The 114,026-nt window shown below is 58.1% G+C and carries 107 protein-coding genes, 1 tRNA gene and 1 pseudogene (2 of these 109 running past the window's edge); 63 read left to right on the top strand and 46 right to left on the bottom strand.

What is annotated here, in order from left to right:
* The 3 genes in view from MRBLMR1_RS04810 to MRBLMR1_RS04800 are tightly spaced (each overlapping or abutting the next) and all read left to right on the top strand, a layout consistent with a single transcriptional unit that may run on beyond the window.
* Window positions 1–661: the 3' portion of an FAD-dependent oxidoreductase gene (locus MRBLMR1_RS04810; RefSeq protein ID WP_148147557.1), read on the top strand. 695 nt of this gene lie to the left of the window's left edge; only the last 661 of its 1,356 coding nucleotides appear in the window; the start codon falls outside the window, past its left edge; it ends in the stop codon at window positions 659–661.
* A complete protein-coding gene (locus tag MRBLMR1_RS04805; RefSeq protein WP_183685853.1) occupies window positions 658–1,455 on the top strand; it encodes a DUF1365 domain-containing protein in 798 nt (265 codons plus the stop codon). The genes MRBLMR1_RS04810 and MRBLMR1_RS04805 overlap by 4 nt, the downstream gene beginning before the upstream one ends.
* Window positions 1,455–2,666 (top strand): SAM-dependent methyltransferase, encoded by a 1,212-nt coding sequence (locus MRBLMR1_RS04800; RefSeq protein ID WP_148147555.1) that lies wholly within the window; start codon window positions 1,455–1,457, stop codon window positions 2,664–2,666. The genes MRBLMR1_RS04805 and MRBLMR1_RS04800 overlap by 1 nt, the downstream gene beginning before the upstream one ends.
* On the opposite strand, the gene MRBLMR1_RS04795 is transcribed toward MRBLMR1_RS04800, so the two are convergent.
* On the bottom strand, window positions 2,663–3,433 hold the full coding sequence (locus MRBLMR1_RS04795; RefSeq protein WP_148147554.1) for an SDR family NAD(P)-dependent oxidoreductase: 771 nt from the start codon (window positions 3,431–3,433) through the stop codon (window positions 2,663–2,665). The two genes, MRBLMR1_RS04800 and MRBLMR1_RS04795, sit on opposite strands and share 4 nt — an antisense overlap.
* Window positions 3,434–3,516: 83 nt before the next feature.
* A complete protein-coding gene (locus MRBLMR1_RS04790; protein ID WP_148147553.1) occupies window positions 3,517–4,242 on the bottom strand; it encodes a phosphatase PAP2 family protein in 726 nt (241 codons plus the stop codon).
* A gap of 241 nt (window positions 4,243–4,483) precedes the next feature.
* On the opposite strand from MRBLMR1_RS04790, the gene MRBLMR1_RS04785 reads away from it, so the two are divergent.
* Together MRBLMR1_RS04785 and MRBLMR1_RS04780 are read left to right on the top strand one after the other, a co-directional pair.
* Window positions 4,484–4,906: a secondary thiamine-phosphate synthase enzyme YjbQ gene (locus MRBLMR1_RS04785; protein ID WP_148147552.1), complete on the top strand. Its 423-nt coding sequence runs from the start codon at window positions 4,484–4,486 to the stop codon at window positions 4,904–4,906.
* 134 nt (window positions 4,907–5,040) lie between these two features.
* Complete coding sequence (locus MRBLMR1_RS04780) at window positions 5,041–5,394, top strand: hypothetical protein (protein ID WP_148147551.1); 354 nt, start codon at window positions 5,041–5,043, stop codon at window positions 5,392–5,394.
* A gap of 99 nt (window positions 5,395–5,493) precedes the next feature.
* On the opposite strand, the gene MRBLMR1_RS04775 is transcribed toward MRBLMR1_RS04780, so the two are convergent.
* Complete coding sequence (locus MRBLMR1_RS04775; protein WP_148147550.1) at window positions 5,494–6,237, bottom strand: SIMPL domain-containing protein; 744 nt, start codon at window positions 6,235–6,237, stop codon at window positions 5,494–5,496.
* A 216-nt stretch (window positions 6,238–6,453) separates the two neighbouring features.
* Here MRBLMR1_RS04775 and MRBLMR1_RS04770 point away from each other — a divergent pair.
* Window positions 6,454–6,529, top strand: a tRNA-Ile gene (locus MRBLMR1_RS04770).
* 397 nt (window positions 6,530–6,926) lie between these two features.
* Window positions 6,927–7,772, top strand: a complete 846-nt coding sequence (locus MRBLMR1_RS04765) for a DNA cytosine methyltransferase (RefSeq protein WP_500064040.1) — start codon at window positions 6,927–6,929, stop codon at window positions 7,770–7,772.
* A gap of 384 nt (window positions 7,773–8,156) precedes the next feature.
* On the opposite strand, the gene MRBLMR1_RS04760 is transcribed toward MRBLMR1_RS04765, so the two are convergent.
* A complete protein-coding gene (locus MRBLMR1_RS04760; RefSeq protein WP_148147548.1) occupies window positions 8,157–9,380 on the bottom strand; it encodes a hypothetical protein in 1,224 nt (407 codons plus the stop codon).
* A 33-nt stretch (window positions 9,381–9,413) separates the two neighbouring features.
* Window positions 9,414–9,860, bottom strand: coding sequence for a DNA adenine methylase (locus MRBLMR1_RS04755; protein ID WP_500063772.1), 447 nt, complete (start codon window positions 9,858–9,860; stop codon window positions 9,414–9,416).
* Between MRBLMR1_RS04755 and MRBLMR1_RS04750 the strand changes: the two are divergent.
* Both MRBLMR1_RS04750 and MRBLMR1_RS04745 read left to right on the top strand, forming a co-directional pair.
* Window positions 9,783–10,295 (top strand): annotated as a pseudogene (locus MRBLMR1_RS04750) (hypothetical protein); the annotation flags it as partial. The gene MRBLMR1_RS04755 and the pseudogene MRBLMR1_RS04750 sit on opposite strands and share 78 nt — an antisense overlap.
* 117 nt (window positions 10,296–10,412) lie before the next feature.
* Window positions 10,413–10,637 carry a hypothetical protein gene (locus tag MRBLMR1_RS04745; RefSeq protein WP_148147545.1) on the top strand — a complete coding sequence of 75 codons (225 nt, stop codon included), beginning with the start codon at window positions 10,413–10,415 and terminating at the stop codon, window positions 10,635–10,637.
* A gap of 8 nt (window positions 10,638–10,645) precedes the next feature.
* Here the strand turns inward: MRBLMR1_RS04745 and MRBLMR1_RS04740 are convergent, their stop codons facing one another.
* From MRBLMR1_RS04740 to MRBLMR1_RS04725, 4 genes are all read right to left on the bottom strand, one after another.
* The gene (locus MRBLMR1_RS04740) at window positions 10,646–11,920 is read right to left on the bottom strand and encodes a DUF930 domain-containing protein (protein ID WP_500063770.1); all 1,275 of its coding nucleotides are present in this window, start codon (window positions 11,918–11,920) and stop codon (window positions 10,646–10,648) included.
* A gap of 114 nt (window positions 11,921–12,034) precedes the next feature.
* On the bottom strand, window positions 12,035–14,095 hold the full coding sequence (rpoD, locus tag MRBLMR1_RS04735) for an RNA polymerase sigma factor RpoD (RefSeq protein ID WP_148147544.1): 2,061 nt from the start codon (window positions 14,093–14,095) through the stop codon (window positions 12,035–12,037).
* Window positions 14,096–14,576: 481 nt separating this feature from the next.
* A complete protein-coding gene (gene dnaG / locus MRBLMR1_RS04730; RefSeq protein WP_148147543.1) occupies window positions 14,577–16,595 on the bottom strand; it encodes a DNA primase in 2,019 nt (672 codons plus the stop codon).
* 132 nt (window positions 16,596–16,727) lie between these two features.
* The gene (locus MRBLMR1_RS04725) at window positions 16,728–17,180 is read right to left on the bottom strand and encodes a GatB/YqeY domain-containing protein (RefSeq protein WP_148147542.1); all 453 of its coding nucleotides are present in this window, start codon (window positions 17,178–17,180) and stop codon (window positions 16,728–16,730) included.
* A 302-nt stretch (window positions 17,181–17,482) separates the two neighbouring features.
* Between MRBLMR1_RS04725 and carA the strand changes: the two genes are divergently transcribed.
* Window positions 17,483–18,688, top strand: a complete 1,206-nt coding sequence (gene carA / locus MRBLMR1_RS04720; protein WP_148147541.1) for a glutamine-hydrolyzing carbamoyl-phosphate synthase small subunit — start codon at window positions 17,483–17,485, stop codon at window positions 18,686–18,688.
* 36 nt (window positions 18,689–18,724) lie between these two features.
* Here the strand turns inward: carA and MRBLMR1_RS04715 are convergent, their stop codons facing one another.
* Window positions 18,725–20,122: an MATE family efflux transporter gene (locus MRBLMR1_RS04715; protein ID WP_148147540.1), complete on the bottom strand. Its 1,398-nt coding sequence runs from the start codon at window positions 20,120–20,122 to the stop codon at window positions 18,725–18,727.
* A 127-nt stretch (window positions 20,123–20,249) separates the two neighbouring features.
* Window positions 20,250–21,497, bottom strand: a complete 1,248-nt coding sequence (locus MRBLMR1_RS04710) for a TCR/Tet family MFS transporter (protein ID WP_148147539.1) — start codon at window positions 21,495–21,497, stop codon at window positions 20,250–20,252.
* A gap of 164 nt (window positions 21,498–21,661) precedes the next feature.
* On the opposite strand from MRBLMR1_RS04710, the gene MRBLMR1_RS04705 reads away from it, so the two are divergent.
* Together MRBLMR1_RS04705 and MRBLMR1_RS04700 are read left to right on the top strand one after the other, a co-directional pair.
* Window positions 21,662–22,141, top strand: coding sequence for a DUF2938 domain-containing protein (locus MRBLMR1_RS04705; RefSeq protein WP_148147538.1), 480 nt, complete (start codon window positions 21,662–21,664; stop codon window positions 22,139–22,141).
* Window positions 22,142–22,329: 188 nt separating this feature from the next.
* Window positions 22,330–24,108 carry a diguanylate cyclase gene (locus MRBLMR1_RS04700; RefSeq protein ID WP_148147537.1) on the top strand — a complete coding sequence of 593 codons (1,779 nt, stop codon included), beginning with the start codon at window positions 22,330–22,332 and terminating at the stop codon, window positions 24,106–24,108.
* A gap of 421 nt (window positions 24,109–24,529) precedes the next feature.
* Here MRBLMR1_RS04700 and ypfJ read toward each other — a convergent pair whose 3' ends face one another.
* The 3 genes from ypfJ to MRBLMR1_RS04685 form a co-directional block, all read right to left on the bottom strand.
* On the bottom strand, window positions 24,530–25,435 hold the full coding sequence (gene ypfJ, locus MRBLMR1_RS04695) for a KPN_02809 family neutral zinc metallopeptidase (RefSeq protein ID WP_148147536.1): 906 nt from the start codon (window positions 25,433–25,435) through the stop codon (window positions 24,530–24,532).
* An 89-nt stretch (window positions 25,436–25,524) separates the two neighbouring features.
* Window positions 25,525–26,736 carry an MFS transporter gene (locus MRBLMR1_RS04690; RefSeq protein ID WP_500063764.1) on the bottom strand — a complete coding sequence of 404 codons (1,212 nt, stop codon included), beginning with the start codon at window positions 26,734–26,736 and terminating at the stop codon, window positions 25,525–25,527.
* Between the two features lie 155 nt (window positions 26,737–26,891).
* Complete coding sequence (locus tag MRBLMR1_RS04685; RefSeq protein ID WP_183685849.1) at window positions 26,892–27,848, bottom strand: phosphatase PAP2 family protein; 957 nt, start codon at window positions 27,846–27,848, stop codon at window positions 26,892–26,894.
* Between the two features lie 409 nt (window positions 27,849–28,257).
* Here MRBLMR1_RS04685 and carB point away from each other — a divergent pair, with 409 nt between their 5' ends.
* From carB to MRBLMR1_RS04670, 3 genes are all read left to right on the top strand, one after another.
* The gene (gene carB / locus MRBLMR1_RS04680) at window positions 28,258–31,740 is read left to right on the top strand and encodes a carbamoyl-phosphate synthase large subunit (protein WP_148147533.1); all 3,483 of its coding nucleotides are present in this window, start codon (window positions 28,258–28,260) and stop codon (window positions 31,738–31,740) included.
* A gap of 103 nt (window positions 31,741–31,843) precedes the next feature.
* Window positions 31,844–32,302, top strand: a complete 459-nt coding sequence (locus tag MRBLMR1_RS04675; RefSeq protein ID WP_148147532.1) for an SRPBCC domain-containing protein — start codon at window positions 31,844–31,846, stop codon at window positions 32,300–32,302.
* Between the two features lie 112 nt (window positions 32,303–32,414).
* The gene (locus tag MRBLMR1_RS04670) at window positions 32,415–33,620 is read left to right on the top strand and encodes a T6SS phospholipase effector Tle1-like catalytic domain-containing protein (protein WP_148147531.1); all 1,206 of its coding nucleotides are present in this window, start codon (window positions 32,415–32,417) and stop codon (window positions 33,618–33,620) included.
* A 395-nt stretch (window positions 33,621–34,015) separates the two neighbouring features.
* Here the strand turns inward: MRBLMR1_RS04670 and MRBLMR1_RS04665 are convergent, their stop codons facing one another.
* Window positions 34,016–35,464 (bottom strand): UdgX family uracil-DNA binding protein, encoded by a 1,449-nt coding sequence (locus MRBLMR1_RS04665; RefSeq protein WP_500064039.1) that lies wholly within the window; start codon window positions 35,462–35,464, stop codon window positions 34,016–34,018.
* Window positions 35,464–36,696 carry a putative DNA modification/repair radical SAM protein gene (locus MRBLMR1_RS04660; protein WP_148147530.1) on the bottom strand — a complete coding sequence of 411 codons (1,233 nt, stop codon included), beginning with the start codon at window positions 36,694–36,696 and terminating at the stop codon, window positions 35,464–35,466. The genes MRBLMR1_RS04665 and MRBLMR1_RS04660 overlap by 1 nt, the downstream gene beginning before the upstream one ends.
* 241 nt (window positions 36,697–36,937) lie before the next feature.
* On the opposite strand from MRBLMR1_RS04660, the gene greA reads away from it, so the two are divergent.
* From greA to MRBLMR1_RS04645, 3 genes are read left to right on the top strand one after another with little or no spacing between them, the layout of a single operon-like run.
* The gene (gene greA / locus MRBLMR1_RS04655) at window positions 36,938–37,414 is read left to right on the top strand and encodes a transcription elongation factor GreA (RefSeq protein WP_148147529.1); all 477 of its coding nucleotides are present in this window, start codon (window positions 36,938–36,940) and stop codon (window positions 37,412–37,414) included.
* A 53-nt stretch (window positions 37,415–37,467) separates the two neighbouring features.
* Window positions 37,468–38,565: a glycosyltransferase family 4 protein gene (locus tag MRBLMR1_RS04650; protein WP_500064038.1), complete on the top strand. Its 1,098-nt coding sequence runs from the start codon at window positions 37,468–37,470 to the stop codon at window positions 38,563–38,565.
* Complete coding sequence (locus tag MRBLMR1_RS04645; RefSeq protein ID WP_183685847.1) at window positions 38,558–39,412, top strand: 3-deoxy-manno-octulosonate cytidylyltransferase; 855 nt, start codon at window positions 38,558–38,560, stop codon at window positions 39,410–39,412. Before MRBLMR1_RS04650 ends, MRBLMR1_RS04645 begins: the two co-directional genes overlap by 8 nt.
* 96 nt (window positions 39,413–39,508) lie before the next feature.
* Here MRBLMR1_RS04645 and MRBLMR1_RS04640 read toward each other — a convergent pair whose 3' ends face one another.
* The 3 genes from MRBLMR1_RS04640 to MRBLMR1_RS04630 form a co-directional block, all read right to left on the bottom strand.
* Window positions 39,509–40,429: a glycosyltransferase family 92 protein gene (locus MRBLMR1_RS04640; protein WP_500064037.1), complete on the bottom strand. Its 921-nt coding sequence runs from the start codon at window positions 40,427–40,429 to the stop codon at window positions 39,509–39,511.
* A gap of 82 nt (window positions 40,430–40,511) precedes the next feature.
* On the bottom strand, window positions 40,512–41,435 hold the full coding sequence (locus MRBLMR1_RS04635) for a WaaZ-like lipopolysaccharide core biosynthesis protein (RefSeq protein ID WP_148147526.1): 924 nt from the start codon (window positions 41,433–41,435) through the stop codon (window positions 40,512–40,514).
* Between the two features lie 5 nt (window positions 41,436–41,440).
* Window positions 41,441–41,908: a winged helix-turn-helix transcriptional regulator gene (locus tag MRBLMR1_RS04630; protein ID WP_148147525.1), complete on the bottom strand. Its 468-nt coding sequence runs from the start codon at window positions 41,906–41,908 to the stop codon at window positions 41,441–41,443.
* 317 nt (window positions 41,909–42,225) lie between these two features.
* Between MRBLMR1_RS04630 and trxB the strand changes: the two genes are divergently transcribed.
* Window positions 42,226–43,200: a thioredoxin-disulfide reductase gene (trxB, locus tag MRBLMR1_RS04625; RefSeq protein ID WP_148147524.1), complete on the top strand. Its 975-nt coding sequence runs from the start codon at window positions 42,226–42,228 to the stop codon at window positions 43,198–43,200.
* A gap of 2 nt (window positions 43,201–43,202) precedes the next feature.
* Window positions 43,203–44,105, top strand: coding sequence for a LysR family transcriptional regulator VtlR (locus MRBLMR1_RS04620; protein WP_148147523.1), 903 nt, complete (start codon window positions 43,203–43,205; stop codon window positions 44,103–44,105).
* 207 nt (window positions 44,106–44,312) lie between these two features.
* Here the strand turns inward: MRBLMR1_RS04620 and MRBLMR1_RS04615 are convergent, their stop codons facing one another.
* Window positions 44,313–44,504, bottom strand: a complete 192-nt coding sequence (locus MRBLMR1_RS04615; RefSeq protein WP_500063759.1) for a hypothetical protein — start codon at window positions 44,502–44,504, stop codon at window positions 44,313–44,315.
* Window positions 44,505–44,661: 157 nt separating this feature from the next.
* Here MRBLMR1_RS04615 and MRBLMR1_RS04610 point away from each other — a divergent pair, with 157 nt between their 5' ends.
* Together MRBLMR1_RS04610 and MRBLMR1_RS04605 are read left to right on the top strand one after the other, a co-directional pair.
* A complete protein-coding gene (locus MRBLMR1_RS04610) occupies window positions 44,662–44,958 on the top strand; it encodes an ArsR family transcriptional regulator (protein WP_148147669.1) in 297 nt (98 codons plus the stop codon).
* A gap of 46 nt (window positions 44,959–45,004) precedes the next feature.
* Window positions 45,005–46,126 carry an alkene reductase gene (locus tag MRBLMR1_RS04605; RefSeq protein ID WP_148147522.1) on the top strand — a complete coding sequence of 374 codons (1,122 nt, stop codon included), beginning with the start codon at window positions 45,005–45,007 and terminating at the stop codon, window positions 46,124–46,126.
* Between the two features lie 84 nt (window positions 46,127–46,210).
* On the opposite strand, the gene MRBLMR1_RS04600 is transcribed toward MRBLMR1_RS04605, so the two are convergent.
* Window positions 46,211–46,477, bottom strand: coding sequence for a DUF2188 domain-containing protein (locus MRBLMR1_RS04600; protein ID WP_112505080.1), 267 nt, complete (start codon window positions 46,475–46,477; stop codon window positions 46,211–46,213).
* A gap of 219 nt (window positions 46,478–46,696) precedes the next feature.
* On the opposite strand from MRBLMR1_RS04600, the gene MRBLMR1_RS04595 reads away from it, so the two are divergent.
* From MRBLMR1_RS04595 to MRBLMR1_RS04575, 5 genes are all read left to right on the top strand, one after another.
* The gene (locus tag MRBLMR1_RS04595; protein WP_500063756.1) at window positions 46,697–47,839 is read left to right on the top strand and encodes a calcium:cation antiporter; all 1,143 of its coding nucleotides are present in this window, start codon (window positions 46,697–46,699) and stop codon (window positions 47,837–47,839) included.
* Between the two features lie 165 nt (window positions 47,840–48,004).
* Window positions 48,005–49,231 carry a PQQ-dependent sugar dehydrogenase gene (locus MRBLMR1_RS04590; RefSeq protein WP_500063754.1) on the top strand — a complete coding sequence of 409 codons (1,227 nt, stop codon included), beginning with the start codon at window positions 48,005–48,007 and terminating at the stop codon, window positions 49,229–49,231.
* 166 nt (window positions 49,232–49,397) lie between these two features.
* A complete protein-coding gene (locus tag MRBLMR1_RS04585) occupies window positions 49,398–49,958 on the top strand; it encodes an RNA polymerase sigma factor (protein WP_148147519.1) in 561 nt (186 codons plus the stop codon).
* 2 nt (window positions 49,959–49,960) lie between these two features.
* Entirely contained in the window at window positions 49,961–50,914 is a 954-nt protein-coding gene (locus MRBLMR1_RS04580; RefSeq protein WP_148147518.1) for a FecR family protein, read from the top strand.
* A gap of 111 nt (window positions 50,915–51,025) precedes the next feature.
* Window positions 51,026–53,491, top strand: coding sequence for a TonB-dependent receptor (locus MRBLMR1_RS04575; RefSeq protein ID WP_148147517.1), 2,466 nt, complete (start codon window positions 51,026–51,028; stop codon window positions 53,489–53,491).
* Window positions 53,492–53,563: 72 nt separating this feature from the next.
* Here MRBLMR1_RS04575 and MRBLMR1_RS04570 read toward each other — a convergent pair whose 3' ends face one another.
* Window positions 53,564–54,766: a pyridoxal phosphate-dependent aminotransferase gene (locus tag MRBLMR1_RS04570; protein WP_148147516.1), complete on the bottom strand. Its 1,203-nt coding sequence runs from the start codon at window positions 54,764–54,766 to the stop codon at window positions 53,564–53,566.
* 731 nt (window positions 54,767–55,497) lie between these two features.
* On the opposite strand from MRBLMR1_RS04570, the gene MRBLMR1_RS04565 reads away from it, so the two are divergent.
* Window positions 55,498–55,713 (top strand): cold-shock protein, encoded by a 216-nt coding sequence (locus MRBLMR1_RS04565; RefSeq protein ID WP_112456660.1) that lies wholly within the window; start codon window positions 55,498–55,500, stop codon window positions 55,711–55,713.
* A gap of 160 nt (window positions 55,714–55,873) precedes the next feature.
* Here MRBLMR1_RS04565 and MRBLMR1_RS04560 read toward each other — a convergent pair whose 3' ends face one another.
* Both MRBLMR1_RS04560 and MRBLMR1_RS04555 read right to left on the bottom strand, forming a co-directional pair.
* Window positions 55,874–56,530, bottom strand: coding sequence for an MBL fold metallo-hydrolase (locus MRBLMR1_RS04560; RefSeq protein WP_500063750.1), 657 nt, complete (start codon window positions 56,528–56,530; stop codon window positions 55,874–55,876).
* A 70-nt stretch (window positions 56,531–56,600) separates the two neighbouring features.
* Window positions 56,601–56,783, bottom strand: coding sequence for a hypothetical protein (locus tag MRBLMR1_RS04555; protein ID WP_148147514.1), 183 nt, complete (start codon window positions 56,781–56,783; stop codon window positions 56,601–56,603).
* A gap of 279 nt (window positions 56,784–57,062) precedes the next feature.
* Between MRBLMR1_RS04555 and MRBLMR1_RS04550 the strand changes: the two genes are divergently transcribed.
* Genes MRBLMR1_RS04550 through MRBLMR1_RS04535 form a run of 4 tightly spaced genes read left to right on the top strand, consistent with a single transcriptional unit; the run spans window position 57,063 to window position 60,116 of the window.
* Window positions 57,063–57,524 carry a MarR family transcriptional regulator gene (locus MRBLMR1_RS04550; RefSeq protein ID WP_183685845.1) on the top strand — a complete coding sequence of 154 codons (462 nt, stop codon included), beginning with the start codon at window positions 57,063–57,065 and terminating at the stop codon, window positions 57,522–57,524.
* A 9-nt stretch (window positions 57,525–57,533) separates the two neighbouring features.
* Window positions 57,534–58,229: a response regulator gene (locus MRBLMR1_RS04545; RefSeq protein ID WP_148147513.1), complete on the top strand. Its 696-nt coding sequence runs from the start codon at window positions 57,534–57,536 to the stop codon at window positions 58,227–58,229.
* Between the two features lie 31 nt (window positions 58,230–58,260).
* Window positions 58,261–59,640, top strand: a complete 1,380-nt coding sequence (locus MRBLMR1_RS04540; RefSeq protein WP_148147512.1) for an ATP-binding protein — start codon at window positions 58,261–58,263, stop codon at window positions 59,638–59,640.
* Window positions 59,637–60,116 (top strand): GNAT family N-acetyltransferase, encoded by a 480-nt coding sequence (locus MRBLMR1_RS04535; RefSeq protein WP_500063747.1) that lies wholly within the window; start codon window positions 59,637–59,639, stop codon window positions 60,114–60,116. Before MRBLMR1_RS04540 ends, MRBLMR1_RS04535 begins: the two co-directional genes overlap by 4 nt.
* Before the next feature lie 59 nt (window positions 60,117–60,175).
* On the opposite strand, the gene MRBLMR1_RS04530 is transcribed toward MRBLMR1_RS04535, so the two are convergent.
* The 4 genes from MRBLMR1_RS04530 to MRBLMR1_RS04515 form a co-directional block, all read right to left on the bottom strand.
* Entirely contained in the window at window positions 60,176–60,517 is a 342-nt protein-coding gene (locus MRBLMR1_RS04530; RefSeq protein ID WP_500063745.1) for a tRNA-binding protein, read from the bottom strand.
* Between the two features lie 18 nt (window positions 60,518–60,535).
* Window positions 60,536–61,351, bottom strand: a complete 816-nt coding sequence (gene proC, locus MRBLMR1_RS04525) for a pyrroline-5-carboxylate reductase (protein WP_148147510.1) — start codon at window positions 61,349–61,351, stop codon at window positions 60,536–60,538.
* Between the two features lie 2 nt (window positions 61,352–61,353).
* Complete coding sequence (locus tag MRBLMR1_RS04520; RefSeq protein WP_112456667.1) at window positions 61,354–61,854, bottom strand: type III secretion system chaperone family protein; 501 nt, start codon at window positions 61,852–61,854, stop codon at window positions 61,354–61,356.
* A gap of 445 nt (window positions 61,855–62,299) precedes the next feature.
* Window positions 62,300–62,560 carry an accessory factor UbiK family protein gene (locus tag MRBLMR1_RS04515; protein ID WP_148147509.1) on the bottom strand — a complete coding sequence of 87 codons (261 nt, stop codon included), beginning with the start codon at window positions 62,558–62,560 and terminating at the stop codon, window positions 62,300–62,302.
* Window positions 62,561–62,749: 189 nt separating this feature from the next.
* Between MRBLMR1_RS04515 and lgt the strand changes: the two genes are divergently transcribed.
* The 8 genes from lgt to MRBLMR1_RS04475 all read left to right on the top strand — a co-directional run bounded on the left by lgt (window position 62,750) and on the right by MRBLMR1_RS04475 (window position 69,738).
* Window positions 62,750–63,601, top strand: coding sequence for a prolipoprotein diacylglyceryl transferase (gene lgt / locus MRBLMR1_RS04510; protein WP_183685843.1), 852 nt, complete (start codon window positions 62,750–62,752; stop codon window positions 63,599–63,601).
* Between the two features lie 15 nt (window positions 63,602–63,616).
* Window positions 63,617–64,729, top strand: coding sequence for a class I SAM-dependent methyltransferase (locus MRBLMR1_RS04505; RefSeq protein WP_148147508.1), 1,113 nt, complete (start codon window positions 63,617–63,619; stop codon window positions 64,727–64,729).
* A 133-nt stretch (window positions 64,730–64,862) separates the two neighbouring features.
* The gene (gene pgeF, locus MRBLMR1_RS04500; RefSeq protein WP_148147507.1) at window positions 64,863–65,660 is read left to right on the top strand and encodes a peptidoglycan editing factor PgeF; all 798 of its coding nucleotides are present in this window, start codon (window positions 64,863–64,865) and stop codon (window positions 65,658–65,660) included.
* Window position 65,661: 1 nt separating this feature from the next.
* Entirely contained in the window at window positions 65,662–66,813 is a 1,152-nt protein-coding gene (locus MRBLMR1_RS04495; RefSeq protein WP_148147506.1) for a M24 family metallopeptidase, read from the top strand.
* Between the two features lie 80 nt (window positions 66,814–66,893).
* Window positions 66,894–67,679 (top strand): hypothetical protein, encoded by a 786-nt coding sequence (locus MRBLMR1_RS04490; protein WP_500063741.1) that lies wholly within the window; start codon window positions 66,894–66,896, stop codon window positions 67,677–67,679.
* A 128-nt stretch (window positions 67,680–67,807) separates the two neighbouring features.
* Window positions 67,808–68,740: a ribose-phosphate pyrophosphokinase gene (locus MRBLMR1_RS04485; protein ID WP_148147504.1), complete on the top strand. Its 933-nt coding sequence runs from the start codon at window positions 67,808–67,810 to the stop codon at window positions 68,738–68,740.
* A gap of 114 nt (window positions 68,741–68,854) precedes the next feature.
* On the top strand, window positions 68,855–69,373 hold the full coding sequence (locus tag MRBLMR1_RS04480; protein ID WP_148147503.1) for a Kazal-type serine protease inhibitor family protein: 519 nt from the start codon (window positions 68,855–68,857) through the stop codon (window positions 69,371–69,373).
* A 107-nt stretch (window positions 69,374–69,480) separates the two neighbouring features.
* Window positions 69,481–69,738, top strand: coding sequence for a hypothetical protein (locus MRBLMR1_RS04475; RefSeq protein ID WP_148147502.1), 258 nt, complete (start codon window positions 69,481–69,483; stop codon window positions 69,736–69,738).
* A gap of 31 nt (window positions 69,739–69,769) precedes the next feature.
* On the opposite strand, the gene MRBLMR1_RS04470 is transcribed toward MRBLMR1_RS04475, so the two are convergent.
* Window positions 69,770–72,556 carry a bifunctional diguanylate cyclase/phosphodiesterase gene (locus tag MRBLMR1_RS04470; protein WP_500063738.1) on the bottom strand — a complete coding sequence of 929 codons (2,787 nt, stop codon included), beginning with the start codon at window positions 72,554–72,556 and terminating at the stop codon, window positions 69,770–69,772.
* Window positions 72,557–72,912: 356 nt separating this feature from the next.
* On the opposite strand from MRBLMR1_RS04470, the gene MRBLMR1_RS04465 reads away from it, so the two are divergent.
* The 5 genes from MRBLMR1_RS04465 to MRBLMR1_RS04445 all read left to right on the top strand — a co-directional run bounded on the left by MRBLMR1_RS04465 (window position 72,913) and on the right by MRBLMR1_RS04445 (window position 78,812).
* A complete protein-coding gene (locus tag MRBLMR1_RS04465; protein WP_148147501.1) occupies window positions 72,913–73,521 on the top strand; it encodes a 50S ribosomal protein L25/general stress protein Ctc in 609 nt (202 codons plus the stop codon).
* Between the two features lie 193 nt (window positions 73,522–73,714).
* Window positions 73,715–76,090, top strand: a complete 2,376-nt coding sequence (locus MRBLMR1_RS04460; protein ID WP_148147500.1) for a putative bifunctional diguanylate cyclase/phosphodiesterase — start codon at window positions 73,715–73,717, stop codon at window positions 76,088–76,090.
* 158 nt (window positions 76,091–76,248) lie between these two features.
* A complete protein-coding gene (locus tag MRBLMR1_RS04455; RefSeq protein ID WP_148147499.1) occupies window positions 76,249–76,986 on the top strand; it encodes a substrate-binding periplasmic protein in 738 nt (245 codons plus the stop codon).
* Window positions 76,987–77,053: 67 nt separating this feature from the next.
* Entirely contained in the window at window positions 77,054–77,782 is a 729-nt protein-coding gene (gene pth, locus MRBLMR1_RS04450) for an aminoacyl-tRNA hydrolase (RefSeq protein ID WP_148147498.1), read from the top strand.
* Window positions 77,783–77,903: 121 nt separating this feature from the next.
* Window positions 77,904–78,812 carry an oxygenase MpaB family protein gene (locus MRBLMR1_RS04445; RefSeq protein WP_500064036.1) on the top strand — a complete coding sequence of 303 codons (909 nt, stop codon included), beginning with the start codon at window positions 77,904–77,906 and terminating at the stop codon, window positions 78,810–78,812.
* A 10-nt stretch (window positions 78,813–78,822) separates the two neighbouring features.
* On the opposite strand, the gene clpS is transcribed toward MRBLMR1_RS04445, so the two are convergent.
* Entirely contained in the window at window positions 78,823–79,131 is a 309-nt protein-coding gene (clpS, locus tag MRBLMR1_RS04440; RefSeq protein ID WP_148147496.1) for an ATP-dependent Clp protease adapter ClpS, read from the bottom strand.
* Between the two features lie 181 nt (window positions 79,132–79,312).
* Between clpS and ychF the strand changes: the two genes are divergently transcribed.
* The 3 genes from ychF (at window position 79,313) to MRBLMR1_RS04425 (ending at window position 81,424) form a co-directional block, all read left to right on the top strand.
* Window positions 79,313–80,416 carry a redox-regulated ATPase YchF gene (gene ychF / locus MRBLMR1_RS04435; protein ID WP_148147495.1) on the top strand — a complete coding sequence of 368 codons (1,104 nt, stop codon included), beginning with the start codon at window positions 79,313–79,315 and terminating at the stop codon, window positions 80,414–80,416.
* 70 nt (window positions 80,417–80,486) lie between these two features.
* The gene (locus tag MRBLMR1_RS04430; protein WP_148147494.1) at window positions 80,487–80,960 is read left to right on the top strand and encodes a MaoC family dehydratase; all 474 of its coding nucleotides are present in this window, start codon (window positions 80,487–80,489) and stop codon (window positions 80,958–80,960) included.
* On the top strand, window positions 80,957–81,424 hold the full coding sequence (locus MRBLMR1_RS04425) for a MaoC family dehydratase (protein ID WP_148147493.1): 468 nt from the start codon (window positions 80,957–80,959) through the stop codon (window positions 81,422–81,424). Before MRBLMR1_RS04430 ends, MRBLMR1_RS04425 begins: the two co-directional genes overlap by 4 nt.
* On the opposite strand, the gene MRBLMR1_RS04420 is transcribed toward MRBLMR1_RS04425, so the two are convergent.
* A complete protein-coding gene (locus MRBLMR1_RS04420; RefSeq protein WP_148147492.1) occupies window positions 81,421–82,032 on the bottom strand; it encodes a LysE family translocator in 612 nt (203 codons plus the stop codon). The genes MRBLMR1_RS04425 and MRBLMR1_RS04420 overlap by 4 nt on opposite strands.
* A gap of 206 nt (window positions 82,033–82,238) precedes the next feature.
* On the opposite strand from MRBLMR1_RS04420, the gene MRBLMR1_RS04415 reads away from it, so the two are divergent.
* A complete protein-coding gene (locus MRBLMR1_RS04415) occupies window positions 82,239–83,060 on the top strand; it encodes an arginase family protein (RefSeq protein ID WP_148147491.1) in 822 nt (273 codons plus the stop codon).
* The gene (locus MRBLMR1_RS04410; RefSeq protein WP_148147490.1) at window positions 83,057–83,470 is read left to right on the top strand and encodes an NUDIX hydrolase; all 414 of its coding nucleotides are present in this window, start codon (window positions 83,057–83,059) and stop codon (window positions 83,468–83,470) included. Before MRBLMR1_RS04415 ends, MRBLMR1_RS04410 begins: the two co-directional genes overlap by 4 nt.
* A gap of 37 nt (window positions 83,471–83,507) precedes the next feature.
* Here the strand turns inward: MRBLMR1_RS04410 and MRBLMR1_RS04405 are convergent, their stop codons facing one another.
* The 4 genes from MRBLMR1_RS04405 to petA all read right to left on the bottom strand — a co-directional run bounded on the left by MRBLMR1_RS04405 (window position 83,508) and on the right by petA (window position 87,063).
* The gene (locus tag MRBLMR1_RS04405; RefSeq protein ID WP_148147489.1) at window positions 83,508–84,053 is read right to left on the bottom strand and encodes an adenine phosphoribosyltransferase; all 546 of its coding nucleotides are present in this window, start codon (window positions 84,051–84,053) and stop codon (window positions 83,508–83,510) included.
* 183 nt (window positions 84,054–84,236) lie between these two features.
* Window positions 84,237–85,118, bottom strand: coding sequence for a cytochrome c1 (locus MRBLMR1_RS04400; RefSeq protein WP_148147488.1), 882 nt, complete (start codon window positions 85,116–85,118; stop codon window positions 84,237–84,239).
* Between the two features lie 20 nt (window positions 85,119–85,138).
* Complete coding sequence (locus tag MRBLMR1_RS04395) at window positions 85,139–86,473, bottom strand: cytochrome b (RefSeq protein ID WP_148147487.1); 1,335 nt, start codon at window positions 86,471–86,473, stop codon at window positions 85,139–85,141.
* A gap of 11 nt (window positions 86,474–86,484) precedes the next feature.
* Complete coding sequence (petA, locus tag MRBLMR1_RS04390; RefSeq protein ID WP_148147486.1) at window positions 86,485–87,063, bottom strand: ubiquinol-cytochrome c reductase iron-sulfur subunit; 579 nt, start codon at window positions 87,061–87,063, stop codon at window positions 86,485–86,487.
* Between the two features lie 378 nt (window positions 87,064–87,441).
* On the opposite strand from petA, the gene MRBLMR1_RS04385 reads away from it, so the two are divergent.
* Window positions 87,442–88,386 carry an endonuclease/exonuclease/phosphatase family protein gene (locus MRBLMR1_RS04385; RefSeq protein ID WP_148147485.1) on the top strand — a complete coding sequence of 315 codons (945 nt, stop codon included), beginning with the start codon at window positions 87,442–87,444 and terminating at the stop codon, window positions 88,384–88,386.
* A 4-nt stretch (window positions 88,387–88,390) separates the two neighbouring features.
* Here the strand turns inward: MRBLMR1_RS04385 and MRBLMR1_RS04380 are convergent, their stop codons facing one another.
* The 4 genes from MRBLMR1_RS04380 to MRBLMR1_RS04365 form a co-directional block, all read right to left on the bottom strand.
* The gene (locus MRBLMR1_RS04380; protein ID WP_500063731.1) at window positions 88,391–90,256 is read right to left on the bottom strand and encodes an ABC transporter ATP-binding protein; all 1,866 of its coding nucleotides are present in this window, start codon (window positions 90,254–90,256) and stop codon (window positions 88,391–88,393) included.
* Between the two features lie 131 nt (window positions 90,257–90,387).
* Window positions 90,388–91,166 (bottom strand): IS5 family transposase gene (locus tag MRBLMR1_RS04375; protein WP_500064035.1). Its coding sequence is split into 2 segments (ribosomal slippage): window positions 90,388–90,831 and window positions 90,834–91,166, totalling 777 coding nucleotides; the frame shifts between segments, so codons are not numbered across the junction.
* Between the two features lie 64 nt (window positions 91,167–91,230).
* Window positions 91,231–93,162 carry a methyl-accepting chemotaxis protein gene (locus MRBLMR1_RS04370; RefSeq protein WP_500063729.1) on the bottom strand — a complete coding sequence of 644 codons (1,932 nt, stop codon included), beginning with the start codon at window positions 93,160–93,162 and terminating at the stop codon, window positions 91,231–91,233.
* A gap of 210 nt (window positions 93,163–93,372) precedes the next feature.
* Window positions 93,373–95,226, bottom strand: a complete 1,854-nt coding sequence (locus MRBLMR1_RS04365; RefSeq protein WP_183685205.1) for an ABC transporter ATP-binding protein — start codon at window positions 95,224–95,226, stop codon at window positions 93,373–93,375.
* A 357-nt stretch (window positions 95,227–95,583) separates the two neighbouring features.
* On the opposite strand from MRBLMR1_RS04365, the gene MRBLMR1_RS04360 reads away from it, so the two are divergent.
* Together MRBLMR1_RS04360 and MRBLMR1_RS04355 are read left to right on the top strand one after the other, a co-directional pair.
* Entirely contained in the window at window positions 95,584–96,048 is a 465-nt protein-coding gene (locus tag MRBLMR1_RS04360; RefSeq protein WP_148145598.1) for a tRNA (cytidine(34)-2'-O)-methyltransferase, read from the top strand.
* Between the two features lie 126 nt (window positions 96,049–96,174).
* Window positions 96,175–97,827, top strand: a complete 1,653-nt coding sequence (locus MRBLMR1_RS04355) for a Na/Pi cotransporter family protein (protein WP_148145599.1) — start codon at window positions 96,175–96,177, stop codon at window positions 97,825–97,827.
* Window positions 97,828–97,851: 24 nt separating this feature from the next.
* On the opposite strand, the gene MRBLMR1_RS04350 is transcribed toward MRBLMR1_RS04355, so the two are convergent.
* Window positions 97,852–98,109, bottom strand: coding sequence for a hypothetical protein (locus MRBLMR1_RS04350; RefSeq protein WP_148145600.1), 258 nt, complete (start codon window positions 98,107–98,109; stop codon window positions 97,852–97,854).
* Between the two features lie 179 nt (window positions 98,110–98,288).
* On the opposite strand from MRBLMR1_RS04350, the gene hemF reads away from it, so the two are divergent.
* From hemF to MRBLMR1_RS04335, 3 genes are all read left to right on the top strand, one after another.
* A complete protein-coding gene (hemF, locus tag MRBLMR1_RS04345) occupies window positions 98,289–99,203 on the top strand; it encodes an oxygen-dependent coproporphyrinogen oxidase (RefSeq protein WP_148145925.1) in 915 nt (304 codons plus the stop codon).
* A 127-nt stretch (window positions 99,204–99,330) separates the two neighbouring features.
* A complete protein-coding gene (locus MRBLMR1_RS04340; protein WP_148145601.1) occupies window positions 99,331–99,603 on the top strand; it encodes a hypothetical protein in 273 nt (90 codons plus the stop codon).
* A gap of 110 nt (window positions 99,604–99,713) precedes the next feature.
* The gene (locus MRBLMR1_RS04335; RefSeq protein WP_148145602.1) at window positions 99,714–99,902 is read left to right on the top strand and encodes a DUF1059 domain-containing protein; all 189 of its coding nucleotides are present in this window, start codon (window positions 99,714–99,716) and stop codon (window positions 99,900–99,902) included.
* A 61-nt stretch (window positions 99,903–99,963) separates the two neighbouring features.
* On the opposite strand, the gene MRBLMR1_RS04330 is transcribed toward MRBLMR1_RS04335, so the two are convergent.
* The 3 genes from MRBLMR1_RS04330 to MRBLMR1_RS04320 are packed head-to-tail and all read right to left on the bottom strand — an operon-like array spanning window position 99,964 to window position 102,493.
* Complete coding sequence (locus MRBLMR1_RS04330; protein ID WP_148145603.1) at window positions 99,964–101,226, bottom strand: CCA tRNA nucleotidyltransferase; 1,263 nt, start codon at window positions 101,224–101,226, stop codon at window positions 99,964–99,966.
* The gene (locus tag MRBLMR1_RS04325) at window positions 101,223–101,873 is read right to left on the bottom strand and encodes a CoA pyrophosphatase (protein WP_148145604.1); all 651 of its coding nucleotides are present in this window, start codon (window positions 101,871–101,873) and stop codon (window positions 101,223–101,225) included. Before MRBLMR1_RS04325 ends, MRBLMR1_RS04330 begins: the two co-directional genes overlap by 4 nt.
* On the bottom strand, window positions 101,870–102,493 hold the full coding sequence (locus MRBLMR1_RS04320) for a DUF1285 domain-containing protein (RefSeq protein ID WP_148145605.1): 624 nt from the start codon (window positions 102,491–102,493) through the stop codon (window positions 101,870–101,872). The genes MRBLMR1_RS04325 and MRBLMR1_RS04320 overlap by 4 nt, the downstream gene beginning before the upstream one ends.
* A 195-nt stretch (window positions 102,494–102,688) precedes the next feature.
* On the opposite strand from MRBLMR1_RS04320, the gene MRBLMR1_RS04315 reads away from it, so the two are divergent.
* Genes MRBLMR1_RS04315 through MRBLMR1_RS04290 form a run of 6 tightly spaced genes read left to right on the top strand, consistent with a single transcriptional unit; the run spans window position 102,689 to window position 110,437 of the window.
* Window positions 102,689–103,702 (top strand): AAA family ATPase, encoded by a 1,014-nt coding sequence (locus MRBLMR1_RS04315; protein WP_148145606.1) that lies wholly within the window; start codon window positions 102,689–102,691, stop codon window positions 103,700–103,702.
* A gap of 27 nt (window positions 103,703–103,729) precedes the next feature.
* On the top strand, window positions 103,730–104,647 hold the full coding sequence (locus MRBLMR1_RS04310; RefSeq protein ID WP_148145607.1) for a DUF58 domain-containing protein: 918 nt from the start codon (window positions 103,730–103,732) through the stop codon (window positions 104,645–104,647).
* Window positions 104,644–107,487, top strand: coding sequence for a DUF4159 domain-containing protein (locus MRBLMR1_RS04305; protein WP_500063724.1), 2,844 nt, complete (start codon window positions 104,644–104,646; stop codon window positions 107,485–107,487). Before MRBLMR1_RS04310 ends, MRBLMR1_RS04305 begins: the two co-directional genes overlap by 4 nt.
* Before the next feature lie 12 nt (window positions 107,488–107,499).
* Window positions 107,500–109,566, top strand: coding sequence for a hypothetical protein (locus tag MRBLMR1_RS04300; protein WP_148145609.1), 2,067 nt, complete (start codon window positions 107,500–107,502; stop codon window positions 109,564–109,566).
* Between the two features lie 2 nt (window positions 109,567–109,568).
* The gene (locus MRBLMR1_RS04295) at window positions 109,569–109,985 is read left to right on the top strand and encodes a GNAT family N-acetyltransferase (RefSeq protein WP_148145610.1); all 417 of its coding nucleotides are present in this window, start codon (window positions 109,569–109,571) and stop codon (window positions 109,983–109,985) included.
* Window positions 109,986–110,023: 38 nt separating this feature from the next.
* Window positions 110,024–110,437, top strand: coding sequence for a GNAT family N-acetyltransferase (locus MRBLMR1_RS04290; RefSeq protein ID WP_148145611.1), 414 nt, complete (start codon window positions 110,024–110,026; stop codon window positions 110,435–110,437).
* A gap of 3 nt (window positions 110,438–110,440) precedes the next feature.
* On the opposite strand, the gene MRBLMR1_RS04285 is transcribed toward MRBLMR1_RS04290, so the two are convergent.
* Window positions 110,441–111,427 carry a LysR substrate-binding domain-containing protein gene (locus MRBLMR1_RS04285; protein WP_148145612.1) on the bottom strand — a complete coding sequence of 329 codons (987 nt, stop codon included), beginning with the start codon at window positions 111,425–111,427 and terminating at the stop codon, window positions 110,441–110,443.
* 93 nt (window positions 111,428–111,520) lie between these two features.
* Here MRBLMR1_RS04285 and MRBLMR1_RS04280 point away from each other — a divergent pair, with 93 nt between their 5' ends.
* Window positions 111,521–112,495, top strand: a complete 975-nt coding sequence (locus MRBLMR1_RS04280) for an MBL fold metallo-hydrolase (RefSeq protein ID WP_148145613.1) — start codon at window positions 111,521–111,523, stop codon at window positions 112,493–112,495.
* A gap of 42 nt (window positions 112,496–112,537) precedes the next feature.
* Here MRBLMR1_RS04280 and MRBLMR1_RS04275 read toward each other — a convergent pair whose 3' ends face one another.
* Complete coding sequence (locus MRBLMR1_RS04275; RefSeq protein ID WP_148145614.1) at window positions 112,538–113,851, bottom strand: MFS transporter; 1,314 nt, start codon at window positions 113,849–113,851, stop codon at window positions 112,538–112,540.
* A gap of 70 nt (window positions 113,852–113,921) precedes the next feature.
* A protein-coding gene (locus MRBLMR1_RS04270; RefSeq protein WP_148145926.1) for a GNAT family N-acetyltransferase crosses the window boundary here: on the bottom strand, window positions 113,922–114,026 show its 3' end. It continues 396 nt past the right edge of the window; 105 of the gene's 501 nt are visible here — the last part of the coding sequence; its start codon lies beyond the right edge, outside the window — the gene reads right to left on this strand; the stop codon is at window positions 113,922–113,924.

Below are 114,026 nucleotides of genomic sequence, written 5' to 3'. Positions count from 1 at the left end.
CTTTAATGGAACGATCAGGCTTTCCACTCCGGTCGCCTCGATCCGCCGCGCCGCAAACGGCGTGACGGTGACCGACACGCACGGCCATTCGGACGAATTCGATGATGTGGTGATCGCAGCCCATGCGGATGAAGCCCTCAACATGCTGACAGATGCCGACGAACACGAATGGGATCTGCTTGGCGCGTTCGGTTACACCCGCAACAAGGCAGTCCTGCACAGCGATCCGGCCTTGATGCCGAAACACCGCAACGTCTGGTCGAGCTGGAACTATCTGAGCGGCACGGAAGGCAACGGAGATCAGCAGCTCTGCGTCACCTATTGGATGAACAGGCTCCAGAAGCTTCCCACAGACCGGCCTCTCTTCCTCACGCTCAATCCCAACCGGGAACTGCAGCCTAGACTGATCCACGGCACATATGATTATACCCACCCACGCTTCGACACCCGCGCCCTGAAAGCCCAGCACGATCTTTGGCAGCTTCAGGGCCGCAACCGCACATGGTTCTGCGGCGCATATTTCGGCAGCGGCTTCCACGAGGATGGCCTGCAATCGGGGCTCGCCGTCGCCGAAGCGCTCGCAGGCAACCGCCGCCCATGGAGCGTCGAAAACGAATCCGGCCGCATCAGGATCGAGGAATTCCGCGAGGCTGCCGAATGAGCCAGACCTCCAGCATCTATGCCGGCGCTGTCGTCCACACGAGGCTGAGGCCGAAAAAGCATAACCTGCGCTACAGCGTCTTTTCGCTGTTGCTCGATCTCGACGAACTTCCCACGCTGGACAGGTCGCTGCGCCTTTTCGGCGTCAACCGGCGGGGCCTGTTCAGCTTCTGGGAAAAGGACCATGGCGACGGCGTATCGGGCGGCCTCAAGACATGGGTTGCGAGCCAACTCTTGGATGCCGGAATAAATACGGATCACCTGAGCATAAGGGTTCTCTGCTACCCCCGCATTTTCGGTTACGTCTTCAATCCCCTCACCGTCTATTTCTGCTACGATCGTCAGAGCGAATTGCGCGCAGTCATCTACGAAGTCTGCAACACCTTCCACGAACGCCACGCCTATATCATTCCAGCCGCTGGCGAGGACGGCGGCCAGATAAGCCATTCCTGTACGAAGGATTTATACGTCTCGCCCTTCGTGCCGATGGATTGCCGCTACGATTTCTCGGTAAGGATACCTGCAGAGCAGGTGCGGATCGCCATCAAGGAATCCGACGCTGACGGCATGTTTCTCTATGCGATGTTCCAGGGCAGGCAGTCACCCCTCACCGACCGCGGTCTGGCGAAGGCCTTTCTCAGATATCCGCTGATGACGCTCAAGGTAACGGCGGCCATCCACTGGGAGGCGCTGCGCCTGTGGCTGAAGCGGGTGCCCGTTTATCGTCATGCGCGCGCAGCCTCACCCAGAGCCTCGACCATCGTAACCCATAGCCCACGGACGGAGACCCGCTGATGTCGGATGTCGACCACAAGCTTGAACTGCCGTTGCCGTCCTTTTCGTTTCTTGAAAGAATTCTCTGCCGATGGGCCAATCGCCTGGTAGTAGGGCAACTGGCGCTGCGGTTTCCGAGCGGCCGTGAAGCGCGTTTCGTTGGAGAGGCAAGCGGTCCGACTGCCACGATCGAATTCAAGACGATGCGCCCGCTTCGCCGGCTGGCGACAGGCGGCAGTCTCGGCTTTGCCACGTCCTATCTCGAAGGCGAATGGGAAACTCCGGATCTCGGCGCAGTGATGGATCTGGCAATCGCCAACGAGGCTCGCTGGCAGGGCATAATGAAGGCGAGCCCACTTGCCGCCTTCGTCGCGCGCATCCGCCATCGGCTGAACCGCAATTCGAAGGCCGGCAGTCGCCGCAACATTGCCTACCACTACGACCTCGGCAATGCATTCTACGGGCAGTGGCTCGATGAAACCATGACCTATTCTTCCGCCATTTTCTCCAACCCGCGCGAAAACCTGGCCGATGCGCAGAAAACCAAATACCGCCGCATCATCGAGGAACTGAAGATCGGCAAGGATGATCATGTGCTTGAGATCGGTTGCGGCTGGGGCGGCTTTGCCGAAGAGGCGATTCGCGCAACCGGGTGCCGCGTCACCGGGCTGACGCTTTCCAAGGAACAGGCCGCCTTTACCGAAACGCGGCTGAGGCAGGCAGGCTTCGAAGACCGCGCCGATATCCGTCTGGAAGATTATCGCGACTGCGAAGGCACATTCACCAAGATCGTCTCGATCGAGATGTTCGAGGCGGTCGGCGAAGAGAATTGGCAAATCTATTTTGACCGGATCAGATCCCTGCTTTCTCCGAAGGGACAGGCGCTTGTTCAGGTTATCACGATCGCCGAAGAACGGTTCGCCCATTACCGAAGCCATGCGGACTTCATTCAGGCCTACATTTTCCCAGGCGGCATGCTGCCCAGCATCACGGCGTTCGAAGCCACCGCACGAGCCTCAGAATTTTCGGTCGAGGATCGCTTCTGCTTCGGCCGCGATTACGAGCGCACCCTGCTTTTGTGGGACAAGGCGTTCAGAGAGAACTGGCAGCGCATAATGTCCCACGGCTTCGACGAACGCTTCTTCCGCATGTGGCACTATTACCTGCAATATTGCGCCGCCGGATTTCGCACCGGCCGCCTCGATGTCGTGCAGTTCAGGCTTGCTCGCTAGGCCTCCTTGCGAAGCATCCTACGTGTAATCGCGAGGCTGATCGGATAGGGCAAAGCGGCAAGCAGCTTCATCGCCACCTTCATCTTCCACGGGAAGACGATCTCGAATCGCCGGCTCTCAAGCCCCTTGATGATGGCATCTGCCGCCTCGTCTTCTTTGATTAGGAAGGGCATCGGAAAATCGTTCGTCTTCGTCATCGGCGTATCGACAAAGCCGGGATTGATAACCTGTAGTACCACCCCTTCCCGTTCAAGCTGCGGCCGCAACGCTTCGCAAAGGGTAATCAGCGCCGATTTCGTTGCGCCATAAACTCCACCACCCGGCAGGCCAATATAACCGGCCACCGAGGCAACCACCGCAATATGTCCGCGACGCCGAGCAATCATCGGCGCCATCACCGCTTGAAGCGCATGCCCGGTGCCGACGACATTCAGATTGAACAGTTCAGCCAGCTTTTCGGCATCGAACCGGCGCGCGCTTTCACGCACATATCCGCCGGCGGAAAATAGCGCGAGATCGATAGGCCCGTGTGACTGCTCGATATTCAGCGCCGCATCCCTCACCGATTCCCCTTCGGTGATATCGAGAACATAGGCATGGATAAGCCCCGGCCGCTCCGCCGCAAGCGCCTCGAGCTTGGCGCCGGAACGCGCACTGACCGCAACCTGCCAGCCTCGGTCCGCCAGCTTCAGCGCGACCGCGCGCCCTATGCCCGAACTCGCACCGGTAATCCAGGCAAGGCGTCTTCCTGTTATCGTTTCAGCCATGGCATCCTCTATCGAGCTCATGCTTGATACGCATGGCTGCGACTATTGGATCCCAACAATGTGGATTTGCATGACGAGAAATTTCAGCGGATGGAGATGGAGTTTTTCGGCTCTCGTTCAATGAAGCGGCGTGCCAGCAGCCAACAACCGGCAGCCCAGGCGGCACCGGCACACCAACCACCAAGCACATCGGTTGGGTAATGAACGCCAAGATAAAGGCGCGACAAACCGATCATGAACGTCAGCAGGATCCCCGTAGCCAGAAGGAATATCCGCGTGGAGCGATATTGTTGCGCACGGGAAAGAAGTGCTGCGAGGGTCAGATAGGTGACAGCCGAAAGCATGGCATGGCCGCTCGGAAAGCTCATGTCATGAACCTCGACCAGATGCGGAACGATATCCGGGCGGGGCCGCGCAACACCGAGCTTGAGAGCACTGCTCACAACCCACCCGCCGGCGATCGAAAGAAACATGAATATCGCAATTGCCGTTTGCCGCGCGAGTAGAAGGTAGACGACAGCGAGAACGGTCATCAGCGAAAGCACCGTAACCCCGCCAAGCGCGGTAATATCACCCACGGCATGCGTCACCCAGGAAGGAGCGATCGGCACTGCAAGATCGGTTGCCTGCCTCAGTGCAAGCAGAATTTCCTCGTCGAACGCATGTGTATCTCCCTCAAGCACCTCTCCCGTCAGCGTCAGGAAGGCAAAAATCCCGCCTGCCATCAAGGCGAAGATGATAAGGCTTATTGGCTCGAAAGTCATGAAACGATCGATGAAACGACGACTGAATTGCTGATGCAGTGGCATGCTCTCTCGCAGGCTTGTTGAACCTCCAGTCTAGATAGGGGATAAGCGCTATCACGCAAGAATTTGACAGGCCATTCCGCCCATATTGATGTTTGGTAGGTCCTGACGATCATCTGGCCTACGCTAACCCGCTTGCGCTGATTCTGGTAACCCTCGACCTGAAACCGGATGCATGCCTTTCCTCTACATCGGGAACACGAGATCAGCTAAAAGATGATCGGGCGGAAAAACGGAGGATTTGATGCCGCAAACCATGCTTTCCGTATCCACCCACGGCCAGGGCCTGTACGAATTCACGGACCAGGCTGACGCCTTCGTTCGCAACCATCATGTCGGCCAAGGGCTACTGACAGTGTTTGTCAGGCATACTTCATGTTCCTTGCTCATACAGGAAAACGCCGATCCCGACGTCCAGAGGGATCTGAAAACCTTTTTCGGCCGACTGGTGCCACCCTCCATCCATCCGGACATGAGCTGGGTCGTTCACACGACCGAGGGGCCGGATGACATGCCGGCCCATATCAAGGCTGCACTGACAGCAGTATCGATAGGCATCCCGGTGAATGGAGGACGCCTGATGCTCGGCACATGGCAAGGCATCTATCTTTTTGAACATCGCGACCAGCCACATCGCCGCGAAATTGTTCTCCATCTTTCAGCCTGACACCCGGATCACCCGTTGCCGCGCTGAACCCAGCCTGAACGTACCCTTGGGGATGCGTTCAGGCTTTGAGACATAATATCCGGTCATCGCCTGACATGGCGAAAAGAAAAAAGGCTGCAACCGGAGGATCTCCCATGACCAGTTTGCTCACCAGGATCGGACTTGCCGCAATCGTCGCCCTGAGCGGTATTTCCGCCACCGCGTCCACAGCGGCCGCCTCCGAACGAGGCTTCGGCCCCAACGGAAACGGCATATACGTGCAATATTACGAAAGACATGACGATCGGGGCCGCGATTGGCGCCGCCATCATGACCGCCCCGGCTGCTCCCCAGGGCGTGCGCTCGATAAGGCCGAGCGCATGGGGCTGCGGCGCGCCCGGATTGTCGATGCCTCCCGCCGCGCCATCGTCGTCGTGGGTCGCGACCGGCATGGCCGTGACCGCGTGGTCTTCGCCAACGAACGCGGATGCCCTGTAATTCGCCGCTAGGGCATCAGCCCGAACCGTGATCTGCAAAACCAAAAAGCCCGGCCGCATGTGCGACCGGGCTTTTTCTTTTTGGGGGGGGACATGCGACCTTCAGTCAGCTTACTGCTGCAAGGCGAAGGTCACATTGACAGTTACCGTATAGGTGCTTTCTCCGGCTGCTACAGGAACGGAATCCCCGGCCATTTCCTTTGCCATCGCCATCCGCATCATAGGCTGCGCCATAGGACGCACCGAATTTTCGCTCATCTCGATGATACGGCCACGCTTGACACCTGCGGCCTCCGTCAAAGTCTTTGCCTTGGCAAGTGCCTGAGCGACGGCTTTCTTGCGAGCCTCGGTCAAAGCAGCTTCGGGATTATCATTGGTGAAGCTGATCTGCCCTCCTTCATTGACGCCCAGCTTGACCGACTGATCAAGGAGCGCCCCGAGTTTTGAGAGATCACGCACCCGAACGGTCAGGGCGTTGCTGACCTGATACCCGACGATCTTGCCGGGATCCGAGTTTCCATCTTTTGCATCCGTCTGCTCGTGGCGTGGAAAAATCTGGAACTGGCTTGTCTGGATATCTTTTTCCTCGACCCCGCGTTCACGCAGTGCACCGACTACATTGCGCATGGCGGCATTGTTGGCAGTGAGGGCCGCTTCGGCGGTCTCAGCCTGCTGCAGCACGGTCAGGGAAAGGATGGCCATATCGGGAGCGACGGCGGTCTCCCCCTCGCCTGATACGTTGATCTGAGCTTCGCGCGGTTTGCTTTCCTGAGCCAAAACGCTACTGGACAAGGGACCGGAAAGCACCATGGGCACGAGGAGTGCGGCATAAGCAAAACGGGTGAAAGGCTTCATCGGTTCTTCCTTGTGTTCTTCTCTAGATTTCGACCCACCCAGCCTGCAGCAGGCTGAAAGTGATGGGAACGAGGCAATTCGTTGACATTACAGAACCATACCTGCAGGTTCATTGTGAAGCTATTGCGGCAACCGCTTGTGACCGGTGAAGAATTGCGTTAGAGCGGGCACCAAGGTGAGACGAACCATTGCGTCGAACCACTGCCCTCACCGGCAGGGCCTGTAGCTCAATGGTTAGAGCCGGCGGCTCATAACCGCTTGGTTGGGGGTTCGAGTCCCTCCGGGCCCACCAATCCGTCCATAGACGTCCCATACCGTCCATAGCCGTCCCTGACACCCTAGCGTTTCCAGGGTTCTTTGGACTACATGGGACACGTCTGGACGGCCCAGCGCTGCAATTTGTTGGCACCGTTGTTGGCACCAAAATATCACTCGTGTGCCGATGCCAACAAACTGGCGATTCCCACCATTGAATCAAGTGCTTGAACTGATTCGCTTTTTCTCACTTCGTTCGAGTCCCACCCGTTGCGGGTTCGAGTCCCACGACCGGACCCATACTGTCGATTCAACTGTAAGTGACGCAATCTATATTCAACGATTAGTAGAACAAGCTACTTCCGGTGTAGTAGAATCGGCGCAACATCCATCGACAGGAAAGGTCATGCGCCGGACATACAATTCCATTGGAAATGAACACTGCACCTCTGCCTGGAGGTGCCATGAATGAGCTGGCTCTTTTCGCGGGCGCTGGTGGAGGCATTCTCGGAGGACACCTGCTTGGTTGGCGCACCATCTGTGCCGTCGAACGAGAACCCTACGCCGCCGCTGTTCTTGCCGCCCGACAAAATGACGGACTTCTCCCGCCTTTCCCGATTTGGGATGACGTTTGCACCTTTGACGGAACGCCATGGCGCGGACGTGTTGACGTGGTTTCTGGAGGGTTTCCCTGCCAGGACATCAGTGCAGCAGGCAAGGGAGCCGGAATCGACGGCGAGCGATCCGGCCTGTGGAAGCACATGGCGCGAATTGTCGGTGAGGTACGACCCCGATACGTCTTCGTGGAAAACAGCCCGCTGCTCATCAAGCGAGGACTTGCCGTGGTCCTCGGTGACCTTGCCGAAATGGGGTATGACGCGAAATGGTGCGTTGTGGGCGCAGCAGACACTGGCGCGCCCCATAAACGCGACCGGGTCTGGGTTGTGGCCAACGCCAACAGTGTTTGGGAACAACAACCGACCAGGAGCGAGCAAGAAAGCCGGTTGGGGACTAGCCGTGGCTGCGCGAATGTGGCCGACACCGAACGCAGGCAGCCCCAATTGGGGCGGCACCATGCGAGAATGGGGAGGGTCCAAAAACTGGGTCCGTCGAGAGATGCCGGAGTTGGCGGCTGGCCCATTGAACCCGGTGTGGGTAGAGTGGTTGATGGGGTGGCCGCAAGGGTGGACAGACTTAGAGCCCTTGGCAATGGACAGGTTCCAAGAGTGGTACAAGCAGCATTCGGAATCTTGTCCGATAGCAGCGAACGACAACTATGAGGATGACGCAGACTGGAATACGTGGCGGGCGTTCATTTTGAGCTGATCGTCCACAGAAATCCCAGAAAATCCCAAAAAAGTGTTGGCATCAGTGTTGGCATCACGCCCAACCAGACCGAGAAAATAACAATAATTACAGATACTTAACGGTAATTTCCCGGTTCCTCCGGGCCCACCAATTCTCATATCATTTCAATGACTTGCGCTCCAATTAACTGGCAAGGTTAGCCACCCTTTTTTCCGGCGTTGCTTGTAGCCGGATGTATCCGGACGCGCCTTTTCGGATTTTTGACACGAGGTTTCGGAATTTTCTGTTTTCCAATTTAGGTGCCAAAGAGCCGATATTTGCTTTTTTGATTCGGCCGAGAACCGGCAAGACTAGCTCTAATGGCCGTTTTCGCTTTGAAGGAATGGCGTTAGATTTTTTTCAACAAATTGGTTAGGGCGCCATCCTTTAAGCATTCGATCTACTAGGAACGTGTCCGCCGCACCTAGAGCAAGCGCGCCCACCGTCGCAGCACCGCCGGTAACAAAGTAGTCAATGATCGCACCAGCGCCTGTCATCACCGTAAACCGGCTACTTTTGTTGGGAAGGCGCTCAAGCCAAGTCTCTCGAATGACGGCGTCGTGGTATTCTTTCAAAAGCCCGGCCTCAGGCTTCACACCCTTAAGCCAGCTCTTGAACTTCCGGGTTTTATCGAGGAGGTCTAGGAACTCCTCAAACGTCCGTTGACCACTGTTGATAGCGGTGCGAAGTGAATTCCCATTCAGATGTATCTCTTGGAAAAGCTCTATATCTGCCTGGCTGTGTTGACGCCTGAGATTTCCGATCAGCTCGAATTTGTTCTGTATGATCGCTGAGCGTGTCGGGGTAGTAACGCTCTCCGCCATGTATTTTGAGGCGAAGACGACGTCCGCGCGGGCTTCAAGAACTTCGGCTAGGACCGAGGAAGGCGTTAGCAGTTCATTCGCCGGAAGCTGATTCAATTTTTGGTATTGGGCGGAGAGCAGCGGAAAATCGTAGTTGGTCACTACAATGAACTCGCCCTTGCCAATCTCATGAGCCTTGAAGTTCCAATTCGGAGGTATCTGTTGCCCCGTCTTATCCTGCAGAAAGACCCTGGCAGCAGCGTTCATGTACTGCGGATCTCTTAGATCTTCGTTTGCCATCTGGATGACGTCGATCGATTTCCCCGAGAGTTTCATAAGCTCTGGAGGTGCGAGCTTGATTATTGACCTTGCAGCAGAATTGGCTTTTTTCGTTTCGTATCCCTTGCGGGCCAGTACAGATGCAAGATCGTCTTCTGAGCTCCACTTTGTATTTGGGGTCTTGCCGGCACTCTGAAATTGCACCAGCGTGTTTATAGCTATTCCATTTTGTTTGCTGGATGACGCACCAAAAAAGCTTCGGAAGAAGCTGAAACTCGCGTGTCCATCATCGGCCAATCGCTTGAGGTTTGCATAGCCTATCGCAAACTCGAGATGCAAAGCGGTCCCAGGATCCATTATGATATGAACGTCCTGGTAAAATAACAGGGCCTCCGCGAGGAGGCCAAGGTCGATCTCTGGCGCAGATGCGCCTTTTCGGAGCAGTATTTTTTCGAACAATCAACTCCCCCATGCTTCACCGAATTGCTGGATTTAACTCGATATAATCACCTCTTTGACCCGCTTGCTAGACCCATTACCACAAACGGAATAGGTGCAAACAACCTCCTCGAAGTTAAACTTTGAGAACGTTTCGAAGACCCCTTGAACCGCATTTAAAGACAGGATGAAGTGGCCTTTAACTCGGCTAAGGACGTAAGCCAACTCGGCAGAATCCTCGCGGCCGAAAACTTCCTTTCCATAGTCGTCTTCGTTACCCCAATACGGCGGATCGAGATAAAACAGCATACTCGGCCGATCGTAGCGTTCGATGAACTTCCGCCAAGGCAGGTTCTCGATCACAACGCCGGACATGCGTTCGTGAATGTCTTCGAGCTGAGGCGCGAGGTTGACCCCGACAGCTTGCCGGATGCCCTTCCACGTGGTTCCGAGATCCCGGACAATCTCGACCCACTGGCGGCTGGCGCGCTCATGCAGCATCAGATCGACTGGATCGCCGATGACAGCACCCTGAAGGTTTGCGAAAAAGGCAGACGCACCGGCATCACCTTTGCCGAGGCGCTCGACTGCACCCTGATTGCCGCCGCCAAGCGCTCTGCTGGCGGGCAAAATATCTTCTACATTCCGGACAGTAAGCCGAAGGGCCGCGAGTTCATCAGGCATTGTGCCCATTTCGCAAGAAACGTCTCGGAAATGCTGACGATAGAGGACGGCATCTACTTCGACATGCGCGAGGACGGAACCACCAAAGCGATTTCGAGCTACATCATGCGGTTTGCATCGGGCTTCCGCATCGAAGCTCTCTCGTCCGGGCCTGAAAATATTCGCGGTCTACAGGGTACGGTCGTCATCGACGAAGCCGCCTTCCACCGAAACGTCAACGAAGTCATCGACGCGGTCGGCGCTCTGCTTATGCGACGATCAACATCTGTGACGTCTGGCGGCCCTGATCAACGCCATCCATACCCCTTGCTGTCTCGTCGTCATGCTTCTGACGGCTTTCAAGCGATATGAGACGCCGGAACCATTGACTTGAGCACCATGCATGGCACTTTCCTTCGGTTGCAATCAGCAGGCAGAGGGTTCGGCATGGCAGCAGACGCAACAACACTCAGCACGGACATCGTGGCAAAGCTTACCGATGCAATTGAAAATCTCGATTCAACCCCCTCGGATGAAATACTGGTTGTGCTGAACGAAGCGTTGGATGTCATCCGCGAACTGGTCCAGATGCTCGACAAGGCAGAGACCCGATAAGCGGTAGATCAGAACTCGGGAAACCGCCTAGCCTTCCACTGGTTATGTGGCACCGCGCCGCCGACTTCGAGGCCGAAGGACACCACCTTCGTCGCGCCGTCGTCAATCTCGCAGCGAAAACGCACGTCATACCATTGCGCACCTGCCCGGAAGGCCGCGCTGCGGATATCGAGAACGTTTCCCTGCGGCAGCGAATAGGACGGCAGAATTTCCGGTTGATAGGCAGGAGAACCATGCCGCAACTGTTCCCTTAATTCCGTGGTGCAGAGCTGGCTCGCCCGCACACCGCGCGGAATATTGGCCATCGCCGTCGTCGCCGAGGCATCTGACGTATCCGTCTGCGAGAACAGGCGCTTGGCCTCCTTCATCGGCTTGGCCTTCGAAGCTTCATCCTCGACAGGCTTTTCCTTTTCTGGCGGCTTCTCCACCGGCTCTGCCGCAATATCGGCAAGGATGCCTTCGATCGTGCCGTCATCGCTGGTTGCGAGCGGATCTGCATGGGCCGTTTCAAGAGAAGGCGGCGCAACATCCTGCGGCAGCGCCGGCGCAGCTACCCCGGTTTCGGCCTTGGCCTCAGGTTCGGCTTCGCTTGCCGCTGCCTCGCTCGTCTCTTCGGCTGCCTCTGGCGGGATTTCGGGATCCCGATCCTCGGCTTTCGCAACCTCCCCCTCCTCGGCTGCATTGCCGTCGGTAGAAACGCCCGATCCCTTGCTGTTTTCTCCGAACTCGAACACGGGGCGAAGAACCGGTAGCGGGCGCCCATTCGCCTCCTGAGGCTCGTTGTTCTGCGGCTGGTCCGCGGGGGCGGGCTCGGATGGCGGCGCCTGTGGCGGCTTCTCGTTCGCCTGCTCTTCAATTGGGGGCGGCGGCTCTGCAGGTGGCGGCTGTTCGGCTTCCACCTTTTCTTCCGGTGCTGGCGGAGGTGGAGGCGGCTCGGCCTTGGCCTCCTCGGTGGGCTTGTTTTCTGGCTCTGGCGGCGGCGCCTGCTGCTCTTCCGGCTTCTGCTCCGGCATGGTCAGGTTCAACGCCTGCTCCTGCTCCGCGGGCTTTTCCTCGTCCGGCTGCTCTTCCGGTGGCGGTACGATCTCGACCGAAACGCTTTCCTCCTGAGGTGGCTGCATCTCGGCGGCAGGTAGGCGCACGAAGAGAGCCACCGCAATGATGACATGCAGGGCGACAGAGGCGGCAATGCCTCCATAAAGCTTGTGACGTGGCTTCTGCGATCCTTCCTGCATGCCACCGATGTAGGATGAAAGAACGGCGGTATGAAGTCCCTGCGGCACATCGCGAACAACAAAAAGCCCGGCAGACTTTCATCTGCCGGGCAATATGCCGATAAGTTGAAGACCGTTCCGAAAGCCTTAGCTGTCGAGGAACGACCGCAGCTTGCCCCAGGGCTAGCTGTCCAGGAAGCTCCTGAGCTTCCTGGAGCGGCTCGGATGCTTGAGTTTCCGGAGCGCCTTGGCTTCGATCTGACGGATACGTTCACGGGTAACCGAGAACTGCTGGCCGACTTCTTCCAGGGTATGGTCCGTGTTCATGCCAATGCCGAAACGCATACGCAGCACGCGTTCTTCACGCGGGGTGAGCGAGGCCAGAACGCGGGTCGTCGTCTCGCGCAGGTTCGCCTGGATGGCGGCGTCGATCGGCAGAAGCGCATTCTTGTCCTCGATGAAGTCACCGAGATGCGAATCTTCTTCGTCACCCACCGGGGTTTCGAGCGAGATCGGCTCCTTGGCGATTTTCAGCACCTTGCGGACCTTCTCGAGCGGCATGGCCAGCTTCTCGGCCAGCTCTTCCGGCGTCGGCTCGCGGCCGATCTCGTGCAGCATCTGGCGCGAGGTACGAACGATCTTGTTGATCGTTTCGATCATATGCACCGGAATACGGATCGTGCGGGCCTGGTCCGCGATAGAACGGGTGATCGCCTGACGGATCCACCAGGTCGCATAGGTCGAGAACTTGTAACCGCGGCGATACTCGAACTTGTCGACCGCCTTCATCAGGCCGATATTGCCTTCCTGAATGAGGTCGAGGAACTGCAGGCCACGGTTCGTGTACTTTTTCGCGATCGAGATGACGAGGCGAAGGTTGGCTTCGACCATTTCCTTCTTGGCGATACGCGCTTCACGCTCGCCCTTCTGCACCATCGACACGATGCGACGGAATTCGGCAACGGAAATGCCGGTTTCAGTCGCAAGGTTCTGGATCTCCGAACGGATATCCGAAATCGTGCGGGTCTCGGCTTTGGCGAATTCCTTCCAGCCCTTGGCTGCAAGATTGCCGATCGATTCCATCCAGTTCGGATCGAGCTCGGCACCCTGATACTGCTCAAGGAAGCTGTCGCGCTTGACGCCATAGGATTCGGCAAGACGCAGCAGACGACCTTCATTCTGCATCAGGCGCTTGGAAATGTCGTAGAGCTGCTCGACCAAAGAATCGACGCGGTTCTGGTTGAGCGACAGTGACTTAACTGCCGTGATCAGCTCGTCCTTCAGCTCCTTGTAGCGCTTCTCCTGGCCAGAGGACAGCGTGCCCGAACAGGAGAGATGCGCCTCAACCTGCTGGTCCTGAAGCTTGCGCAGCTTCTTGTAGGTGTCGGCGATCAGGTCGAGCGTTTCCATGACCTGCGGACGCAGTTCCGCTTCCATGGCAGCAAGGGACAGGCTCGACTCATCGTCGTCCTCTTCCTCTTCCTCCATCGGCATATCGCCGCCGACCGACGTGATATCGTCGTCATTGGCAGCAGACATGCGGGCCTTGCGGCTCTTTTCCTTCTCTTCGGCAGCCTTGCGGTCGGCCTCGATCTTTTCCGGGCTCTGGAACTGCGGCGCCGCCTTGGCTTCCGGACCGGAATAGGTCGTTTCGAGATCGATGATCTCGCGCAGCAGCGTCGTGCCCTCGTTGAGTTCGTCGCGCCAGATGATCAATGCCTGGAAGGTCAGCGGGCTTTCGCAGAGGCCACCGATCATGGTTTCGCGGCCGGCCTCGATGCGCTTCGCAATCGCGATTTCGCCTTCGCGCGACAGAAGCTCGACCGATCCCATCTCGCGCAGATACATGCGCACCGGATCGTCGGTTCGGTCGGTCGGCTCTTTCTTCTTGACAGTCGCGACGGCGGTGCCACCGGACGTTGTCAGTTCGCCACTTTCGCTTTCGTTGTCGTCGCCATCGGAGCTGTCATCGTCGTCGCGACTGGCGCCGTCCTCGGCCTCCTCGTCCTCGACCACGTTGATGCCCATGTCGGACAGCATCGCCATCGTGTCTTCGATCTGCTCGGAGGTTACTTCCTCCGAAGGCAGAACCGAATTCAGCTCGTCCATGGTCACATAGCCGCGTTTTTTCGCGGCCTTGATCATCTTCTTGACCGCGTCATCAGAAAGATCGAGAAGCGGACCGTCATGCGAGGCTTCGCGTTCGTTCTCGGCTTCTTCGTTTTCTTTGACTTTTGTTGCCATGTATTTCGTCACTTTCCCTGAACGCCACTGCGCCGCACCAGATGGGCCACGTTGATGGCTGGCGGTTGAAGGCTTCATACCCTAACCGCGAATCACTTGCCCACTCGTAACGGAATGACCTTTAATTCCGAATTACCACAGACGACGGCCTTGCAAAGACCATATGTCTCGGATTGCCGGTAGCACCGACACAACTGCCCTAATCCGCCTAACTTGCCTTGAAATGGTGATTCCCACAAATTAACGATCCGTCAAGCTTTTCCCCGACATTTACACCGGAAAATTGGAAAAAGACGCGTTACACCTGCCCGTGCCAGGCATGTTCACCAGTTTCGTCGAGTATGTAGGCAGGTTTTCCCATAAGACAAGGGTTGATCAAAACGCAAGCGTGCGAAACCGCGTCAGAGCAAAAAACTGGATAAATCAGCAAACCTCGGCAATTTTGCATCAGCTATTACCGCCTCCACAGTCTTCCTGACAATCAATGGCTGACCGCAGCGCCTTTGACCCGCCCGGAAAGAACGCCGAAACCGTCAATGATTGCCTCCTGCGCCTCAAGCCGGGTGATTTCGTTCTGGATCTCCAAAAGCGCCCTCAAGAGAATTTCGCCGCGCTCCTCCTCGTCAGCGGTCAATTCCTCGATTTCGCGCCGCAGTTCCATTTTCTGCAATCGGAGTTCCTTGTTGCGCGAATGCAGCGCCCGTGTCTGCCGATAAGCGTGCAAGGCATCCTGCGGGTCGGCCTCCTCCGTCGCCGTCCAGAGCCGGGCGTTGCGCACCTGCTGGGTCATGGCCGAAAGCAGATCGGAAAATCCTTCAGCGACAAGCCCTTCACGAACAGCCTCAACAGAGAGCTTTGTCCCGAGTTGACCGACAATCGAGAGCAGCGATGACCAAAACCGCTGCAGATCCTTGTTTTCGAAATCGACAGACGAAATCTCGTCATATTCGTCGAGCAGCAATTGCGGATGGTTTGCGATCGTCAGCGCCAGCACGGTTTCGCGCAACGCAGGGCGCGCCTGGGACGAAAGCTTCAGCATCTGGTTCAGCCGGGCGCTTCCGGCCGTGCCGCTTTCGATCATCGCGCCGGCCACCACCGATCCGCCCTGCGGCGCTCCGCCGCGCCCACCCTTGCGCCCCGGTCCGGCATTATTGTTGCGCTGAAAATTCTGGCGACGCTCACCACCTGCCCCGCCCGACTGGCTGAAAAAGGAACCGAGCCTGCCGCGAATATCCTGCTGGTAGTGATAGCGCACACTCTCATCGCCGATCACCGAGATGATCTGCTTCAACCGGGCATCAAGCTCCGCCCGCCGCTCAGGCGTATCGAATACGGAGCCCGCGGTCTCCCGCTGCCAGATCATGTCGACAAGCGGTCGCGCCTCCGACAGAACCCTGTCGAATGGCTCCCTGCCCTCGTTTTTCACCAGATCGTCCGGATCCTTGCCATCGGGAAGAAGCGCGAAACTGACCGATTTTCCGGGCTTGATCGCCGGCAAGGCAAGATCAGCCGCACGATTGGCCGCGCGGATACCGGCGCCATCGCCATCGAAGCAGAGTACCGGCTGCGGACTTACCTTCCAGAGAAGATCGAGCTGGTTTTCCGTCAGCGCCGTGCCGAGCGGCGCGACAGCATTTTCGACGCCCGCCTGATAAAGCGCGATCACGTCCATATAGCCTTCGACGGCAATCAGCGCGCCGCTCTGCTTCCGGTCACCTGCCGCCTGCGCTGCCCGTCTTGCACGCGCAAAATTGTAGAGCACCTGTCCCTTGTGAAAGAGTTCGGTATCCGGCGAGTTCATGTATTTCGCCATCGCATCCGCAGCCATGGCACGGCCGCCGAAGGCAATAACCTTCTCGCGCGACGACAGGATCGGGAACATGATGCGATCACGGAAATAGTCGTAGGAGACAGGAATATCCGACCCGTGGCGCACGAGGCCGCAAGCCTCGATCTGCTCCTTCGGCACGCCCTTGCCCGCAAGATATTCTTTAAGGGCATTGCGGCTTTCGGGCGCATAGCCAAGACGGAACGTCTCGATCGTCCGACCGGTCAATCCGCGATCACGAAGATAGGCTCTCGCCTTAGCGCCATTGGCGCTCTGCAACTGATCCTGAAAATAGAGCGTCGCCATTTCCATGACGTCCTGCAGCGAGGTCCGCTCCTTCTCGCGCTTCTCCATCTGCGGATCAGGCTGCGGCATGGCAACGCCGGCAAGATCGGCGATCTGCTGCACGGCTTCCGGGAAATTCAGCCCTTCGAGATCTGTCAGGAAACGGAAATGATCACCCGATACACCGCAACCGAAGCAGTGATACCGACCCTTGCGGTCCTCGCAATGAAAGCTCGGGCTTTTCTCGCCATGGAACGGGCAGCAGGCCCAATAATCCCCGCGTGACACATTCGTCTTGCGCCGATCCCACGTCACACGTCTGCCGATCACGGTGGAGATCAGCACGCGGTCGCGTATCTCGTCTAGGAACGTATTTGAAAAGCGCATGTCTACTCATATAGGCGGAAGTCACGGGCTGCACCACGGCCAAGATGTTTCTTGCCCGGTATTCACAGCCCTTTGTAAAAACGATTGCGGCGCCCACAGGCGCCGCGATACCTCGATACGGCAGCGCCGCCCTTAGCTCAGCTTCGCCTTGATGACGCCGGAAGCCTTGGCGAAATCCATCTGACCGGCATAACGCTCGCGCAGAATGGCCATGACCTTGCCCATGTCCTTCATCCCGGCAGCGCCGATTTCGGCGACGACGGCCGCAACGATCTCGCCGACCTTCTCGTCGGAAAGCTGCTCCGGCATGAACGTCTTGAGCACATCGATTTCTTCGCGCTCCTGGCTGGCAAGCTCGGCGCGGCCCGCATCCTCATAGATCTTGGCCGACTCTTCGCGCTGCTTCACCATCTTTTGCAGGATCTGCAGGATTTCATCGTCGGTAGCAGCATCCTTGCCGACGCCGCGATTGGCGATGTCGCGATCCTTGACCGCGCTCTGGATCAGGCGAACGGTGGAAAGCCGGCGGCTGTCCTTCGCCTTCATGGCTTCCTTCATGGATTCGGTGAGCTTTTCGCGCATCATCTGAAGTATTCTCCGTCATGGCGGGCCGACACGTCCCGCAGCGCCCAAATGAGGGCCGTTGAAGGCGGTGATAGATCAGGCGACGGGGCCGATCAATCTTTTCCCACCGAACCGCGGCGATTGAGGGTGATTCTTTAACGGATGACATTGACCGCGCCTTAGCCTTTGTTTATTTTCCCGCACCTGCACGACATTTGGATTGAAGAGCCGCCGGCGATGACGCTTGCGCACTTTTCTGCGACAACATGAACCCCTGCAGCCTGTCTTCGCCGAGACGGGAACGATGGGTCAGAAGGATAGACATGACCGGCTCCGCTCCCTGGACACCTAAGAAGCCCACCGCCCTCCTCGTTCTTGCGGATGGCACTGTCATCGAAGGCACCGGCATCGGCGCGACCGGCAAGGTTCCGGCGGAAGTCGTGTTCAACACGGCGCTCACCGGCTACGAAGAAATCCTCACGGACCCATCCTATCTCGGCCAGATCGTCACCTTTACCTTCCCGCATATCGGCAATATCGGCACCAATGACCAAGATATCGAAGACCTGACGCCGGCTGCACGCCGCGGCGCCGTCGGCACGATCTTCAAGGCCGACATCACCGACCCGTCCAACTACCGTGCAGCCAAGGACCTCGATGGCTGGCTGAAGAGCCGCGGCGTCATCGGCCTGTCCGGCATCGACACCCGCGCGCTGACCGCCTGGATCCGCGAACACGGCGCACCGAATGCCGTTATCGCCCACGACCCGAATGGCGTCTTCGACATCGAGGCGCTCAAAGCCGAAGCCAAGGCATGGAGCGGCCTGGAAGGCCTTGACCTCGCCAAGGAAGCCACATCCGGCCAGTCCTCGCAGTGGACTGAAAAGCCCTGGGTCTGGAACGAAGGCTATAGCGAACTGAAGGCCGAAGACGCGAAGTACCACGTCGTCTGCATCGACTACGGCGTCAAGCGCAACATCCTGCGCCTGTTCACCGGCCTTGATTGCAAGGTCACGATCGTCCCGGCCCAGACTTCCGCCGAAGACATTCTGGCGCTGAAGCCGGACGGCATCTTCCTGTCGAACGGCCCGGGCGATCCGGCTGCAACCGGCGAATACGCCGTGCCGGTGATCCAGGAGATCATCAAGACCGACATCCCGACCTTCGGCATCTGCCTCGGTCACCAGATGCTCGGCCTCGCACTCGGCGCCAAGACCGAAAAGATGCATCAGGGCCATCACGGCGCCAACCACCCGGTCAAAGACCACACGACGGGCAAGGTCGAAATCGTTTCGATGAACCACGGCTTCGCAGTCGACTCGAAGTCACTGCCGCAAGGCGTTGAAGAGACTCACATCTCGCTGTTCGACGGCACCAATTGCGGCCTGCGCCTCTCCGGCAAGCCGGTCTTCTCCGTCCAGCACCACCCGGAAGCTTCGCCGGGCCCGCAGGACAGCCACTATCTCTTCCGCCGCTTCATCAATCTGGTGCGCGAAAAGAAGGGCGAACCGGCTCTCGCCGAACGCTGATCGTCAGTTTTCCTGAGACTTTCAAATGGCCCGCTTTCAGCGGGCCATTTCTTTTTGGCGCTTCACCAGCATCCAGAAACGAACGCATAGGAAGATAGCGGCAGCGGCAAGTCCCAGCACGAAGCCGAACCAGACACCCTTGCCGCCGAGACCGAGCGGGAAGGCAAAGACATAGGCGCAGACGAAACCGATCGGCCAATAGGCGATCAGCGCAAGGATCATCGGGATTTTCGTATCCTTGAGACCGCGCAGCAGCCCGGCGCCGACTGCCTGCAGACCATCGACCAACTGAAATGCCCCGGCAATCACGATCAGCGGCGCGGCAAGCGCCAGCACGGCAGCGGCATCGTGTTGAGTCGTATCCAGAAACAGCCCCCCCCAGAAGAACGGGAACGCCGCATAAAGAATGCTGCCAACGATCGCGAAAACGACGCTGACGACAAGAACCGCGATCCCTGCCCGTTTCACCCCGAGATCATCACCGCGACCGTTTGCAAGTCCGACACGAACGGTCGCCACCTGCGCCAGCCCCAGCGGGATCATGAAGGCGATCGACGCCAGTTGAAGCGCGATACCATGGGCCGCAAGCTCCAGCTTGCCGATCATTCCCATCAGCAGCGATGCGGCCGCAAACAGGCTGGTTTCGGCGAGAATGGTGAAGCTGATCGGAAGACCGAGGACAAGTACCTCGCGAATGATCGGCCAGTCAGGGCGCCAGAAACGCACGAATATCTCGTAGGCTCGTGTCGCTTCATGCATCTGCACATAGGCGATGATGATGATGAAGCCGGTAAGATTGGCGCAGACGGCCGCAAGGGCTGCACCGTAGATACCAAGCCGAGGTGCGCCGAAATGGCCGAAGATCGTCAGATAGGCCACCACGAAGTTCATCGCGAACATTCCGAGCGTGACATAGAGAACGATGCTGCCCTTCTCGAGCCCGGTCACGAAGCTGCGGATCGCGAACAGGCCGAGCGCCGGGAACATGCCCCATTGCGCGATGCGCAGATAACCCTGGGCATTCGCCGCCACATCCGGCGCCTGGCCGAGCGCAAGCAGGATCGGCTCGGAAAACCAGAGGATCGGCGCCATCAGGGCGCAATAGGCGATGACGACCCAAAGCCCCATGCGAACCGCACGCCTGACACCTACCTTGTCATTATGGCCGAGGGCCTGCGCAACGAGCGGAATGACGGCGCTGGTAAAGCCCGTGCCGAAGATGAAGACAATGAAAAACGCCTGTGTCGCGATAACGACGGACGCAAGCTCCGTGGTACCGAGCCAGCCAACGAGGATGACGTCGGTCGTATGGATCGCCATCTGCGCCAACTGCGCGCCGACAAGCGGGATCCCAAGAGCAAACGTGGCGCGCAGATGTCCCGCCCACGAGCTTTCCCGGCTTTCGATTGCGACCGTGTTGAGCGAACTCGACATTTCAAACCTCGATAAAAGAAAAGGCCGCTTCCAGAAAATGGTCAGCGGCGCAGCACTTTGCCTATAAAGGCGGCAGGTTTTCCGGGCAAGGCTGGCGGTCCATCCAGCAGTTTTTGTGCGACTTACTTCACGAAACCTGATGGATCGCGCGAGCGGCGGAGGTATCTCGCGATATGCGCGCAACGAACACGATCGCTGCGCACGCCATGAAGATGGCCGCCATCAGGTAGGGCGCACCGGCAAATTCGACGATCGCGCCCTCCCCGGTGAACCTGCTGAAAAGCTGGGTGAACATGGCCGGCCCGATGATTGTGGTGAGACTGGTCATGCTCGTCATCGCACCCTGCAATTCCCCTTGCGCCGACGGCGGCACCTTGGCCGAAGCGATGCTGCGCAGTGCGGGATCGGCAACATTCTCGATCGTCGTCAACAGGATGACGGCATAGACCATCCAGCCCTCCCAGGAGAAGGCATAGCCGGCGAGACCGAGACAGGAAAAACAGATCCCGAGCACGCTCGTTCGCCACTCGCCGAGAACCGGAATGAGGCGAGGCAGGACAAACACCATGACCAGCGCCGCGCAAATGCCGAACAGGCCGAGCGACAATCCGATCTGCGCCTCGCTCCAGCCGTAGCGATAGGTCGAGACGAAGGACCAGACGGACGGATAAACGGCGTGAGAAAGCCAGTAGAGAAACATCACCAGCAATATCCAGCCGACACCGGAATAGTGGCGCATCTGGCGCAGCGCCCCAAGCGGATTGGCACGTCGCCAGTCGAAAGCCCGCCGATTGTGCCGCTCTAGTGTTTCCGGCAGCAGGAACCATGCCGCGATAAAGTTGGCGAGAGACAGCAGACCCGCCCCCAGAAACGGTACACGCGGTCCGAATTCTCCGAGCAGCCCGCCGATCACAGGCCCGATCGTGAAGCCAACCCCGAAGGCGATGCCGATCAGGCCAAAATTGCGTGCCCGCGTGCGGTCGTTACTGATATCGGCGATATAGGCGGAACAGGTGGCAAAACTGCCGCCTGAAAATCCGGCCAGCGCACGGCCGATGAAAAGCATCCAGAAACTGGTCGCGGCGGCGCAGATAAGATTGTCGATGGCAAAGGTCAGCACCGAGATGAGCAGGATCGGCCGACGCCCGAAGCGATCGGACAAATTGCCGATAAGCGGCGCAAAGAGGAACTGCATCGCCGAATATATCAGCAGAAGCCAACCACCGTCGATCGCAGCAGCGCTGACATCATCCCCTGTCAGTTCCTGCAGGAACGCCGGCAGGACCGGCATGATAATCGCGATACCGATGACATCCAGAAACAGAATGACGAAGACGAGAAACAGGCCACGGCGGACGGATTTAGGTTCGAGCATCGAATGCCTCTCTCAACATCTCACCTGGAAAAGACGATCGGATCGCCGGGACGACTACATAACGGAAAAAGAAAATCGGAACAATACAGGAACATCTCAAAATTTCTGATGCGGGCGATGACGGAATCGCGCCTATATCCTTCGGCAATCAGGGGGCGAGCGTAATGATTGAGTTGATCTGGCAGGGCATATTGATCGGCATCGGGGCAACGGTGCTTATGGATATCTGGGCGCTTGTCCTGCATTTCGTCTACCAGCAGCCCAAGCCGAACTGGGCGCCCGCAGGCCGCTGGTTCCGGCATCTGGCAAAGGGCAAGGTCTTCCACGACAGCATTGCAACCGCAGAACCTTATCGTCATGAACTGGCACTTGGCTGGATCGGCCACTATGCCGTCGGCATCCTTTACGGTGTCATTCTTGTCCTGATCATGGGACCGGACTGGATGCGCTCCCCAACGTTCCTGCCCGCCTGGGTTCTCGGCATCGTGACGATCGGCGCTGGCTGGTTCCTGATGCAGCCCGGCATGGGCCTCGGCTGGGCGGCATCGAAAACGCCTAACCCGAAGAAGGTAAGGCTGCTGAACTTCGTCGCCCACACGGTTTTCGCACTAGGACTATACGCAACGGCGCTGCTGATCCGCTGATATCCGACTGAACGCCGTCGTTTGAACCGCATGAGATGACGGCAACGAGGTGCTGATCCGCCGCACCATCTCAGGTAGATCTGCAATCGTTGACTTCCCGTTTATCACGACGAATTAAAAATTGGCGCGCAATACCCTTGCCCGACGTTGTGAAACATTCTGCGTCGGCGAACAGATGGCGGTTCAGGATGCGACTGAGTACGATCACACATCTTGCCTATGCGGTAACCCTCGTTCTCACGGCCATATCGGCCTCCACCTTCATATTGTCTGCGAGAAGCGCGTCGCAGGAGCGCACGGCGATCCAGCAACATCTTGAGCTGGATGATCTGGCGGAAGAACTGGCGGTCATCGCCGAGAGCCGCACAGACGAGGCCCGTCTTTATGTCATGCGCGGCGATGAACAGCATCTGGCACGGTTCTACGTGGATGACGATCAGGAAGGACATCTTGAAGGCAGTATCGCAAAGCTGTCCAACCTCGGCCTCTCGCCGGAAGAAAGGACGATGTTCGACCGCATCCGAAATGCGGCAGATGCTATCGACGTGATCGAAAAGGAAGCCATCAGCGCCTATCGTGCTGGCCGGCAGAATGACGCTCAGCAGACTCTATTTGGTGACGAGCATTATCGCCTGCACACCGAGCTTTTGAAGCAAGTCGAAGCGGTGAGAGCCAGCGTTACGGCACGTTCGCAGGTCGCGGTCGATGCGGCCAAGGCCAGAAGCGACTTCTTCGGCAACATCGCGAAATCCATGCTGGTTCTGACGGCCCTGATGTTTCTGGCGGTGCTTTATTTTGTCCTGAGCCGGCGCGTGGCGCTGCCGCTGATCAGGATGAGCAACGTCGTCACCCGGCTGGCACGCCAGGATTACGATGTCGAGGTTCTGGACGACGGAAGGCGGGATGAGATCGGCGAAATGAACCACGCCATCCAGATTTTCCGCAACAATGGTCTGGAAAGGGAGCGCCTCGACGCCGAACGCCGCAAGGATCAGCGCATGAAGGACCTGATGTTGCAGATGATGCATCGGGTGCAGGCCTGCCAGAACCAGGAGGAACTTTCGGATGTCGTCTCGCGCTTCATGCCGCAGATTTTTCCGGATGCCGCCGGCCACCTGTTCATCCTGAAGGAACAGGGATCGACCCTTCACTCCTTGGGACAGTGGTCTGAACCCGCCGCATCCGAACTGCATTTTTCGATCGACGATTGCTGGGCGCTGCGGCGTGGCCGTCCGCATTTCAGCGAGCCTGATGGTGACGACGTCATCTGCCACCACATCCACATGGCCGAAAACAGCAATCTGTGCATCCCGCTCACTGCGCTGGGAGAGATCGTGGGGCTCCTCTATCTCGAAACGTCTGTCCACAATCACGCCTCACCTGCCGATCGCCTCTATTTCGAGCTGCTAGCGGAAAACGTCGGCCTTGCGGTTGCCAACCTGCAGCTTCGGCAACGCCTTGTTGGCATGGCGAAACGCGATGCGCTGACGGGACTGATGAACCGCCGCTCTCTCGATGAGGCACTCAATCGGCTTGTCGAAGAGCCCGGCGCCTCGCTTGCATGCCTGATGATCGATATAGACCACTTCAAGCGCTTCAACGATCAGTTCGGTCATGATGCCGGGGATGCTGTCATGCAATATGTCGCGCGTATCCTGTCGGAAGTCGTGACCGGCAAAGGCGACGTGTTTCGGTTTGGCGGCGAGGAATTCACCGTCCTTTTGCCGGGAATGGCCGCGGAAGATGCCGAGAAGATCGCCGAGCAGTTGAGGCAATCCGTCGAAAGCTCTCCCGTGTCATATCGTGGACGCCTGCTCGATCCCGTCACCATTTCCCTTGGCATTTCGACATCCCCGCAAGCCGGCACCGTATCGACCGTATTGGAACGGGCAGACCGCGCCTTGCTTTCAGCCAAGAGGAATGGTCGCAACCGATGGATCCAGGACGGCGCTCTTGATCAGCAATGATGTCTGACGCCCCATCCGGCAATCGAACCGAAAAACATAACCCCACCTGACCTGATCGGGGATGATTTCGGTTTCGGCGAAAAAACATGCCGGCAATTTCAGTGTTTTGCGAAAATGCAGCGCGTTTTTCATCCTCGCCCCGCAAGCTTCCGCGACAATCATCACGTCATCGGGCGGGAAACCGGGTTCGCGAACCGGAAGTCCTAAAACGGGTCTGAACCCGGTTTTCGATGATGGCCGCGAATGCCGGAAAGACGGGAATTGACAAGTCTCGTACGGAAAGCAGCAAACGGTCGGGGCAGGCAAATGCCTACCACCAAACCATTACAGACGACGCCTGCCCCACTCCCGCATAGAAATCACCCCGCCGGCCACCCGGCAGGGCCGCATCTGCTGCGTGAAAATACGTGTCTGCAGCCCCTCAGACATCACCCGAGAAGGTATCGCAGGAATTCATGTTGCCGCTGTCGAAACCGCGCTTGAACCAGCGCATTCGCTGGGCGGAGGTACCGTGGTTGAAGCTTTCCGGCACGACATACCCTTGCGTCCGCTTCTGCAGCGTATCGTCACCGATCTGCTGCGCGGCATTGAGCGCCTCCTCGAGGTCGCCCTGGCTGAGAAAGCCCTTCTGATCAGTGCGCTTGCCCCACACGCCGGCAAAGCAATCCGCCTGCAGCTCGACGCGTACAGACATCTGGTTTGCCTCGGTCTCGCTCATCCGCTGGCGCATCTGGTTGAACTTCGGCAGCACGCCGATCAGGTTCTGAACGTGATGACCGACTTCATGCGCGATCACATAAGCCTCGGCAAAGTCGCCCGACGCACCGAAGCGCTGCGACAGCTCGTTGAAGAATGTCGTGTCGAGGTAGAGCTTGCGGTCACCCGGGCAATAGAACGGTCCGGAAGCCGATGAGGCAAAGCCGCAGGCCGAGCGGACCTGCCCCGAAAAGAGCACCAGCGTCGGATCCTGATAGGTCTGGCCGGCAGCCTTGAAGATTTCCGACCACGTATCCTCGGTATCGGCGAGAACCGTGCGCACGAAGGCCGTCATCTCGTCATTCGCAGGCGTGCCCTGCTGTGTCTGCTGAGAGCCGCCGCCGCCATCGAAGCTGACATCGCCACCCGAAAGCAGCGTCAACGGATTAATGCCGGTTATCCAGCAGATGATCAGAACGACAACGATGCCGCCGATGCTGAGACCGCCGCCTCCCCGGCGCCCGCCGCCGATCGGAATACGCATGCCCCCGCGGCCGAAAGGGCTTCCTCCCATGGAAGCCCCGCGCTGATCTTCGACATTGTCCGACTGCCGGCGACCCTTCCATTCCATCGTGCCCACTCCTCGACGGCTCTATGTATTAACGAAGAACAATATAGCGCAACGGCAAGGAAAGGCGATGAGGGAATGGCGAAATGCCCTCACGCCACCTGCAGCTGCTTTTTGCTTGGAAGAAACACGGTCAGCAGGCCGATCGCCGGCAGGAAGGAGCAGACGCCGTTGACGAAGATGATCCCGTGGCTATCCGCCAAAACGCCGAGCACTGCGGCTGCGATACCGCCGACACCGAAGGCGATGCCGAAGAAAATGCCGGCAATCATGCCCACCCGCCCCGGCACCAGTTCCTGCGCCATGACGATGATCGCCGGGAATGACGAGGCCATGATGAAGCCGATGATCGCCGAGAGGATGATCGTCAGCGGCAGGTTTGCGTAAGGCATGGCGAGCGTGAACGGCAGCACGCCAAGGATCGAGACCCAGATCACCACTTTCGAGCCGAACCGGTCGCCGATCGGACCGCCGACAACGGTGCCGAGCGCCACCGCACCGAGGAATACGAACAGCATGATCTGCGACATCTGCACCGAAACCCCGAACCGCTCGATCGCAAAGAAGGTGTAATAGCTGCTGATCGACGCCATATAGGCGTTCTTCGAGAAGGTCAGGATGGTCAGCACGACAAGCGCGATGACGACCGTGTTCTTCGACAGGTTATGGGCGCCGAGAGCCTTCTTCTTTCCTTTGTTGGCGGCCATATGCGCCTTGTACCAGCGGGCGATCCAGGTCAGGACGATGATGCCGAGAAGCGCCATGGCGGAGAACCATCCGACACTGCCCTGCCCCATCGGCACGATGATGAAGGCGGCAAGCAGCGGCCCGATCGACTGGCCGAAATTGCCGCCGACCTGGAAGGTTGCCTGCGCAAAACCGTAACGCCCGCCCGCGGCTAGCCGCGCGACACGCGAGGCCTCCGGGTGGAAGACGGCCGAACCGATGCCCACAAGACCGGCAGCAGCCACCAGAATTCCGTAGGTCGGCGCCCATGCAAGCAGGAGCAAGCCGAAGAAGGTCGATGCCATGCCGACCGGCAACGAATAGGGATAGGGCTTCTTGTCCGTGACAATCCCGATGACCGGCTGAAGCAGCGAAGCGGTGCACTGGAATGCAAGTGTCAGGATGCCGATCTGCCAGAAGTCCAGATGGAAGTCCGCCTTCAGCATCGGATAGATAGCCGAGATCATCGACTGCATGATGTCGTTGAGCATATGGCAGAAACTCGCCGCCAGAATGATCGGCAGCACTGTCTTTTCTGCCGCAGCGCTTGCTGTCGGCTTTGATGTTGCATCAGCCATGAAATTCTCTCCCGGCCAGCGGACGCTGCCGTCCGAAGTTCCTGCCGCATGTGTTCTTGATGAACGGCAGGAATAGTACCGGTGAGTTCGGCTGTCCATGCCAGCCATGCCACGAGCGGTACGGTTACGTAATACGTCTTCCGGCAAGAAAGCCGCTATGACGCAACCGGCAATGAAGGAACGGTCACAGTGGGATGCGTCCGCTCCCACCGACGCTTCAGGACCGCCGTCAAAGCGTAATAGGCTGCGACAACCAAAGTCATCGAGACATAACCATCAATCGCGTAATGCCAGCCGAGATAAACTGAACTGATCTGGATGAATGCGACATAGGCGAAGGCGACCACACCGAAACGGCGGGAGTAGCCGTTGAGGAAAAGCGCATTCAGCGTGATCAGGCCGACATGAATGCTCGGAAAGGCGGAAATACCGCTGCCCAAACCGGCGCTGCCGCTCTCATGCAGTGCCCAAAGATAGGTCTGGTATTCGGCAGCAGAACTCCCTCCGTCGCCTCGGCTCAAGAAAGCGATGAGGCCGGCGAACCGTGCCTGGTCGCCGACGACCGCACCATAGAAGGCCGGCCCCGCCGAAAGAAACAGCCCCGCGAGAATATTGCCGCAGCCGATCCAGACGAAAGCGAAAAGCAGCAGATAACGTTTTCTGATCCCGTCGGCCGATGGCGACGTGGCAACGAAGAACAGGGCGCCGAAGCACAGAATGAACCAGAGAACGTTGTAGTTGAATTCGATGACGCTCCTGACCCAGTCCTGCCCAAGCACTGAATGGAGCAAGATCCAGGGATCGACGCCGAAATGCAGCCACGCATCTATATCCGCCTGAGCACGGTCATCGATGAACCCGCCGCGCAAGGCAGGCAACATGTTCTTGATTGACGTGAAGCTGCCTTGAAAGAACATCAGTCCTCCCAGCAGCAAGACGCCGGAAATCAGCCCGGCCATTCTCTTCGCCGAAAAAATCCGACGGAAAGCCAGTCTACGCCGGCGATCGAAGCGATGCACCAGCCAAAACAGGTCGAACGAGATCGCGATCACCGGCATGACGATCAGAAACACCTTTGTCCACTGACCAAAGTAGAGATCGTGAGACAACATAGGAAAAAAGCCACCAAACCACGCCAAATAGATGGCGAATAAAGTGTATAATAACGTTATAATATAGAAATAAGCATCGGAACGCAGGCGCTTGAGCACATCAACAGCAGTCAAAATCGGAATTGATCGCAGATATCCTGCAGACATGACTTGGCCCCCAGTCAAAAAACAATCCAGAATTCTGAAAATACCCCGGAGACTCAAGTATTCCCGAGTAATTAACTTTCGATTATGCCCGCGGCGTCAATCCACCACGATTCCTGTCGATTTGCCGATTTATGGGGTTCTCATAGGCCGCACATTTGCCTATAAGCCGCGTCTAGCCAGAAAAATGATGCGCACGTGACCCGACCGGAGCTACCCACGCCCCGTGCCGGTTTTTCGCGCAGACAAAGAGCGGATAGAGACCATGCCAAAGCGCCAAGATATCAAATCGATCCTCATCATCGGCGCGGGTCCGATCGTCATCGGCCAGGCATGTGAGTTCGACTATTCCGGCACCCAGGCCTGCAAGGCGCTGAGGGAAGAAGGGTACCGGGTCATCCTGGTCAATTCCAACCCGGCAACCATCATGACCGATCCGGGCCTCGCCGACGCGACTTACGTCGAGCCGATCACGCCGGAAGTTGTTGCCAAGATCATCGCCAAGGAGCGCCCGGACGCACTGCTGCCGACCATGGGTGGCCAGACCGCGCTCAACACCGCGCTGTCCCTGAAGCGGATGGGCGTCCTTGATCGCTACAATGTCGAAATGATCGGCGCCAAGCCGGAAGCCATCGACAAGGCCGAAGACCGCGCCCTCTTCCGCGAGGCGATGGCAAAGATCGGTCTCGAGACGCCGAAATCGATGCTCGCCAACGCCACAGAAATCAAGGATGCCGACCGCAAGAAGCACGAGGCTGCCCGCGCGGAACTGAAGGGCAAGCTTTCCGGCGCCGAACTGGATAAGGCGCTTGATGCGCTTGAAAACCAGTGGAATCTCGGTGAGAGCGACCGCAAGCAGCGCTACATGGCACATGCCATGGCGATCGGCGCCCAGGCGCTCGACGTCGTCGGCCTGCCCGCCATCATCCGCCCGTCCTTCACCCTCGGCGGCACCGGCGGCGGCATTGCCTACAACCGCTCGGAATTCTTCGAGATCGTCGGCTCCGGCCTCGACGCCTCGCCGACCACCGAAGTGCTGATTGAAGAATCGGTCCTCGGCTGGAAAGAGTATGAAATGGAAGTCATCCGCGACAAGGCGGATAACTGCATCATCATCTGCTCGATCGAAAACATCGACCCGATGGGCGTCCACACGGGCGACTCGATCACCGTCGCGCCGGCCCTGACGCTGACCGACAAGGAATACCAGATCATGCGTAACGCCTCGATCGCGGTCCTGCGCGAGATCGGCGTTGAAACCGGCGGTTCGAACGTACAGTTCGCCGTCAACCCGGCTGACGGCCGCCTCGTCGTCATCGAAATGAACCCGCGCGTCTCGCGCTCGTCGGCGCTGGCTTCGAAGGCCACCGGCTTCCCGATCGCCAAGGTCGCGGCCAAGCTCGCCATCGGCTACACGCTCGACGAACTGGACAACGACATCACCGGCGGCGCGACGCCTGCTTCGTTCGAACCGTCGATCGACTATGTCGTCACCAAGATCCCGCGTTTCGCCTTCGAAAAGTTCCCGGGCGCCTCGCCGGTCCTGACCACCGCGATGAAGTCGGTCGGTGAAGTCATGGCGATCGGCCGTACTTTTGCTGAATCGCTGCAGAAGGCCCTGCGCGGTATGGAAACCGGCCTGACCGGCCTCGACGAAATCGAGATCCCCGGCCTTGGTGAAGGTGACGACCACAATGCCATCCGCGCTGTGATTGGCACCCCGACCCCGGACCGTCTGCGCCAGGTCGCCCAGGCGCTGCGCCTCGGCATGACCGAAAACGAGGTCCACGAAGCCTGCAAGATCGACCCGTGGTTCATCGCCCAGTTGAAGGCGATCGTCGACATGGAAGCCCGCATTCGCGAGCATGGCCTGCCGGCGGATGCCGAAAACCTGCGCATGCTGAAGGCGATGGGCTTCTCCGACGCCCGCCTCGCCTCGCTCACCCACAAGCGCCCGAAGGAAGTCGCCGAACATCGTAACGCACTCAACGTGCGCCCGGTCTTCAAGCGTATTGACACCTGCGCCGCCGAATTTGCTTCGCCGACCGCCTACATGTACTCGACCTACGAGACGCCTTTCGTCGGTGAACTGCGCTCGGAAGCCGAAGTCTCCACCGCCAAGAAGGTCGTCATCCTCGGCGGTGGCCCGAACCGTATCGGCCAGGGCATCGAGTTCGACTATTGCTGCTGCCATGCCGCCTTCGCGCTGAAGGATGCAGGCTATGAAGCGATCATGATCAACTGCAACCCGGAAACCGTGTCGACCGACTACGACACGTCCGACCGCCTCTACTTCGAACCGCTGACGGCCGAAGACGTGATCGAGATCCTGCGCGCAGAACAGGAAAAGGGCGAAGTCGTCGGCGTCATCGTCCAGTTCGGCGGCCAGACCCCGCTGAAGCTCGCCGAAGCGCTGGAAAAGAACGGTATCCCGATCCTCGGCACCGCGCCCGACATGATCGACCTTGCCGAAGACCGCGACCGCTTCCAGAAGCTGCTGATGAAGCTTGACCTGACGCAGCCGAACAACGGCATCGCCTACTCGGTCGAACAGGCCCGTACCGTCGCCTCCGAAATCGGCTTCCCGCTGGTCGTGCGCCCGTCCTACGTTCTCGGCGGCCGCGCCATGCAGATCATCCATCAGGAAAGCCAGCTGCAGACCTACCTGCTCGACACGGTTCCCGAACTTGTTCCGGAAGACATCAAGCAGCGTTACCCCAACGACAAGACCGGCCAGATCAACACGCTTCTGGGCAAGAACCCGCTCCTCTTCGACAGCTATCTGTCGAACGCGATCGAAGTCGACGTCGACTGCCTCTGCGACGGCACGGACGTCTTCATCGCCGGCATCATGGAGCATATCGAGGAAGCCGGCATCCATTCGGGTGATAGCGCCTGCTCGCTGCCCCCGCGCACGCTTTCCGGAGCAATGATCGACGAGCTGGAACGCCAGGCCAAGGCCATGGCGAAAGCGCTCAATGTCGTCGGCCTGATGAACGTCCAGTTCGCCATCAAGGATGGCACGGTCTACGTTCTCGAAGTCAACCCGCGCGCCTCGCGTACGGTCCCCTTCGTGGCAAAGACGATCGGTGCACCGATTGCCAAGATCGCAGCCCGCGCCATGGCAGGCGAAAAGCTCGATCCGTTGTTCAGCGCCTACGGCACCAAGCCGGATCCGCGCAACCTCAAGCATATCGCCGTCAAGGAAGCTGTCTTCCCGTTCGCGCGTTTCCCCGGCGTCGACACGCTGCTCGGTCCGGAAATGCGCTCGACCGGTGAAGTCATCGGTCTCGATACCGACTTCGCGCTGGCATTCGCCAAATCGCAGCTCGGCGCCGGCGTGGAACTTCCGCGCGAAGGAACGGTGTTCGTTTCCGTCCGCGACTCTGACAAGGATCGCGTTCTGCCGGCAATCAAGATCCTTACCGAAATAGGCTTCAAGGTTCTCGCAACCGGTGGCACCCAGCGCTTCCTGGCCGAAAACGGTATCGAGGCCACCAAGATCAACAAGGTACTGGAAGGCCGTCCGCATATCGAGGACGCCATTCGCAACCGTCAGGTCCAGTTGGTCATCAACACGACCGACGGAAACAAGGCGATCTCGGACTCGAAATCGCTGCGCCGCGCCACCCTGATGCAAAAGGTGCCTTATTACACGACCATGGCAGGTGCCGAAGCCGCAGCCATGGCAATCAAGGCGCTGAAAGCCGGAAATCTCGAAGTTCGCCCGCTGCAGGCCTACTTCTAAGTAATATACGAGCCGGCCAGCATTCCTGTTGACCGGCTCTTTTTCGCTCCGCTATCTACCTGGTCGATGACTTGACTAACCGATGTAGGTACGGAGGAAGACCATGGTCGATGATGTGAACCGCTCGCTTGTCATCGAAAACGAACGTGTCTTCGCCACGGACCGCGCCACGCTGTTCAGAGCTTTTTCAGCTAAGACACTCTTGGAAAAGTGGTGGGGACCACACGGCTTCACCAACCGCATCGAGAAATTCGACTTCGTCGATGGCGGCACATGGGTGATCGTCATGACATCCTCCAGCGACACCGACTTCGAGAATCATTGGACGTTCGACGAGATCCTGCAGGATGAGCGTATTGCTGCGTTTCATCACGGACCGATGCACGCATTCGGCCTTGAGATCGGCTACCACGACGATGAAAACGGAACACGCCTTACCTGGCGCATGTCCTTCGAAGACACCCAGGACAATCGCGATATCGAGAAATTTCTCTCTGCCGCCAATGAGCAGAATTTAGACCGGCTGGAAACCGTGCTCTCGACCATAAAAAAGCGCCGCTGATACCAAAGCTATACGGCGATACATGCAAGGCATGTAGCGACCAAAAAAAAACCTTCAGTTGCAAATAAAGAAAATGCACCCTAACTTGATTTAACTAAGTTGAGGGGATTTCATGTCGAAGAACATCGTCATTCTGTTCGATGGCACATCGAACGAGATTTCAGCGGATCGCACCAATATTCTGCGCCTCTTTGGAGCGCTGGAGCGGTCGGAACAGCAGATCGTCTATTACGATCCCGGCGTAGGCACATTCGGCGCCAGCAATGCCTGGTCGAAGGTTTATCGCAATACGATCGAGATCTGGGGACTGGCCACTGGCTGGGGCATGGACCAGAACATCAAGGAAGCTTACCGTTTTCTCATCGAGAATTACGATCCTGGGACAAAAGACACGAATGGCAGTCACACGGATCGTGACCGCATTTACATATTCGGATTTAGCCGCGGAGCGTATTCCGCAAGGGTTTTAGCTGGCTTCATCCACGCGCTCGGCCTGATGAGCCGTCAGCATCTCAACCTCCTGGATTATGCCTACAACACCTATAAGGGCATCCCCGTCCAGGAAGAGGTTGACCACGACAAACTTCAGGAAGACGAGGGACGCTCGGCCTTCGCCTCGATGCGTCTCTATGAGCGAACACTGCGCACCGGGCGCCCGCCAATCAAGCTGCTCGGCCTGTTCGATACGGTTGCCTCCGTCATAGAGCCGGGCAAGCATTGGGTGCAGATGAAAACGCACCCTTTTTCCAATATGAATCCCAGCGTCGAATGGGTACGCCATGCCGTGGCCATAGATGAACGTCGCACGATGTTTCAGCCAGAATTATGGATCCCCGATCAGGACTACAGAGGCAGCCCATTCAAGAAAGTGAAGGGGAAACAGAATTTCAAACAAGTCTGGTTTGCGGGCGTGCATGGCGATGTCGGCGGCGGCTATCCTGAGCCGGACAGCGGTCAAGTCAAGATTCCACTCGAATGGATGATCAGAGAGACCGAACCAACGGGCTTGCTTTATCGAACCCAAACCGTTGAAGATATTGTCAAAGGACAACGTAGCAACAGATATGTCAGCCTGAACGCAACAGCAGACCTGCACGATTCCATGAGCCTCGGCTGGAAACCGCTGGAGTATCTTCCTCGTCGCGTACCTGAAAACTCATGGCGCAAGCGGGGCGATAGTCGCTCGATTTATATCCCGTTCCGGGATCGTCGTTTTATTCCAGAGAGAGCCATGCTGCACAGTTCGGTACGCATCCGTATGGAGGGCGGCGGTTATAATCCGCCCAATCTACCGAAAGACCCATTCTTTGTGGATTGATGGACACCTCTCCCGAGCTGACTGACCGGCGATTGGCCGCCTCCACTTTCGCAAAGGCGGCCTGGCCCATCATGGACCCATTCATCCGGAATAATCCCGGAGGAATTTCCACATCAGAAGTGACGCGACAGCCAGCGTCGTCCACATCGCAAAAGCAACGCAGACTGACATGATCAGACTTGCGACCCGCCTCGTCATCGGGCGGCACCTCCAGGGGTTGGTCCGGGAACAACGCTAAGGGTGAATTTTCCACCTGTCTTGAAGCACTCGACGGGAACGTTAAAAGGTAAAAACCAACGGCTGGATTTTTTCGCCGCCATGTCTCGCATTGCACCATTTACGCTCCGAAACGATACCGCAATGCAGCATGCGCCTGTTGATAACCTGATTGCAGCTCACATGAGCCGTTTCACCGACGCGAAATCCTCGCGAAAACGGGCAATCTCTTTCTCTTTCAAATCCTCATCAACAATACGCAGTAGGTAGGATGGATGAACGGTAACGAATAGCGTCTCGCCTTCTTCCATTGCGATTGGCTCGCTGCGAACATCTGCCAGCTTCTGCCGCATGTCGGTCAAAGCGAAGAGCGCCGTCGCTCCCATTGCAATGATAAGTTTCGGTTTTACCAGTTCCAGTTCCTGGCGCAGCCACCAGCGGCATTGCCGAACCTCCCCCATATTAGGCTTCTGGTGGATACGCCTTTTCCCACGTGGCTGATATTTGAAATGCTTCACTGCATTGGTCACATAAAGCCTGTCGCGCTCAATCCCAGCGAGCTTCAGCGCCTCATCGAATAGCGTTCCAGCAGGACCTACAAACGGCCTCCCCGCCAGATCTTCATGGTCGCCGGGCTGTTCGCCGACCACCATCACATCTGCATCCGCTGGCCCTTCTCCAAACACCGTCTGGGTTGCTAGGCAATGGATGTCGCAACGCGTGCAGGAGCGTGCAGCTTCGCTGACCGCAGCGAGTGTGCCCACTGCAGGAAGGGGCTGTGTCGGCACCCTCGCCGCGGCCTCCTGTATGCGATGATGGAACGGCAAAGGCTCGCTCGCCCGCTTGACGGCCATTTCAAGCACATCTGCCTCTGCTTTGGCGATCATGCCGGGAATGAGTTCCGCCTCGGGCAGGTTCTTCCAGTATTTCTTCGGCATCTCGGCCATCATCATCTTCACCTTCAATCGCGCCGGATTGAAGATGGAAGCATAATAGGTGCGCCAGAGATCATCGGTCTCATCGCGCAGATCTGGCCTTGGTGCAGGATCGTCGTTCACCTTCAATTCTTCGCCATCCCAGGAAGCCGACCCCTTGGGCGTGGCAATCAACCAGTCCATGTCTGTAAATCGCCTTTGAAAGAATGGCGCCACACGAGCGACGATGAAGTGATCCGGCTCGAACCACGCCACGAAGCGCCGCCGCCCCACCTTCCCCTCCGGCAGCGAAATTTCCTTGAAGCGCACGAAAGCCGTCATCTTGTGACAGTCACGCCCCACCGACTTCGCGAGCTGACGCGCCGCGGCCACATCACGATCGGTCGCCATGTTGAGCAGACCGTGCGAATGGAAGAGCCTGAACAGCAGCCGATAGAGAAGTGCAAATCGGGTTGGATCGGAATGGCAGAGAACCGCCTCGGCCAACCGGATGAAAGAAGGCTGCACACTGATTTTCGGTGGCGGATTTGCCGGCTGCGGAAGTCTGTTGTCGTCGAAGCCGAACAGGCCGTCAGCATCGTCCATCGTCCGCCATTCGATGAATTCAGGCGTAATTCCGGCCATCATGAAACCCCGGGCCGCATCCCGCCATTCATCAAGATCGCCCCGCCCCCGCAAGGAATAGCGAAACATCATAACAGCGACAGTTGCTCCGGCTTGGGTTGAAACATGGCGCGAAGATCAGACCGGTCGACCAGCCGGTGTGGCGTCCAGCCGTCACAGATGACAAAGGGTTGTATCTTCCGGAGCGACACGTTCAGTCGCTTCAGATCATCCAGCCTGAGTTTTCGGAACCGCCGAGACGACAGAATGCCGTTGACCGCTTTGGTGCCGAAGCCCGGAACCCTGAGCAACATCTCGCGATCTGCACGATTGACATCGACTGGGAACCGATCGCGATGAGACAATGCCCAGGCAAGTTTTGGATCGAGATCGAGATCGAGCATTCCACCATCACGTCCCGACGTAATTTCCTCAATGTCGAACCCGTAGAAACGATAGAGCCAGTCGGCCTGGTAGAGTCGGTGTTCACGCATCAATGGCGGTTTGATCAGCGGCAGCTTTTTCGACGAATCCGGGATGGGACTGAAGGCCGAATAATAGACACGCTTCAATCCATAACTTCCGTAAAGCCTGGCACTGGTGCCAAGGATCGTGGCATCACAGGCACCATCGGCTCCGACGATCATCTGCGTGCTCTGCCCCGCCGGTGCGAATTTGCGCCGCCGCTTGGTCTGCAATGTCGGCTCAGCCATTTCCTCGATCTTCAGTCGCAGATTCCCCATTGAGCGACGGATGTTCGCCGGCTGCTTCTCCGGTGCGAATTTCCCGATCCCGGCGTCGGTCGGCAATTCGATATTGATCGAAAGACGATCCGCATAAAGCCCCGCCTCCTCGATCAGATGAGCAGAAGCTTCAGGGATAGACTTCAGATGGATGTAGCCGCGGAAGTTATGGATCGTCCGCAATTCCCTGGCGATCCGCACCATCTCCTCCATGGTGTGATCGGAGGAGCGGATGATCCCCGAAGATAGAAAAAGCCCCTCGATATAGTTACGGCGGTAAAATTCGAGCGTAAGCCAGATCACTTCTTCCGGCGTAAAACGTGCACGCTCCACATTGCTGGAAGAACGATTGATGCAGTAGGCACAGTCGTAAATGCAGAAATTGGTAAGCAGGATCTTCAGAAGCGAGATACAGCGTCCATCAGGCGCATAGGCATGGCAGATACCTGATCCTTCCGTCGAACCGAGCCCTCCGCTTGCCGACGAATCACGCTTCACGGTCCCGCTCGACGCGCAGGAAGCATCATATTTTGCGGCGTCCGAAAGGATCGCCAATCGTTCTTTCAGCGATTTCTTCATTGCGTATGTTCACTATATGTTCCAATCGCCACTGTCAAGAGATTGACAAACGGGCGCGGTTCACATCACATGCGGCACGCGGGAGATATGGCATGGTTTCGAAATTCCTCGTAAGGGACATCGAAATTCTGATATAGTGACCCTACATTTTGACGTTGCGATGGTTCCGAAGTTCACGCTCCGGAACCTGTTTCTTTTTGTGTTCGCGGCATCCGCGGGCACGCCCCTGAAGGACAAGAAAATGGTTGAAAAGGTACCGATGACGCAGAACGGCTTTGTCCAGCTGCAGGAAGAACTGCGCTGGAGGCAGCAGGAGGAGCGTCCCCGTATCATCGAAGCGATTGCGGAAGCGCGCGCCCATGGCGACCTTTCGGAAAACGCTGAGTATCACGCTGCCAAGGAAGCCCAGAGCCACAACGAAGGGCGCATTACCGAGCTGGAAGACCTGACAGCCCGCGCAGAAGTCATCGACCTTTCCAAGATGTCCGGCTCCAAGGTCAAGTTCGGCGCCACTGTAAAACTGGTCGACGAAGATACCGAAGAGGAAAAGACCTACCAGATCGTCGGCGATCAGGAAGCCGACGTGAAGGCCGGTCGCATCTCGATCTCCTCCCCGATCGCCCGCGCAATGATCGGCAAGGAAGCAGGCGAATCGATCGAAGTCGTTGCGCCTGGCGGCTCCAAGGCCTACGAGATCCTTTCCGTTTCTTGGGGCTGATCGCCGTGGCCGAGGGCCAGAATAACATTCATCACAATCCGGCAGTCGTCGATATCGGTGAAGTCGAGGTCATAGCACCTAACTTCAAACGGCGGCTGTCCGGCGTCACAAGTACGATCATCCAGCTGGTTCCTGTTCAACGCGCCCTTGGCTACAAGGTGGCGGCTCTTGGACCGGGCCTGCCGGATACCATCCCGCATATCCGCTTTCGTGATACTCTCCGCCTGTGGCGGCGACCTAGGGGGAAGCATACCCGTGTCTGGCACGCGCGTCGCAATATAGAGATGTTAGCAGGTCTGGTATTGCGAGATTTTCTACGTGTACCGATAAAGCTTCTGTTCACCTCCGCTGCTCAACGCCGTCACAGTTCCTATACCCGTCGCTTAATACGTCGTATGGATGCAGTGGTCGCCACCTCGGTTCGCTCTGGTTCTTTTCTGGACGTGTCGCATAGCGTAATTCGCCACGGCGTTGATCTTGAGCGATTTCATCCCGCAGCCAAGGGCGAAGACACGATTGAGGAAACCGGTCTTCCTGGCCGGTATTTGATCGGATGCTTCGGTCGCATACGACATCAGAAAGGCACCGACCTATTCGTGCAGGCGATGATTGAGCTTCTGCCAAATTATCCTGACTGGACGGCGGTGATATCAGGCCGCGTTACCCCGGAGCATGCCGGCTTCGCCGATAGACTGAAGGCACAAATTGCCGCTGCAGGGCTTTCGGATCGTATTCGCTTTCTTGGGGAGGTTGACGATATCAAGCCTTGGTATCGCCGTTTGACGCTTTACGTAGCGCCGTCCCGCAACGAAGGCTTTGGCCTGACGCCGCTAGAGGCTATGGCGTCACAAACAGCAGTAGTGGCAAGCGATGCGGGCGCGTACGCTGAAATGATTGTGCCGGGTGAAACGGGCATCTGCGTGCCTGCCGGCGACTATAATGCACTGCGCGATGCGATCCGGATCTATCTCGCAGACCCCACCCGCGCAGCCCATAATGCGGAAGCGGGTCTTAGGCATGTAACCAACACATTCGCGCTGGAAAATGAAGCTCGATCCCTAATTCATGTATATGAGAAGCTTATAGGATCAGGGCCGGCTGGCAAAATAACAATCAGCCCTTCAAAAGGGATGCAGAATGACTATGACTGATAACGAGAAAAAAAACGCCTTAACCACGGAAAATTTGCGCTCGCCGCAAGAGTGGAAGAGTTTCTTCTCTGGTTTTTCACATTTTGTGCTTGTGGCAAACAGCGACGAGCAATCGCTTGAGGCGATCCGTTCATCGTATCCCGAAACGGCTCTCTTCATTTTCTTCAATCGCGTCAACAAGGTTTTGAGCAAGCCATTCGATGGCAATTCCATCCTTGTTACACGAAGCAATCAGGCAGGCTCAGAACTCGTTTATCGAGACATTCTCGGACAAATGGTGTCGCTTCTCCCCTCGCCGGGCTTCAAGGGGGTCCTCAATATGAGGGTGGTCGAATTCGAGCATCTGATGGAGCCTTCGCAATTCAAGCAAACCCCGGCCGGAACACTGGATCTCGCCGAGTATTTCCGCAGTTTCTACCCACGAGAGCATACAGCGAGTTCAGGTTTCGCAATGGCACTATGGCTGTGTGAGCATATTCCGGCTTCAAAGGTCGTGCTCACTGGTTTTTCGGCGACCCGAGGCAAGAAATGGAAGCTTTTCCTTATCCATGACTGGGTCTTTGAACAATCCGCGCTCAATCTTCTGGCAATGAACGGACGCATCGAGTTTTCTGGAAAAACTGTTCAAAACCCTTATACGGCGCTTCTCCAGCGCTTTCCGGATCTGAAGAACGAAGATGTGCTGTTCGCTTCGGTGCAAACCCTGTCCATGCAACTTGAAAACAGTAAGCGGCATATCGACAGACTGATTTCCATTACAGCACCGTTACGCCTCCTTTACGACGGATTCAAAGCCTTGAAACGCAAATCCAAGAAGGACCGGATTCTGGCCGCCAACAGGAAGTGAGGGAGGCCATGTCCCCCTCCAGCGCACAGGCGGGTCTCAACCGATGCGCCATTGAGGCGCATGATGGAAGACCAGTTTCAATCTCGCGCAAACCACTTACTCGGCGTCCGCGCAGGCCTGCGAAAGATCGACATTGTGCTTTTTGAGGAACTCGATCATCCCAAGGTCCTGAACCGTTTCCGCTTCGACGCGCTGCAGGGTTCTTAATACGCTTTGTTTGTATCTCTCGCTGGATCGTCCGTTTCCGCGATCGATTTTCTCCATAAGCTCCTGCTCGGATCGGCTATAATAGTGATTGAGCTGCAGGTATTTTGAAGAATAAAACGCCCTTTCCTTCCGGCCCTCGCGCGTTGCGCGTACACCGGCATCGTTCGAGTTTATCTCACCAAATGTCCGCGTGCAAAAATGGTGCACACCAACCTGAACGACTTCACACGGGTCAACAATACATTTGAATGCCATGCCGTTTTTTTTATCGTTACTCGGAATAACGCTGCGCATTGTAAAATTGAAAAGAGTGGAACCCGCCGGCTTCGTTTTGTGCCCGCTTGTTCCAAACATGTGCCAAGGCAACGAAACCACCGGAAAACCGCCAGCGCCTTCAAGCGCCTCCTCGACTGTGCTCCCTATCTTGGGAAGCAAAAATTCGTCGACATCAATAAAGGCCATCCATTTATAGGCGGCTCCAAAATTAAGTATAGCGTGTGCAAAAGCGATGACTTGAGTATCGAGAAATTGCTTCGATCCCTCGTCAATCATCCGACTGCTCCACGGAAAAATCGTGAACTCGTCAGGTGACAATATCTCCTTGATGACATCGATCGTTCTATCTGTCGATCCATCGTCGTAGATATAGAAATGACGCACTCCAACGGCGCGATGAAACAGAAGCCAGTCCCCAATGTAAGGAGCCTCGTTTTTGGCGCGCGCGGCTATGGCTACACCGCGCCGATCATCAGACGGCTGTGGCGGAGAGATCAGGAGATTTCTGGTAAATATAGTTTTTTTGCCGAACAAGCGCATTTCAATTTCCATACATTGGAAGCGCAGAGCATCTCTACGCAGTAATGTCGACCCCTATATCGACCGGCAAAAATGATCAATGTCCGGATCTTCTGAACGCAAAGCGATCATCGTAATCGAGACCGCATTTCAAAAGGGCCGAAACGGAAGAAAAGTTGAGTAACTGTACATTCCGTTCAGCAGCCACGTCCCTAATCAACGTGAAAAACGATAAAATGCGAGCTTCCGCGCTGGAAATGCCGGAATAGGCGACATCGTTGTTTATTTCATAAAATCGCGGCTGGTTCGCATTGGAAATATCTATGCCGAACAGTCCTATCTGGGCGGGTTCACAATAAAGCGCAAACTGCAAAGCGCTGACAGCCACGCTACCGCCCTGGAATACTCCGGCATCGGGATCCAGGGAGAGGGCTGCCTGCTGCCCGCTTTCCACAATCGGGACGCCAAGCGCACGGACTTGCTGGATGGTGCGACGGGCGACCCTGTATGGCTTGCGAATATTGTCTATGAGAATGACTTTCTTGTCGCGCAGCCAAGCGGGATCGCACTCGCAAATGGCCCTGCTCACGCCGACCGAAAGAAGACATATCATGCCCGGCCTTATTTTCTCTCGCATGAGCTCGAAATGTCGCCAGACGAAGCGTTCGTCCTCTATAGCTACCGCCAAGGGCTCGACTACAGGGCTGGCTATCAGGCTGATCGCCCCGTTGAGCAGGATGCAGGTCCCCGGCTCCACCCGGCTCATGTCGTTGTCGGCAACTGAAGGTCCGGACCCGACAACATGAATAATCGAACTTGAAGCGGCCTTTAGAACTCGGGCACCATAAAGTGGTGCCACCTGTTCTTTTCTGTAAATGATCGCACCTTCCCTAGCGTTTGAAACCGCAATGATTTCAAGCCCCGGAAGCCAATCCTGGGCATGCGACCACTTTCGTCCGCAAATTAACTTGAGCGCTAACTTCAAGGCCGAGCGAAAAAGCGGACGATTGGAGTAGCGCATTGCAGTCAGACTTCCACCAAACCCAACTGTTTGACTTGCCGGATGGTCAGCATCGTCCTCACCGTATCGACATGTTCGTCAGCAGTCAGCACCTCGATAACAAAGTCCTGGAATTGCGTCAGGTTCTCTGCGGTACAGCGCAACAGAAAATCGCTGTCTCCATTCACCATCCAAGCCTCCCGCACCAGCGGCCACTGCTGCACCGTGGAGGCAAATCCCTTGAGGTCGGCATCCGACTGACGCTTCAATCCGACCATACAGAAGGCAGTAAGGTCGAAGCCGAGTTTCTGGCCGTTCAGGAGCGCGTGATACCCCTCGATGATACCGGCCTCTTCCAGCTTGCGCACACGCCGAAGACAGGGTGGTGCGGAAATGCCGACACGTTCGGCGAGCTCCACATTGGTGATGCGCCCGTCCTGCTGGAGCTCCTTCAGAATCTTTATATCGATGGCATCGAGATCGGCGCGGAGCACGGTATTCCCCCTTGGATGGGATGGCTTTTAATCGAAACAGCGTTTAACGCAAGGCGTAAGCAAATACAGCCCCGCGGAACCGCGCACCAGATGTCGCAGGCAAAGTTCGCAGGGATATTTGGAGAAGTTGTTACAATCCGCATGCCAAATCCGGTTCTCGACGCCATACGCTCGCGACCAACTGTCCTGTTGTTAATGCAAGCCTGCCCTTGCACTGACGCATGGATCGACATTAGATGACAGTCAAAAAGCGGCAGAACAAAAACGCCCTTCCTATATGGGGCGTAGTTCATATCCGCGCTTGAAAGGAAATATTCATGTCCGCTCGTCACACGGAAGTGCTGATCATCGGTTCAGGCCCCGCCGGATACACCGCAGCCATCTATGCAGCACGTGCCATGCTGAAGCCGGTCTTGATCGCCGGCATGGAACAGGGCGGCCAGTTGATGATCACCACGGATGTAGAGAACTATCCGGGATTCGGCGATCCCATCCAAGGCCCCTGGCTGATGGAGCAGATGCTCAAGCAGGCAACCTATATGGGCGCCGAGATCGTCAATGATCTTGTGACGGAAGTCGAAACGACCACCCGCCCCTTCACCGTCAAAACCGATTCCGGAACGGTCTGGACTGCGGACACGATCATCATTGCGACCGGCGCAAAGGCAAAATGGCTGGGCATTGAAAGCGAACAGCATTTCCAGGGCTTTGGCGTATCGGCCTGCGCTACCTGCGACGGCTTCTTCTATCGCAACAAGGATGTGATCGTGGTCGGCGGCGGAAACTCGGCCGTCGAGGAAGCGCTTTATCTATCGAACATCGCCAAGTCGGTCACCGTCGTGCATCGCCGTGACGAATTCCGCTCGGAAAAAATCCTGCGCGAGCGCCTCTTCCAGCGCCCCAATGTCAAGGTCCTGTGGAACACCGAGATCCACGAGATTACCGGCAAGCCGGCCAAGCCGCCGCTTCCGCCTTCCGTGGAAGGCGTCAAGCTGCGCAACACGCTGACCGGCGCAATCACCGAACAGCCGATCGACGGCGTCTTCGTCGCCATCGGCCATGCGCCGGCAACGGAACTGTTCAAGGACAAGCTCAAGATGAAGGCAGGCGGCTATCTCTGGACCGCGCCCGATTCGACCGCAACAGACGTGCCTGGCATCTTTGCCGCAGGCGACGTGACCGACGACACATTCCGGCAGGCGATCACCGCGGCCGGAATGGGCTGCATGGCCGCTCTTGAGGCCGAGCGTTACCTGGCCGGCATCCAGCCGGTCTCCATAGCTGCGGAGTAAGCATGGGCGTTCCTTTAGACTGGGATAAATTGCGCATTTTTCATGCGGCAGCCGAAGCCGGTTCATTCACGCATGCCGCCGACAAGCTGCATTTGTCCCAGTCGGCGATCAGCCGCCAGGTCAGCGCCCTTGAACAGGACGTGGGCGTAAAGCTGTTTCACCGCCATGCCCGCGGCCTGATCCTGACCGAACAGGGCGAACTGCTCTATCGCACCGCCCACGATGTCCTGCTCAAGCTCGAAACCGTCAAGGTTCAGTTGACAGAAACGACGGACAAGCCTTCCGGCAAACTGCGCGTCACCACCACGGTCGGTCTCGGCCAGGGCTGGCTCACTGACAAGGTGCAGGAATTCCTGCAGCTTTACCCGGAAATGTCTGTGCAGCTGATTCTCGACAACGAGGAAGTCGACGTCAACATGCGCCATGCCGATTGCGCCATCCGGCTTCGCCAGCCGCAGCAATCCGATCTGATCCAGCGCAAGCTCTTCACTGTGCATATGCATGTCTATGCGGCACCGTCCTACATCAACCGCTTCGGTGAGCCACAAACCGTCGAAGATCTCGACAACCATCGGATCATTACCTTCGGCGAACCCGCGCCGAACTATCTGCTCGATGTAAACTGGCTCGAATATGCTGGCCGCAACTCTGATAACACGCGCGCCCCGCATCTGCAGATCAACAGCCAGACCTCAATCAAGCGAGCCTGCCTGCTCGGCATCGGCATCGCCGTTTTGCCGGATTATATCGTTGGACGGGATCCGGGACTGATTCAGCTGGCCATCAATGCCGACATTCCGACCTTCGACACATATTTCTGCTATCCGGATGAAATGAAGAACGCGGCGAAGCTTAAGGCCTTCCGCGACTTTATCGTCACGAAAGCCAGAAACTGGAATTTCTAAATCCCGGCATGCAAAGTAAATCCAACGCGTTGCTGCCCGACTCTTGCATTTATGCAAGTTTTAAGACAAAGCCATGCGCCCAAAGCATGGCAGTCTTGCACAAAATATGATTGCGCAATGCACAAAAAACCATCATATCGCACTCAGCTGATGCACATGGTGGCTTTCCTCCCAGTTCCACCGCAGCAGCTGTTCCCCTCTGGAGGTTCATTTTTGACCTTCACACTTCAAAGGGCCCTGGAGCGATCCGGTGGCCCTCTTTTTTTGCCCTTTTGTAGCTAATCGCACAAAGCTGCGCCAATCTGCTGCAGCAATAATCATCTCTCTGCGTTTAATATCTTCACCAAGCCCCTTGTGTGGAGCAGTGTGCAACCCCATATTGATATCAGTCGATGGCACGATGGTTTCCCGCCATCCGCGTCGACTGTTCCCCTCTGGAGGTTTTTTGACCTTCACACTTGACGGGCCGCGGAGAAATCCGTTGGCCCGATTTTTTTGCCTCTTTAAATCGGAAAAATACGATCTATATATCGACTGGAGGCGATACACGATGATGATAGACAAGACAGAGATTCTGAAGGCATTGGCTCACCCGGTACGGGTGTCGTTTCTGGAATGGATGCGAGAACCTGAACAGCATTTCTGCGACCAGGCTCACCCGCTGGAAATGGGCATCTGCGCCAACCAGTTCGAAAAGAAATGCGGCCTGTCGCAATCGACGGTTTCTGCCCACCTCGCCACGCTCGAAAAGGCAGGACTGCTGAAGACGAACCGCATCGGCCAGTGGGCATTCTACAGCCGCGACGAAGAAAATATCGCTTCCTTCCTGAATGAGCTGAAATCGACACTCTGATCCAGCTTCCCTCCTCCCCTATGCCAAACGTAAAAGGACTTTCACAATGACCACACTCTTCGACCCGGTGAAGTTTGGTGACATCCAGCTGGCCAACAGGATCGTCATGGCGCCGCTCACGCGCAACCGCTCGCCCAAGGCAATCCCGAACGATCTCAACGCAGCCTATTACGAACAGCGCGCCTCTGCCGGCCTTCTGATCACCGAAGGCACGCCGGTCACACAACAGGGCCAGGGTTACGCTGACGTGCCGGGCCTTTATCTCCCGGAAGCCGTCGCCGGTTGGAAAAAAGTAACCGACGCCGTTCACAAGAAGGGCGGAAAGATCGTCACGCAGATCTGGCATGTCGGCCGCGTATCGCACGTTTCGCTGCAGCCGAATGGCGCAGCACCCGTCGCCCCTTCGGCAATCCCGGCTGGCGGCAAGACGTACATCATCGATGAAAATGGAAATGGCGCCTTCGCCGAGACTTCGGCTCCGCGTGCGTTGGAGATCGCCGAAATTTCCGGAATTGTCGCCGATTATGCAAAGGGCGCACGCGCTGCAATCGATGCCGGCTTTGACGGCGTGGAAATCCATGGAGCAAACGGCTACCTTATCGACCAGTTCCTCAAGGACGGCGCCAACCAGCGTACGGACGAATACGGCGGCTCGATCGAGAATCGCGTTCGCTTCGCGCTGGAAGTTGTCGACGCCGTGGCCAAGGAAATCGGCGCCGGCCGGGTCGGCATCCGCCTCTCCCCGGTCACGCCTGCAAACGGTATCACAGAGAGCCAGCCACAGGCCGTATTCAACCACCTGATCAAGGAACTCGGCTCGCGCGGCCTTTCCTTCATTCACGTCATAGAAGGCGCAACGGGCGGAGATCGCGATTTCACCCAGGGCGGCAAGCCGTTCAATTATCAGGAATTGAAGGATATCTATCGCAAAGCCGGTGGGTCAGGAGCATGGCTGGTCAATAATGGCTACGACAAGGCCGCAGCCGAGCAGGCCGTGGAAAGCGGATATGCCGATGCAGTGGCTTTCGGCAAGCTGTTCATCGCCAACCCGGATCTCGTAGAGCGCTTCCAAACGAACGCTGAGCTCAACGAGCTGGACAAGGCCACCCTCTACGGCGGTGGCGCCAAAGGCTATACCGATTATCCCAACCTCGATACGGCTGCCTGAAACTAATCAACGAAACCGGGGGCCGCTTAACGCGGCCCTTTTTCTGTCATGGGCGAACCCGAATTCACGACGATCACACGCGAGCTAGCGCGCACCTGCCTGCTCGCCATCACCATCCTGAACCTCAGCCTCCGGGCGATCGCCTCCGTCGCTGTGTTCACTGTGCCAGACACCCTTGTCGTCCTGCCAGCTGATCTCTTCCGGTTCGCCGCCGACCTGCTGTTCCGCCGCCACGATGCGCGCAGCCTGCATAGCATCTGAGCGGCTTGGAAAAGTCTCGGAGAAAACATCGCCGAGACGATAGGCCCAACCGCCGTCATGCGGCACGATCTTGTAAACGACCTTGGTCATAAATCCTCCCTAACGCGTGGCCGCATCACGACACATCGGACATCTGTCCGCCTGCGGCACCGTGGTGAAGATGCAAAAGACCGCAACAGAGTTCCAGGCCACAAAAGAAATAATGGCATTATCGTCCAAATAGCGCAAATGCTCACCCTCTTATCAAAGGGTTCTTGATGCGGTGCACTGCAGCGTTAGATCATCAGCACGAACAGGAGCGCATTCAAGATGACGGCAATTTTGGAACAGGAGAGCTTTCTTCTTATCGCATTCGGATTTGCGATCCTCTCCTACCTGTTCGAACACACACTGCTGGAGCAAGGACAATTCGTGTCGATGATCGCGGCCTGCACGCTTATCGTCGTGATTGTCATGGCCTCCACCCGTGTGGCCCACCATGCGGAGGTCCTGGCACATAAGGTCGGAGATCCTTACGGCACAATGATCCTCACCCTTTCCGCAGTTGCCGTGGAGGTGTTGATCCTTGCAATCATGATGGGAAGCAGCAGCTCGCCGACCTTGGTGCGTGATACGATCTATTCGGCAGTCATGCTCGATATCAACGGCATCCTCGGGCTCGCGGCTCTGCTCGGCGGCTTGAGGCACGGGGAGCAGCCCTATAACGACGATTCGAGCCGTACCTACAGTGCCATGATCCTGACGGCCATGGGCATATCGATGATCGTCCCGGAATTCATTCCGGAAGCCAAATGGCACTATTATTCCGCCTTCACCATCTTTGCGATGGTGGCCCTTTATGCGCTTTTCCTCAAGATGCAGGTCGGCACCCATAGCTATTTCTTCAGCTACAGCTATCGCGGCCAGGCCACGGCTGCAGCCGCTTCCAGTGTCGGCTCTACTGCCGCATCCACGCATGCCCAGCCCAAGCCGGCTGCGGAGACCGAAGAAGAACAGGAATCTGCCACCCTCTCCATCGCCATCATCCTGGTCGGCGTCCTGATTATCGGCGTTCTCGCCGAATTCATGTCAGCCTTCATGAATGAAGGGTTGGAAGGAACAGGCGCCCCACCTGCCCTGATGGCTGTTGTCGTCGCCTCGATTTCGGCGGCACCCGAAATTCTGACTGCACTGCGCGCGGCGCTCAAGAACCGCATGCAATCAGTCGTCAACATCGCCATGGGCGCATCTCTCTCCACCGTCATCCTGACCGTACCGGTCATGGAGGCCATTGCGCTTTACACCGGTCAGCCTTTCCTGATGGCGATGACACCGGTCCAGACGGTCATGGTCGCAATCACTCTCATTGTTGCGGCGATCAACCTCAATGACGGGCAGACGAACGCGATCGAAGGCATGACGCATTTCGTGCTCTTCGCCACGTTCGTCATGCTGACTTTCCTAGGCTTATGACGAAAACAACAGCAGTATCAAACACCTGAAAAGGTTTCCGGATTCAATCCATCAATTCCTCACCCTTGCCGCCGGCGTCATAAACTAAACTTGATCGACATGTGTTCGGCCCTTTCGGCGCAAACGCCTATCTCCATCCAGGAGTTCATTTCAAAGGGAGATAGAATGAAACGCCTCACCCTCATGCTGGCCTGCACGGCTATAACATCTGCACTCATCTCCACTCCAACTCTCGCCCAGACCACTGGCCAGCCCGCAGAAACGGGCCGCGCCAACGCCCCGGACCAAAAGCCATCCTTCGAAAATCAGACGCGCGCACCGCAACCGGCAACAATGCCGAAGATCAGCACCGAAGTTTTTGCGGATGATCTGCCGCATCTGTGGGCGATGGAGTTCCTGCCCGATGGGCGCATGCTGGTCACCTCCAAACAGGGTGCCATGCATATCATCTCTCAGGAAGGCGACGCCGGTCCGGCAATCGCGGGTGTCCCCGAAGTGGCGTTTGGAGGTCAGGGCGGATTGCTCGATGTCGCACTCGCACCGGATTATGCAACATCAGGCATGATCTTCTTTTCCTTCTCGGAACCACGCGAGGACGGAAACGGCACATCTGTCGCCTCGGCGAAACTGGTGGCCGACGATAATGGCGGCGGCAAGCTTGAAGACGTGAGTGTCATCTTCCGTCAGACACCGAGTTACGACGGACGCTCGCATTTCGGTTCGCGCCTCACTTTCGGCCCGAACAACGAGCTTTACGTAACGGTTGGGGAACGCTCAGACCGCCAGCCACGCGTGCAAGCCCAGGAGCTCGGCAGCGGGCTTGGAAAGGTCTTCCGGATTGACACGAGCGGCAAGGCCCTTCCAGACAACCCCTTCATCAATACGGATGGCGCCCAGCCGGAAATCTGGAGCCTCGGCCACCGCAACATGCAGTCCGCCACTCTGGACGCTCAGGGACGCCTCTGGACCGTCGAACACGGCCCACGCGGCGGCGACGAACTGAACAGGCCGGAGGCCGGCAAGAACTATGGCTGGCCGGAAGTCACCTACGGCGTTGAATATAACGGAAACGCGGTTGGCAGCGGCATTACGGAAAAAGCAGAAACCGAGCAACCGGTTTACTACTGGGACCCGGTAATCGGCCCCTCGGGCATGGCCTTTTATGACGGCGACGCCATTCCCGAATGGAAGAATGCCTTCCTGGTTGGAGGGCTGGTCAGCCAGGGCGTCGTCGTTTTGCACATGAATGGTGACAAGGTCGCTTATGAAGAACGCGTACCGCTCAACGCCCGCATCCGCGACGTGAAGGTTGGGCCGGACCGGGCAGTTTATGCCGTTACCGAACAACGGGGCGGTGGAAAATCCACGATCATCAAGCTTACAAAGGCTTAGGCATTGCCTCGACATCGGGCGGGATCAGGCCGCCCGATGTCGACATGATCGTCATCATACGTCGGTCGACGATAAACATGATTAAAATCATCATATTTATTGCAATAGGTTTTCCCGTCATCTAAGAGACGGTGCTCACCCTTCGGCTTTCGTATCCGAGTTTCTCATGACAGCGCATTTTCGCGCCTCCTCTGCTAGCGAACATGCCTCTTCGGCCGGTGAAAACCCGCTGCTGGATCGGGCTATTCTTGCTTATTACGACGAGCTTTGCGGAAGCGTGCGACGGCGAAGCCACAATCCTGCAAACATACAGGAGATCGTCCACGACCTTTACATTCGTCTGCGCCAGAAGGACGCCGCTCTCAAGAACAAGGCGTCGCTGAAAGCCTTCCTGATACGCGCCTGCATCAATCTCGGCATCGACCGATTTCGGCGGGAACGCTTCGAAGCCTGCCTGTTCTCGGGAACCGAGCAGGAGGCTCTGGCCGTCAGCGCACCAATCGCCTCGCCAGACCATGCAATGGATCTTGAACATCGGCTGGGCATATTGAAAGCGGCGATCATGGAAATGTCGTTGCAGCGGCGACGCGTCTTCATCGCAAGCCGTGTCGGCAAGCTCTCGGCCGACGAGATTGCCGAGCGCATGAAAATCAGCCGTAACATGGTCGACCGCCACCTGCGAAAAGCCTATCTCCATTGCCTGGATCGATTGGAAGATGCGCTCTAGGCATGACGGACACAAAGGCAAACGAAAAGAAACTTCGCGCGCAGGCGGTCGACTGGATGTTGCGGCTTCAGGAGGATCCGGATGATGCAGCGCTGCAGGAGCGATTTCAACATTGGCTGAATGAGGATCCAGCCAGAGGCCAGATTTTTGACCGCGCGCGCCGCGCCATGGGCGATGCCAGCCATCTTCTGAGCAACGATCTGGATTTTGCCCGAAATGCGGCACACAAGCCGCTGTTGCGCCCACGCAATGTCGTAGCGGGTCTGCTTTTGGTTATAGGTGGGTCTATAGCTTTCACCTTGGCTGATGGGCCAATGCGCTTGCGCGCAGATGTCATGACAGGCACGGGCCAGAAACAAATCGTAACGCTGGCGGACGGCTCCAAGGTCGAGATGAATGCCGAATCCGCAATAGCCATCCATATCCTGCCAAACGAGCGCAGGATAACCCTCTTGCGCGGCGAAGCCTTTTTCGAGGTCGCAGCAGATCAGACGCGTCCTTTCATAGTGGAGGCGGGCAGAGGCACGACAACCGCACTCGGCACTGCCTTCGATATCAACCTCACGAAGCGGGAAACAATGGTGGTCGTCACCGAGCACGCCGTCATGGTCGCCTCCGAAAACGGCGATCGGGCGCATCGGCTCCACGAAGGTGAGCAGATTTCCTACGATCCCGATGGCCGTCTTCAAGTCGCAGAGGCGGCAGATATGGACACCGCGACCGCCTGGAGGCAGGGTAGGATCGTTTTTGACAACACCCCGCTGTCTTTGGTGGTGGAGCAGATCGATCGCTACATTCCAGGCAGGATAGTGATCGCGCAGTCCGATCTCGCCGACAGAAGGATTTCGGGAAGCCTTGATCTGGCGCATCCCGATGCGGCCCTTGACGCCTTTGCAAACGCGATCGGCATCCGGATTACCCGGCTCGGTCCCTACCTCGCGGTCCTGCGACGGTAATTTTTTTCTTGGCCCTGTCCCAAAAGCGCGTCCCCGCCCGTCAACCGCGCAGAAGTACATTTCAACGGACAGGTCCGGGGGCCTATGACACATTCGACGACACACAGCAGCATGCACAGACAGCGCCGGCTACTTGCCGTACTTTTGAGCGGTGCCGCACTATTTTCGACGGTCGAGGCGACACGCGCCCAGCAAGTCGCCACCGTTTCAATTGATATTCCTGCCGGTACATTGACCAGAGCACTCAATGCTCTCGCGGCACAGGCGGGGCTACAGATCGCTTTCGACGCTTCGGTAACACAGGGCGTCTCGACAGCGAGCATTTCTGGAAACTTGACCGTGGAGGCGGCGCTATCTCGCCTCCTGGTCGGCACCGGCATCTCATATCGCTACTCTGGCACGTCAATGGTGACTTTGAGTAAGGCAGGCGGAGCGGATGCAACATCTGGCGAACAGACGGCTCTGGAGCCGATCATTCTCACCGGCAGCCGCTATTATGGCGACGGGGACCCGAGCAAATCAGTGATCGACCAGGCATCGATGGCGAGAATACAGGCTGCCAGCATTCCCGAACTCATAAAACACACGCCAGGCGTCTCCATGGGCGGCGGTGTGCGGCTTCAGGGGCAGACCATCTCCATCCGTGGCTTCTCCCGCCAGACCGATACACGCGTCCTGCTCGACGGTGCTCCGAAAAATTTCGAAAAATACGATCAGGGCACGATCTTCGTTGAACCTGAATTGCTGAAACGCGTCGAGATAGACAAGGGCGCCACATCCGTGCGTTACGGCAATGGCGGCTTCGGCGGCACCATTCGAATGGAAAGCAAGGATGCGGCCGATATGCTGAAGCCCGGCCAGACCTGGGGTTTCTTCGGCAAGACCGCCCACCAGACGGCCAACAGGCAGTTCCTGGAAACCGGCGCACTCTACGGTCGCTCGGATTTCGGAACCCCGGTTACCTATGACGGCATCCTCTCTCTGACGTGGCGCAAGGGCGATGACATGCGGATCGGCGGGGGCGAGCGTTATCTGTTCTCCGATGAGAAGCTCGCCTCAGGCATGGGCAAATTCGGCGCGGAGTTCGACGGCCACGAGATCAAGACATCGCTGCTCTATGGTGAGAGCAACAACTGGGGACCGGTCGCTGCAATCCGCGGACAACTCGAAGTCAATGCAAGCGACATCAAAAAATACGGTTATCAGGAAGCGGTTAGGCGCCGGTTGGCCTGGCGTGAACTCAAGGATCTGACCACAACTTTCGACTATAAGTATACCGGTGACAGCGCACTCTGGAATCCTCATTTCATGGCGAGCTATTCCTCAACGCGCCAGCACGCGACCCGCCCGGGCGATCAAAGTCCATCTGCTTCCGTTGGCGGACTGGAAAACGACGCAGCTTACTCCGACATTCATCTGGAACTGGAAAACACCTCGGATCTCACTCTGGGCGGAATGCAGCACAGCATCAACTATGGCCTGCAATACAACGCTCACAAGCGTGATATCTCCATGTTCGACATCGCCAACAGCACAAAACCAGACTATAATTACGGGCATTACGCCCCCTATTTCATGCCAGAAGGCACGCAGGACACCGCTTCCGCTTTTATCCGCGATACGATCAACCTGACCGATAGCCTGACCCTGACATCGGGATTGCGCTTCGACTGGGTGCGCTCGGAAGGCGTTCCCAACGCTGCTCCGCGTTACAACAATCCGGCAGCCGGTCACGATTTTTCGGCAGTCGATCATCATGGATTCACTCCGGCTGTAAGCCTGGCTTGGACTGCGACGCCGAATATACGCTTGTTCGCCGATTGGGCTTATGCCATGCGCGCGCCCAACATCGACGAACTATATTCCAACCAGAGCGCACTCAGCTCAGCACCGGCAACCAGCCGGGAACTGCAGGCTGAACGAAACAACACAATCAATCTTGGCGTCGATTTCAACTTTGATGACGTGATCACATCCGGAGATACGCTCTCCACGCGGGTCGCCGTCTTCAACAACCACGTGACCAATCCGGTAGCGCGGCGTTTCGGCAGCCGAAATCTGTCAGGCATGGGTGCCGATGGGGTGGACTGGTACTGGAACGTGCCCGCCTATTACACGACCGGCCTTGAGATCCAGGCACACTATGACACCGACTGGATGTTCGCGGATCTCGGCTTCTCGATGATGACAGGTACTCGGCATGGCGCCGTCAACGACATTCGCGGACCAAGGACCTATGTAAACGATCTGGCCCCGACTACGGCCGACCTTACATTCGGCATTAAAATGCCCGATCACGACCTGTCCTTTGGCTGGACCGGCACCTTTGTGAAGGCGCAGGACAAGACACCTATCCGGCAATTCATGGGTTCCACCTACGCCCGGCCCGAAAGCCCCGGCTATGCGGTGCATGGCATCTTCCTTGACTGGACGCCGAAGCAAGGTTTCATGAAAGATACCGAGCTGCACGCGGCGATCGAGAATATCTTTGACAAGAAATACGAGCCTTATCTAAACGATGGCATTACCGCCATGCCTGGCCGTAACTTTAAGATTTCGCTCAGCCGTCGCTTCTGAAGCCGCCGCAGATCGCAAACGCAAAAAAGCCCGCCGTTTCCGGCGGGCTTTTTCGTAAAAGGTAGTCAGCGATTACCGGCAGGCAGCGCAGAAGCGCTGGATACGCTTGCAGGCTTCTTCGAGAAGCTCTTCCGAAGTCGCATAGGAAATGCGGAAGTTCGGACCAAGGCCGAAGGCCGAACCGTGAACGACGGCAACGCCTTCCGATTCCAGAAGTTCGGAAACGAAATCCTCGTCCGTCTCGATAACCTTGCCCGACGGAGCCGTCTTGCCGATCAGGCCGGCGCAGGACGGATAAACGTAGAAGGCACCTTCCGGCTTCGGGCAAACAATACCGGTGGCTTGGTTCAGCATCGACACGACGAGATCGCGGCGGCCTTCAAAGATCGCCTTGTTCTTGGCGACGAAGTCCTGCGGGCCATTCAGCGCCTCGACGGCCGCCCACTGGGCAATCGACGATGCACCCGAGGTCTGCTGGCCCTGGATCATGTCCATGGCCTTGATCAACGGCAGCGGGCCGGCTGCATAACCGATACGCCAACCCGTCATTGCATAAGCCTTCGACACACCATTCATCGTCAGCGTGCGATCATAGAGCTTCGGCTCGACTTCCACCGGCGTTGCAAATTTGAAGTCACCGAAGGTGAGGTGCTCGTACATGTCGTCGGTCAGGATCCAGACATGCGGATGCTTGAGCAGCACGTCGGTCAAAGCCTTCAGTTCGGCCGCGCTATAGGCAGCGCCCGTCGGGTTGGACGGCGAATTGAAGATGAACCACTTCGTCTTCGGGGTAATGGCGCTTTCCAGCTCTTCAGCCGTGAGCTTGAAATCGTTTTCTTGGCTTGTCGAAATGGCAACAGGCGTACCGCCGCACAGCGCCACCATTTCAGGATAGGAAACCCAATAGGGAGCCGGAATGACGACTTCATCACCCGGGTTAAGTGTCGCCATGAAGGCATTGAAAAGAATCTGCTTGCCGCCGGTACCGACGATCGTCTGCTGCCAATCGTAGTCGAGACCGTTCTCGCGCTTGAACTTTGCGGCAATCGCCTTGCGCAGTTCCGGAATACCAGAAACCGGCGTGTACTTCGTCTCGCCGCGGTTGATCGCGTCGATCGCCGCCTGCTTGACGTTGTCAGGCGTGTCAAAATCCGGCTCGCCGGCTCCAAGACCGATTACGTCCCGGCCTTTCGCTTTCAGCTCGCGCGCTTTCTGAGAAACGGCGATGGTGGCGGACGGCTTTACACGGGAGAGGGCATCGGCAAGAAAGGCCATAATCGAGGTCCTGAGAGCTGTTGCAACGCGGCGAAGGTCAAAAAAATCGCCCGAAGTTGTATGTCGAATGAGGCCCGCTCTTTCAAGCGGAAAGCTTGAATACGACCTATCAAACTCCGTGAACACTCAATCAGGCCACCATCGTGGTGGTTAATGCCGGGTGACCCACAGACGCAACCTATTGTTGCCCGTGCGAGACTGGAAGAAAAGGAATTGCACATCCCAAAATGCGGCCAATTTATGAGCAGGGAACCGATCAGCAAACGGTGTGGAGACGCTTCCATCGGGCAAGATGGATCCACCAGTCGCAATCCACTCACTGTGCCAAATCCGCACATTGTTGAATACAATCAATGATGGTTGGATGGATTTCATAGCGCCAAAGCTGTCCACCAGTCAAAAACGCCTACGTTCCAACGGCTTCCGAGGCAATGCCTTTTCAACTTCACGGCGCAGTTTCGCAAAACTTTTTCTTGCCAATTCCCTATAAACACAGCAATCTGCCCCCGTTCGGGCAATTTACGAGCATGGGAAGACCTATAATAATGCGATCCGAAGTCGCCAAAACTTCGGGCGGGGAACTTGGGGGCAATTTGAAAAAATCTATTCCTGCCATTCTCCGCGGTAACACAGGGACCCTTTCTTAAAACTGCCTGCCGCCGCCCCCTTTGGGGGCAATAGTGTTGTGCTGTCCGCCGCTGAACACGGACAGAAAGAAAAGGACCTGCTGCATGGCCGAAACTGGCACTGTAAAATTCTTCAATACCGACAAGGGCTTCGGCTTCATCAAGCCAGATAATGGCGGCGCCGATATCTTCGTCCACATTTCTGCCGTCCAGGCGTCTGGCCTGTCCGGTCTTTCCGAAAATCAGAAAGTAAGCTTCGACACGGAGCCGGATCGCCGCGGGAAAGGCCCTAAGGCCGTTAACCTGCAGATCGACGGCTAAGCCTGTGAGGCTTTGACCCAAGTTGGAGCCCGGCAGTCTTGCCGGGTTTTTTTATGCCATAGATTAAGGTCCTGCGCCTCACACTCCTTGTAAAACGCAGTAATCTCGACGTGATCTCGCACATTCGAAGATCGTAGAATGTGGCGCGCGGCCCCTATTCCTAGATCGAATACATATCCTGCAGATAGGGATTGTTTCTGCGCTCTTCGCCAATACGTCCCCCTGGACCGTGACCACACAGGAAACCGACATCGTCGCCAAGCGTCAGGACTTTTTCCCTGATCGAATTGAGAAGGGTCTGATGATCGCCCCCCGGCAGATCCGTCCGTCCTACCGAGCCATTGAAAAGCACGTCCCCCAGATGCGCGAAGCGCTGTGCGCGGTTGAAGAAGATGACGTGCCCGGGCGCATGTCCAGGGCAATGATAGATTTCGAAAACATGCTCGCCAAAAGACACAATATCTCCCTCGGACAGCCAGCGGTCCGGAACAAGATTACGCGCCTCCATCCTGACACCAAAAGACTGAGCCTGCGTCTCCAGCCTTTCGAGTAAAGGCAGATCGTCCACGTGTGGTCCGATGACCTCCACATTCAGGATTTCGCGAAGTTCGTCTGCTCCGCCAGCGTGATCGATATGTCCGTGGGTGATCCATATCTCTTTGATCGACAACCCATTCTCACGCACCGTCTGCTCTATCAGCGATACGTCGCCGCCGGGATCCACCACCACGCCTTCGCGGGTCTCCTCGTCGAAGAAGACTGTACAGTTCTGCTGAAACGGAGTGACGGGAATGATCCCGGCTTGAAGTTTTCCCATGATCTCCGACCTTGGCTTGATTACGCCTTGCCGGATATATCGCCTGCAGCAACAGAAAGCAGCCAGAAATTCACTCGTCGGCAGCAACCATGTAGCGTGTGTCAGCCGCTACCGGAGGAGCGAGCGATGCGTTGGCCAGAAGAAAAGCGCATACCACGAGCTTTAGGGCAATCACCGTTACGAACACAGCCCGCAGCGGATGCGGCTGGGGTCTGTCGATCGTGATCGGCGGCAAGGCTGAATATGTCTGCATTAAAACTCTCCAAGGTCTCTGGCTGATTTAATGAGGGGCACGCCATAAGGTTCCATCGCTCCGTGTAAACCGAAGCTGATAGGATCGACGCCGTTCGCAGAGTATCTCGGTCGAAATCACACAAATTCTGTTGATTGTTCAAGCCGATCGCGCTTTATCGAGCACGACGCATTACAATCGCAGGGGTATGTGGCGCGGCATTCCACGCCGCACCGTAGAAAGGAACTGAACGTGTCTCGATCAATGGCGGCCAAACCCGTCAGGAAAGACCAGCTGCCAATGCCGGCAGTCGATGAAAGCCGGATCGACTTCGAGACCATCGAATTGTTCTTTTTTGCCTATCGCGATTTCATTTCCGATCCGGATGCCATTCTGGCAAGGATCGGCATGGGTCGGGCGCATCACCGCGTCGTATATTTCGTCAGCCGCCATCCCGGCTTGATGGTAAGCGACCTTCTGGAAACGCTACAGATTACCAAGCAAAGTCTCTCGCGCGTCCTGAAGCACCTCATCGATTCCGGTTACATTCGCCAGATGGCGGGAGCGAAGGACAGGCGCGAGCGGCGGCTCTACCCCACCTTAGCCGGCCGGGAATTGTCGCTTGCCCTATCGGAGCCGCAATCATTGCGCATCGCCCATGCCATGGAAGACCTGACGCCGGGCAATCGCGAGGCAGTGAAGGAATTCCTGAAGAAAATGCGAGGCCGCGACGAAAGCCTGCCGCCCGCCGATGATGTGTAGGATGCCCTTATGACGAGAACACCGCCCACAGATGATGCACCTCACCTGCTGATCGTCGATGACGACAAGCGCATCCGCGACCTGCTAAATCGTTATCTTGCGGAACAGGGCTTTCGCGTTACCATCGCAGGCGATGCTGCGGAAGCGCGGCGCAAGCTGGAAGGCCTGCATTTCGACCTGATCATTCTGGATGTCATGATGCCGGGTGAATCCGGTTTGTCTCTGACGAAGTCACTTTACGAAAAGAAGACGATCCCGGTTATCCTGCTGACGGCGCGCGTCGAGGCGGATGCCCGCATCGAAGGGCTGGAAGCCGGTGCCGATGACTATCTGGCAAAACCTTTCGACCCGCGCGAACTGGTTCTGCGCATCAACAATATTCTGCGCCGCAGCGCGTCCGAGACACCCAAGATCGAGCAGGTGATCTTCGGACCGTTCACTTTCTCCATATCCCGCAAGGAACTGCGTCGAGCGGCTGAAACCATTCGACTGACGGACCGGGAACAGGAAATCATGCTCATGTTTGCCATGCGCGCTGGAGATACCATCCCGCGCCATGAACTGATCGGTGATGATTCCGATGTCGGGGAGCGAACGATCGACGTGCAGATAAATCGCCTCAGGCGGAAGATAGAAGACGATCCGGCCAATCCGGTCTATCTTCAGACGGTTAGAGGCATCGGCTACAGGCTGAGCATCGACTAGTCGACCTGGAACGGTCGGCAATGGAGAAGCAATGGCGTTTTTCGACACGCTGAGACAGAACGCGGCAGCGCTCAGCATTCCGGGCTGGCGTCCACTAACGCGCTGGCTGCGACGTTGGCTGCCGACGGGGCTTTATACTCGCTCGCTGCTGATCGTTATCCTGCCCATGTTGTTACTGCAGACCGCGGTCGCAGCCGTTTTCATGGAACGGCACTGGCGCATGGTCACCGAGCGTCTTTCGGATGGCACCGTCCGTGACATTGCGGCCATTATCGAGGTCATTCGCAGCTATCCGCAAGACAGCAACTACAATGAAATCACGCGGATAGCAGACCAGACACTGGACCTGACGATTGCTGTGGAGGAGAACGGGCAATTGCCTCCGCCCCGGCCACGGCCCTTCTTTTCGATACTGGACGGCATATTGACCGACCAGATCACCCAACAGATCAAGATGCCGTTCTGGCTAGATACAGTCGGCGACAGCAAACTCGTCGAGATCCGCATCAAACTTGATCAGCGCGTACTCAGGGTTTTTGTTCGCCGTGGGTCTACCTACGCCTCCAACACCCACATCTTCCTGGTCTGGATGGTCAGCATTGCGCTAGTCCTTGTCCTGATCTCCATTCTGTTTCTGCGCGGCCAGATCCGCCCCATTCTTTCACTCGCCAATGCAGCCGAAAGCTTCGGCAAGGGCCAGAAGACGGAAGGCTTTTCACCCCGTGGCGCAGACGAGGTTCGCCGCGCCGGCCTCGCCTTCATCCAGATGCGCGAGCGCATCGAACGGCAGATGGAACAGCGCACCGCCATGCTCGCCGGCATCAGCCACGACCTGCGCACCATCCTCACCCGCTTCAAGCTGCAACTGGCGCTTGCCGGCGACAAACCGGAACTCTCCGGCATGACCGAAGACGTCAACGACATGCAGTCCATGCTGGAAGGCTACCTGGCCTTCGCCAAGGGCGAGGCAGAGGAAGACTTTGGTACGCTAAATCTCAGCGAATTGCTGGAGCGTTTCCGAAATGACTTTGAGTTGCGCGGCCGCAAGCTGACGTACGAAATCGACGGCGAGGATGAAATCGCGGTTAGGCCGAATGCCTTTACCCGACTTACCGGCAACCTGGTATCCAACGCCGAGCGTTATGCCAAGACACTGCACATTCACGCAAAACATAGCGCCAAATGGCTCACCCTGACTTTGGACGATGACGGCCCAGGCATACCGGCGGAATCACGCGAGGAGGTTTTCAAACCTTTCTACCGGCTAGATGAGGCTCGGAATCTGGACAGTTCCGGCACCGGCCTCGGCCTTGCCATCGCCCGCGACATCGCCCGCGCGCACGGCGGCAACGTCACACTGGGAGAAAGCCCGAGCGGCGGCTTGCGGGCGATCGTGCGGATACCGGCGTGAACGATTTGGATGAGACGGTCCTGGACATCAGGCAAGCAGATCAGAGCGATCTACCTGCCCTGATCGAACTGTATCAACATCTGGCCGAAGGGGATGATAAGCCCCACCTCGAATTGGCGCATGACGTATTTGAACGGTTTCAAGCCTATGCGGGCAGCATGATTGTCATCGGTTTGGCAGACGGCGTATTGGCGACATCATGCACGCTTGTCGTGATCCCCAACCTCACGCGAGGCGGTCGATCATATGGCCTGATCGAGAATGTCGTCACACACCGCGGTTTTCGAAATCGGGGTTTTGGCAAACGGATCCTCCAACATGCCGCGAACGCAGCATGGAAGGCCGATTGTTATAAGGTGATGCTGATGACTGGCTCGAAACGGCGCGAGATTTTGGACTTCTATCTCGCTGCTGGATTTGAGCAATCTAAGACAGGTTTTCAGATGCGGCGTCTCGCAGCACGCACGGAAACATGATCAGGCGCCGTAATTTACATGAAAACGAAATGTGAATTAGCGGAGCTTCCGTCGCCAGCTCACATCATCTTGCGCCCGTTCGGAACACCCTGCGTAACCGAGGCAAGCACGATCGCCCCATTATCGTCTTCGAAGCCCAGGGTGAGCACTTCGGAACGAACCGGACCAATCTGGCGCGGCGGAAAATTCACGACACCGAGAACCTGACGACCGATTAGCTGATCCAGCGTGTAGTGCACGGTGATCTGCGCAGATGATTTCTTCACACCAATCTCGGGACCGAAATCGATCTTCAGCTTGTAGGCAGGCTTGCGAGCTTCCGGAAAGGGTTCGGCCTCGACGATGGTTCCAACCCGGACATCGACCTTTTCGAAATCCCCGTATGTAATCTCGTCTGCCATGCCTGCTACCTTATCTGCTCAGCTGCCCAGTTCTTCGGCCCGTGTGCGTGCGGCGGCAATCGCCTTGTCGAAGATCGGCTGTATACCGTCATCCGCCATCAGCACGGAAAGCGCTGCAGCCGTCGTGCCACCCGGCGACGTAACGTTCTTGCGAAGCTGAGACGCGTCCTCCGGGGACTGGTTCAACAACTCACCAGCCCCCGAGACGGTCTCCCGCGCGAGCCGCATGGCGAGGTCCGCCGGCAGGCCCAACTTGCGACCCGCCTCTGCCATGCACTCGACGAGATAGAATACATATGCAGGCCCGCTGCCCGACACCGCCGTCACGGCGTCGATGTCGGCTTCGGTTGCGACCCATTCAACGGGTCCGCTGACCCTGAGCAATTCATCGACAGCCTGACGCTGCTGATCACTGACACGCTGATTGGCGAAAGCGCCAGTCACGCCGCGGCCGATCATCGCCGGGGTATTCGGCATTGCACGGACCATGGCCGCATCACCGAGATGGCTTTGAAGATAGTTGAGTGTCTTGCCTGCCGCGACGGAAACGACAACCGTCTTGCCGCCGACGGTTGTTTTAAAGGGCGGCAGAACCGTATCCATCATCTGTGGCTTGACTGCCAGGAAAAGGATGTCGGCGATCATGCCTTCGGGCAGCGATGTCGCATGTTTTGCGCCTGCTGCCGAAATTTTTGCCTGCATTTTCTCCGAAGGAGACGGATCGACGACTGTGATCCGGTTGCCTGCAACGCCCTTGTCCAGCCAGCCGGACAGCATGGCGCCGCCCATATTGCCGGCGCCGACGAGCACGATCGATCCGCTGCCAGCTACCATTTTCAGCACTCGCCGACGGTTTCGAAAAGAACCGCATCCATGGCAGCCTTGGCTTCCATGCCCGACCAGACGACGAACTGGAATGCCTGATAATAGCTCTCACAGGCATCCAGCGCGCTGGAAAGCAACACTTCCACCTGCTGATTGGTTGGTTCAGCACCGCCGGCCAGAAGCAGCGACTGACGGAAAATGATCACATCCTCCTGACGCCACAGATCGAAATGGCCCATCAGCGTCTGGCCGTTCACATGCGACAGCAGGCGGAGGATCTCGTTCATGCGCGTATCGGGGATCTTGAGATCGAAGGCACAGGCCAGATGCAGCGCCTCGAAATCCTCCATCCAGGAAAATGACACGTGGTAGTCGGTCCAGCGACCTTCCACGGTCATGGCGATTTCGTCTTCGCCGGAGCGTTCAAACGTCCAGTCGTTGGACGCAGCGACGAATTCGATCATGTCGACCGGATTCGATTGACGTTCAATTTCCAATTCCATCAGGCTCATGCGGCACCTTTTCGACCGGAATGAATGCGACGTTGCGAGATACGCCAACACGCGAAACAATTAACCGGAAACAACACTCCCGATGATCTTACGGCGCCGCCAGATTAACGCTCTAACCCTGCCTGGAGCTTACCAGTCCGTTTCGAATCATCATTTAAAATCAGTGTAGCTAGACCACTTCTAGCTTCTACCCCCTCCCCCCATTATTTCGGTGGGTTACGCACTCGGTTGGTTCGTATTGGAGATCAGCGGAGATGGGTAACTGACTCTGTCGCTTAGCTTTTTCGGAAGTGTCCACAGGGGGGAGTTTTTTGAGGACATTCACATCTCACCACGAGGGGACATCGTCCCGACTCGGCACGGAAAAGTTAATGACAGATACGAATCGGCCTCCCATGCGGACATGAGAGGCCGAAACGATTCTGGAAGACAGGCAGCTCTGCAATCAGCCTTGCTGGGAAGCCAGCTTAGCCTCGAGCACTTCGATACGGGCCTTCAGCGCGTCATTCTCGTCGCGAGCGCGAGCAGCCATCTCGCGCACTGCCTCGAATTCCTCGCGCTTGACCACGTCCATGCTGTTGAGGAAACGATCGGCCTGCGCATGAAAGGCAGTTTCCATCTCCTTGCGAACACCCTGGGCAGCGCCCGCTGCGTCGGTCATGATCTTTGCGAAGTCGTCGAAAATACGATTGGTCCCGGTCGACATGTCGTCATCTCCTTGAAGCCGGCGGAAATGCCCCGGCATATCATTAAGTCCATGACAAGGAAGTAGGGCCAGCGGCGGTCTCTTGCAAGCTCCATCCACTACTGTGGTAACCGGTTGCACGATTCCGGCTTGACCGCCACTTTTGGTAAGGCCATGGTCCGCCAAGGTCGGTCAAACCGGGAACAAACATTGTACGAAGCCTTGAATTTTCTCGCCATTCTGCCGTTTCCAGATATCGATCCGGTAGCATTTGCCATCGGGCCTCTTGCCGTTCACTGGTATGGCCTTGCCTATGTCGCCGGCATCATGATCGGCTGGCTGTATGCCCGCAAGCTGATCGACCGGCCGACGCTGTGGAAAGGCGATGCCGCACCAATGACAAAGACGCATCTGGACGACTTCCTCGTCTGGATTGCCGTAGGTATCGTGGTCGGTGGCCGCACCGGTTATGTCCTGTTCTACGACCTGCCTGTCATGCTGGAAAACCCGATCCGCATCATCCAGATCTGGAATGGCGGCATGTCCTTCCATGGCGGCCTGATGGGCGCGATCGTTGCGATGATCCTGTTTGCTCGTAAGAACGTGATCCCCGTCTGGAGCATGTTCGACATCATCGCTGCCGTCGTACCGATTGGTCTGCTTTTCGGTCGCATCGCTAATTTCATCAATGGCGAACTCTGGGGACGGCTGAGCTCGGCCCCTTGGGCGATTGTTTTTCCCACCGGCGGCCCGTTTGCCCGGCATCCGAGCCAGCTTTATGAAGCCGCACTGGAAGGAATTGTCCTTCTCCTCCTGCTTGCATCTCTGATCTTCGGCATCAAGGCTTTCAAGAAGCCGGGCCTTATCGCAGGCATCTTTGTCATGGGTTACGGTTTGTCGCGCATTTTCGTCGAGTTTTTCCGCGAACCGGACGCGCAGCTGGGTTATCTTCTTGGCACGAACTGGCTGACCATGGGCATGGTTCTCTCATCCCCGATGGTGCTGATTGGTCTTTGGGCTGCTCTTCGGGCGCTGGTTGCGGCCCGTACTGCCAAGTCATGAGGGATCGAGTCTGCCATGAGCACTCCCAACACCACTCCCCTGGCCGAAAAGATCAAGAATCTGATCCGGACAAACGGTCCCATCACCGTTACGGATTATTTCGCGCTTTGCCTCGCCGATCCTGAATACGGTTATTACCGCACGCGCGAACCCTTCGGCCGTCACGGCGATTTCATCACCGCGCCGGAAATCAGCCAACTGTTCGGCGAGATGGTCGGCATCTTCATGGTCCATGCCTGGCAGCAGCACGGCACGCCTGAAAATGTCCACCTCGTCGAGATCGGCCCCGGCCGCGGCACGATGATGGCCGACATGCTGCGCGTCATCAAACGGATCTCGCCCGCCCTGTTCGAGCGGATGACTGTACATCTGGTGGAAACCAGCGAGCGCCTACGTGGCGTCCAGCGAGTGACGCTCGAAGCCTATTCAACGATGATCAACTGGCACGACAGTTTCGAGGATGTCCCGGAAGGTTTTTGCCTGATCGCCGCAAACGAGCTGTTCGACGCTATCCCGATCCGCCAGTTCATCAAGACGCCGACCGGTTTCCGCGAGCGGCTGATCGGCCTGGATATCAATGATGAGCTCGCATTCGCCGCCGGTGTCGCGACTGTCGATCCGGTACTCCTTCCGTCTCATACCGGCGCGGTTCCGGACGGAACGATCTTTGAAGTCGCCCCTGCCCGCCAGGCAGTCATGCAGACCCTCTGCGAGCGCCTTGGGCAACACGGCGGCACCGCCTTGATTATCGATTACGGCCACATGGTCACCGGCTTCGGCGATACACTGCAGGCCGTGATGAACCACGAGTTCGACCCGCCATTCGCCCATCCCGGCGAAGCGGATCTCACCAGCCATGTTGATTTCGAAGACCTTGCCAAGGTGGCTCTCGCAAGCGGCGTTCATCTTAATGGGGGTCTGCGTCAGGGCGAATTTCTCTACGGCCTCGGCCTTGCCGAACGCGCAACGGCTCTTGCCCGAGATAAGGATCCCCCCGAGCAACGCCTCATCGGCGCCGCGGTCGATCGCCTGGCGGGAGAAGGTGCGGGAAAGATGGGCGAACTCTTCAAGGTCATCGCCGTTTCGAGCCCGGCCCTGAAACTCATGCCGTTCCGCCCGGTTGACTGATCATCAAGGCCTGTCGCGCAAACGCGCTTTAGCCGAACCGCATTGACAGATTGGCGTCTTCTGCGCCACTCTCGCCGGCGCAAACAGCCGCATTCGCGTGCATTATCTCGTAAAATCAACAGGATGGACGCTTATGCCGAATAACGACCTGCCGCTGCCGATCGAAAGCGAATTGCTACGCGAACGGGCAGGCTCACGCATCCGGCACGGCTTTTTCACCCGCAAGGGCGGCGTTTCCGAAGGCATCTATGCAGGCCTGAATGTCGGGATAGGCTCCGATGACGACCGCGACAGGGTCATTGAGAATCGTGCCCGTGTTGCAGCATGGTTCGACCTGCCGCTGGAGCGGCTGGCGACTGTTCATCAGGTCCACTCTCCCGATGTCGTGATCGTCGACGAGCAATCGGCAGCGAGCGAAAGGCCCAAGGCCGATGCGATGGTGACCAATCTTCCGGGCATCGTGCTTGGCGTATTGTCGGCCGACTGCGGCCCGATCCTGTTTGCAGATGCTGAAGCCGGCGTGATCGGTGCCGCCCATGCGGGATGGAAAGGTGCGCTCCACGGCGTGCTCGAAAACACCATCGAAGCCATGGTCTCGCTCGGCGCGGATCGCGGCCGCATTACCGCTGTTCTCGGCCCATCGATCGGACCAAAGAGCTACGAGGTGGGACCAGAGTTCGTTTCCAATTTCAAATCTGCCAACCCTTCCTACGAAATCTTCTTTTCCCCCTCGGTGAAGCAGCACCATGCGATGTTCGACCTTCCGTCAATGACCATCAAGCGTCTCACCGATGCCGGCGTAAAGGCAGAAAACCTGAACCTGGACACCTATCCGGACGCCGAGCGTTTCTTTTCCTATCGACGCACTACTCACGCAAAAGAGCCGGACTACGGCCGCCAGATTTCAGCGATCACGATCCGGGAGGATTGATATGGCCTTGCACTTCGAACGCGACGAATATTCCGCCCGCCTGAACCGGCTTCTCGCCGAGATGCAGGAGCAGAAGCTCGATGCAGTGCTGCTCTTCGCTCAGGAAAGCATGTACTGGCTCACCGGCTATGACACGTTCGGCTATTGCTTTTTCCAAACGCTGATCGTCAAGGCGGACGGGTCCATGACGCTGCTGACACGGTCGGCAGATCTGCGTCAGGCACGCCAGACTTCGATCATCGAGAATATTTCCATCTGGGTCGATCGGGTGAATGCCGACCCTACGCTCGACCTAAAGAACCTCCTGAGCGACATGGATCTGCTCGGAGCAAAAATCGGCATTGAATACGATACGCATGGCATGACCGGCCGCGTCGCCCGCCTCATAGACAACCAGCTTTCCACGTTCGGTCAATTGATCGACGCCTCCTATCTCGTCGGCGGCCTGCGCCTGATCAAAAGCCCGGCCGAAATCGCCTATGCAAGGCATGCAGCCGAACTGGCAGACGATGCGTTGGATGCGGCCCTTCCCTTGATCAAGGCCGGCGGAGATGAGGCAGACATTCTGGCCGCAATGCAGGGCGCGGTATTTTCCGGTGGCGGCGATTATCCGGCCAACGAATTCATCATCGGCTCCGGCGAGGATGCGCTTCTGTGCAGGTACAAGGCCGGCCGGCGCAAGCTCGAAGCCAATGACCAGCTGACGCTCGAATGGGCCGGTGCCTCCGCGCATTATCATGCAGCCATGATGCGTACGGTCGTGATCGGCGAGCCGTCGCTCCGCCACCGCGAGCTCTACAAGGCCTGCCTGGAAACCATCCAGGCGATCGAGGAAGTGCTTCGCCCCGGCCACACCTTCGGCGATGTCTTCGACACCCATGCCCGCATCCTTGATGAACGCGGCCTTTCCCGCCACCGGCTGAACGCCTGCGGTTACTCGCTCGGTGCCCGCTTCTCGCCGTCTTGGATGGAGCAGCAGATGTTCCATGTCGGCAACCAGCAGGAAATACTTCCCGACATGACACTCTTTGTCCACATGATCATCATGGATTCCGACAGCGGCACGGCAATGACGCTCGGTCACACCTATCTGACGACCGAAGGTGCGCCGGAACCGCTATCACGAAGAGGCCTCGACCTGATCGTCTGCTGACTGCACCATTTCCCGCAATTGACACATCCGAAACCCCACCTCTAAGCTCGTAAGCAGGCGGGGATTAGAGAGGTAAATGGGTGCAGCGATCGGGATCATGGCATATCGCTGCAACTCTTGCCTTCTCGCTCGCGCTTTCAGCCTGCAATACGACCGATGCCCTGACGCCGCAGGTCGATATCGGTGGCGGAACGGAGAGAACCTCCAGCCCGGTCACCCAGGCCGATACCGATCGAATGGTCGGAACCTATAACGCCTCGCCGATTCAATCCGCTCCACCTGCCTCGAATATCTATGCCCATAGACAGGGCAATACCTTGGATAGCCAGGCCCGAGCTCTGGACGACGGCGAGGCCATTTCGCCTTCCTCATCAGGCCCACCGCCGGAATGGCAAGGCCAAGTCGCCAACGGCCAGATAGAGACGCCTTCCTCCGGCAGCCCACCGATCGCCTCCCCGGCACATCAGGCGGAATTGCCATCGACATCGGCTGAAAGCGCTGGAACGATCCGTTTCCTTCCAATCATCGGCGCTCCGGTCGAAGCCGTCACACCTCTCTCGCGCCAGCTTGCAGTCGCCGCTCGCACAAGCGGTGTACGCATTAGATCTTTTTCAGATACCAACACCGAACACATCCTGAAGGGCTATTTCTCCGCCCTCTCCGATGATGGCAAGGTGACGGTCGTCTATGTCTGGGACGTTCTCGACAATGGCGGCGCGCGGCTACACCGGATGCAGGGGCAGGAAACACTTTCCGCACGAGGACCGGATCCCTGGGCGGCAATACCGGCATCCGTCATGCAGTCGATTGCGGACAAGACCATATCGGGTTATCTCGACTGGCGGCAAACGGCATCACGGCTGTGAAAAGGGCTTTTTAGGGCCTCAAGTCACAGTTCATTCATAAAATTGCGTGCGCATTTGGAAAACGCTCTTGCATTCAAGGGCAGCGGCGGTAAAAGGCCCCCATCCAGCTTCAATACAGGCGGACCGAAATGAAGGTTTTCGCAGGCAATTCGAACCGGCATCTGGCCGACGCGATCTGCAGCTATCTCAATGTCCCAGTCGGAAAAGCCAGTGTAAGGCGTTTTGCAGACCAGGAAATCTTCGTAGAAATTCAGGAAAACGTGCGCGGCGAGGATGTCTTCGTCATCCAGTCCACGTCGTTCCCGACCAACGATCACCTGATGGAATTGCTCATCATGATCGATGCGTTCCGGCGAGCGTCCGCACGGCGCATCACGGCGGTGCTTCCCTATTTCGGTTATGCAAGACAGGATCGCAAGGCAGGTCCGCGCACACCGATCTCGGCCAAGCTCGTCGCCAACCTGATCACCGAGGCAGGCGCCGACCGCGTTCTGACCCTCGACCTGCATGCAGGCCAGATCCAAGGTTTCTTTGATATTCCGACGGACAACCTCTACGCCGTGCCGATCCTGGCGCGCGACGTGAAGGAAAATTACGACCTGAACAACGTCATGGTCGTATCGCCCGATGTCGGCGGCGTGGTGCGTGCCCGTTCGCTCGCCAAGCGTCTCGATTGCCAGCTCGCAATCGTCGACAAGCGTCGTGAACGTGCCGGTGAATCGGAAGTCATGAACGTCATCGGTGACGTGACCGGCAAGGACTGTCTGCTGATCGACGATATCGTCGATTCCGGCGGTACGCTTTGCAATGCGGCTGAAGCCCTGCTGAAGAACGGCGCCACCAGCGTCACCGCCTATATCACCCATGGCGTTCTGTCCGGCGGCGCAGTCACCCGTATTTCCTCGTCGAAGCTGAAGGAATTGGTCATCACCGACTCGATTCAGCCGACGACGGCAGTTCAATCCGCCCCGAACATCCGCGTCATCTCGACGGCGCAGCTTCTCGGCGAAGCGATTAACCGCACGGCAATGGAATCCTCCGTTTCCAGCCTGTTCGATTGATTGCTTCCAGCAGTCACACGTAAATATCCGAATATTTCACTCGGGCCGAAAGTCGATATCGATTTTCGGCCCGATGTTTTAGATTGATTTCAATTCAACGGGGAGGAATCATGAATGTCATTCATATCGACCCATATGGCAAAGCTGCCGCTTCTTATACTGCTACCGCTTCTTTCGGCCTGCGTCGAAGGTGGCCCGCCCTCCGGCCCGGGAGGATATTACCCACCTCCCCGCCCCGACCGCGGCCCGCAGATGTGCACCATGGACTATCGCCCGGTTTGCGGCGAAAGAGGCGGACGACTGGAAACCTTCGGCAATTCCTGCCAGGCAAATGCGCGCGGCTTCCGTGTCGTCGGTTCCGGCGAATGCAGAGCCCCCGGCAGACCGGATCGTCCGGACTGGGATCGCCCCGGCCGGCCTGACAGGCCTGATTGGGATCGCCCCGGCAGACCCGACCGTCCCGATTGGGACAGGCCGGGCAATCCAGGCCGCCCTCAGCCCGGCGGCATCTGCACCCGCGAATACCGACCCGTCTGCGGCCAGCGCGGCGGCCGCACCCAGACTTTCCCCAATGCCTGCGAGGCAAACAACGCCGGCTTCGGGATCATTTCATCCGGCGAATGCCGCCGCTGATAAAAATCGCTGGAAGACAACAGCAAAACGCCGGGGCAATCGTCCCGGCGTTTTGCATTCGGCAAACACGTTGACTATGTAGGTCCGGTATATCCAAGGAGTCCTGCATGGCCGCCCGCGACCGCTATTCCCGAAAGCTCGAATGTTCCCAGTGCGGCAATACCGGTTTTGCCGAAGTTTCCGAAATCGATGACAAGCGCGCCGCCAACCGGGATTTCCGTATCGATGAACTCCCTAAGGGTTTTCGCACCGAATTTGCCTCCACCGACCCGCGCAAGCACATGATCCGCTGCAGCGATTGCGGCTTCAAGTTCCGCTTCGAGCAGAAGTCGGTCTACGCACCGGGCGGCGAAGCGCGCCGCTGATGCTGCAGCCTCAGTCCGTCACCCGAGACGGTCAGGCCGCCTCGGTGAGGTTTTGCTTGTCGATCGGCATGGGTCGCCCAAGAAGATAGCCCTGCGCCTCATGGCAACCTTCCTGCCTGAGGATATCCAGCTGGACCGACGTCTCAACGCCTTCGGCAAGAACCGGAATGCGCAATCCCTGTCCCAGAGCCAGAATGGCCCTGACCATTGCTTTCGCTTCCTCGCTCCTCTCGACATCGGCCAGAAAGCTGCGGTCGAGCTTGATCTTGTCGAACGGGAAGGACTGAAGCGTCTCCAATGACGAATAGCCGGTGCCGAAATCATCGATGGCGATGGAGACACCGAGCGCCTTGATTGCCCGCAGCGCATGCAGCGCCCGCTGCTTGTCGCTGAAAATCGAACTTTCGGTAATCTCCAGTTCCAGGCGGCCCGGTTTCAATCCCGTCTCGATCAGAACCCGATGGACGAGCGCCGGCATGTCCGTGTGTGCGATCTGCACAGGCGAAAGATTGACTGCAATCTTGTGTGCGACGGGCCAGCCGGCCGCCTCACGGCAAGCCTCGCGAAGCACCCATTCACCGATGGGCAGGATGGCGCCGCATTCCTCCGCAACAGGTATGAAATCTGCAGGAGAAACGAGGCCTCGCTCCGGATGACGCCAGCGCAGCAGCACCTCGTAACCGGTGATCTCTCCCGTGGAAACAGACTTCTGGACCTGATAATTCAGGTAAAGCTGCTTCTCCTCGATGGCGACCCAAAGCTCCTTCGCCATCTTGGTGCGGTCACGGGCGGCCTCATCCATTTCCACGTCGTAGAAGCAGACTTGGCCGGATAGCGATCCTTTGGCGCGATACATCGCAAGATCGGCGTTGGCAATGAGCGCCTCCGGCAACTGTCCGTCATTCGGATAGAGTGCAACGCCCATGCTCGCACCGGTGCTCAGGCGATGTCCCTCGACATCCATGGGGCGGTTGAATTCGCTCATCATGCGATCCAGCAACACACTGACTTCGCCGATCTCGTCATATCGCATGGCCGCCACGAATTCGTCGCCGCCGAAACGAGCAAAGATCTGATTGGCCCCGATGACCCTGAGCATGCGGCGGGAAATTTCCTTAAGCACGGCATCGCCAACGCCATGTCCCAACTGGTCGTTGATCTGCTTGAACCTGTTCAGATCGATACCGATCACCGCCAGCCGATGGCCGGAACTCTCCGCATGCAGAACCTCGCTTTCCAGATGGCTCATGAAAGCGGCTCTGTTGGGAAGTTGCGTCAGGCTGTCGTGACGAGCCATGAAGGCGATCTGCTCCTCGGAGCGAACCTGTTCACTGATATCCTCGAAGGTCGAAACCCAGCCCCCGTCGGTGAGCACGTTCAGTCCAATGCGAAATGTCTGTCCACCGGCCGTGCGGTGCACGATGCCACGCTGCCCTGATCTCACTGCAGACATATAGCGATTGTAGTGTTTTTGCGCACGCGTCAGAGCATCTTGCGGGTCGAAGTAGGACATCTCATAACCCTTGCGCACGATGTCCCAGTAACTGATCCCAGGCGTAACGAAGCCTTTCGGAAACTTGAACATCTCGCGATAACGTCCATTGCAAAGTATCAGCCTTTCGTGTCGGTCGAAAAGGCAGATGCCCTGGCTCATGTTTTCCAGCGCAAGATCCAGATTTTGTGTGACCTGAGCGATGCGGTCACTGTCTTGCTTCTGTCGGGTTATATCGCGCGTAATCTTGGCGTAACCGATCAGCACGCCGTCCTCATCACGGACCGGCTGGATTACGATATGCGCCCAGAACCACGTACCGTCTTTTCTGTATCGCTTTCCTTCTGCTTCGAAACGACCGCTCTCGCGCGCCGTTGACAAGGCCAGTTGGGGCATCCCCGCAGCCTGATCATCACGCGAATAGAAACGCGCGAAACTCTGGCCAATAATTTCCTTTGCGGCGTATCCCTTTGCACGCTCGGCACCGGCATTCCAGTTCGTCACGATGCCTGCCGGATCCAGCATGTAAATCGCATAATCGGTCACGCCACGAACGAGCAGCTGGAAGTTCCTCTCGCTGGCCTTGGACGATCGCGCGGCGCGGCTCGAAACGATCGCGGCTGTCGCCCCCGACCCGATGAGCGACAAGGACACGACGACGATCGTCGATAACATCAGCGGCTTTGACATCGAGCCAACTTCGATTGCCATGGACAGATCAGGAACGAAAGTTGCCGCTCCCATGGCGATAAAGTGCATGCATACAATCGCCAGCGACAAAATGCCCGCAGCCAGGACGACGACCTTTGCGCCTCTCGATAGCGCAATGACAAAGCCTATCGGCGCCATAAGTATGGCCACAGCAATCGCGGCAACCACCAGTGAACGATCCCAGACAATCGCGCCGGCAAACTCGATGGCAGACATACCGGTGAAGTGCATGCAGGAAATTCCCGCACCGAACACAACACCCGCCCCTGCAGCCGCGGAACGCGTCGGAATGATGAGAATGATGGCGGCCGCGGCAAAGGTGGCCATGAAAGCCAGCCCCAGTGAAACCAGCGTCAGCGCAAAGTCGAAGCGGAAAGTATGCCCCGGATCATACGCGAGCATTGCGACAAAGTGCGTTGCCCATATGCCGAATCCTCCGGCTCCTGCAGCAACCGCGGCCCAGGTTATACGCGCAGCACGATTTGTTTCCCGTGCCCGACCGATGAATGACACCGTTGCAAGGTTTGCCAGAAAGCAAAGCATGCCGGCCACAAGCACGAGCTTCAGATTGTGTTCCTGCACCAGGCAAGTGACGACGCCATACATCAATTTCATTCCTTGAGATCGATGATGCTTTTCGACGTCGCATATTTAACAAATGCGATACTTACTGGCTCAATTTGCAGTTTTCGGCTGAACCAGAAGAAATTTACTTAACAATCTTGCAAGAGGTGCCTACCTAGGATGAGCAGCGAGCAAATATCCCGCAACAGGTAGCTGTGCGACCGCAGGAATACAGCACGTTGTCATATTCACGAAACCCTTGCGTCACAGGGGGCATTGTACTATAGGGGCGCGTCCGCGTAGACACCCTTGGAGGCAATGCGGATGAAGTGCGTTTTACGCCTTCCGGTTCAGAATGACCATTTTTGATCGACTGAACTCTCCAAATAACCTCGAAAGGAAATGCCATGAGCCAGGAATCTTACGAGCTCAAGGCCGAGGCGCGCGAACGGGTAGGTAAGGGGTCCTCCCGCGAACTTCGCCGCAACGGTTTTATTCCCGCTGTCATCTACGGTGACAAGCAGGCCCCGATTTCAATCGCCCTCAACACCAATGAGGTCACCAAGCGTATTCACGCCGGCGGCTTCATGACGACGATTGCAACCATCGATCTCGATGGCAAGAAGTACACCGTCCTGCCGAAGGACTACCAGCTGGATCCGGTGCGTGACTTCACCATGCACGTCGACTTCCTGCGCGTCTCCGGCAACACCGAAGTTACCGTCGACGTTCCGGTTCACTTCGTCAACGAAGACAAGTCCGCGATCAAGCAGGGCGGCGTCCTGAACATCGTCCGTCACACGGTTGAGTTCCACTGCCCGGCCAACGCCATCCCGGAATTCATCACCGTCGACCTCGACGGTGCCAAGATCGGCGACAGCATGCACATCTCGGCCGTCAAGCTGCCGAAGGGCGTGCGCCCGGTCATCACCGACCGCGACTTCACCATCGCCACGCTCGTAGCTCCGGCTGCTGGTGTTGCTGAAGAAGAAGTTGCTGCTCCTTCCGAAGAATAATAGATATTCTTCGATTGAGACAGAAAGCCCGCCCTTCGGCGGGCTTTTTTGTTTTCGTCACGGCACGCAACTCATGCATTTCGGCAAATATTTGGGAGAACGTGTCAGGGAAGTTTAAACATTTGGGTGGAAGGATAGTGGGGAAATACGGGGTGGTATTTTAAAAAGAGCAATATTGGGCCGGGGAAAACAAATGACTCATTCTGTTGAGAGTCGTTTCATTGCCATAATATCTGGCGCGCTTCTCGTCGTCGTGGCTCCGCTTTTTACGCTTTTCCTCGCCCTTTCGTCCCAACAGGCTTCCCAGAGCATCGGTGAGCATGTTGATGTCGTGATGAACAGCAACACCCAGGCACTCGGAAAACCGCTATGGGACCTGGATCTGGACAGCATCAGCCAGGTCGCGCAAATGATGCTGCTTGATCAGATGGTCCACGCCGTTCAGATCAATGACACCACGGGCAAGCTCAACGTCTTCGAAGCCGTTGCCGGAGCGCCAGAACTCAATACTCTCGAAGCGCGCAGCCAGACGGTGATCTATCGATCCCTGCAGGGACCTCGTGAAGTCGGCACTTTGACGATCTACGTCCCGGTTGCCAATTGGTTCTCGGGCCTGCATCAGATCGAGTTTGCGTTCATATCCATTTTCATCATCGCTATCCTGACTGTGTTCGGCGCTGCCGTTTTCGGCAACAGGATCATGGTCGTTCGCCCTTTGACACGTCTGACAGCCGCAATCGAAGCCACTCGCAGACTTGGATCGCGACACCACGTAGACTGGCGCTCCGCCGATGAGATGGGGAGATTGGCAAAGAGTTTCAACGAGATGCAGTTCCTTCTGGAGCGCGAGGAAAAGGAACTGAAACGAGCCCATCAGCAGACGATCGAAATTTACAACCTCACGCCGGCAATGCTGTTCTCATTGACCGCGGGCGACACAGTGGCTGCCGTGAGCGACTACTGGCTATTGGCCACAGGCTACCAGCGAGAAGAAGTTATCGGACAGCATTTTTCGGATTTCCTTTTCGCCCCAGACCGGGCTTCTTTTGAAAATCGCAGAAGGCACACAGCGGCCCAATGCGTTACGATAGAAATTACCGTACGCTTCCTGTGCAAGAACGGCCGCATCCTTGATGTCCTGATCGCCGAAGCTGATCTTGGCGCAACCACCACCCATCTTGCCGGCTCGTTGAGTGTCATGACCGACGTCACCGAACTAAAGCAATCCGAATTCCGCAACCATCAGCAGGCGATAACCGACCATTTGACGGGACTGCTGAACAGGCAGGGTTTCGAAGCCGCTCTGGACCGTCATATCGTCGAAGCCGACCGGATGGCGACCCAGCTCGCCTGCCTCTTTGTCGACCTCGATCGCTTCAAGGCGATCAACGACAATCATGGGCACGCTGCGGGCGACCTCGTTCTGCAGGAGTTCGTTGTAAGGTTGCAACCCATGCTGCACGACACGGATACAGTCTCCAGACTTGGCGGCGACGAATTCGCCATCGTAATCGCCGGCCCGGACGCCGAAAGCCGCAGTGCTGATCTGTGCCAGCAGATTATCGACATGTTCGAATCGCCGTTTCGTATCGAAGGAACCGGCATAAGGCTGAGCGCCAGCGTGGGTGTCGCCTTTTATCCGCAACACGCAGCGACTGCCGCCGAACTGCTGCAGAAATCCGATCTGGCCATGTATGCCCGCAAACGTGACGGCAAGAACGGCGCCAGAGTCTACGATCCCGCTATCCTGACAAGAACCAGGGAAAAAGCCGAAATTGAAAGCGACATCGAAGTAGGAATTGCAGCCAACTGGTTCGAAGCGCATTTTCAGCCGATCGTAGGCATGGCAACTGGCATACCGGTCGGGTTCGAAGCACTCATGCGTCTTCGCCACCCTCGCAAGGGCTTGCTTCCCCCGGGTCCGCTAGTCAGCGTTGCGGAAGAAAACGGATCGATTGCCGCGATCGGCAATCTTATTCTTGAAGATGCAATCGCCAATCTCAATCGCGTTTCTCGCCTTCCTGGCCTTGGCGACACATATGTCGCCGTGAACTTTTCGCCCTTGCAATTCGAACGCTGCCTTCCCGCGCGCCTGACCAGAATGCTGGGTGAAGGGGGCATCCTGCCGGCCCGCCTTGTGATCGAAATCACCGAGGCTGTATTGATGCATGACGACCCGGAGATTCGCAGAACTCTTTCCGAGCTGCACGATCTCGGTTGCCGCATCGCCTTGGACGATTTCGGCACCGGCTATTCATCTCTTAGCTATCTGAACCGGTTCCCTGTCGATATCGTCAAAATTGATCAATCCTTCGTTCAGTCGCTCCTTGGTGGTGACAGCGATTTGGAGCGAAAAAGCAGGATGCTGATCGAAGGTATTACGACCATTTCGCATCAGATGCAGTGTAAGGTCGTGGCGGAAGGCGTCGAAACTGCGCAGCAGCGGCAACAGCTGATGCAGATCGGCGTCGACTACGCACAGGGCTACCACTTCTCTAGGCCTCGCGAAATCAATGACTTGCTGGCAGATTTTTCTGGACATCCCAGCAAGGCATCGCTCGCCAGCTGAACGGGGAAATGTCACAATTAGATATGCATGCCAACTGCGCAGTTGTGCATGTGTAGGAACAAGCGGTGATATTGAGACATGAAGCGTACAGAGCGCATATGACAGAGCGCCTCAAGCTTCGAGGCACGACGCTTCCAGTAACATTTCGGAGGCCCGCGATGAAGATGATGATTGCACTGATCGGCATGCTCGGAGCGACAGCACCCGCCCTTGCCCAGACTGCGGTGACGCTCACGACTGAATCATATCCTCCGTTCATCTATCGTAACGCAGACGGAACATATAGCGGGTCCAGTGTAGAACAGGTCGCCGCTCTGATGGGGAAGGCAGGTATTCCGTTCACGATGGAGATAATGCCTTGGGCAAGAGCAATCACCCTGGCCGAGACCTTGCCCATGCACTGCGCCTTTTCCGCCGCGCGTATTCCAGAACGGGAAGACCGGTTCAAATGGGTAACCCCCTTAAGCATCAGCCGGCATGTACTGGTACGCCTTAAGGGGTCGAGTGTTACGGCAAGCACACTCGACGAAGCCAAGCGCTACACAATAGGCACGCACCGGGCGGACTTCACGGAGACCCTGTTGCGCGAACGAGGTTTTCCCTCGATCGATCTGAGCTCGGATTTCGAAATCACGCTCAACAAGCTCCTGGAGCGACGCGTTGACATGATGCCGATGTCGGACAACATCTTTGAAAGGCTAAAACTCGAGGGAAAGCCGGTGGAAATCGCTCTGCCCTTTTCGGAAAGTCACTTTGGCATGGCCTGCAACAAGCAGATGCCCGATGACATGATCACCCGCATGCAGGATGGGCTGGATGCACTCATCCGCGAAAAAGGCCAGGATGAAATTCTCCGGCGCTACGGACTGAAGCCCCTCCGCTTGTGGGAAAAATAGACACATAGACATTGACAGTGCCGTCATTTCGCGGTGGTGACAGAGCGCAGAAAGACGGAGAGTTTCAATGTTGATCATTGCTGGCCTTGGCAATCCCGGAGCGCAATACGCAGGCAACCGCCACAATGTCGGTTTCATGGCTGTCGACGCCATTCAGCGACGTGCGGGCTTTTCGCCTTGGTCGAAGAAGTTCAAGGCAGTGATCTCGGAAGGCGAGATCGATGGCGAGAAGGTTCTGTTGATGAAGCCGCAGACCTTCATGAACCTCTCGGGCGAGGCCGTTGGCGAGGCCATGCGCTTCTACAAGCTGACGCCGGCAAATATCGTCGCGATCTACGATGAACTCGATCTGCCACCGGGAAGAACGCGGCTCAAGACAGCCGGAGGCCACGGCGGGCACAACGGCATCAAATCGCTCGACGCCCATTGCGGCAAGGATTATCGCCGGCTGCGCATAGGCATCGATCACCCCGGAAACAAGGAACTGGTGCACGGACATGTCCTGGGAGATTTCGCCAAGTCCGACAAGGTCTGGCTGGAACCGCTGATGGACGCGATCGCCGACAATGCCGGGATGCTGGTCAAGGGCGAGGACTCGCAGTTGATGAACAAGCTGACGCTTGCCGTAGGCGGCAAGCCGGAGCCGGAAAAACCGGCGGCAAAACAGCCGCAGCCCCCAAAATCTGCGGGCCAATCCCACATCCGTCAGGCTCGCAATGGCGGAAAGCCGAACCTGCCGACATCTGGCCCGATGGCCGAAATGCTGAAGAAGATGTTCGGAGGCAAGGAAAATTGAGTTGAAGCGCGCGCACTTGAAACGGCCCTAAAATACGACAATAAATCATATAAACTGGAACAAATGTCCCTTTTCCGCTTTCCCGCGAAAAGGAGTTCTCGATGTTTCATCACACTGCCCCCTGCCTCTTCCCGGCCTGCTGCATGACCGGATAGATCGCACGACCGCACGGCTTATCAACAGTGCAGGTCCGACCATCGACTTCTCTAACCCGAAAGGGGAAGCGGCACTGACGGCTGCGGACTCGGTCTCCTGGCGTATCTTCAAGAATCAGATCTCCTTGTTCATCGGCGGAATTGCCGCCGTCCTGCTGGAATTTGCAGAACCCAAGGTTCGTGACGGCGTCTGGCAGCACAGCACTTTCCGACACGATGCACTGACACGCCTCCAGCGAACAGGTCTGGCGGCCATGGTCACAGTCTATGGCGCCCGCAGCCAGGCTGAAGCGATGATTGCCGGCGTCGTACGGCGCCACAGCAGGGTGGATGGGCGCACCAGCAATGGTGAGGCTTACAACGCCAACGATCGCGAGCTGCTGGATTGGGTGCAGGCGACCGCCGGCTTCGGCTTCATGCAGGCATATCACCGATTTGTGCGGCCATTGTCCGCAGATGAACGCGATTCCCTGTTCCGCGAGGCACGACCAGCCGCAGAGCTTTACGGCGCACGTGGCGCGCCTGCATCCCAGATGGAACTCGACCTGCTCTTCGCTTCCAAGGGCTCGCGGCTTGAACCATCACCCATCATCGGCGAATTTCTCTACATCATGCGCACGGTCTCAGCCCTTCCAGGGCCGGCACGCCCGCTACAATTGCTCCTGCTCAAGGCGGCTATCGAAATCCTGCCGGAGTGGATCAGGCAGCGGCTGGAGCTTGGCCGCAAATGGTTATTGACGCATCTCGAACGCGCCACCGTGAAAATTGCCGCCCGCACGGCCGATAGACTGGTGCTCAAATTCTCTCCACCGATCCAGGCTTGCCGAAGGCTGGGTCTGCCCGATGATTTCCTCTATCGGCCGATTACACAATAGCCGGGAGAAGTTACTCCTCCGGCTCGGTGGTGAACATCAGCGGATAGCCCGCTTCCTTCGCGAGATCCACCGCCTCCTTGGCCTTCGTTTCGGCAATATCCTTTGCGCAGACGACGACCACACAGGAACCAAGCCGGTGAGCGGTCATCATCACCCGCAAGCCCGTCTCCTCGCTCATGCGGAAAACGGCCTTAAGTACCATCGTAACAAACCCACGCGGCGTGTAGTCGTCGTTCAGCAATATGACTTTGTAGAGCTTGGGCCGCTCCAGCTTTGGTTTCGATTTCGTTTTCGGGGCGAGAACCGTATCTTCGGCCATCAGCTTGACCTCCATGTGAGGAAAGCCTCAATCGGGCATATGAGTTATCTTGCGCCGCAGCAGGAAGATTTCAAGCCATAGCGTCTCCTGAGACGGATGCAGAATATCGCAAGCCTTGACCCGCAGGGCACTTTCCCCCATAGCCACTGCAAACTCAGTTAAACGATAGGTTTCATCCCCGATGGGCTTTAAATGCGGTATCGTCGGACTGCCCAATGTCGGCAAGTCCACTCTTTTCAACGCACTGACAAAGACGGCTGCCGCGCAGGCTGCGAACTATCCGTTCTGCACGATCGAGCCGAACACCGGTGAAGTTGCTGTTCCGGATGCGCGCATGCAGAAGCTTGCGACGATCGCCGGTTCGAAGGAAATCATCCCGACCCGCATCTCCTTCGTCGACATCGCCGGCCTCGTGCGCGGTGCATCGAAGGGCGAAGGCCTGGGCAATAAGTTCCTTGCCAATATCCGCGAAGTCGACGCCGTCGTCCACGTGCTGCGCTGCTTCGAAGATGACGACATCACCCATGTCGAGGGCAAGATCAACCCGGTTGGCGACGCCGACACGATCGAGACCGAGCTGATGCTCGCCGACCTCGAAAGCCTGGAGCGCCGCGTCGAACAGACCCGCAAGCGAGCCACCGGCAAGGACAAGGAATCGATCGCCCAGTTGCCGGTGATGGAAGAAGTCATCAAGCTTCTGAACGAAGGCAAGCCGGCCCGTATTCTCCTGAAGACGCTGGCACCGGAAGAGATCGAGATCCTCAAGAGCCTCAACCTCCTGACCTCGCATCCGGTCCTTTATGTCTGCAACGTCGCCGAAGGCGATGCTGTCGATGGCAACGAGCACACCAAGGCCGTCGCCGAAATGGCAAAGGCTCAGGGCGCCGAATGCGTCATCATCTCGGCCGCGATCGAATCCGAAGTCGCCCAGCTTCCAGATGAGGAAGCCAAGGAGTTCCTCGGCGCACTTGGCCTTGAAGAAGCCGGCCTCGACCGCCTGATCCGCGCAGGTTACCACCTGCTCGACCTGATCACCTATTTCACCGTCGGCCCGAAGGAATGCCGTGCCTGGACGATCCGTCGCGGCACCAAGGCACCGCAGGCCGCTGGCGTCATCCATACCGATTTCGAACGCGGCTTCATCCGCGCCTTCACCATCTCCTACGACGATTACATCGCCTATAAGGGCGAAGTCGGCGCCAAGGAAGCAGGCAAGGGCCGCGACGAAGGCAAGGAATATGTCGTCAACGATGGCGACGTCATCCACTTCCGCTTCAACACCTAAGATCGAAAACCATGCGCTACGGCCGGGAGTTTCCCGACCGTAGCCTCATTCTCCATTGCCGAGGCGCACCATGCTTTACCTCGAGGATTTCACCCCCGGCCGCGTTCTGCCGCTTGCGTCATGCACGCTCGATGCGGCGGCAATCATCGAATTCGCCAGCGAATTCGATCCGCAGCCGATGCATCTTGACGAAGAGGCCGGCAAGGCCAGCATTCTCGGCGGACTGGCGGCATCGGGCTGGCACACGGCAAGCCTCTTCATGCGCATGATGTATGACGGCTGGCTGGCGAAGTCTTCGTCGGAAGGCTCTCCCGGCATCGAATTCATGGAATGGAAAAAGCCCGTTCTTGCGGGAGATACGCTCTCCGGCCGCTCGACGGTGATCGAGGCACGTCCGCTTCGCTCGCGCCCCGGTCTCGGCCTCGTCAAATTTCTCCACGAGGTCATCAACCAGAACGACGAAATCGTCATGCGCGGCGAAAACCCGATCATGTTCCGCGCCCGCCCTGCCGACGAAACAGTAACCGCCGGAGACAGGGCATGAAACTCGCCGACGTCTCCCTACCCGGCCAGACGGTCGTCACCGGCTCGCTTCTCTTCACCGCAGAAGACATCATAGCCTTCGCAAAGAAATACGATCCCCAGCCCTTTCATACCGATCCGGAAGCAGCAAAGAACTTTGTCTTTGGCGGCCTGTGCGCATCCGGATGGCATACCTGCGCAGGCTGGATGAAGATGTTTATCGCCTACTGGGCCAAGGAACATGCCCGGCTTCTAGCCGAAGGCATCGAACCTCCAAAACTCGGCCCCTCGCCCGGTTTCAAGAAACTGCAATGGCTGAAGCCCGTTTATGCCGGCGATACGATCACCTATTCAGTCACGCTCATCGAAAGCCGCCCACTGATGTCGCGGCCAGGAACGTCGATCAACCTGACGGCCAATCAGGGCGTCAACCAGAAGGGCGAAACCGTTCTGCGCTTCGAGAGCACCGTTCTGGAATTCGATTAACGTGCAACGACCACGGCAGCGCCTGCGCCGATCATCACTGCCCCCGCAGCGCGATTGGCCCGCCGCACGATAAGGGGATTGCGAAGCGCATGCCGTGCGCGGCTGGCAAGCGCCACATGCCCGCCCACGACGACGACTTCCACGGCGAGAATGATCATGGCCAGCATCACGCCATCAGCAACGGCTAACCCGGTACCGACAACATTCGGCAACAGCGCGATATAGAACAGCGGCATCTTGGGATTGCCAAGATTGAGAACCACGCCGGTCAGATAGGCACCGAACAGGCTTCCATTCGCCTGTGGCGTAAGCGCCGGCACCACCGGTTCAGCCATCCAGAGCCTGATCCCCGTCCACACGAGATAGATCGCGCCGCCATAGCGCAGGACAGTCATAACGACACCCATCTCGCTGGCGACGACCGACAGGCCGAAAACCGCCAGCGCCAGAAACATGAGAATGCCGGTGCACGTCCCTGCCCCATAGGCTATCCCCGACAAGGCGCCCTGTGCGACGGTACGGGCAACGATCGTCACGTTATCCGGACCGGGACTGGCCGCGAAGAAGAGAAATGCGGCAGCAAAGCCGGCAAGCGCAGTGACGTCCATCTGATTCTCCCTCGGAAAATGAAAGACTATCAACGCCGCCTTCTCTCACAACCCCAAGGATTTGGGGGAACAGAAGAACCGGAACAGCGTCAAAATTGAATTTGCCATAAGCACGGCTATCGCTATATCCAACAGAATATCACGGACTATTCTTCTCCGCAGAGGCCGCGCAAAACCTCCTTCCCGCATCATCATCCTGGGTTGTCATGACATTTGAACTTATCGTCTCGCAGGGACGCATCGCCGACCGGACATCGGGTGCCATTCCCGGAGCAGCATTGACGGCAAAGCTGGTTTCCAGCCTCACCGGACTTGCACCACTCGAGATCGGCCAGATTTCACCGGCACGCGATGACCATTGGTCTTTGGCACTTGCCGAGGCCAACGTCACGCTGGCGGAGTTACGGCAGGCGATCTCGCAAACGATCGATCGCGGCAATCGCCCACTCATGGTCGCCAACACCTGCGCCGCGAGCCTTGCCTCTCTGCCGGTCGCAGCACGGGCGCATCCGGAAGCAGTCTTCCTCTGGATCGATGCGCATGGAGACTTCAACACGCCTTTCACGACGGAAAGCGGTTATCTCGGCGGCATGGTTCTGGCAGCAGCATGCGGCATGTGGGAGAGCGGCCACGGCAGCGGTATCGATCCGAAAAATGTCATCGTTGTCGGCGGAAGAGATATCGATCCCACCGAATCCGACCTGATGAAACAGGCCGGGCTGCGCATTATTCCCCCATCAACCACGACGCCGCAGGCGATACTTTCCGAAATCGGCGATCGGGAGATATGGATCCATGTCGACTGGGACGTACTTGAACCCGGACATATTCCGGCCGCCTACGCGATTGCCGATGGTCTCTTGCCCGATACGCTCCGGGAAATTTTCTCCGCTCTTCCAACACACCGGATCCTAGGCATCGAACTCGCGGAATTCGAAGCATCTGGCGAATGGTCGAAAGATGAGAAAGTCCTGGATTTCATCGCGAATATCGTTTCACCGTTATTGTTCGAAAGCTCGACCACATGACGCAGACAATCCGCATCGCAGCCGCCGTTATCATCCGCACCGATGGTTTAGCGCTTCTCGTTCGCAAACGGGGAACCACGGCCTTCATGCAGCCCGGAGGCAAGATCGAGCCGAAGGAACCCCCGGCATCCGCTCTTCTGCGCGAACTCGTGGAGGAAATAGGTCTGCACGCATCCCTCGACGACCTGCACCCGCTTGGCCATTTCGAGGCACCCGCAGCCAATGAAGCGGGTTTTACCGTGTCCGCCGATGTCTTTCTGATCGAGAGCGGAGATGCCCATATCGCCAGTTCCGCCGAGATCGAGGAACTGCGCTGGATAGATCCGGAGAAGCCGGGCGACGTCGTCATGGCAGAGCTTACCGAGCACCACATCCTGCCCGCTTATCTGCAAAAACGCGCCGGGGGTTAGCCCGACGCGCTTGAACCATGCCATGGCCTGCAAAAGGTCAGTGGCCGGAAAACTCGGCCAATGTGCGAACCTCGACGCCAAGCGCTTCGAGGTTCTTGCGACCACCGAGATCCGGCAGGTCGATGACGAAGCAGGCGGAGACGACTTCCGCACCGATCTGGCGCAGCAGCTTGACGGCGCCGACGGCAGTACCGCCGGTCGCGATCAGGTCGTCGCAGAGGATCACTTTTTCGCCCGGCTTTACCGCATCGACATGGATTTCCATCTCGTCGGTACCGTATTCCAGCGCATAGGCCATGCTGACCGTGCGATAGGGCAGCTTGCCCTTCTTGCGGATCGGCACGAAACCAGCCGAAAGCTGATGTGCCATCGCGCCGCCCAAAATGAAGCCGCGCGCTTCCATGCCGGCGATCTTGTCGACGCCCATTCCTTCGTAGGGTTTGACCAGTTCATCCACCGCCAGACGGAAGGCCGCCGCATCACCGAGCAACGTGGTGATATCGCGAAAGATGATGCCGGGCTTGGGATAATCTGGAATGGAACGGATCGCAGCGGCGAGAATGTCTTTGGTCGAGGCAGTCATGATAACCCTGTTAAAGCAATTCCAGCAAAAGTGGGAACCGGTTTTGCGTCCGGAATTGCGTAAAAAAGCTCCGTCGTCTTGCGGCAGGATCTTTCCGTACCAGTCGAACGAGTGGCCTGTTGAAGATGCGCACATGAAAAAGGCGGCCGAAGCCGCCTTCTCTATCTTTGACCCGGCTTCGGATCAATGTTCCTTATTGGCATAGACCGACTTCTTCGTCAGGTAAATGAGCCCGCTGAAGATCACCAGAAATACCATGACCATGAAGCCTGTCCGCTTGCGTTCTTCCAGATGCGGCTCCGCAGCCCACATCAGGAAGGCAGCAATGTCCTTGGCATACTGGTCCACCGTCTGCGGCGAGCCGTCGTCATAGGTCACCTGATCGTCTGCGATCGGCGGGGCCATGGCAAGCGAGGCGGCATTGGCGAAATAGGGATTGTAATGCCCACCTTCCGGCACTTCCACACCCGCTGGCGGCTCCTGATAGCCGGTGATCAGCGAGTAGATATAGTCGGGGCCGCCTTCCTGATACTGAGTGAAGATATCGACGACGAATTGCGGGAAGCCGCGCGTGATACCACGTGCCTTGCCGAGCAGCGAGAAGTCCGGCGGTGCAGCCCCGTTATTGGCCGCAGCGGCGGCCTGGTGGTTGGGGAACGGAGACGGAAAATGGTCGGACGGCACACCGGCACGTTCGAACATTTCGCCATCGTCATTGGGTCCGTCCTGGATCTGATAGTTTGCGGCAAAGGCTTTCACCTGTGCTTCCGAATATCCGAGATCGCCCAGCGTCCGGAAAGGCACCAGCTCCATAGAATGGCAGGCGGAACAGACTTCCGTATAGACCTTCAAACCACGCTGAAGCTGCTGCTTGTCGTAATGGCCGAAAGGTCCGGCAAAGCTCCATTTTACATTCTTAGGATGGTGGATCGGATAATGCGGTGTAGCACCCTCCGCATGGGCTTCGGCCCCGGCGGCCTCGTGGTTTTCCTGCGCATTGGCTTGGGCGATGCCCAATCCGGCCAGAAGCGCCAGGGAGAGAAGGCTTGTAGCAAGCTTTTTCATGTGTCGATCCCTCTCCGCGCTCACGCCGTGGCCTTGGCCGGTTCGGTCGTATCCGAGCCTGCCTTCTTGCTCTTCTGCTCCAGCACCGCTTCGGTGATCGAGTTCGGAATTCGCCGTGGCGTTTCGAACAGGCCGAGAAGCGGCATGATCACCAGGAAGAAGCCGAAGTAATAGAGCGTGCCGAGCTGCGAGTAGCCGACATAATTGCCCTTCAGATCGCCGCCAAACAGCAGCGAGATCAACCCGCCACCCTCTGCGGGCATGGCGCCGAGCCAGCCGAGGAAGATCGAATTGGCAACGAAGATCCAGAAGAACAGCTTGTACCAGGGGCGATAGACGGCCGACCTGACCTTGGATGTATCGAGCCAGGGCAGGAAGAACAGGATGATGATCGAGCCGAACATCACAAGCACGCCGCCGAGCTTCGAGTCGATCGGACCGACATTGAAGGTGATCGCACGCAGCATCGCGTAGAACGGCAGGTAATACCATTCAGGCACGATATGCGCCGGTGTCTTCAGGGCATCGGCCGGGATGTAGTTGTCCGGATGGCCGAGATAGTTCGGCATATAGAAGATGAACCAGGCATAGACGATCAGGAAGACCGACACGCCGAACGCGTCCTTCAGCGTCGCATAGGGCGTGAAAGGCACCGTATCGGTCTTCGATTTCACCTCGACACCGGTCGGGTTGGTCTGGCCGGTGACATGCAGCGCCCAGACGTGCAGGACGACGACGCCGGCGATCATGAACGGCAAGAGGTAGTGAAGCGAGAAGAACCTGTTCAGAGTCGGCTGGTCGACGGCAAAGCCGCCGAGCAGGAACTGCTGGATCCATTCGCCGACCAACGGGAAGGCAGTGAAGAAACCGGTGATGACGGTTGCGCCCCAGAAAGACATCTGTCCCCAGGGAAGCACGTAGCCCATGAAGCCGGTCGCCATCATCAGCAGGTAGATGACGACACCAAGAATCCAAAGGATTTCGCGCGGCGCCTTGTATGAACCGTAATAAAGACCGCGGGCGATATGCAGATAAACCGCAATGAAGAAGAAGGATGCACCGTTGGAGTGCATGTAGCGCAGCAGCCAGCCATGATTGACGTCGCGCATGATCTTTTCGACCGAGACGAAAGCTTCGGCCGTCGAGGCTGTGTAATGCATTGCCAGCACGACGCCACTCAGGATCTGCACGATCAGCATCACCGAGAGCATCGCACCGAATGTATAGGCGTAATTCAGGTTTCGCGGCACCGGATAGGCGACAAAGCTGTCATACACCATGCGCGGCAAAGGCAGCCGCTGGTCGATCCACCGTTCGATCCCCGTCGACGGTTGATAAGACGAATGTCCACTCATATGTCAGCCCCTCACCCGATCCTGATCACGGTATCGCTTGCGAATGCGAATGTCGGAATTGCAAGGTTCTGCGGTGCAGGACCTTTTCGGATGCGGCCCGCAGTATCGTAATGCGAGCCATGGCAAGGACAGAACCATCCGTTGAAATCGCCGGACTGGCCGAGCGGAACACAACCGAGATGGGTGCAGGAGCCGATCATCACGATCCAGTTTTCCTTGCCTTCGCCGGCAGACCGGTCGAGGCCGGTCGCTTCCGCATCTGCCGCGATATTGGCGTTGCGGGCGACGGGATCCTTCAGATCGGACAATTGAACGGCATTGGCTTCTTCCAGTTCCTTGGGCGTGCGGTTGCGGATGAAAACAGGCTTACCGCGCCATTTGACGGTCAAGGACATGCCCGGCTGCAACGCTGCGACATTCACCTCGATCGAGGCGAGCGCCAGTGTCGACGCATCCGGGCGCATCTGGTCGATAAATGGCCATGCAACGGCCGCAGCACCCACAGCGCCGGCCATGCCGGTCGTCAGATAGAGGAAATCGCGGCGCGTGGGTTCGCTCACCGTTCCTTCACTTGGATTATGCTCACTCACGGTTCAACCATCCTCTCATGCAATGTCCCTGTCATCCGCATGCCTCCTCCTGGCTGTGGTCAACCTCCGTCACCATAGATCGAACACCGATTCCCCAGCAAGCTAGTGCGATCTTTGATTTGATCGCAGATAAACTTGCCGCTTGGCAAGGCCTACGACCGGATGAAGGAACACGATTTCTATTTTGGCATGTAATCGACAGGGCACTGCAACATTGTCTTGCGACACTATGCAGCGGCCATGATTTAACCTGCGATATCAATGAGGAACTTGATTTGGATCAAGCGCATTTCGCAGCCATGAGAAGCAAACATGTTGCGTTGCAAGAGACATTTGCGCGTGCTAATTCATCAATCAAGTGAAGCTTCGGACCCGATCATGACCTCAAGAAAGATCCTTTCCGTTGCAATCTGCGTCATCGTGTCGCTCGTAATGCTGGCAATCGGCACGCGATACCTGCATCCACACTGGATGTTCGCCACGCTTCACAGCCTCCAATTACACGCGGCCGTGGCATGCAGCCTGAGCATGCTTTTTGCGCTAGCTCTCCACCGCAACATCGTCTCCCTGCTTCTGCTCGCCGGATCGCTGGCCCTTGCCGGCCATGCCGTAATCATGGGGCGGGAATACACAGGAATGGCGATGGAAAACGACGCCAATGCCCCGAGCTTCAGACTGCTCTCCTTCAACATCCTCAAGGAAAATGAGGAAAACGGGGAAGCGATTGCGAGGATGATCGCCAATTCGGGCGCCGATGTCGTCAACATCATGGAAGCCGAACCACTTGAGGCGCACCTCTTCTTGCTTGGCTCAAGCTATCCCTACCATATTGGCTGCGGTGTTCTGACCGCCGGATGCGATCAGCTGATGTTGTCGAAAACACCGCTCGAGCGAGGAACGATCCGAAGCCTGAGCACACTCTTCAGCGACCGCTTCATTCTGGCCGAAACGGAAATCAGAGGACACAAGGTCAATATTGCCGGGATCCACACGACCAAACCCTATTTCGATGAATTCCAGACCGTAGAGCTGGTGCAAGCCACCCTCGCCATGGAAAAGATGCAAGGCCCGCTTGTCCTTTCGGGTGATTTCAACGCCTCTTCACTGGCTCCCAATATCCGCAGCTTCTTTACTTGGACGGGGCTTAGAACTGCATCATATGAACCACCGACATGGCCTGTCAGCCTCGGCAAGTTCGGACTGCCGATCGACCATGTCTATGTCCGGGCGCCGTTGAAGATCAGATCGATCTCCACTCTGCCAAGCGCTTATGGGTCAAATCATGCAGGACTGATGGCAGATCTCGTCATCAGCAACCAGTGAAGACCTATTGTGCGGCATCGGCGGCAAGAAAGCCGCCTGTCTGGCGTGACCAGAGTTCGGCATAAAGGCCGCCTGCGGAAACCAGTTCGCTATGCGTCCCCTCTTCCACGATCCGCCCCTTGTCCATCACGATCAAGCGGTCGAGCATGGCAATTGTTGATAGACGATGGGCAATGGCAAGCACTGTCTTGCCTTGCATGAGACCGTCGAGGCTCGCTTGGATTGCGGCCTCCACCTCTGAATCGAGCGCCGAGGTCGCCTCGTCGAGAATGAGGATCGGCGCATCCTTGAGCATGACGCGGGCAATCGCGATCCTTTGCCTCTGCCCGCCCGAAAGCTTCACGCCACGTTCGCCCACATGCGCATCGAAACCTCTGCGCCCGCGCTGGTCCACCAGATTGGCGATGAACTCGTCCGCCTGCGCCTTTTCGGACGCGCCAAGCAGTTGCGCATCGGATGCATCCGGGCGGCCGAAAAGAATGTTGTCGCGGATAGAGCGATGCAGCAGCGACGTGTCCTGAGTGACCATGCCTATCTGCGCTCTCAGCGTTTCCTGGCTGACCTTGGAAATATCCTGGCCATCGATCTCGATCCGGCCGCCTTCCAGGTCGTAGAACCGCAAGAGCAGATTGACGAGCGTCGACTTGCCCGCTCCCGACCGGCCGATAATGCCGACCTTTTCACCGGCACGAACGGTCAGGTTCAGATGATCGATGATGCCCTTGTCTTTTCCATAGTGGAAACTGACGTCATTGAACCGGATCTGCGGCCGCTCGACCTTGAGCGCCTGCGCGCTGGGCGCATCGGTCAACCCGATTGGCTGAGAAATCAGCTCGGCCGCGTTCTGTACCGTGCCGAAATTGCGCATGATCCCGTTGAACTGCGTCATCAGGCGACCAAGCAGGAAATTCAGCCGCAGCACCAGTGCCAGCGTGAAGGCGACCGCACCAGCGCTGATATTGCCCTGCAGCCAGAGATGGATGCAAAGCGCCGCCATCGACGTGATCATCACACCCGATAGCAGCGCCATAGATGCCCGAACGCCGGTGATGAACCGGGTAAACATCAGCGTCGTCGACTGAAACGTGTTGAAGCCCTCTCGCATGTAGCGGTCATTCGCCTCGTCGCGACCGAACAGGCGCAGCGTCTGGATATTGCTATAGGCGTCGACCATCCGGCCCGATAGCATCGAGGCAGCCTCCGCCGTCTCCTTCGAATGGTAGCGGATACGCGGCACGAAATAACGTGCGAGCGCGGCAAAGATCGCCACCCAGGCCAGCAGCAGCACCGCCAGCCGCCAATCGAGTCCGCCGACCAGCATCAGCATCGACGCCGAATAGATGCAGACGAACCAGACACTTTCCATCAGCGAGGTCACAAGGTCACCCGCCGCCTGCCCGCCGGACCAGACCTTTGTCACGATCCGTCCGGCAAAATCGTTCTGGAAGAAGGACAGGGATTGCCGCGCCACGTGCTGATAGGACTGCCAGCGAACCAGATTATAGAACCCCGGCGTGATGATCTGCTGATCGACAAGCGCGGTCGCCAACGTCACCAGGAAGCGTATGACGCCAATCAGCACCAGCATCCCGCCAAGTTCCCAGCCATGCGCGGCCAGAAGACCGTCCCATCCCTGCGCGCGATCGATGCTGGCCAGAATATCGACGAGACGGCCGACAAACCAGAACAGCGCCGCCTCGATAGCAGCCGTCAGCCCACCGAGAACCAGCATGGCGAGAAATGGCGTCTTGGCCTGCCGTACATAGAACCAGATGAAGGCAATCGTTCCTTCCGGCGGCCGCAGGTCTCCCTTTTCGGCAAAGGGGCGAATACGTGTCTCAAAAAAACGGAAGAATTGGGTAATGGCCATGGCAACGGATATATGCCGGTTCCGCAATGCGGCAAAGGGCACCGAGATTACATTTCGGCAAGGATATCCGGGAGCCGGACACGCAAACGGCGGCCGAAGCCGCCGTTTGTTCATATTTTGTCAGGCGAAACTTAGGCCACGGACTCATTAGCTGAAGCGATCCATATCCTCGTCGCGGCAAGCTTGAGGGCTGCCATGTAATTATCAGCGCGTCGGTCGTATCGCGTGGCGAGGCCGCGCATCTGCTTGATACGGTTGAAGAACCGTTCCACGAGATTGCGTTGACGGTAGACCCAGCGGCTGAAGCTGAATGTCTGCTTTCGATTGGCCTTTGCAGGGATATTTGCCCAGCATTTGCGTTGCTTGGCAAAGTTACGAATTGCGTCGGTATCGTATGCCTTGTCGGCGAGGATCGTCGCGCCGGGCTGCAGATCGCTCAACAGCTTTTCAGCCATCGGTGCATCGGCGGCTTGGCCGGCAGTGAGTTCCAGCCGAACCGGTCTGCCATCTGCATCGACCAGGGCATGGATTTTGGTTGTCAGGCCGCCGCGCGAACGTCCCATGCAAGGATCGGCAGATCCCCCTTTTTAGCGTTGGCACCATGCTGGTGAACGCGAACACAGGAACTATCGATCATCACGATGTCTCCATCGTAACGCTTTGAAACGGCGTCCAGAAGACGATCCCAGACGCCCGCCTTGCGCCAGCGGGAGAACCGATTGTAAAGCGTCGTGCGCGGGCCATAACGCTCCGGCACATCGCGCCAAGACGAACCAGTCCTGAAACGCCACAGGATGCCGTTGATCACACGGCGGTCATCGACACGTTCAATTCCACGGCTATTGTTCGGCAAAAGAGGTGCAATGATAGCCCATTCTTCGTCGCTCAATTCGTGACGGCGCATGGCAATCTCCTTTCAAGAAGATTGAATCACACACCGTCAATAAGATGAACCCCGTTTATAGGGACACTGCCTAGAATTCCGACCATTCCTGCTTCACAGCCGCAGCGGAGGAACCGCCACCGAACGCCGAAGCGATCCGGTTGCCAAGAGCACGAGCCGGTGAAACGGCCGGGCGCGATGCAGGCGTGGCTGCGCGCGGCGCAGTTCCGGCCGCCCTTGTGCCTTCACCGAGATTGAACTGGGCAAGCAATTCGGTCAGCGCCGCAGCCTGGGTTGCAAGGCTGTGGCTTGCCGCCGTCGTCTGCTCCACCATCGCTGCGTTCTGCTGCGTGCCCTGGTCCATGTGATGAACCGAAGTACTGATCTCGGAAAGACCGGTGGACTGCTCACGGGCGGAAACGACGATCGAGCCCACATTGGTGTTGATCCGCTGCACTTCGGAAACGATCGTCTCCAGCGCCTTGCCGGTCTCGCCCACCAGCGTCACGCCGTCCCGCACCTTTTCGCCGGACTTGGTGATGAGAGACTTGATCTCGCGGGCGGCATTGGCAGAACGCTGGGCAAGCTCGCGGACTTCCTGTGCCACGACAGCAAAGCCCTTGCCGGCTTCACCGGCACGTGCGGCCTCGACACCGGCGTTGAGAGCAAGCAGGTTCGTCTGGAAGGCGATGTCGTCGATGACGCCGATGATATTGCCTATCTCTGCAGAGGACTGCTCGATCGCTTCCATCGCGGCAACGGCCTGGCGAACGACCTCGCCGGAGCGCTCGGCGCCGACGCGCGTCTGATCGACCAGCTTGCCTGCTTCACCGGCACGCACAGCCGAATCCTTCACCGCCGTCGTCACCTCCTCCAGCGCCGCAGCGGTTTGCTCCACGGAAGCCGCCTGCTGTTCGGTGCGTTTGGAAAGATCGTCGGCCGCAGAACGGATTTCGTTCGCACCTGCATCGATCATTCGCGCATTGTCGCCGACCGAACGCAGTGCGGTCTGCAGCTTGCCGACCGATTCGTTGAAGTTGACACGCAACTGATCCAGCTGACCGGCGAACTGCTGATCGAGACGAACCGTCATGTTACCATCGGAAAGGTTCTTCAGACCGCCTGCCAGAGCCTCCACGGCAAACGACACTTCGGCCGCCTCACGCGCCTTTCGCTCTTCGTTGGCGATCCGCTCCCGCTCGCCCATCGAGCGGTTGGCTTCGGTCTGTTCCTCAAGACGAACCCGCTCCAGCGCATTGTCGCGGAAAACGGCAACAGCAGCTGCCATGTCGCCGATTTCATCCGCGCGACCGGCATAAGGAATGGTGATCTGATTGTTGCCCGCAGCCAGGGACTGCATGGAATCGGTGATTTCCGTAATCGGGCGCGTCACGCGGAAAAGGCTGAGCATGGCTGCGCCGATAGCGATCGCAACGGCAAAGAGAACGCCGATGATCGTCGAGACATAGACGAACTGCGCCATCTCCTTGGTGATCCGGCCGTCCTCGACGCTGCGAACCTTGTTGTCATCAATCAGGCCCTTGAGCACATCGCTAGCCTCGGCACCCTTCGGCACCATCTGGGCAATCATATCCCTGGCTTCGTAAACTCGCGACGAGCTGACCAGCTGGACGAACTGAGCGCCCATGGCGTCATAATCGGCAACGAGCTTCTGAAGGGCCGCGTATTTTTCCTTCGCAGCCGGGATAGTGATGCCCTGCTCGTAATTGTCGAAAGCTTCGGCACGCACTTTATTGGCCGCCTGAAGCCGCTCGATCATCTGCTTTTTCTCGGCGGCATTCGGCGCGGCAAGCGTCATCAGATAAAGCTGCCGGACATCGGACAATACACGGTCCATATTGGCGATCAGGAGAGCGCGCTCCATGCGCCGGCCGATCGTGTCCGCCTGCGTCTCGATCTGCGCGACCGATCGCATGCCCAATGCGCCCTGAACAATAAGGATGAGAACGGTGATACCGAAAAGGGCGGGTAGAAGAAATTTGATTTTTATCGTGTTCATCATCTCAAACCATCAACAATACGCAATGGTGCCATGCACCATACGCATCCCTGACAGTTACAGATAAACAAAGGCTTACCAGCCGATGCTAATTGATAGCATCGAAAAAAGTGCGACAACGAATACCCCTAAAAAGAACTGGGCGTGTATTTGTCCTTACGCATTATGTCGCAGCGGCTTCGCCCGCGAGCCCCATAAAAAGGAAACGGCGGATTACTCCGCCGCCTCTTCTTCCGTCGATTGGTCGCCCAGGAAACCGCCGGACTGACGGTGCCAGAGATCGGCATAGATACCGCCGCCGGACGCCAGTTGTTCATGGGTTCCGGTCTCCACGATGCGACCCTTGTCGAGCACGATCAGGCGGTCCATTTCGGTCAGCGTCGACAGCCGATGCGCGATCGCGATCACCGTTTTGCCTTCCATCAACGCAAACAGGTTCTCCTGGATCGCAGCCTCCACTTCTGAATCGAGCGCCGATGTCGCCTCGTCGAGCACCAGGATCGGCGCATCCTTGAGGAACACGCGGGCAATTGCGATACGCTGGCGCTGGCCGCCAGAAAGCTTCACGCCCCGCTCACCCACATGCGCATCGAGACCGGTACGCCCCTGCAGGTCGGACAGCCCCTCGATGAACTCGAAAGCGTTTGCCCGCTTTGCAGCCTGGATGATCTCGGCATCGGTCGCATCCGGACGGCCATAGGCGATGTTGTCGCGGATGGAACGATGCAGCAGCGATGTGTCCTGCGTCACCACGCCGATCATGCCGCGCAAACTGTCCTGCGTCACCGACGAAATGTTCTGACCATCGATGGTGATCTTGCCGCCCTCCAGATCGTAGAAGCGCAGAAGCAGATTCATCAGCGTCGTCTTGCCGGCGCCTGAACGCCCAACCAGGCCGACCTTCTGGCCGGCAGCAATGTCGAGCGTCAGTCCATCGATCACGCCCTTGCTCTTCCCATAATGGAAGCGGACGTTTTCATAGAGGATGTGACCCTTCTTGGTCGCAAGCGGGCGAGCGCCATTGGCGTCCGTCACATCATGCGGCTTGGTCATCATGTTCATGCCGTCATAGACCGTGCCGATAGCCTCGAACAGCGCGGTTACTTCCCACATGATCCATTGCGACATGCCGTTGATGCGCATTGCAAGGCCGATGGCAACCGCGATCGAACCGACGCTGACGCCGCCCCCCATCCACAGCCAGATCCCGAGACCGGCAACGGCAAACACGGTGAGCGCATTGTTGAGATCGACGAAGATGTTCAAGAGGCTGATCTGGCGCATCTGCCTATGAACCGTACCAAGGAACTCGTTCATTCCTTCCTTGGCATAGCTCTCCTCGCGGCCGGCATGGGAAAACAGCTTTACCGTGCCGATATTCGTATAGCTGTCGACAATCCGCCCGGTCATCATTGAGCGCGCATCGGCCTGCTCGCTCGAAAGCTTGCGCAGCCTGGGAATAAAGTAGCGCAGGATAAGCACATAGAACACGAACCACAGGATCAGCGGCAGCACCAGCCGCCACTCGACGGCAACGACAAGCGCCAGCATCGAGACGAAAAAGCCGATCGCGTAAACGAAGACGTCGATGATCTTCATCGTCGCTTCGCGCACGGCAAGCGAGGTCTGCATCACCTTGGTCGATACGCGGCCGGCAAATTCGTTGGCAAAGAAGGCCATGGAATGCCGCAGCAGGAAGCGGTGCATCTGCCAGCGCGCGATCATCGGATAATTGCCAGCAAGCACCTGGTGCATGGTCACCGTGTGGACGGCCCCGGCAAGCGGCAGGCCGACAAGCACCAGCACGGCCATCCAGATCAGCTTGCCGCCCTCATCGCTCAGGAAGGTCTGGCGATCGGCTGAGGCCAGCCAGTCGACGATATTGCCGAGGAATTGATAAAGCAGCACTTCCGCCACGGCAATGATCAGTGAGCAGCTGCCAAGCAAAAGCAGCCACGGCCAAGCTGGCTTGGTATAATGCCAGCAGAATGCCAAAAGCCCCTTGGGCGGCAATGTCGGTTGGTCGTCAGGATAAGGATTGAGACGGCGTTCAAACCACGAAAACATCAATAAGCTCCGGCAGACGGACGTCTCTCAGGCGATCCGGCGGCGAAAAGCTGCCCGGCTGCGACACTGAGAGAAAAATCAGGCATGGCCTCGAACGGCCACGAACGGATCAGAAAAAGCGGATCAGTGAAGAAGAGACTTTGCGTGAACCGCGAAACGCCTCAGGCCAGACGAGTATCCGACTGACGGAGGCGCGAGAGCACGGTCATATCCATGTAGGCCTCCGTAATGGGCGTTAAACAGGCCGCCCTTCTACACGCTCGCGGCAAAATTGAAAAGACCCAATCAGCCACATCCCCGCATCCGAACGGCTGAAAGGACTTGAGCGGCAAGCATGATCTCCGCTAATCAAAGGGCATGACCGACCTGCGCATCGCCCTTTACCAGCCTGACATTCCCGGTAATACCGGCACGATCCTGCGCCTTGCCGCCTGCCTTGGCCTCGGCGTCGACATCATCGAGCCCGCAGGGTTCGATATTTCCGATCGCAACCTGAAACGCGCCGGGATGGATTATCTGTCGGCGGTCTCACTCACGCGCCACGTCAACTGGGCTCAGTTCGATGAATGGCGCAGGTCGAGCGGACGCAGGCTTGTGCTTGCAACGACGAAATCGCCCGAGCCCTATACACAATTTGCCTATCGCCCGAACGACATCCTGCTTTTCGGCCGGGAAAGCGCCGGTGTGCCGGAAAACGTTCACGATGCGGTAGAAGGCCGTATCCTGATCCCGATGGTGGAAGGGCAACGCTCCATCAATGTGGCGATGTCCGCTGCGATGATTGCCGGGGAAGCCATGCGCCAGACATCCTGGCAACCATAGGCGCTTCGCGAAAACCCAAAAATCTGTCGCGCGCGGTGGCTTGATCACGTGCGGAAAAGGTCTATCATTCATTAGCCGGCAACGGAATCGCCCTCTGTTTTCCATGATCATTTCGGGGAGTTTGGAGTGCAATCGACGCTCGTCGTCATCAATATCCTGGGTGCAGTCGCACTGCTTCTTTTCGGCCTCGCACAGGTAAAGGAAGGTGTGACCCGCGCCTTTGGCGCGAGGCTTAGAACTGGGCTCGCCAACAGCACGAAAAGCGGTCTCCGCTCCCTCCTGTCCGGCCTCGTTGCAACGATCGCCCTGCAAAGCTCCACCGCCACCGCGCTGATGACAGCTTCTTTTGCCGAACGCGGTCTGGTCAATCCGCGCATGGCGCAGATCGTACTGCTCGGCGCCAATATCGGCACGGCCGTCACCGCCTGGCTGGTCGCGGCAGGAACCGAGGTCTTTGCGCCTCTGCTGCTGCTCGTCGGTGTGATTTTGTTGCGCAACGGCTCCGCCGCTCGAAAAGGCTTCGGTACGGCGCTGATCGGTATCGGCCTGATGCTTCTGTCGCTCCAGGTTCTTGGGCTGGCGACTGAACCGATGCGGCAATCGCCAGCACTTGCCGCATTTCTGAACCTGCTCGATTCCAGCTGGCTGGTTGCACTCCTCTTCTCCGCCGCTCTCGCCTTCGTCTCCTCATCAAGCCTCGCGATCGTCATTCTGGTCCTGTCGCTGGCATCGAGCGGCATCGCCTCGCCGGGACTGGTCGTCGTCCTCATTCTCGGGGCCAATCTCGGCGGCGCGATCCCTCCCGTTGTCGCTACGCTGACCAGCCCGCCCGAAGCACGCCGCATCACGCGCGGTAACCTGCTTGTCCGCGCCATCGGCTGCGCTCTTGCTCTCCCGCTTGCCGGCATAGCCGCTGATCTTCTGCAGACATTGCCGATCTCGCCCGAAAAACTCCCGGTCGACGCGCATCTCGCCTTCAACCTTCTTCTGGCAATCATCGCCTGGCCCTTCGGCGGCCTGATCTCGGATCTCATGACCCGCCTGATCCCTGACGAGCCGGAGAAGGAAACAGGCCCGCAATTCCTCGATCCGGACGAACTGGATGATCCCATCCGCGCACTCGCCAATGCGACGCGTGAAGTTCTGGGTGTCGGCGATCAGATCGAACGCATGCTGATCCGCACCGAAAATGCCTTCAAGCACAACGATCTTGTGCCCTTGAAGGAGATCGCCCTCCTCGAAGGCCGTGTCGACAGGCTGCAGCAGGACGTGAAACTCTATCTGTCGAAACTGGGACAAAAGGGACTGGGCGATGACAATGCCCGACGTTCGATCGCGATCATCGACTACGCCATCAACCTCGAACATATGGGCGATATCATCGAAAAGGGTCTCTGCGACCAACTGGCCAAGAAGATCGAGAAGGGCCTTAAATTCTCCGATGACGGCTATAAGGAACTGGCCGATCTCTTCGACCTGACGATCGACAATCTGCGCACCGCCCAGACGGTCTTCGTCACCGGTGACGTCAACCTTGCAAGGCGACTGATGGAGATAAAGGTCGATGTCCGGCGGCTGGAAAAACGCTCAGCGGAAAGCCATCTCGAACGTCTGAGATCAGGCATGCTTGAAAGCCTGCAGACGAGCTCGATACATCTCGACATGCTGCGCGATCTCAAACGCATCAACGCCCACATCGTCTCGGTTGCTCATCCCATTCTGGATGAAAGCGGCTCGCTCATCGAAAGCAGACTGAGGCAGGCGGAAAAACGATCCTGAGATCAAGATTAGCACCGTATGTGGTTAGTCCGCGCTCGGCAGGCGCCGCATGGTGAACTCGATCTGGTCACCCTCCAGCTGCCGCCAGCTTTCCACCTCGGTCCAGTAGGCAGCCTTGGGAAATTCCTCAAACCATTCCCGCGCCTTTTCGCGCGCGTCGACCCGCGACATCTGGTAGGTTTCGCGCACGAACATGCCGGAGCGCTGGCCGGCCATATGCTGCCGGTGGCGGTCGATACGCCGCTTCAAGCCGTCGAGCGGCGGTGGTGTGAATTTCGCCATGAAAGCCTCTCCGCACCTTGCTAATAAACGAAGATAAGCGTGGTTCGCACGTTTTGCGAGTCCGATTTTCAATGGATGGGAAGCCGTGAAATGGCTGGTAGAATAGCCCATTAAAGCCATTGCTGGTATGGCGGGGAAAGAGGAGCCGAATCGACCGCAAAATGACGAGAGGACGCATGATGGAACGACCGAACCTGCCGAAAGGCCTGCCAGAGGATATCGAAGATAAGAAGCAGGCAGCCCGTGCGTGGTTCGAAAACCTGCGCGATACGATTTGCGCCTCGTTCGAAGCGCTTGAGCACGAATTGACAGGCTCTCTTTCTGACCAGCCCCCCGGAGCATTCGTCGGCAAGGATTGGCTGCGCCATGAAGGCGAAGGCGGCGGCGGCCGCATGTCGATGATGGAAGGCCGCGTCTTCGAAAAAGTCGGCGTCCATACCTCCACCGTCCATGGCGAATTTTCACCGGACTTCCGCAACCAGATCCCCGGCGCGGAGGAAGACCCGCGTTTTTGGGCGTCCGGCATTTCGCTGATTGCCCATCCGGTCAACCCCAATGTCCCGACCGTTCACATGAACACTCGTATGGTCGTGACCTCCAGCAACTGGTTCGGTGGCGGCGCCGATCTCACCCCGATGTTGAACGACCGCCGCACGCAGGAAGACCCGGATACCCAGCTCTTCCACCGCGCCATGGAGATCACCTGCAGACGCCATGAGGCCGTCGCTGAATACCCGCGCTACAAGGCATGGTGCGACGAGTATTTCTTCCTGAAACACCGCAACGAACCACGTGGCATCGGCGGCATCTTTTTCGACTGGCTGCAGTCCTCGGAAGACAAGGGCGGCTGGAACGCCGATTTCGCCTTTGTTCAGGATGTCGGACGCGCCTTCAACCTCGTTTATCCGCGCATCGTGCGAGCCAATTTCAACAACCCCTGGACGGAAGAACAGCGTGACGAACAGCTGGTACGCCGGGGCCGTTATGTGGAATTCAACCTGCTTTACGACCGCGGCACGATCTTCGGATTGAAGACGGGCGGGAATGTGGAATCGATCCTCTCTTCCCTACCCCCGGCGGTACGCTGGCCGTAACCACAGCCAGCGTGATCACGATCGCTCACGAACTTTTTTTCGTACGGCATCGTACATTTGATAAATGTCATACACGAATCGTCTCTCCCGGTGTTAGTTTGTGAAAATACACTGGGAGGAGTATCCGATGACTACATCGAATAGCATGCCTCGATCCGTCGCCCCCGTTGAAGGCGACGCAAACTCCAAAACACCAAGCAAGTCCGAACTCATTGACCGTCTTGCAACGGAGATGCGGGTAAAAAGCGGGGGTGAACTCCCTCTTTCCTTCTGCATTGCGCAGGTGAAGCGCCAGTTGGCCGGCTTCAAGCCGGATGCATCGGCAACCGATGAGAACCCGTCGATGCCCGTCAACCCGCCAGCGGGTTCGGTTTTCCAGTCCTGGGCCATCCGGGATTAGCTCTGGTCCTTGACCAGAGACCTTGCTTCGGAACCTCAACGCATTCTGACGGTTTATTCTCGGTCGCCCGATGCGGGGCGGCCGACATCAACCATAGGGAGGTAAAGGCCATGCGGCTTTTTGAATGCGGTACGCTTGTGCCCGGCTGCCAATGGCACACGCGCGCGGAAGAAGACGCGGAGATCGTGCGCCGCGCCGTCGCGCATATGCGAAGCGATCACGGTGAACAGATAATCCGCGAAAACATGGTGGAAAACATCAAGGCACGTATCCGCAACGAGGAGATCGCGCCAGCCTGAAACAGGCCGCGCAAGATGGTGCAGCGATTTGGCGACGGCGACTTGCTTGAAGGCTTAGCGGTTAGCTTTGGCCGCTGGCCATATTCGCCAACCGGGCGGCCAGTTCGGGCCGCTCGGGCAAAAAGTTGCGGCTGATCCAGAACTCCTCAAGCTCTTTGAGTATCTCGCCAACCCGTTTTCCAGCCGGAACGCCCGCAGCGATTACATCGCCCCCCGAAAGCGGAAAGACCGGTTTCTGGTATTTTTCTGCCTTGGACAGAAGCTGAGAAAGCCTCGCGCTCTTGCGCATAGCCACCGGATCGCCCTCGGCGACCGCCCTGGTCGAAGCAAGCGCCAGTTTCAATCGGAATATCATGCCAAGCCGGTCATGCCGGTAGAGAAGCCGTGCGAAACCGACATCCGTTACCTCATCCGGTGGCATGGGCGTTGCCGCCCATTGTTGCAGCTTCAACGCGTCGGCATTCGACAATCTCAGCCGCTTTGCAAGCGCTTCGAGCCGCTCGACATCCGGCGGCACGATCGCCGACAGCCGCAACAGCGGCTCTGGCTTCCAGCCGATCGCACGTTCACCAGCAACGAGAGCGTGAATGCCGTCAATGCCCCATTTCTCCGTCTCCGGCAGGATTGCCGTCAAAACGCCGGACTGTCGCATCCAGAGCATGGCCCGTGACGGATCGGGTGCCCCGAGCAGCTTCTTCGTTTCGGTCCAGACGCGCTCGGCCGAAAGGCTCGAAAGCATGTCCTTGGCGCGCGCGCAGGCACGCAAGCCATCCGCATCCGGCCGACCCGAACCGTAATAGGCAAAGAACCGGAAGAACCGCAGGATACGCAGATGATCCTCCGCGATCCGCTGGCTGGCGTCACCGATAAAACGCACCGTGCGCGTCTCTATATCCTTCAGCCCCTCGACGAGATCGATCACCTCGCCCTTGGCATCCGCATAAAGCGCATTGATCGTCAGGTCGCGCCGTTCGGCATCCGCCGTCCAGTCGGTGCCGAACTCGACCACGGCATGGCGTCCGTTGGTCTCGACATCCCGTCTCAGCGTCGTCACCTCAAAACCGCGACCGTCAAGAACCAGGGTCACCGTGCCATGCTCGATGCCCGTCGGCACGGCCTTGATACCGGCAGCCTTCGCCCGCTCGACCACCACTTCTGGCCTAAGCGTCGTCGCGATATCGACATCGGCGACAGCAAGCCCCATCAGCGCATTGCGCACGGCGCCGCCTGCGACCCGCGCCTCGCCACCATCGGAATTCAGCAGCGCCATCACACGTTGCAGGGCCGTGTCCTGAAACCAGGTCTCGCCAGCCACAGAAGTCATGCATAAAGCCTTTCATAAAGCGTGCGGAGGATACCGGCGGTAATCCCCCAAATATTCCGGTCCTCATAGGGCATCAGGTAAAAATGCCGCTCCGTACCATTGAACTGGCGGCTGCCCTGCTGATGGTTGGCCGCGTTCATCAGAAACGACAGCGGCACCTCGAATACATCGTCCACCTCGGTCGGGTTGAGCGTCAGCTCGAAACCGCGCCTGACCACGGAAAGCACCGGCGTGATGCGAAAACCCGATGGCGCATAATAGTTCGGCAGCCGCGCCAATGGCTCGACAAAACGGGGATCAAGCCCGATCTCCTCGCGCGCCTCGCGCAGCGCTGCCTGTTCTGGCGAAGCATCCTCGGGATCGATGGCACCGCCCGGAAAGGCGATCTGGCCAGAATGTTTGCGCAGACTTGCCGTCCGCTGCGTCAGGATGATCTTCGCCTCGTTTCCATCATCGACGACCGGTACAAGCACCGCCGCATCGCGCAGCTTGAGATCGCGCGCCGACTGAACGAACTGCGGATTGAGCCGATGATCGCCGTGATCCCCCCAGGCCGCATCGAGCGGCCTGCCGCTTTGATGCAGCGCCCGGCGACGGAATTCTCCGGCTGAAAACGGTGCTGTCTCATCGATGGTCAGGTCACTCATGATGCCAGCCGCTCCAGTTCATCCGCACGCATGATCGGAAAGACTTTGCCCGCTGAACGAACGGCAAACATCTCTATCCCATCGATCGTGACCGTCTCACCGAGCGCGACCAGCTCATACATCATCGCTCTCGAGACCAGCGCGTCCAGCCGCCCACGAACGAGCACATAGGGCTTCAACTGCCGCTCTTCACCAACAATCTCGAACCGCAGGGGATGGACAGCATCGACTTCGACGACATCCCCGACATTGGTGCGAAATGTGATCAGCGGGGCGCCATCTCGCTCTCCCGCCTGCATCTCGACCGCCACGAACGGTGCATCGGCGACGCGGATTCCGACCTTTTCCACAGGCGTGACGAGATAGGTTCTGCCGTCGTCATCCTTGCGCAAGACGGTCGAAAACAGCCGCACAAGCGGCGCCCGACCAATCGGCGTTCCCATATAGAACCATGTGCCGTCAGTCCGGATTTCCATGTCTAGATCACCGCAAAAGGGCGGATTCCACTTCTCCACCGGCGGCAATCCGCGACTTTTGCCTCCCGATTGCTCGGCAGCGCGCGAAATCAGGGCCGCAAGGCCGGCGGCGTCGGGCGCCGAATTTATCGTCTCTGCTGCCATCATTCAGTCCCGGTTCGAAATTAATCGTTGACCGTCGCGATCATTCCTCACGAGATAGTCATTCGGAACGAGCTTGTCAGCCTTATTTCGGGTAATAGTTTCTGAGGCTAATGTACTTGCTGCGGTGCAACGACTCGTGCTGTGGGCAGACACCCGACCGGCAGATGAATATCGACCTTGATTATGGAGAACGACATGGGCGTGATGAATCCAACCGAGGCCGTTCTTGACGAGAAGGCAATCGTCGCTGCCGCCGAAAAGGCGCTGTCCGATATCGCCGCCGTCCGCGAGGAAATCGCCAAGGTCATTTTCGGCCAGGAACGGGTGGTGGAAAACACGCTTCTCGCCGTCCTGTCCGGCGGCCACGCCCTGCTCGTCGGCGTTCCGGGCCTTGCCAAGACAAAGCTCGTCACCACGCTCGGCACGGTTCTCGGCCTTGATTCCAACCGCATCCAGTTCACGCCCGACCTGATGCCGTCCGATATTCTCGGCTCGGAAGTCATGGATACGGACGAAACCGGTCGCCGCTCCTTCCGCTTCATCAAAGGCCCGATCTTCGCTCAGCTGCTGATGGCCGACGAAATCAACCGCGCCTCGCCGCGCACCCAGTCGGCACTGCTGCAGTCCATGCAGGAATATCACATCACGGTCGCCGGCCAGCGTTTCGATCTCCCCGCCCCGTTCCATGTTCTGGCAACTCAGAACCCGCTGGAACAGGAAGGCACCTATCCGCTGCCGGAAGCCCAGCTCGACCGCTTCCTGCTGCAGGTCGATGTCCTCTATCCTGACCTTGATGCAGAACGGCAAATCCTGCTCGGCACCACCGGTCTTGCCGAAGCCAAGCCGCGCGGCGTCATCGACAGCGCCCGCCTGCAGGAAATCCAGATGCTGATCCGCCAGATGCCGGTCTCGGACAAGGTGGTCGACGCGATCCTGTCGCTTGTCCGCTCCGCCCGCCCCGGCCACGGCAATGCCGATACCGACCGGCATGTCGCATGGGGTCCTGGCCCACGCGCCGGCCAGTCGTTGATGCTGACCGCTCGCGCCCGCGCACTCTATCAGGGTCGCCTCGCTCCCTCGCTCGACGATATCTACGCGCTGGCCGAGCCGGTGCTGGAACACCGCATGGCCTTGAATTTCGCCGCCCGTGCTGAAGGCATGTCGGTACGCGACGTGATCGCCGGACTTGTGAAGCAGGCCCGCGGATAAGATCCCGGCCTTTCGAAAGGACAATGCGTGGCATCAATCGGCCAGATCGTCGAGCAGACACCCAGCAGTGAAGTCCTCTCCCGCGCCCAGGCGCGTGCGGCACTCGTGCCCGACTGCATGGTGGAAGCAAAGCGCATCGCCAACACCGTGATTGCCGGCTGGCATGGCCGGCGCAAGCGCGGCATGGGCGAGAACTTCTGGCAATTCCGCCCCTATGCCGAAGGCGAGAGCCTGTCGCGCATCGACTGGCGCCGCTCGGCCCGCGACGACCATACCTATGTCCGCGACCGTGAATGGGAAGCTGCCCACACGATCTGGCTCTGGGCCGACATGTCGCCGTCGATGATGTACAAGTCCACCTTCGCCATGGTCTCGAAGGAAAGCCGCGCGCTGGTGCTGATGCTGGCGCTGGCCGAAATCCTTGCCCGCTCCGGTGAGCGCATCGGGTGTCCCGGCATCATGGAGCCGGTCTCTGCCCGCAACGCTGCGGAGCGGCTGGCGACCTCGATCATGCATGCGCCGCTCACCACCGGCCTGCCGGAAACCTCGATGATAAGAGGCCAGAGCGATATCGTCCTGATCGGCGATTTTCTCGATGATGCCGACAGCGTCATGTCACGCATCTCGCCGCTTGGAAAACGCGGCCTGCGCGGCCATGTCATCGAAGTCGCCGACCCCGCCGAAGAAACCTTTCCCTATACCGGCCGCACCGAATTTACCGATCCTGAGACCGGCGAAAAGCTCACCTCCGGCCGCGCCGAAATGATCCGCGACGATTATCAGCGCGCCTATCTCGCCCGCCGTGAAGCGCTGGGCGAAGGTCTGCGCCGTCTCGGCTGGAGTTTTACCTTCCACCGCACCGATCATCTCGCCTCAGAAGCGCTGGTCGCGGTCCACGGCCAGCTGTCCGGCATGCCCGCGACATTCCCGGGAGGCCGCACATGAACGCGCTTGCCTTCGCCAATCCGCTCATCCTCTTCGGCCTGCTGTCGCTGCCGGTCATCTGGTGGCTGCTCAGGCTCACGCCGCCGCGCCCGAAAGCGGAGGTCTTTCCACCGCTTCGCATCCTCGCAACAGTCCTGAAGCGCGAGGAAACCCCGGCCCAGAGCCCTTGGTGGCTAACGCTTCTGCGCATGCTGCTTGCCGCCGCGGTCATTTTTGCGATTGCCGATCCGGTCATGAACCCGCGCGCCAGTTCGCTCAATGCCAATGGCCCGCTGGCGCTCGTCATCGACAATGGCTGGTCGAGCTCGGTCGACTGGGAACGCCGCGTCGAAACCGCCACCATGCTGATCGACGAGGCTGAAAGCGCCGACGTTCCGGTCTCGCTGACCTTCACCGCCGACACGAATAACGAGCCCACTGCCGGCACTGCGTCTGCCGCCCGCGACAAGCTTGCCGCTGCCGAGCCGAAACCGCTCGTTCCCGATCGCCTGCGCGCCATCCGCACCCTGCAGGAAGCGCTCGACGGAAACCCGCTCGGCACGGTGGCGCTGATTTCCGACAGCATCGCTGCACCCGGAGACAATGACGCGATGACGGCCCTTGCCGCCTTCGCGCCCAATGACGTCCGTCTCTATCAGGGTGACGGTCGCGGCGCTGTCGCACTCACCGGCGCCATCAACAATTCCGAGACGATGGCCGTCACCGCCACCCGCCTAGATACCACCGCTCCGCAACAGCTGACGGTCAATGCACTCGACCAGCAAGGCCGCTCGCTCGCCTCCGGCACAGTCGATTTCGCAGCCGGTTCCGGCACCGCGACGGCTGAAATCTCTGCACCTTTTGAACTGCGCAACGATTTCGCCCGGCTGAGCGTCGAGGGTCTCGCCACTGCCGGCGCTACCCATCTGCTCGACGACGGCTTCAAGCGCCGCCGTATCGCGCTGATTTCCGGGGAAAGCGGCAGTGATTTCCAGCCGCTTCTGCAGCCGCTCTATTATATCAATCGGGCGCTTTCGCCCTATGCCGATATCATCCAGACGAATACGGCGGACCTTGCGGTCGCGATCCCGCAGATCCTGGAAAACAACCCGTCTGCCATCATCATGGCCGATGTCGGCCGCCTTCCGGCCGAAACCTATGAGCCTCTGGAGCGCTGGATCGCCCGCGGCGGCACGCTGATCCGGTTTGCGGGTCCACGTCTTGCAGCCGCCCCTGCCGATGATCCGCTTGTGCCGGTGAGGCTGCGTCAGGGCGAACGTGCACTCGGTGGCGCGATGTCCTGGTCGGAGCCACAGTCGCTGGCGGACTTCCCGACCTTCGGCCCCTTCGCCGGCATGCCGCGCGCAACCGATATCACCGTCACCCGCCAGGTTCTTGCCGAACCGACGCCGGATCTTGCCGAGCGCACCTGGGCAAGCCTTGCCGATGGCACGCCGCTTGTGACCACCCGTGATGTCGATGCCGGTCGCCTCGTTCTCTTCCACACCAGCGCCGAAGCCACATGGTCGAACCTGCCGCTCTCTGGCAATTTCGTTGAAATGCTGCGCCGTGTCGTCCAGATAGCCCGCGCTGGCGGTGCGACCACCGCATCCGCAGGTTCCGAAAACGCAGCAGCAACGCTCCCCGCCTATCGCCTGCTGACTGCCGACGGCCTGCTCTCGACCGAGACCAGCGGTGTCCGCCCGATCATGATCCGCGCCGGCGAAACGCCGTCTGCCACCTTCGACCATCCTCCGGGTCTTTACGGCACCGAAGACGGTTTTTCCGCAGTCAACCTGTTGCCGCCCGGCGCAGAACTTTCAGCCTTCGATCCCGCCCCGATCGGCCGCGCCGTCACGCGTGAAGGTCTCGCTGGTGGTGAAGCGGTCTCCTTGCGCCCTGCATTGTTCGTGGCCGCCTTCGCCATGCTCATTCTCGACAGCCTGATCGTGCTCTTCATCAACGGCGCCTTCTCGCGCCTGCCAAAGGGATCACGCCGCAGCTCTGGTGCCGCAGCAGCCGCAGTTGCCGCCATCGCCTTTGGCCTGCTCGCATTCCAGCCTCACCCGGTTTCCGCACAGGAAATGCCGGAAGGCAGCGGTGCGAAAGCCGGCGACGAACAGATCCTCGAACATCTCGATACGACCCATCTCGCCTATGTCACGACCGGCGAGGCCGATGTCGATCGCATTTCCGAACAGGGACTTGCGGGCCTGACCGAATTCCTCACCTACCGCACGACACTGGAGCCCGGCGCGCCTGTCGGCCTCGATATCACCAGGGATGAACTCTCTTTCTACCCGATCATCTACTGGCCGATTTCCGCCAATGCGCCGATGCCCTCGCAGGCCGCGATCTCGCGCATCGACGCCTATATGCGCAACGGCGGCACCGTGCTCTTCGATACCCGCGACCAGTATTCCTCGCTCGGCGGTGGCGGCAGCACGCCCAATGGCGAACGACTGCAGCAGATCCTTGCCAATATCGACATTCCGCCATTGGAACCCGTGCCGGAAAACCACGTCCTCGCGCGGTCATTCTACCTGCTGACCAACTTTCCCGGCCGCTACAATGGCAGCGCCCTTTGGGTCGAGGCGCGTCAGGATGCACGCAACAGCGCCAACCAGGTCTCCTCCGGCGGCGACGGAGTCTCGCCGATCATGATCACCGGCAACGATCTCGCCGGCGCATGGGCCGTAGACCAGCAGGGCGCACCGGTCCTGCCGACCGTCCCCCCGGACGACATGCAGCGCGAATACGCCTACCGCGCCGGTGTCAACATCATGATGTACATGCTGACCGGCAACTACAAGGCCGACCAGGTGCACGTCCCTGCCCTTCTCGAACGGCTTGGCCAGTAGGAAAGAGCATCGATGACCCTTGAGTTTTCGCCATTCTTCCCGTGGCCTGTCCTGATCGGACTTGGTGTCCTTGCACTCGCCCTCTGCGCGCTTGCCTTCTGGCGCCGCGTCCGTGGTGCAAGCCTGCGCACGCTGGCGCTCGCCTTCCTGCTTCTCGCCCTTGCCAACCCGACGCTGCTGCAGGAAGACCGTGAACAGCTCTCGACCATCGTGCCGATCGTCGTCGACCGCTCCCAGAGCCAGCAGACGGATGAGCGCAAGCGCCAGACCGACGAGGCGCTGGCCGAACTTCGCGACCGCTTTGCCCGCTATCCGAATATCGAGACCCGCATCGTCGAAGTGGCCGACGACCCGGATAGCGATACGCCCTCGACCCGCCTCTACACCGCTCTTCGCTCCGCCGTCTCCGACGTGCCCCCGGCCCGCCTCGGTGCCGCCGTCTTTGTCACCGACGGCCAGATCCACGACCTTCCCGGTACCAATCAGGAACTGGGATTCAACGCCCCCGTCCACGGTCTGATCACCGGACAACCGGACGAATTCGACCGCCGCGTCGAAGTCGTCCGCGCCCCGCGCTTCGGCATCGTCAACGAGGAGCAGGAACTGACCCTGCGCGTCGTCGATGACGGCCGCGCCACCAACACGCCGGCCCAGGTGACCGTGCGCATGAACGGCGACCAGATCGCTACGTTCCGCGCCTCGCCGGGCGTCAACACGCCCTTCCCCTTCACCGTTCCGCGCGCCGGCAACAATGTCATGGAATTTTCCGTCGACGAGCTTCCCGGCGAAGTGACGACCGCCAACAATCGCGCCGTCCATGTCATCGACGGCATTCGCCAGAACCTGCGCGTCCTGCTCGTCTCCGGCGAACCGCATGCCGGCGAGCGCGCATGGCGCAATCTGTTGAAATCCGACGCTTCAGTCGATCTCGTCCACTTCACCATTCTGCGCCCGCCGGAAAAGCAGGATGGCACGCCGATCAACGAACTGTCGCTGATCGCCTTCCCGACCCGCGAACTGTTTGTCGAAAAGATCAAGGATTTCGATCTGATCATCTTCGACCGCTACAAGCATCGCGGCGTGCTGCCGATCCTCTATTACGATTACATCTCGCAATATGTGCAGAATGGCGGCGCGCTGCTGATCGCAGCAGGTCCGGAACATGCAAGCGAGGATTCGATCGCACTCACCCCGCTCGAACAGGTGCTTCCCGCTTCGCCGACCGGCGAGATCCATAGCGCAGGTTTCTACCCGCATCTCTCCGAAATCGGCCAAAAACACCCCGTCACACGCGGTCTTGATGGCTCCGGCCAGACACCGCCCGCCTGGGGCCGCTGGTTCCGCACCATCGATGTCGACCAGCCGCGCGGCCAGACGGTGATGGAAGGCGACGGCAAGCGTCCGCTTCTCGTTCTGAACCGCCAGGGCCAAGGCCGCGTCGCCATGCTCTTGTCCGATCAGGGCTGGCTCTGGGCGCGTGGTTTCGAAGGCGGCGGCCCGCATGTGGCGCTCTATCGCCGCATCGCCCACTGGCTGATGAAGGAGCCGGAACTCGAGGAAGAGGCGCTCACCGGCCGCTCCTCCGGCCGCACGCTTGAGGCAACCCGCCAGACGATCGGCGACGATCCCGGCCCGGCAACAGTCCGCTTCCCTTCCGGCCGCACCGAAACCATCGCCATGGCGCAAGCCGAACCGGGGCAATACCGCTTCGAGCGCCGCATGGACGAGGTCGGCCTCTTCCAGGTGTCGAACGGCGAGTTCTCGACGCTCGTCCATGTCGGCGCAGTCGATGCGCCTGAATTCAAGGCGATGATCTCGACCGAAGAGACGCTGAAACCCTATGCGGAAAAGACCCACGGCCTCGTTACCCGCGTCGCCTCCGGCGAAAACATCACCCTGCCGGACATCCTGCCAGTCCGTGGCGAGATCCGCGTCAGCAATCCCAACCGCATGTCGATCCGCATGACCGACGAGAGCGTGTTGCGCGGCGTCAACAGCCTGCCGCTGTTTGCCGGTTTCGCAGGCCTCTCGGCGCTCCTCTTTGCGGTCGCTGCCATGTGGTGGCGCGAGGGACGGTGATTGTGGCCCGTATCGACGTCACGGCCTCGCCTTCCGGCGAAGATCTCGATGCCATCCTGAAAAGCCTGACATCCTATAACGAACAGGATGTCGGCCCGGCCGATCGTATCCCGCTTGCCGTTCTCATCCGCGATGAAGAGGGAAAGACCATCGGCGGCCTTTCGGGCTACACATCCTGGGGCTGGCTGTTCACCCAGTTGCTGTTCATTCCCGAACAGCTGCGCGGCCAGGGCATGGCCGCAACACTTCTCCAGCAGGCGGAAACCGAAGCTCGTCGTCGCGGGTGCCGGGGTGCCTGGATCGACACGTTCAACCCGAAGGCGCTCAAAGCCTATCAGCGCCAGGGTTACGAGATATTCGGAGAGCTGCCGGCCTTTGTCGGCGAGCGCACCCGCACCTTCCTTAAAAAGACGCTTTAGTTTATCGATGCGCTCCTCTTTGGGAGGAGTGCATCCGAATGGAACTGAAAGTGACCGAAGGCATCGCGCCACTGGAGGAAGACGCAATCCTGCAGAAACTGCGCGCCTTCAACATCACCACCTTCGGCGAAAGTAACCGTCGCGAACTGACAATCCCGCTTTACGATGACGGTGGCGAAATCAGCGGCGGCCTCGTCGGCTATACCGGCCGCGGCTGGCTTTACGTCTCGATGCTCTACATCCCGGAAAACCTGCGCGGTCAGGGCCTTGCCACCCGCATGCTGGCCATGTCCGAGGACGAGGCCCGCAAGCGTGGCTGTATCGGCGGTTATATCGACACGATGAACCCGGCAGCACTCGGCCTCTATCGGAAGCTCGGTTACACAGAGATCGGCAAACTCGACGCTCTCTCCGGCGGGCATGTGGTGACATGGCTCGCCAAAATGTTCTGAAATTTAGGCGGTCTCCAGCTCCGGTTCCGCTATTCGCGAGGCACGTTTTCTGTCGTCGTCAAGAACACCGGAGGAGGCAAAGACATCCCGTGTCTGCTGCCGCAGCCATGCATTGGCAGGATCTCCATCCGCATGGTTTGCCCAGACCATGTTGACCGGCGGAAAACTCAGAGATACCGGCAGCGGACTGACATCCAGACCGAGCAGCGGCGCGTAACGCTCGGCAATCCGGCTGGGCACGGTCGCAATCAGCGGACTGCTCTGCGCCGCGGAAAGAACCGACATATAGCCGGGTGCCGCGGTAACGACATTGAGTTCGACGCCGGCAATCTCAAGCGCATCCTTGATGCAGCCCTGCAGCGTCTCGTTCTGGGAAATCGTTGCATGTTCTGCCGCAAGATAGGCCTCCAGGCCGACAGTCTTGGACAGCGTCAGCAGATCGGGATTGTGGCAGCAGGCAAATTCGGTCTTGTAAAGCGTCTCGAAAGACCGTCGGCTTGTTTGCGTATAGGTACAGCCGACCGCAAGATCGATGCTGCCATCCTCGAATGACGGATCCATCGCCTCATACGGAAACACCCGCGCCAAAACCCGGATGCCCGGTGCAAGCCGCCGCAGACGGGCCGTAAGGTCGGGTATCAGCAGCAGCTCCACCTCGGGCGACATGGCGATACGAAATGTCCGCTCTTCGGTTGCAGGATCGAACGCATCCCCGCCGCTCAGCGCCAGCTGTGCCTGTTTCAACGCCTGACGCACCGGCACCGCAAGGCTTCGCGCGCGTGATGTCGGCTGCATCACCTGACCGACGCGAATGAACAACTCGTCCTGAAGCAGAACACGCAAGGTCGAAAGCGAATGGCTCATCGCCGGCTGCTGGATCTTCAACCGCTTCGCTGCCTTGGTAACGCTACCCTCGGATATCAAAGCGTCAAAGGCGACGAGCAGGTTGAGGTCGAAAGAGCGCAGATTGAAATGATCGATAGTAGTCATGAGCCGCATCGATTTGTTTGCTGATACAATGATACATACGTGCTCTCCAGGTCAGTTCAAGACCACCCTTTCATACCAACCTGGAGTTCTTCCATGCAGACCCGCCGCGCTCTCCTCAAAACCTCAGCCAGCCTGACATTCGCCGCCGGTGCCATCGCCGCCCTTCCCTCGGCTGTTCTGGCCAAAGCACCAATCGTCGGAAGGCAGGCGGCAGGTTACTACCGCCTGAAGCTCGGCGACTACGAAGTCACCGCCCTGTCGGACGGCACAGTGGCGCTTCCCATGGCCAGGATCTATGAAGGCATAGAAGAGAAGGATGCCGAGGCCTATCTCGCCGGTTACTTCCAGAAAAACCCGACGGAAACCTCTGTGAATGCCTTTCTCGTCAACACAGGCGAACGCCTTGTCCTGATCGATGCCGGTACCGGCGATCTGATGGGCCCATCGCTTGGCAAGCTTGTCGCCAACATAGAAGCGGCCGGTTACAAGGCGAGCGAAATCGATGATGTCATCCTCACCCATATCCACGCCGACCATTCCGGCGGCCTGTCGAGGAACGGCAAGCGCGTATTCGAAAATGCCGTGCTTCACGTCAACGAGCGCGAGGCAAACTTCTGGCTGAAAGCAGATGCTGCGGCGAAATCCGATCCGGGTCTCGGCCCACAGATCGCACAGGCAGAGGCAGCCGTCGGCCCCTATATCGCGGCGGGAAAATTCGAAACCTTTGCGGATGACGCCGCTCCCATTCCGGGCTTCACATCCGTCCTGCGCAAGGGCCACACGCCGGGTCACAGCGCCATAGCGATTGAAAGCAAGGGCGAGAAGATCGTCTTTTGGGGCGATATCGCCCATGGCGACGTGCTGCAATATGATCGGCCGGAGATCGCTGTCGAGTTCGATGTCGACCAGAAACAGGCGGCCGCTACGCGTGCGATTGCCTTTGCCGAAGCGGCTGACCAGAAATATATGGTCGCTGGTGCGCACCACGCTTTCCCAGGCATCGGCCACGTTCGGCGGGACGAGACCAATTACGACTGGGTACCGCTGCTCTACAGCGCCAATTACTGAATGTAATTCAGGCACCGCCGGACAAGGCGGTGCCTGAAATCGTCATGAGAGCGAGACGTCACGCGTCTCGACCCGGATCATCAATGCCGCCACGGCCGCCAAGGCAAGAAGAGCGGCAAAAATGCCGATCGTCAGACCGAACCCGTGGCTGACCACATAGACCATCGCCGAAGGTGCAAGCAGACCGCCCAGACGCGCCATCGCGCCGGCCGCCCCCATGCCAGTGGCGCGCGAGCGTGTCGGGAAGAGTTCCGGCGTATAGGCGTAAAGCGCGCCCCATGTGCCAAGCAGCGCAAAGCTCATGAGGAGCAGCGAGGTTCCGATGACGACAGAACCGGAGCCGAGTACAAAAAGCAGGCACCCGGCAGCAGACAGGATGCAGAAGCCCGTCAGCGTCGGCTTGCGGCCCCATTTTTCAACACCGTAGGCCGCCAGTGCGTAACCGGGAATCTGTGCAAGCGCCACCAGAACCAGAAAACCGTAACCGCGAACGAAGCCGAAGCCCTCGCTTGCGAGCTTCGCCGGCATCCAGGTGAAAATGCCGTAATAGGAGACAGACACCAGAAACCAGATGGCGAGGATGATGACACTGGTTCGGCGCAAGGCGGGCGAGAAAATGCCTTCGCGCGCCAATGCCATCGGCGGGGCAATCTCTTCGTCATCGGCGAGCCCCTTGCCGTTATTGACGGTCAGTATCCGGTCCATCACCTCTCGCGCTTCTGCATTTCGGCCCGTGCGCAAAAGATAGATAGGCGATTCCGGGATGAGAACACGCATCCCTATCCCGATCAGCGCCGGCAGCGCGGTCACGGCAAAAATAAGACGCCAGGCATCGGCCATGCCCGCGACGCTCGCGATCCATGCAGTAAGTGCCACAATCAGCGTGCCGATCGCCCAGAACCCTTCCAGCGCCACCAGCCAGCGCCCGCGATTTTTCGCCGGCAGGAATTCCGACATCATCGCGTAATCGACCGGAAGTGTGCCCCCGACAGCAATGCCTGTCAGGAACCGGAGGATCAGGAGAATGGTGAAGTCGGGTGCGAAAACTGAAAGCAGGCCGAATAACGCATCGCAGGAAACGGTGATGATCAGCACATTACGACGGCCGATCCGGTCCGCCAGGCGGCCGAATCCCATTGCACCGAGAAACATGCCGAGAAAGAAAACGCTGCCGGTCTGCAAGGCTTCGGGAATGGTCAACCCGAAGCTGGCGGCGATCGATGCCGCGGTAAACCCGACAGCCAGTACCTGCATCGCATCGGCCGCCCAGACGAGGCCAAAAACCCCGATCAGTCTACGCTGGTATCGTCCAGCGCCGGCGCGGTCGAGCGCCTCGTCCACCGTAATTGCTCTCATCCCACTGCCTTCTTCATGAGGCACCGGTTCCCCTATTTACCGGCGATGCGAGATGCATAGTTGATTTACGTTATTTACGCCAGCAGATGTCGCCTTTGAGCTGAGAATGCACATCCTCGGCAAGCGGCACGACGAGCACCCGCGCCGGATCGACCGGCCCCGGAAACGCCAGCGC

Source organism: Neorhizobium sp. LMR1-1-1.1 (assembly GCF_040675795.1).
GTDB classification, from domain to species: domain Bacteria; phylum Pseudomonadota; class Alphaproteobacteria; order Rhizobiales; family Rhizobiaceae; genus Neorhizobium; species Neorhizobium cellulosilyticum.
Note: the sequence above shows the minus strand (reverse complement) of the source record. Positions and strands in the feature narration are given on the sequence as shown.

Coding starts and splice junctions, on each gene's coding strand:
- MRBLMR1_RS04805 (WP_183685853.1), top strand. CDS start 658: ATGAGCCAGACCTCCAGCATCTATGCCGGCGCTGTCGTCCACACGAGG.
- MRBLMR1_RS04800 (WP_148147555.1), top strand. CDS start 1,455: ATGTCGGATGTCGACCACAAGCTTGAACTGCCGTTGCCGTCCTTTTCG.
- MRBLMR1_RS04795 (WP_148147554.1), bottom strand. CDS start 3,433: ATGGCTGAAACGATAACAGGAAGACGCCTTGCCTGGATTACCGGTGCG.
- MRBLMR1_RS04790 (WP_148147553.1), bottom strand. CDS start 4,242: ATGCCACTGCATCAGCAATTCAGTCGTCGTTTCATCGATCGTTTCATG.
- MRBLMR1_RS04785 (WP_148147552.1), top strand. CDS start 4,484: ATGCCGCAAACCATGCTTTCCGTATCCACCCACGGCCAGGGCCTGTAC.
- MRBLMR1_RS04780 (WP_148147551.1), top strand. CDS start 5,041: ATGACCAGTTTGCTCACCAGGATCGGACTTGCCGCAATCGTCGCCCTG.
- MRBLMR1_RS04775 (WP_148147550.1), bottom strand. CDS start 6,237: ATGAAGCCTTTCACCCGTTTTGCTTATGCCGCACTCCTCGTGCCCATG.
- MRBLMR1_RS04765 (WP_500064040.1), top strand. CDS start 6,927: ATGAACACTGCACCTCTGCCTGGAGGTGCCATGAATGAGCTGGCTCTT.
- MRBLMR1_RS04755 (WP_500063772.1), bottom strand. CDS start 9,860: ATGCTGCATGAGCGCGCCAGCCGCCAGTGGGTCGAGATTGTCCGGGAT.
- rpoD (WP_148147544.1), bottom strand. CDS start 14,095: ATGGCAACAAAAGTCAAAGAAAACGAAGAAGCCGAGAACGAACGCGAA.
- dnaG (WP_148147543.1), bottom strand. CDS start 16,595: ATGCGCTTTTCAAATACGTTCCTAGACGAGATACGCGACCGCGTGCTG.
- MRBLMR1_RS04725 (WP_148147542.1), bottom strand. CDS start 17,180: ATGATGCGCGAAAAGCTCACCGAATCCATGAAGGAAGCCATGAAGGCG.
- carA (WP_148147541.1), top strand. CDS start 17,483: ATGACCGGCTCCGCTCCCTGGACACCTAAGAAGCCCACCGCCCTCCTC.
- MRBLMR1_RS04715 (WP_148147540.1), bottom strand. CDS start 20,122: ATGTCGAGTTCGCTCAACACGGTCGCAATCGAAAGCCGGGAAAGCTCG.
- MRBLMR1_RS04710 (WP_148147539.1), bottom strand. CDS start 21,497: ATGCTCGAACCTAAATCCGTCCGCCGTGGCCTGTTTCTCGTCTTCGTC.
- MRBLMR1_RS04705 (WP_148147538.1), top strand. CDS start 21,662: ATGATTGAGTTGATCTGGCAGGGCATATTGATCGGCATCGGGGCAACG.
- MRBLMR1_RS04700 (WP_148147537.1), top strand. CDS start 22,330: ATGCGACTGAGTACGATCACACATCTTGCCTATGCGGTAACCCTCGTT.
- ypfJ (WP_148147536.1), bottom strand. CDS start 25,435: ATGGAATGGAAGGGTCGCCGGCAGTCGGACAATGTCGAAGATCAGCGC.
- MRBLMR1_RS04690 (WP_500063764.1), bottom strand. CDS start 26,736: ATGGCTGATGCAACATCAAAGCCGACAGCAAGCGCTGCGGCAGAAAAG.
- MRBLMR1_RS04685 (WP_183685849.1), bottom strand. CDS start 27,848: ATGTTGTCTCACGATCTCTACTTTGGTCAGTGGACAAAGGTGTTTCTG.
- carB (WP_148147533.1), top strand. CDS start 28,258: ATGCCAAAGCGCCAAGATATCAAATCGATCCTCATCATCGGCGCGGGT.
- MRBLMR1_RS04675 (WP_148147532.1), top strand. CDS start 31,844: ATGGTCGATGATGTGAACCGCTCGCTTGTCATCGAAAACGAACGTGTC.
- MRBLMR1_RS04670 (WP_148147531.1), top strand. CDS start 32,415: ATGTCGAAGAACATCGTCATTCTGTTCGATGGCACATCGAACGAGATT.
- MRBLMR1_RS04665 (WP_500064039.1), bottom strand. CDS start 35,464: ATGTTTCGCTATTCCTTGCGGGGGCGGGGCGATCTTGATGAATGGCGG.
- MRBLMR1_RS04660 (WP_148147530.1), bottom strand. CDS start 36,696: ATGAAGAAATCGCTGAAAGAACGATTGGCGATCCTTTCGGACGCCGCA.
- greA (WP_148147529.1), top strand. CDS start 36,938: ATGGTTGAAAAGGTACCGATGACGCAGAACGGCTTTGTCCAGCTGCAG.
- MRBLMR1_RS04645 (WP_183685847.1), top strand. CDS start 38,558: ATGACTGATAACGAGAAAAAAAACGCCTTAACCACGGAAAATTTGCGC.
- MRBLMR1_RS04635 (WP_148147526.1), bottom strand. CDS start 41,435: ATGCGCTACTCCAATCGTCCGCTTTTTCGCTCGGCCTTGAAGTTAGCG.
- trxB (WP_148147524.1), top strand. CDS start 42,226: ATGTCCGCTCGTCACACGGAAGTGCTGATCATCGGTTCAGGCCCCGCC.
- MRBLMR1_RS04620 (WP_148147523.1), top strand. CDS start 43,203: ATGGGCGTTCCTTTAGACTGGGATAAATTGCGCATTTTTCATGCGGCA.
- MRBLMR1_RS04605 (WP_148147522.1), top strand. CDS start 45,005: ATGACCACACTCTTCGACCCGGTGAAGTTTGGTGACATCCAGCTGGCC.
- MRBLMR1_RS04600 (WP_112505080.1), bottom strand. CDS start 46,477: ATGACCAAGGTCGTTTACAAGATCGTGCCGCATGACGGCGGTTGGGCC.
- MRBLMR1_RS04595 (WP_500063756.1), top strand. CDS start 46,697: ATGACGGCAATTTTGGAACAGGAGAGCTTTCTTCTTATCGCATTCGGA.
- MRBLMR1_RS04590 (WP_500063754.1), top strand. CDS start 48,005: ATGAAACGCCTCACCCTCATGCTGGCCTGCACGGCTATAACATCTGCA.
- MRBLMR1_RS04585 (WP_148147519.1), top strand. CDS start 49,398: ATGACAGCGCATTTTCGCGCCTCCTCTGCTAGCGAACATGCCTCTTCG.
- MRBLMR1_RS04580 (WP_148147518.1), top strand. CDS start 49,961: ATGACGGACACAAAGGCAAACGAAAAGAAACTTCGCGCGCAGGCGGTC.
- MRBLMR1_RS04575 (WP_148147517.1), top strand. CDS start 51,026: ATGCACAGACAGCGCCGGCTACTTGCCGTACTTTTGAGCGGTGCCGCA.
- MRBLMR1_RS04570 (WP_148147516.1), bottom strand. CDS start 54,766: ATGGCCTTTCTTGCCGATGCCCTCTCCCGTGTAAAGCCGTCCGCCACC.
- MRBLMR1_RS04565 (WP_112456660.1), top strand. CDS start 55,498: ATGGCCGAAACTGGCACTGTAAAATTCTTCAATACCGACAAGGGCTTC.
- MRBLMR1_RS04560 (WP_500063750.1), bottom strand. CDS start 56,530: ATGGGAAAACTTCAAGCCGGGATCATTCCCGTCACTCCGTTTCAGCAG.
- MRBLMR1_RS04555 (WP_148147514.1), bottom strand. CDS start 56,783: ATGCAGACATATTCAGCCTTGCCGCCGATCACGATCGACAGACCCCAG.
- MRBLMR1_RS04550 (WP_183685845.1), top strand. CDS start 57,063: ATGCCGGCAGTCGATGAAAGCCGGATCGACTTCGAGACCATCGAATTG.
- MRBLMR1_RS04545 (WP_148147513.1), top strand. CDS start 57,534: ATGACGAGAACACCGCCCACAGATGATGCACCTCACCTGCTGATCGTC.
- MRBLMR1_RS04540 (WP_148147512.1), top strand. CDS start 58,261: ATGGCGTTTTTCGACACGCTGAGACAGAACGCGGCAGCGCTCAGCATT.
- MRBLMR1_RS04530 (WP_500063745.1), bottom strand. CDS start 60,517: ATGGCAGACGAGATTACATACGGGGATTTCGAAAAGGTCGATGTCCGG.
- proC (WP_148147510.1), bottom strand. CDS start 61,351: ATGGTAGCTGGCAGCGGATCGATCGTGCTCGTCGGCGCCGGCAATATG.
- MRBLMR1_RS04520 (WP_112456667.1), bottom strand. CDS start 61,854: ATGAGCCTGATGGAATTGGAAATTGAACGTCAATCGAATCCGGTCGAC.
- MRBLMR1_RS04515 (WP_148147509.1), bottom strand. CDS start 62,560: ATGTCGACCGGGACCAATCGTATTTTCGACGACTTCGCAAAGATCATG.
- MRBLMR1_RS04505 (WP_148147508.1), top strand. CDS start 63,617: ATGAGCACTCCCAACACCACTCCCCTGGCCGAAAAGATCAAGAATCTG.
- pgeF (WP_148147507.1), top strand. CDS start 64,863: ATGCCGAATAACGACCTGCCGCTGCCGATCGAAAGCGAATTGCTACGC.
- MRBLMR1_RS04495 (WP_148147506.1), top strand. CDS start 65,662: ATGGCCTTGCACTTCGAACGCGACGAATATTCCGCCCGCCTGAACCGG.
- MRBLMR1_RS04485 (WP_148147504.1), top strand. CDS start 67,808: ATGAAGGTTTTCGCAGGCAATTCGAACCGGCATCTGGCCGACGCGATC.
- MRBLMR1_RS04480 (WP_148147503.1), top strand. CDS start 68,855: ATGTCATTCATATCGACCCATATGGCAAAGCTGCCGCTTCTTATACTG.
- MRBLMR1_RS04475 (WP_148147502.1), top strand. CDS start 69,481: ATGGCCGCCCGCGACCGCTATTCCCGAAAGCTCGAATGTTCCCAGTGC.
- MRBLMR1_RS04470 (WP_500063738.1), bottom strand. CDS start 72,556: ATGAAATTGATGTATGGCGTCGTCACTTGCCTGGTGCAGGAACACAAT.
- MRBLMR1_RS04465 (WP_148147501.1), top strand. CDS start 72,913: ATGAGCCAGGAATCTTACGAGCTCAAGGCCGAGGCGCGCGAACGGGTA.
- MRBLMR1_RS04460 (WP_148147500.1), top strand. CDS start 73,715: ATGACTCATTCTGTTGAGAGTCGTTTCATTGCCATAATATCTGGCGCG.
- MRBLMR1_RS04455 (WP_148147499.1), top strand. CDS start 76,249: ATGAAGATGATGATTGCACTGATCGGCATGCTCGGAGCGACAGCACCC.
- pth (WP_148147498.1), top strand. CDS start 77,054: ATGTTGATCATTGCTGGCCTTGGCAATCCCGGAGCGCAATACGCAGGC.
- clpS (WP_148147496.1), bottom strand. CDS start 79,131: ATGGCCGAAGATACGGTTCTCGCCCCGAAAACGAAATCGAAACCAAAG.
- ychF (WP_148147495.1), top strand. CDS start 79,313: ATGGGCTTTAAATGCGGTATCGTCGGACTGCCCAATGTCGGCAAGTCC.
- MRBLMR1_RS04430 (WP_148147494.1), top strand. CDS start 80,487: ATGCTTTACCTCGAGGATTTCACCCCCGGCCGCGTTCTGCCGCTTGCG.
- MRBLMR1_RS04425 (WP_148147493.1), top strand. CDS start 80,957: ATGAAACTCGCCGACGTCTCCCTACCCGGCCAGACGGTCGTCACCGGC.
- MRBLMR1_RS04420 (WP_148147492.1), bottom strand. CDS start 82,032: ATGGACGTCACTGCGCTTGCCGGCTTTGCTGCCGCATTTCTCTTCTTC.
- MRBLMR1_RS04415 (WP_148147491.1), top strand. CDS start 82,239: ATGACATTTGAACTTATCGTCTCGCAGGGACGCATCGCCGACCGGACA.
- MRBLMR1_RS04410 (WP_148147490.1), top strand. CDS start 83,057: ATGACGCAGACAATCCGCATCGCAGCCGCCGTTATCATCCGCACCGAT.
- MRBLMR1_RS04405 (WP_148147489.1), bottom strand. CDS start 84,053: ATGACTGCCTCGACCAAAGACATTCTCGCCGCTGCGATCCGTTCCATT.
- MRBLMR1_RS04400 (WP_148147488.1), bottom strand. CDS start 85,118: ATGAAAAAGCTTGCTACAAGCCTTCTCTCCCTGGCGCTTCTGGCCGGA.
- MRBLMR1_RS04395 (WP_148147487.1), bottom strand. CDS start 86,473: ATGAGTGGACATTCGTCTTATCAACCGTCGACGGGGATCGAACGGTGG.
- MRBLMR1_RS04385 (WP_148147485.1), top strand. CDS start 87,442: ATGACCTCAAGAAAGATCCTTTCCGTTGCAATCTGCGTCATCGTGTCG.
- MRBLMR1_RS04380 (WP_500063731.1), bottom strand. CDS start 90,256: ATGGCCATTACCCAATTCTTCCGTTTTTTTGAGACACGTATTCGCCCC.
- MRBLMR1_RS04370 (WP_500063729.1), bottom strand. CDS start 93,162: ATGATGAACACGATAAAAATCAAATTTCTTCTACCCGCCCTTTTCGGT.
- MRBLMR1_RS04365 (WP_183685205.1), bottom strand. CDS start 95,226: ATGTTTTCGTGGTTTGAACGCCGTCTCAATCCTTATCCTGACGACCAA.
- MRBLMR1_RS04360 (WP_148145598.1), top strand. CDS start 95,584: ATGACCGACCTGCGCATCGCCCTTTACCAGCCTGACATTCCCGGTAAT.
- MRBLMR1_RS04350 (WP_148145600.1), bottom strand. CDS start 98,109: ATGGCGAAATTCACACCACCGCCGCTCGACGGCTTGAAGCGGCGTATC.
- hemF (WP_148145925.1), top strand. CDS start 98,289: ATGGAACGACCGAACCTGCCGAAAGGCCTGCCAGAGGATATCGAAGAT.
- MRBLMR1_RS04340 (WP_148145601.1), top strand. CDS start 99,331: ATGACTACATCGAATAGCATGCCTCGATCCGTCGCCCCCGTTGAAGGC.
- MRBLMR1_RS04335 (WP_148145602.1), top strand. CDS start 99,714: ATGCGGCTTTTTGAATGCGGTACGCTTGTGCCCGGCTGCCAATGGCAC.
- MRBLMR1_RS04330 (WP_148145603.1), bottom strand. CDS start 101,226: ATGACTTCTGTGGCTGGCGAGACCTGGTTTCAGGACACGGCCCTGCAA.
- MRBLMR1_RS04325 (WP_148145604.1), bottom strand. CDS start 101,873: ATGAGTGACCTGACCATCGATGAGACAGCACCGTTTTCAGCCGGAGAA.
- MRBLMR1_RS04320 (WP_148145605.1), bottom strand. CDS start 102,493: ATGGCAGCAGAGACGATAAATTCGGCGCCCGACGCCGCCGGCCTTGCG.
- MRBLMR1_RS04315 (WP_148145606.1), top strand. CDS start 102,689: ATGGGCGTGATGAATCCAACCGAGGCCGTTCTTGACGAGAAGGCAATC.
- MRBLMR1_RS04305 (WP_500063724.1), top strand. CDS start 104,644: ATGAACGCGCTTGCCTTCGCCAATCCGCTCATCCTCTTCGGCCTGCTG.
- MRBLMR1_RS04300 (WP_148145609.1), top strand. CDS start 107,500: ATGACCCTTGAGTTTTCGCCATTCTTCCCGTGGCCTGTCCTGATCGGA.
- MRBLMR1_RS04290 (WP_148145611.1), top strand. CDS start 110,024: ATGGAACTGAAAGTGACCGAAGGCATCGCGCCACTGGAGGAAGACGCA.
- MRBLMR1_RS04285 (WP_148145612.1), bottom strand. CDS start 111,427: ATGACTACTATCGATCATTTCAATCTGCGCTCTTTCGACCTCAACCTG.
- MRBLMR1_RS04280 (WP_148145613.1), top strand. CDS start 111,521: ATGCAGACCCGCCGCGCTCTCCTCAAAACCTCAGCCAGCCTGACATTC.
- MRBLMR1_RS04275 (WP_148145614.1), bottom strand. CDS start 113,851: ATGAGAGCAATTACGGTGGACGAGGCGCTCGACCGCGCCGGCGCTGGA.